General features: G+C 69.4%; 98 protein-coding genes and 1 tRNA gene (2 of these 99 only partly in view). 49 read left to right on the forward strand and 50 right to left on the reverse strand.

Annotated elements, in window-relative coordinates:
• The 6 genes from JCR33_RS14340 to JCR33_RS14365 all read left to right on the forward strand — a co-directional run.
• A protein-coding gene (locus JCR33_RS14340) for an FAD-binding oxidoreductase (protein ID WP_198882779.1) crosses the window boundary here: on the forward strand, window positions 1-300 show its final stretch. It extends 1089 nt beyond the left edge of the window; the window shows 300 of its 1389 coding nt (coding positions 1090-1389); the start codon falls outside the window, past its left edge; it ends in the stop codon at window positions 298-300.
• A 31-nt stretch (window positions 301-331) separates the two neighbouring features.
• Window positions 332-1879, forward strand: a complete 1548-nt coding sequence (locus JCR33_RS14345) for an ABC transporter substrate-binding protein (RefSeq protein WP_198882780.1) — start codon at window positions 332-334, stop codon at window positions 1877-1879.
• 22 nt (window positions 1880-1901) lie between these two features.
• A complete protein-coding gene (locus JCR33_RS14350) occupies window positions 1902-2921 on the forward strand; it encodes an ABC transporter permease (protein WP_198882781.1) in 1020 nt (339 codons plus the stop codon).
• Window positions 2918-3769: an ABC transporter permease gene (locus JCR33_RS14355; RefSeq protein WP_198882782.1), complete on the forward strand. Its 852-nt coding sequence runs from the start codon at window positions 2918-2920 to the stop codon at window positions 3767-3769. The genes JCR33_RS14350 and JCR33_RS14355 overlap by 4 nt, the downstream gene beginning before the upstream one ends.
• Window positions 3766-5649 carry a dipeptide ABC transporter ATP-binding protein gene (locus JCR33_RS14360; protein ID WP_198882783.1) on the forward strand — a complete coding sequence of 628 codons (1884 nt, stop codon included), beginning with the start codon at window positions 3766-3768 and terminating at the stop codon, window positions 5647-5649. Before JCR33_RS14355 ends, JCR33_RS14360 begins: the two co-directional genes overlap by 4 nt.
• A 109-nt stretch (window positions 5650-5758) precedes the next feature.
• Window positions 5759-8110 (forward strand): xanthine dehydrogenase family protein molybdopterin-binding subunit, encoded by a 2352-nt coding sequence (locus JCR33_RS14365; protein ID WP_198882784.1) that lies wholly within the window; start codon window positions 5759-5761, stop codon window positions 8108-8110.
• A 30-nt stretch (window positions 8111-8140) separates the two neighbouring features.
• Here the strand turns inward: JCR33_RS14365 and JCR33_RS14370 are convergent, their stop codons facing one another.
• Window positions 8141-10600 carry a plasma-membrane proton-efflux P-type ATPase gene (locus tag JCR33_RS14370; RefSeq protein WP_198882785.1) on the reverse strand — a complete coding sequence of 820 codons (2460 nt, stop codon included), beginning with the start codon at window positions 10598-10600 and terminating at the stop codon, window positions 8141-8143.
• Entirely contained in the window at window positions 10591-11682 is a 1092-nt protein-coding gene (locus JCR33_RS14375; protein ID WP_232372575.1) for an alpha/beta fold hydrolase, read from the reverse strand. Before JCR33_RS14375 ends, JCR33_RS14370 begins: the two co-directional genes overlap by 10 nt.
• A 563-nt stretch (window positions 11683-12245) precedes the next feature.
• On the opposite strand from JCR33_RS14375, the gene JCR33_RS14380 reads away from it, so the two are divergent.
• Window positions 12246-12602, forward strand: a complete 357-nt coding sequence (locus JCR33_RS14380; protein ID WP_198882787.1) for a response regulator — start codon at window positions 12246-12248, stop codon at window positions 12600-12602.
• 24 nt (window positions 12603-12626) lie between these two features.
• Here JCR33_RS14380 and JCR33_RS14385 read toward each other — a convergent pair whose 3' ends face one another.
• The 3 genes from JCR33_RS14385 to cpdR all read right to left on the reverse strand — a co-directional run bounded on the left by JCR33_RS14385 (window position 12627) and on the right by cpdR (window position 14932).
• A complete protein-coding gene (locus JCR33_RS14385) occupies window positions 12627-14330 on the reverse strand; it encodes a dihydroxy-acid dehydratase (protein WP_198882788.1) in 1704 nt (567 codons plus the stop codon).
• Between the two features lie 111 nt (window positions 14331-14441).
• Window positions 14442-14516: transfer RNA gene (locus tag JCR33_RS14390), tRNA-Val, on the reverse strand.
• A gap of 56 nt (window positions 14517-14572) precedes the next feature.
• The gene (gene cpdR / locus JCR33_RS14395) at window positions 14573-14932 is read right to left on the reverse strand and encodes a cell cycle two-component system response regulator CpdR (RefSeq protein ID WP_332461195.1); all 360 of its coding nucleotides are present in this window, start codon (window positions 14930-14932) and stop codon (window positions 14573-14575) included.
• A gap of 204 nt (window positions 14933-15136) precedes the next feature.
• On the opposite strand from cpdR, the gene JCR33_RS14400 reads away from it, so the two are divergent.
• Window positions 15137-16039 (forward strand): N-formylglutamate amidohydrolase, encoded by a 903-nt coding sequence (locus JCR33_RS14400; RefSeq protein WP_198882789.1) that lies wholly within the window; start codon window positions 15137-15139, stop codon window positions 16037-16039.
• 293 nt (window positions 16040-16332) lie between these two features.
• Window positions 16333-17136 carry an inositol monophosphatase family protein gene (locus JCR33_RS14405; RefSeq protein WP_211110310.1) on the forward strand — a complete coding sequence of 268 codons (804 nt, stop codon included), beginning with the start codon at window positions 16333-16335 and terminating at the stop codon, window positions 17134-17136.
• A 40-nt stretch (window positions 17137-17176) separates the two neighbouring features.
• On the opposite strand, the gene JCR33_RS14410 is transcribed toward JCR33_RS14405, so the two are convergent.
• Complete coding sequence (locus tag JCR33_RS14410) at window positions 17177-18082, reverse strand: LysR family transcriptional regulator (protein ID WP_198882790.1); 906 nt, start codon at window positions 18080-18082, stop codon at window positions 17177-17179.
• Between the two features lie 272 nt (window positions 18083-18354).
• Here JCR33_RS14410 and JCR33_RS14415 point away from each other — a divergent pair, with 272 nt between their 5' ends.
• The 3 genes from JCR33_RS14415 (at window position 18355) to JCR33_RS14425 (ending at window position 21593) form a co-directional block, all read left to right on the forward strand.
• Window positions 18355-19746 (forward strand): NAD-dependent succinate-semialdehyde dehydrogenase, encoded by a 1392-nt coding sequence (locus tag JCR33_RS14415; protein ID WP_198882791.1) that lies wholly within the window; start codon window positions 18355-18357, stop codon window positions 19744-19746.
• A gap of 62 nt (window positions 19747-19808) precedes the next feature.
• Window positions 19809-20588 (forward strand): acetoin reductase, encoded by a 780-nt coding sequence (locus JCR33_RS14420; RefSeq protein WP_198882792.1) that lies wholly within the window; start codon window positions 19809-19811, stop codon window positions 20586-20588.
• 21 nt (window positions 20589-20609) lie between these two features.
• The gene (locus JCR33_RS14425; protein WP_198882793.1) at window positions 20610-21593 is read left to right on the forward strand and encodes a zinc-dependent alcohol dehydrogenase family protein; all 984 of its coding nucleotides are present in this window, start codon (window positions 20610-20612) and stop codon (window positions 21591-21593) included.
• A gap of 28 nt (window positions 21594-21621) precedes the next feature.
• Here JCR33_RS14425 and JCR33_RS14430 read toward each other — a convergent pair whose 3' ends face one another.
• Genes JCR33_RS14430 through JCR33_RS14440 form a run of 3 tightly spaced genes read right to left on the reverse strand, consistent with a single transcriptional unit; the run spans window position 21622 to window position 23857 of the window.
• The gene (locus JCR33_RS14430; RefSeq protein WP_198882794.1) at window positions 21622-22575 is read right to left on the reverse strand and encodes an aldo/keto reductase; all 954 of its coding nucleotides are present in this window, start codon (window positions 22573-22575) and stop codon (window positions 21622-21624) included.
• Between the two features lie 18 nt (window positions 22576-22593).
• A complete protein-coding gene (locus tag JCR33_RS14435; RefSeq protein WP_198882795.1) occupies window positions 22594-23304 on the reverse strand; it encodes an SDR family oxidoreductase in 711 nt (236 codons plus the stop codon).
• A gap of 1 nt (window position 23305) precedes the next feature.
• The gene (locus JCR33_RS14440; protein ID WP_198882796.1) at window positions 23306-23857 is read right to left on the reverse strand and encodes a VOC family protein; all 552 of its coding nucleotides are present in this window, start codon (window positions 23855-23857) and stop codon (window positions 23306-23308) included.
• Between the two features lie 144 nt (window positions 23858-24001).
• On the opposite strand from JCR33_RS14440, the gene JCR33_RS14445 reads away from it, so the two are divergent.
• Window positions 24002-24889 carry a LysR family transcriptional regulator gene (locus JCR33_RS14445; RefSeq protein WP_198882797.1) on the forward strand — a complete coding sequence of 296 codons (888 nt, stop codon included), beginning with the start codon at window positions 24002-24004 and terminating at the stop codon, window positions 24887-24889.
• Between the two features lie 51 nt (window positions 24890-24940).
• Here JCR33_RS14445 and JCR33_RS14450 read toward each other — a convergent pair whose 3' ends face one another.
• The 7 genes from JCR33_RS14450 to JCR33_RS14480 form a co-directional block, all read right to left on the reverse strand.
• On the reverse strand, window positions 24941-26371 hold the full coding sequence (locus tag JCR33_RS14450; protein ID WP_198882798.1) for an FAD-binding oxidoreductase: 1431 nt from the start codon (window positions 26369-26371) through the stop codon (window positions 24941-24943).
• On the reverse strand, window positions 26368-26985 hold the full coding sequence (locus JCR33_RS14455) for a flavin reductase family protein (protein WP_198882799.1): 618 nt from the start codon (window positions 26983-26985) through the stop codon (window positions 26368-26370). The genes JCR33_RS14450 and JCR33_RS14455 overlap by 4 nt, the downstream gene beginning before the upstream one ends.
• Window positions 26986-27008: 23 nt before the next feature.
• On the reverse strand, window positions 27009-28292 hold the full coding sequence (locus JCR33_RS14460) for a TRAP transporter large permease (protein ID WP_198882800.1): 1284 nt from the start codon (window positions 28290-28292) through the stop codon (window positions 27009-27011).
• 16 nt (window positions 28293-28308) lie between these two features.
• Window positions 28309-28830 carry a TRAP transporter small permease gene (locus JCR33_RS14465; protein ID WP_198882801.1) on the reverse strand — a complete coding sequence of 174 codons (522 nt, stop codon included), beginning with the start codon at window positions 28828-28830 and terminating at the stop codon, window positions 28309-28311.
• Window positions 28827-29855 (reverse strand): TRAP transporter substrate-binding protein, encoded by a 1029-nt coding sequence (locus JCR33_RS14470; protein ID WP_211110311.1) that lies wholly within the window; start codon window positions 29853-29855, stop codon window positions 28827-28829. The genes JCR33_RS14465 and JCR33_RS14470 overlap by 4 nt, the downstream gene beginning before the upstream one ends.
• Window positions 29856-29900: 45 nt before the next feature.
• Window positions 29901-30494 carry a glutathione S-transferase family protein gene (locus tag JCR33_RS14475; RefSeq protein ID WP_198882802.1) on the reverse strand — a complete coding sequence of 198 codons (594 nt, stop codon included), beginning with the start codon at window positions 30492-30494 and terminating at the stop codon, window positions 29901-29903.
• 98 nt (window positions 30495-30592) lie between these two features.
• On the reverse strand, window positions 30593-31516 hold the full coding sequence (locus tag JCR33_RS14480; RefSeq protein ID WP_198882803.1) for a LysR family transcriptional regulator: 924 nt from the start codon (window positions 31514-31516) through the stop codon (window positions 30593-30595).
• Between the two features lie 218 nt (window positions 31517-31734).
• Between JCR33_RS14480 and JCR33_RS14485 the strand changes: the two genes are divergently transcribed.
• The 3 genes from JCR33_RS14485 to JCR33_RS14495 all read left to right on the forward strand — a co-directional run bounded on the left by JCR33_RS14485 (window position 31735) and on the right by JCR33_RS14495 (window position 35243).
• Window positions 31735-33030, forward strand: coding sequence for an alpha-hydroxy acid oxidase (locus JCR33_RS14485; protein ID WP_198882804.1), 1296 nt, complete (start codon window positions 31735-31737; stop codon window positions 33028-33030).
• Window positions 33027-34238: a homocitrate synthase/isopropylmalate synthase family protein gene (locus JCR33_RS14490; RefSeq protein ID WP_198882805.1), complete on the forward strand. Its 1212-nt coding sequence runs from the start codon at window positions 33027-33029 to the stop codon at window positions 34236-34238. The genes JCR33_RS14485 and JCR33_RS14490 overlap by 4 nt, the downstream gene beginning before the upstream one ends.
• 117 nt (window positions 34239-34355) lie before the next feature.
• Window positions 34356-35243 (forward strand): TauD/TfdA dioxygenase family protein, encoded by an 888-nt coding sequence (locus JCR33_RS14495; RefSeq protein WP_198882806.1) that lies wholly within the window; start codon window positions 34356-34358, stop codon window positions 35241-35243.
• 3 nt (window positions 35244-35246) lie between these two features.
• Here the strand turns inward: JCR33_RS14495 and JCR33_RS14500 are convergent, their stop codons facing one another.
• The 7 genes from JCR33_RS14500 to JCR33_RS14530 form a co-directional block, all read right to left on the reverse strand.
• A complete protein-coding gene (locus JCR33_RS14500) occupies window positions 35247-36155 on the reverse strand; it encodes a LysR family transcriptional regulator (RefSeq protein ID WP_198882807.1) in 909 nt (302 codons plus the stop codon).
• Window positions 36156-36381: 226 nt separating this feature from the next.
• Window positions 36382-37344, reverse strand: coding sequence for an ABC transporter substrate-binding protein (locus JCR33_RS14505; RefSeq protein ID WP_211110312.1), 963 nt, complete (start codon window positions 37342-37344; stop codon window positions 36382-36384).
• 69 nt (window positions 37345-37413) lie between these two features.
• A complete protein-coding gene (locus JCR33_RS14510) occupies window positions 37414-38187 on the reverse strand; it encodes an ABC transporter ATP-binding protein (RefSeq protein WP_198882809.1) in 774 nt (257 codons plus the stop codon).
• 3 nt (window positions 38188-38190) lie between these two features.
• Window positions 38191-38973, reverse strand: a complete 783-nt coding sequence (locus JCR33_RS14515) for an ABC transporter permease (protein WP_198882810.1) — start codon at window positions 38971-38973, stop codon at window positions 38191-38193.
• 134 nt (window positions 38974-39107) lie between these two features.
• Window positions 39108-40232 (reverse strand): aminotransferase class V-fold PLP-dependent enzyme, encoded by a 1125-nt coding sequence (locus JCR33_RS14520; RefSeq protein ID WP_198882811.1) that lies wholly within the window; start codon window positions 40230-40232, stop codon window positions 39108-39110.
• Window positions 40229-41878 carry a hydantoinase B/oxoprolinase family protein gene (locus tag JCR33_RS14525; RefSeq protein ID WP_198882896.1) on the reverse strand — a complete coding sequence of 550 codons (1650 nt, stop codon included), beginning with the start codon at window positions 41876-41878 and terminating at the stop codon, window positions 40229-40231. The genes JCR33_RS14520 and JCR33_RS14525 overlap by 4 nt, the downstream gene beginning before the upstream one ends.
• A 64-nt stretch (window positions 41879-41942) precedes the next feature.
• Window positions 41943-44039 carry a hydantoinase/oxoprolinase family protein gene (locus JCR33_RS14530; protein ID WP_198882812.1) on the reverse strand — a complete coding sequence of 699 codons (2097 nt, stop codon included), beginning with the start codon at window positions 44037-44039 and terminating at the stop codon, window positions 41943-41945.
• Between the two features lie 187 nt (window positions 44040-44226).
• On the opposite strand from JCR33_RS14530, the gene JCR33_RS14535 reads away from it, so the two are divergent.
• Window positions 44227-44892: a GntR family transcriptional regulator gene (locus JCR33_RS14535; protein ID WP_198882813.1), complete on the forward strand. Its 666-nt coding sequence runs from the start codon at window positions 44227-44229 to the stop codon at window positions 44890-44892.
• Between the two features lie 27 nt (window positions 44893-44919).
• Here the strand turns inward: JCR33_RS14535 and JCR33_RS14540 are convergent, their stop codons facing one another.
• Window positions 44920-45957 carry a hypothetical protein gene (locus JCR33_RS14540; RefSeq protein WP_198882814.1) on the reverse strand — a complete coding sequence of 346 codons (1038 nt, stop codon included), beginning with the start codon at window positions 45955-45957 and terminating at the stop codon, window positions 44920-44922.
• Window positions 45958-46254: 297 nt separating this feature from the next.
• On the opposite strand from JCR33_RS14540, the gene tolQ reads away from it, so the two are divergent.
• The 14 genes from tolQ to serA all read left to right on the forward strand — a co-directional run bounded on the left by tolQ (window position 46255) and on the right by serA (window position 60884).
• Window positions 46255-46965 carry a protein TolQ gene (gene tolQ, locus JCR33_RS14545; protein WP_198882815.1) on the forward strand — a complete coding sequence of 237 codons (711 nt, stop codon included), beginning with the start codon at window positions 46255-46257 and terminating at the stop codon, window positions 46963-46965.
• Complete coding sequence (tolR, locus tag JCR33_RS14550; RefSeq protein WP_198882816.1) at window positions 46965-47414, forward strand: protein TolR; 450 nt, start codon at window positions 46965-46967, stop codon at window positions 47412-47414. The genes tolQ and tolR overlap by 1 nt, the downstream gene beginning before the upstream one ends.
• A 3-nt stretch (window positions 47415-47417) precedes the next feature.
• Window positions 47418-48371 (forward strand): cell envelope integrity protein TolA, encoded by a 954-nt coding sequence (locus JCR33_RS14555; RefSeq protein ID WP_198882817.1) that lies wholly within the window; start codon window positions 47418-47420, stop codon window positions 48369-48371.
• A 194-nt stretch (window positions 48372-48565) separates the two neighbouring features.
• Window positions 48566-49882 carry a Tol-Pal system beta propeller repeat protein TolB gene (gene tolB, locus JCR33_RS14560; protein WP_198882818.1) on the forward strand — a complete coding sequence of 439 codons (1317 nt, stop codon included), beginning with the start codon at window positions 48566-48568 and terminating at the stop codon, window positions 49880-49882.
• A gap of 129 nt (window positions 49883-50011) precedes the next feature.
• On the forward strand, window positions 50012-50443 hold the full coding sequence (gene pal, locus JCR33_RS14565) for a peptidoglycan-associated lipoprotein Pal (protein WP_408628768.1): 432 nt from the start codon (window positions 50012-50014) through the stop codon (window positions 50441-50443).
• A gap of 122 nt (window positions 50444-50565) precedes the next feature.
• Window positions 50566-51432 carry a tetratricopeptide repeat protein gene (locus JCR33_RS14570; protein ID WP_198882820.1) on the forward strand — a complete coding sequence of 289 codons (867 nt, stop codon included), beginning with the start codon at window positions 50566-50568 and terminating at the stop codon, window positions 51430-51432.
• Window positions 51432-52673, forward strand: a complete 1242-nt coding sequence (gene tilS / locus JCR33_RS14575; RefSeq protein ID WP_198882821.1) for a tRNA lysidine(34) synthetase TilS — start codon at window positions 51432-51434, stop codon at window positions 52671-52673. The genes JCR33_RS14570 and tilS overlap by 1 nt, the downstream gene beginning before the upstream one ends.
• A 126-nt stretch (window positions 52674-52799) precedes the next feature.
• A complete protein-coding gene (gene ftsH, locus JCR33_RS14580; RefSeq protein WP_198882822.1) occupies window positions 52800-54722 on the forward strand; it encodes an ATP-dependent zinc metalloprotease FtsH in 1923 nt (640 codons plus the stop codon).
• Window positions 54723-54939: 217 nt separating this feature from the next.
• The gene (locus JCR33_RS14585) at window positions 54940-55506 is read left to right on the forward strand and encodes a mismatch-specific DNA-glycosylase (protein WP_198882823.1); all 567 of its coding nucleotides are present in this window, start codon (window positions 54940-54942) and stop codon (window positions 55504-55506) included.
• Window positions 55507-55609: 103 nt separating this feature from the next.
• The gene (gene glmM, locus JCR33_RS14590; protein WP_198882824.1) at window positions 55610-56956 is read left to right on the forward strand and encodes a phosphoglucosamine mutase; all 1347 of its coding nucleotides are present in this window, start codon (window positions 55610-55612) and stop codon (window positions 56954-56956) included.
• A 3-nt stretch (window positions 56957-56959) separates the two neighbouring features.
• Window positions 56960-57529 (forward strand): GNAT family N-acetyltransferase, encoded by a 570-nt coding sequence (locus JCR33_RS14595; RefSeq protein ID WP_198882825.1) that lies wholly within the window; start codon window positions 56960-56962, stop codon window positions 57527-57529.
• A gap of 100 nt (window positions 57530-57629) precedes the next feature.
• A complete protein-coding gene (locus JCR33_RS14600) occupies window positions 57630-57974 on the forward strand; it encodes a hypothetical protein (protein WP_198882826.1) in 345 nt (114 codons plus the stop codon).
• Window positions 57975-58059: 85 nt separating this feature from the next.
• Window positions 58060-59226, forward strand: coding sequence for a phosphoserine transaminase (locus JCR33_RS14605; RefSeq protein ID WP_198882827.1), 1167 nt, complete (start codon window positions 58060-58062; stop codon window positions 59224-59226).
• Between the two features lie 71 nt (window positions 59227-59297).
• Window positions 59298-60884, forward strand: coding sequence for a phosphoglycerate dehydrogenase (gene serA / locus JCR33_RS14610; RefSeq protein ID WP_198882828.1), 1587 nt, complete (start codon window positions 59298-59300; stop codon window positions 60882-60884).
• Window positions 60885-60970: 86 nt separating this feature from the next.
• Here serA and JCR33_RS14615 read toward each other — a convergent pair whose 3' ends face one another.
• The 6 genes from JCR33_RS14615 to JCR33_RS14640 form a co-directional block, all read right to left on the reverse strand.
• On the reverse strand, window positions 60971-62962 hold the full coding sequence (locus tag JCR33_RS14615) for a hypothetical protein (protein ID WP_198882829.1): 1992 nt from the start codon (window positions 62960-62962) through the stop codon (window positions 60971-60973).
• A 169-nt stretch (window positions 62963-63131) separates the two neighbouring features.
• Window positions 63132-65990: an excinuclease ABC subunit UvrB gene (gene uvrB, locus JCR33_RS14620; RefSeq protein ID WP_198882830.1), complete on the reverse strand. Its 2859-nt coding sequence runs from the start codon at window positions 65988-65990 to the stop codon at window positions 63132-63134.
• 48 nt (window positions 65991-66038) lie between these two features.
• Window positions 66039-66869 carry a heparan-alpha-glucosaminide N-acetyltransferase gene (locus tag JCR33_RS14625; protein ID WP_332461199.1) on the reverse strand — a complete coding sequence of 277 codons (831 nt, stop codon included), beginning with the start codon at window positions 66867-66869 and terminating at the stop codon, window positions 66039-66041.
• The gene (locus JCR33_RS14630; RefSeq protein WP_198882831.1) at window positions 66764-67654 is read right to left on the reverse strand and encodes a LysR family transcriptional regulator; all 891 of its coding nucleotides are present in this window, start codon (window positions 67652-67654) and stop codon (window positions 66764-66766) included. Before JCR33_RS14630 ends, JCR33_RS14625 begins: the two co-directional genes overlap by 106 nt.
• Before the next feature lie 47 nt (window positions 67655-67701).
• A complete protein-coding gene (gene trxB / locus JCR33_RS14635) occupies window positions 67702-68673 on the reverse strand; it encodes a thioredoxin-disulfide reductase (protein ID WP_198882832.1) in 972 nt (323 codons plus the stop codon).
• A 66-nt stretch (window positions 68674-68739) separates the two neighbouring features.
• On the reverse strand, window positions 68740-69729 hold the full coding sequence (locus JCR33_RS14640; protein WP_198882833.1) for a mitochondrial fission ELM1 family protein: 990 nt from the start codon (window positions 69727-69729) through the stop codon (window positions 68740-68742).
• Window positions 69730-69792: 63 nt separating this feature from the next.
• Here JCR33_RS14640 and JCR33_RS14645 point away from each other — a divergent pair, with 63 nt between their 5' ends.
• Complete coding sequence (locus JCR33_RS14645; protein WP_198882834.1) at window positions 69793-70302, forward strand: Lrp/AsnC family transcriptional regulator; 510 nt, start codon at window positions 69793-69795, stop codon at window positions 70300-70302.
• A 3-nt stretch (window positions 70303-70305) separates the two neighbouring features.
• Here JCR33_RS14645 and JCR33_RS14650 read toward each other — a convergent pair whose 3' ends face one another.
• Window positions 70306-71223 carry a DMT family transporter gene (locus JCR33_RS14650; protein ID WP_198882835.1) on the reverse strand — a complete coding sequence of 306 codons (918 nt, stop codon included), beginning with the start codon at window positions 71221-71223 and terminating at the stop codon, window positions 70306-70308.
• An 8-nt stretch (window positions 71224-71231) separates the two neighbouring features.
• On the opposite strand from JCR33_RS14650, the gene JCR33_RS14655 reads away from it, so the two are divergent.
• Entirely contained in the window at window positions 71232-72266 is a 1035-nt protein-coding gene (locus JCR33_RS14655; RefSeq protein ID WP_198882836.1) for a C-terminal binding protein, read from the forward strand.
• A 261-nt stretch (window positions 72267-72527) separates the two neighbouring features.
• Here JCR33_RS14655 and JCR33_RS14660 read toward each other — a convergent pair whose 3' ends face one another.
• The 5 genes from JCR33_RS14660 to JCR33_RS14680 form a co-directional block, all read right to left on the reverse strand.
• On the reverse strand, window positions 72528-73271 hold the full coding sequence (locus tag JCR33_RS14660) for a HesA/MoeB/ThiF family protein (protein WP_198882837.1): 744 nt from the start codon (window positions 73269-73271) through the stop codon (window positions 72528-72530).
• Window positions 73268-73711 (reverse strand): dUTP diphosphatase, encoded by a 444-nt coding sequence (gene dut, locus JCR33_RS14665; protein ID WP_198882838.1) that lies wholly within the window; start codon window positions 73709-73711, stop codon window positions 73268-73270. The genes JCR33_RS14660 and dut overlap by 4 nt, the downstream gene beginning before the upstream one ends.
• A 52-nt stretch (window positions 73712-73763) precedes the next feature.
• Window positions 73764-74591 (reverse strand): sugar phosphate isomerase/epimerase family protein, encoded by an 828-nt coding sequence (locus JCR33_RS14670; protein WP_198882839.1) that lies wholly within the window; start codon window positions 74589-74591, stop codon window positions 73764-73766.
• Between the two features lie 75 nt (window positions 74592-74666).
• Window positions 74667-75845 (reverse strand): dihydrodipicolinate synthase family protein, encoded by a 1179-nt coding sequence (locus tag JCR33_RS14675; RefSeq protein ID WP_198882840.1) that lies wholly within the window; start codon window positions 75843-75845, stop codon window positions 74667-74669.
• The gene (locus JCR33_RS14680) at window positions 75845-77038 is read right to left on the reverse strand and encodes a Gfo/Idh/MocA family protein (protein ID WP_198882841.1); all 1194 of its coding nucleotides are present in this window, start codon (window positions 77036-77038) and stop codon (window positions 75845-75847) included. Before JCR33_RS14680 ends, JCR33_RS14675 begins: the two co-directional genes overlap by 1 nt.
• A 207-nt stretch (window positions 77039-77245) precedes the next feature.
• Between JCR33_RS14680 and JCR33_RS14685 the strand changes: the two genes are divergently transcribed.
• On the forward strand, window positions 77246-78370 hold the full coding sequence (locus JCR33_RS14685) for an AI-2E family transporter (RefSeq protein ID WP_198882842.1): 1125 nt from the start codon (window positions 77246-77248) through the stop codon (window positions 78368-78370).
• Here the strand turns inward: JCR33_RS14685 and JCR33_RS14690 are convergent.
• Complete coding sequence (locus tag JCR33_RS14690) at window positions 78348-79025, reverse strand: TetR/AcrR family transcriptional regulator (protein ID WP_211110314.1); 678 nt, start codon at window positions 79023-79025, stop codon at window positions 78348-78350. The two genes, JCR33_RS14685 and JCR33_RS14690, sit on opposite strands and share 23 nt — an antisense overlap.
• Window positions 79026-79168: 143 nt before the next feature.
• On the opposite strand from JCR33_RS14690, the gene JCR33_RS14695 reads away from it, so the two are divergent.
• Together JCR33_RS14695 and JCR33_RS14700 are read left to right on the forward strand one after the other, a co-directional pair.
• Entirely contained in the window at window positions 79169-80200 is a 1032-nt protein-coding gene (locus JCR33_RS14695; protein WP_198882844.1) for a Glu/Leu/Phe/Val dehydrogenase, read from the forward strand.
• Window positions 80201-80252: 52 nt separating this feature from the next.
• Window positions 80253-81323, forward strand: coding sequence for a hypothetical protein (locus JCR33_RS14700; RefSeq protein ID WP_198882845.1), 1071 nt, complete (start codon window positions 80253-80255; stop codon window positions 81321-81323).
• 769 nt (window positions 81324-82092) lie between these two features.
• Here the strand turns inward: JCR33_RS14700 and JCR33_RS14705 are convergent.
• The 4 genes from JCR33_RS14705 to JCR33_RS14720 form a co-directional block, all read right to left on the reverse strand.
• Window positions 82093-82512 (reverse strand): GNAT family acetyltransferase, encoded by a 420-nt coding sequence (locus JCR33_RS14705; protein WP_198882846.1) that lies wholly within the window; start codon window positions 82510-82512, stop codon window positions 82093-82095.
• On the reverse strand, window positions 82512-83837 hold the full coding sequence (gene hisD / locus JCR33_RS14710) for a histidinol dehydrogenase (RefSeq protein WP_198882847.1): 1326 nt from the start codon (window positions 83835-83837) through the stop codon (window positions 82512-82514). The genes JCR33_RS14705 and hisD overlap by 1 nt, the downstream gene beginning before the upstream one ends.
• A gap of 68 nt (window positions 83838-83905) precedes the next feature.
• Window positions 83906-84670 carry an SDR family NAD(P)-dependent oxidoreductase gene (locus JCR33_RS14715; protein WP_198882848.1) on the reverse strand — a complete coding sequence of 255 codons (765 nt, stop codon included), beginning with the start codon at window positions 84668-84670 and terminating at the stop codon, window positions 83906-83908.
• Window positions 84667-87030, reverse strand: a complete 2364-nt coding sequence (locus JCR33_RS14720; RefSeq protein ID WP_332461197.1) for a transglycosylase domain-containing protein — start codon at window positions 87028-87030, stop codon at window positions 84667-84669. The genes JCR33_RS14715 and JCR33_RS14720 overlap by 4 nt, the downstream gene beginning before the upstream one ends.
• Before the next feature lie 682 nt (window positions 87031-87712).
• Between JCR33_RS14720 and polA the strand changes: the two genes are divergently transcribed.
• Together polA and JCR33_RS14730 are read left to right on the forward strand one after the other, a co-directional pair.
• Window positions 87713-90649: a DNA polymerase I gene (polA, locus tag JCR33_RS14725; protein WP_198882849.1), complete on the forward strand. Its 2937-nt coding sequence runs from the start codon at window positions 87713-87715 to the stop codon at window positions 90647-90649.
• Window positions 90650-90732: 83 nt separating this feature from the next.
• A complete protein-coding gene (locus tag JCR33_RS14730) occupies window positions 90733-91848 on the forward strand; it encodes a sulfotransferase family protein (protein WP_198882850.1) in 1116 nt (371 codons plus the stop codon).
• A gap of 271 nt (window positions 91849-92119) precedes the next feature.
• On the opposite strand, the gene JCR33_RS14735 is transcribed toward JCR33_RS14730, so the two are convergent.
• The 3 genes from JCR33_RS14735 to JCR33_RS14745 all read right to left on the reverse strand — a co-directional run bounded on the left by JCR33_RS14735 (window position 92120) and on the right by JCR33_RS14745 (window position 97537).
• Window positions 92120-93865, reverse strand: coding sequence for an OFA family MFS transporter (locus tag JCR33_RS14735; protein ID WP_198882851.1), 1746 nt, complete (start codon window positions 93863-93865; stop codon window positions 92120-92122).
• Between the two features lie 293 nt (window positions 93866-94158).
• The gene (locus JCR33_RS14740) at window positions 94159-96180 is read right to left on the reverse strand and encodes a sensor histidine kinase (protein WP_198882852.1); all 2022 of its coding nucleotides are present in this window, start codon (window positions 96178-96180) and stop codon (window positions 94159-94161) included.
• A complete protein-coding gene (locus JCR33_RS14745) occupies window positions 96173-97537 on the reverse strand; it encodes a sigma-54-dependent transcriptional regulator (RefSeq protein ID WP_198882853.1) in 1365 nt (454 codons plus the stop codon). The genes JCR33_RS14740 and JCR33_RS14745 overlap by 8 nt, the downstream gene beginning before the upstream one ends.
• A 232-nt stretch (window positions 97538-97769) precedes the next feature.
• Here JCR33_RS14745 and JCR33_RS14750 point away from each other — a divergent pair, with 232 nt between their 5' ends.
• The 7 genes from JCR33_RS14750 to JCR33_RS14780 all read left to right on the forward strand — a co-directional run bounded on the left by JCR33_RS14750 (window position 97770) and on the right by JCR33_RS14780 (window position 105309).
• On the forward strand, window positions 97770-98660 hold the full coding sequence (locus tag JCR33_RS14750) for a LysR family transcriptional regulator (RefSeq protein WP_198882854.1): 891 nt from the start codon (window positions 97770-97772) through the stop codon (window positions 98658-98660).
• Window positions 98661-98747: 87 nt separating this feature from the next.
• A complete protein-coding gene (locus JCR33_RS14755; protein ID WP_198882855.1) occupies window positions 98748-99242 on the forward strand; it encodes a formate dehydrogenase subunit gamma in 495 nt (164 codons plus the stop codon).
• Window positions 99239-100756, forward strand: coding sequence for a formate dehydrogenase beta subunit (locus JCR33_RS14760; protein ID WP_198882856.1), 1518 nt, complete (start codon window positions 99239-99241; stop codon window positions 100754-100756). The genes JCR33_RS14755 and JCR33_RS14760 overlap by 4 nt, the downstream gene beginning before the upstream one ends.
• An 11-nt stretch (window positions 100757-100767) precedes the next feature.
• On the forward strand, window positions 100768-103677 hold the full coding sequence (fdhF, locus tag JCR33_RS14765) for a formate dehydrogenase subunit alpha (protein WP_232372593.1): 2910 nt from the start codon (window positions 100768-100770) through the stop codon (window positions 103675-103677).
• 138 nt (window positions 103678-103815) lie between these two features.
• Window positions 103816-104019 carry a formate dehydrogenase subunit delta gene (locus JCR33_RS14770; protein WP_198882858.1) on the forward strand — a complete coding sequence of 68 codons (204 nt, stop codon included), beginning with the start codon at window positions 103816-103818 and terminating at the stop codon, window positions 104017-104019.
• Window positions 104020-104270: 251 nt separating this feature from the next.
• Window positions 104271-104612 (forward strand): HdeA/HdeB family chaperone, encoded by a 342-nt coding sequence (locus JCR33_RS14775; protein WP_198882859.1) that lies wholly within the window; start codon window positions 104271-104273, stop codon window positions 104610-104612.
• A gap of 472 nt (window positions 104613-105084) precedes the next feature.
• Complete coding sequence (locus JCR33_RS14780) at window positions 105085-105309, forward strand: hypothetical protein (RefSeq protein WP_198882860.1); 225 nt, start codon at window positions 105085-105087, stop codon at window positions 105307-105309.
• Between the two features lie 86 nt (window positions 105310-105395).
• Here the strand turns inward: JCR33_RS14780 and JCR33_RS14785 are convergent, their stop codons facing one another.
• Together JCR33_RS14785 and JCR33_RS14790 are read right to left on the reverse strand one after the other, a co-directional pair.
• Window positions 105396-106247, reverse strand: coding sequence for a universal stress protein (locus JCR33_RS14785; RefSeq protein WP_198882861.1), 852 nt, complete (start codon window positions 106245-106247; stop codon window positions 105396-105398).
• Between the two features lie 10 nt (window positions 106248-106257).
• On the reverse strand, window positions 106258-107730 hold the full coding sequence (locus JCR33_RS14790; protein ID WP_198882899.1) for a SulP family inorganic anion transporter: 1473 nt from the start codon (window positions 107728-107730) through the stop codon (window positions 106258-106260).
• Between the two features lie 405 nt (window positions 107731-108135).
• Between JCR33_RS14790 and JCR33_RS14795 the strand changes: the two genes are divergently transcribed.
• Entirely contained in the window at window positions 108136-108960 is an 825-nt protein-coding gene (locus JCR33_RS14795) for an ABC transporter ATP-binding protein (RefSeq protein WP_198882862.1), read from the forward strand.
• Window positions 108957-109796, forward strand: a complete 840-nt coding sequence (locus JCR33_RS14800; protein WP_232372577.1) for an ABC transporter permease — start codon at window positions 108957-108959, stop codon at window positions 109794-109796. Before JCR33_RS14795 ends, JCR33_RS14800 begins: the two co-directional genes overlap by 4 nt.
• Window positions 109797-109852: 56 nt before the next feature.
• On the opposite strand, the gene JCR33_RS14805 is transcribed toward JCR33_RS14800, so the two are convergent.
• Entirely contained in the window at window positions 109853-110905 is a 1053-nt protein-coding gene (locus JCR33_RS14805; RefSeq protein ID WP_198882863.1) for an ABC transporter substrate-binding protein, read from the reverse strand.
• A gap of 252 nt (window positions 110906-111157) precedes the next feature.
• On the opposite strand from JCR33_RS14805, the gene JCR33_RS14810 reads away from it, so the two are divergent.
• On the forward strand, window positions 111158-112120 hold the full coding sequence (locus JCR33_RS14810; protein ID WP_198882864.1) for a D-2-hydroxyacid dehydrogenase: 963 nt from the start codon (window positions 111158-111160) through the stop codon (window positions 112118-112120).
• Between the two features lie 27 nt (window positions 112121-112147).
• Here the strand turns inward: JCR33_RS14810 and JCR33_RS14815 are convergent, their stop codons facing one another.
• Complete coding sequence (locus tag JCR33_RS14815) at window positions 112148-112882, reverse strand: DUF4396 domain-containing protein (protein ID WP_198882865.1); 735 nt, start codon at window positions 112880-112882, stop codon at window positions 112148-112150.
• A gap of 369 nt (window positions 112883-113251) precedes the next feature.
• On the opposite strand from JCR33_RS14815, the gene JCR33_RS14820 reads away from it, so the two are divergent.
• Complete coding sequence (locus tag JCR33_RS14820; RefSeq protein WP_198882866.1) at window positions 113252-114073, forward strand: sulfite exporter TauE/SafE family protein; 822 nt, start codon at window positions 113252-113254, stop codon at window positions 114071-114073.
• An 84-nt stretch (window positions 114074-114157) separates the two neighbouring features.
• Here the strand turns inward: JCR33_RS14820 and JCR33_RS14825 are convergent, their stop codons facing one another.
• Together JCR33_RS14825 and JCR33_RS14830 are read right to left on the reverse strand one after the other, a co-directional pair.
• Window positions 114158-114385 (reverse strand): hypothetical protein, encoded by a 228-nt coding sequence (locus JCR33_RS14825; RefSeq protein ID WP_198882867.1) that lies wholly within the window; start codon window positions 114383-114385, stop codon window positions 114158-114160.
• A 147-nt stretch (window positions 114386-114532) separates the two neighbouring features.
• Window positions 114533-115343, reverse strand: the 3' portion of a protein-coding gene (locus JCR33_RS14830; protein WP_198882868.1) for a shikimate dehydrogenase. It continues 107 nt past the right edge of the window; only the last 811 of its 918 coding nucleotides appear in the window; its start codon lies beyond the right edge, outside the window; the stop codon is at window positions 114533-114535.

Consider the following 115343-nt stretch of genomic DNA (forward strand, 5'->3'; position numbering starts at 1 on the left):
CGGTGGCCGAGCGCGATGCAGGTGGTGTTCGGCCACATCGCCGACTCCAACATCCACATCGTCATCGGCCCCACCGTGCCGGGCGTGCCGACGAGCCCCGACGAGAAGCGGGCCACCGAGGCGGCGGTCTACGACGTCGTCGCCCACCACGCCGGCTCGGTCTCGGCCGAGCACGGCATCGGGCGCAACAAGCGCCCCTATCTCGCCCATAGCCGCACCCCGGCCGAACTCGCCCTCATGCGCACTCTGAAGACCGCCCTCGACCCCAAAGGCATCCTCAACCCCGGCCGTGTCCTGTGAAGGCCGCCACGCGAAGCGGAGAGAGCTGACCATGCCACATTCACGCAGGCGCTTCCTGAAGATGACCGGCGGCACCGCCGCGCTCGCCGCCCTCGGCCTGCCCGGCAGCGTGCTCGCGCAGGGCGCCGAGGCGGGCCAGCTCATCCTCGCCTACCCCACCGACGTGCCGACCTGGGACCCCAACGCCCGCTCCCTCGCCCCGGTCCAGTCGCTCTACAAGTGCGTCTTCGATCAGCCGCTGACGCAGGCGCCCGACCTCGCCGTCGAGCCCGCCCTGGTGACCGAATACAGCTTCTCCGACGACGGCCTGTCGCTCGACCTCACCTTCCGCGACGACGTGCTGTTCCACGACGGCTCCAAGATGACGGCGGAGGATTTCCGCTACACCTTCTACGAGCGGCCGCAGCAGCCGGTGCCCGAGGGCGGCCGGCGCCTCGACACGGCCTTCCTGTGGCGCAAGGTGACCGACATCGCGGTGACGAGCCCCACCACCTGCACCATGACCTTCTCCGAACCGATGCCCTCGGCCGTCACCTGGCTCTACTTCCTCTGCTCCTACGTCGTGCCGAAGGCCTATCTGGAGAAGGTGGGGCTCGAGGAGTTCCAGCGCGCGCCCGTCGGCACCGGCCCCTACAAGGTGGTGGAGTACCAGCAGGGCAGCCGCATCGAGCTCGAGGCGTTCGCCGACTACTGGAACGGCAAGCCGGCCATCGACCGGGTGACCATCGAGATCGTGCGCGACCCGACCGCGCGCGTCGCCGCGATCGAGTCGCGCCGGGCGGGCGCCGCCATCGACGTCCCGGTGCGCGAGGCCGACCGGCTCGGCCAGATGCCCGGCCTCGTCTCCACCATCGACCCGATCGCCGACATCGTGCTCCTGCAGATCACCAAGAACGGCGGCTTCAAGGACGATGCGGTGCGCCTCGCCGCGCACTACGCCATCAACAAGGAGGCGATCAACCGCGCCTTCTTCCTCGGCAACGCGACGCCGATCGACGCCCCCGCCGCCCGCGGCACGCCGGGCTATCCCGAGGACTTCGAGCTCGGCTACTCGGAGGAGAAGGCCATCGACCTCCTCGCCTCGGTGGGCTACGGGCCGGCGAACCCGGTGGAGATCACCTTCTTCACCACCAACGGCGTGTTCCCCAACGACTACGACATGGCCCGCGCCATCGCCGCCATGTGGCAGAAGGTGGGCATCAACGCCAAGGTGGAGGCCGTCGAGGCGTCGACCTACCAGGAGCGGCTGCGCGCCGGCACGCTGCCGGAGGCGACGATGTACCAGTGGGGCAACGCCACCGGCGACCCGGTGATGTACGCCGGCTACCTGCTCGACCCCAACTCCATCTTCGCCGCGATGAAGTCGGAGGATCTCGGCGAGATGATCCACCCACTGCTCGTCGAGATGGACGCCGACAAGCGGCACGCCGGCTACCGCGCGGTGAACAAGTTCGCGGTGGAGCACGGTTACACGATCGGCATCGTGCAGGCGGTGAAGACCATCGTGCACGAGGAGCGCGTCCACGTGACGAAGTACGACAACGGCTGGATCCTGCCCGCCACCTGGTCCATCGGCTGACGGCCGGCGCGACCGGACCGCGATGCTCCTCGTCGCGCTCAGGATCCTGTTCTTCCGCCTCCTCGTTGCGGTGCCGACGCTCATCGCGGTGTCGGCGCTGGTGTTCGTGATCCTGCGCCTCCTGCCGGCCGATCCGGCGGCGATGTCGCTGCCGCCGGGCGCCACGGCCGAGGACCTCGCCCGGCTGCGCGCCGCTCTCGGCCTCGACCGCTCGATCCCCGAGCAATATCTCATCTGGCTCGGCGACCTCCTGTCGGGCGACTTCGGCATCTCGATCTACTTCCGCCGCCCGGTGGCCGACCTCGTGTCGACGGCGCTGCCAAACACGCTGGAGCTCGTCCTGTCGGGTCTCCTCCTCGGCGTGATCGTCGGCGTCGCCGGCGGCCTCCTGATGTTCCGCGCCCGCGGCGGGCGGGGCGAGGAGGCGCTCGACGTCGTCTCCTCGGCGATGATGTCGATCCCGGAATTCCTCTGGGCTCTGCTCCTCATCCTCGCCTTCGGCGTGGCGGTGCCGCTCTTACCCTTCATCGGCCGCATGGCACCGGGCATGATGACGCCGCCCGGCGTCACCGGCTTCCTGCTCCTCGACAGCCTCATCGCCGGCCGGCTCGACGTCTTCTTCAGCCTTCTCCTCCACCTCGTCCTGCCGGCGGTGGCGCTCGCCATCGCCCTCGCGCCGCTCATCATGCGGGTGCTGCGCGCCTCGCTGGTGGAGGTGGCGGGCGACGACTTCGTGACCCAGGCGCGGCTGCGCGGCCTCTCCGAGCAGCGCATCCTCTTCGCCCACACCCTGCCCAACGCGGCGCTCCCCACCATCTCGCTGATCGGCGTGCAGGCGGGCTTCATGTTCGGCGGCACGGTGCTCGTGGAGGTGATCTTCGGCTATCCGGGGCTCGGCAACCTCATCGTCGACGCGGTGCGCAACCACGACCTGCCCGTCATCCAGCTCGTGGCGCTCGTCTATTGCGTGCTCGTCCTCGCCATCAATGCGGCGGTGGAGGTGATCTATCTCCTCGTCAACCCGCGGCTGAGGACCCATTGAGCGCCGCCCGCTTCCTGACGCCGCGCATCGTCGTCGGCGGCGCGCTGATCGCGGCGCTGGTGCTGGTGGCGATCTTCGCGCCACTGATCGCCCCCAACGACCCGGAGGCGCAGGAGCTCCTCTACGTGCTCCTGCCGCCCGCCTGGGCGCCGGGTGGCGACGCGGCGTTCCCGCTCGGCACCGACAGCCTCGGCCGCTGCATCGCCTCGCGCCTCGTCTTCGGCACCCGCGTCGCGCTCACCGTGGCGCTGACGGCGGCGACGGGGGCGATGGTCCTCGGCACCCTTCTCGCCCTCCTCGCCGGCTATTTCGGTGGCCGCATCGACTGGCTCGTCTCCCGCGCCGTCGACACCTGGATGTCGTTCCCGCCGGTGATCCTGGCGCTGATCCTCCTCGTCGGCCTCGGCGCGGGGGTCGACAAGGTGATCCTCGCCATCATCATCGTGGACTGGACGCGCTTTGCCCGCGTCATCCGCTCCGAGGTGCTGGTGGTGCGGCGGCGCGACTATATCGCCGCCGCGCGCCTCGCCGGCTTCAGCCACCTCGCGGTGCTGGCGCGCGAGGTGCTGCCGGCGGTGGCGCCGCTCGTGATCACCCTCCTCAGCCTCGAGATGGGCATCGCCGTCATCGTCGAGGCGACCATGAGCTTCGTCGGCCTCTCGGTGGAATCCGACGTCGCCGCCTGGGGCGTGATGATCGCCGACGCCCGCCGCTCGATGTACCAGGCGCCCTGGGGCGTCGTCCTGCCCACGGCGGCGATCTTCCTCACCGTGCTCGGCTTCAACCTCCTCGGCGACGGGCTGCGGCCCGCGCTCGACCCGTCGCTGCGCACGCGGGGCGCCCGATGAGCGTGCTCGCGGTCGAGGGGCTCACCGTCTCGGCCAAGCAGGCGGCGGTGCTGCGCGACCTCTCCTTCGAGGTGGCGCCGGGCAAGGTGGTGGGGCTCGTCGGCGAATCGGGGGCGGGCAAGTCGATGATCGGCCGCGTCCTCGCCGGAACGCTGCCGCCGGGCTTTGCCGTCACCGCCGGCTCGGTGCGCTTTCAGGGGGCCGATCTCGTCGCCGCCGATCCGCGCGCCCGCCGCCGCGCGCTCGGCGACCGCCTGACCTTCATTCCACAGGAGCCGCTGACGGCCCTCGACCCGCTGATGACGGTCGCGGCCCAGTTCGGCGAGCACCTGCAGCGCCTCGGCATGCCACGGAGCGGGCGGCGCGGGGCGATGCGCGCCGCCCTCGCCGCAGTGGAGCTCGACCCCGCCCGCGTCCTCGAGCGCTACCCGTTCCAGCTCTCCGGCGGCATGTGCCAGCGGGTGCTGATCGCGATGGCCTTCGTCTCCAACCCCGCCCTGGTGGTGGCGGACGAGCCGACCACCGCCCTCGACGTCTCGACTCAGATGCGGATCATCGCCCTCATCCGCACACTTCAGCGGGACCATGCGACGGGCCTCCTCTTCATCACCCACGATCTGCGGCTCGCGGCGCACGTGTGCGACGAGATCATCGTCCTCTATGCCGGCGAGGCGGTGGAGCACGGCCCCGCCGCCGCGGTGATGGGCGAGCCGCGCCACCCCTATGCGGCGAGCCTCAAGGCCTCGATCCCGCCTGTCGACGGGCCGCTGCACCGCCTGGTGCCGCTCGCCGACACGATGCCGGGCATCGCCCGTTTCGCCAGTCTGCCGGGCTGCCGCTTCGCCCCGCGCTGCCCGGTGCGCGACGCGACCTGCGCCGCCGCTCCGCCGCCGGCGATCGCCATCGCCCCCCGTCACACGGTGCGGGCCGCCGGCGCCTGCCTCAGCGCGAGCGGCGCGGCGGCGGCGATCCCGATGCCGCCCGCCCCGCCGCCCGGCGCCGGCCCGCCGGTCTTGGAACTGCGGGACGCGGCCAAGCACTACCCCGCCCGGCGCAACCTCATCGGCCTGCGCCACGGCCCCGGCACCACCGCCGTCGCCGGCGCCAGCCTCACGGTGCGCCCTGGCGAGTTCGTGGGGATCGTCGGCGAGAGCGGATCGGGCAAGTCCACCCTCGCGCGCCTGGTGATGGGGCTCGAGGCGCCCACCGCCGGCCGCATCCTCGTCGACGGTGCCGACGTGACGGTGGGCGACGCCGCAGCCCGCAGCGTCCGCCTCGGTGCGCTGCAAATGGTGTTTCAGGACCCCCAGTCGGCGCTCAACCCGCGCCGCTCGGTGTGGCGTCTGGTGACGCAGGCGATGGAGGCGGCCCGCGCCCGCCTCGGCACCGGCACACGCGCCGGACCGGCCCGCCCGAGCAGGGCCGGTCGGCGCGAGCGGGCCGCCACCCTCCTCGCCGAGACCGGCCTCCCCGCCGACCTCCTCGACCGCTTCCCGGCCGAGCTCTCCGGCGGCCAGAAGCAGCGCGTCAACATCGCCCGCGCCCTCTGCCTCGCCCCGCGCCTCCTCGTCGCCGACGAGATCGTCTCGGGCCTCGACGTGTCGGTGCAGGCGCAAATCCTCAACCTCCTGCACACGCTGCGCGACGAGCTCGGCATCGGCCTCCTGCTCATCTCCCACGACCTCGGCGTGGTGCGCTACGTGTGCAGCCGCGTGGTGGTGATGCGGCACGGCGAGATCGTCGAGGAAGGCCCCGTCGAGGCGGTCTTCCGCGATCCGCAGCATCCCTACACGCGGATGCTGCTGGCGAGCATTCCGCCCGACGACGCCACGCTGCCCTGGCCGCGCGAGAGCGATGTCGCGAGCGCCGCCGCCGCTTGACGGCGGGCCCGGCACGCCGCTTGCGCCGATCGGTCACAACCCCGACTCCCCACCCCCTGGCATGCGCCATGCACTGATTAGGGTCCTATCCATCGGAGCCCTCGACCAAATGAACGACTTCGGCGCGCTGAAATTCGGCATCGGTGCACGCGCGACCCGCCTCGAAGACCAGCGCTTCGTCACCGGCGCCGGCCGCTATGGCGACGACATTCGCCTTCCCGGCGAGACCTTTGCCGAGTTCGTGATGTCGCCGGCGCCGGCCGGGCGGATCCGCGCCATCGACACCGAGGCGGCGAAGGCGATGCCGGGCGTTCTCGGCGTCTTCACCATGGCCGACCTCGATACCGACGGCGTCGGCGACATCCCGGCGCTGACGATGGGCGTCGCCCCGCTCTTCCGCCCCGACGGCACCCGCGCCACGACGCCGCCCCGCCCGCCTCTGGCGCGCGAGGAGGTCCGCTTCGTCGGCGACACGGTGGCGATGGTGGTCGCCGAGAGCCGCGCCGCCGCGCGCGACGCCGTCGAGGCGGTGACGGTGGAGATCGACGAGGCACCCTTCGTGCTCGACCTGATGGAGGCCGAAGGCGGACCCGCGGTGTGGCCGCACCTTCCCGACAACCTCGCTTATTTGTGGCGCGAGGGGGATGCGGCCGCCGTCGACGCCGCCATCGAGGCGGCGGACCACGTCGCCACCGTCACGGTGCCCTTCGCCCGTCTCGCCATGGTGCCGATGGAGCCCCGCTCCGCCGTCGCCGTCTACGAGGACGAGCGCTATGTGCTCCACTGCGGCACGCAGAACCCGCACATCGTGCGCCAGATGCTGGCGGAGAACGTCTTCAAGGTCCCGCTCGAGGCGGTGCGGGTGACGACGCCCGACATGGGCGGCGGCTTCGGCATGCGCTCCACGGTGTTTCCGGAGATGGTCGCCGTCACCTGGGCGGCGAAGCGTCTCGGCCGCCCGGTGAAGTGGACCGGCCGCCGCTCCGACGCCTTCCTCGCCGACGACATGGGCCGCGACGTGACGATGACCGCCGAGCTGGCGCTCGCCGCCGACGGCACCTTCCAGGCGCTGAGGGTGAAGTCGGTGGCGACGCTCGGCGCCTACGTGTCGATGTTCGGCCCCGTGCCGACCTTCGCCAACCTCGGCGGGCTCGCGAGCGTCTACCGCACGCCGGCGATCTCGGCGGAGGTGCGCACCGTCTACACCCACACCACCCCGATCGCCCCCTATCGTGGCGCCGGCCGGCCCGAGGCGATCGCGGTGATGGAGCTCGCCATCGACGGCGCCGCCCGCGAGTTCGGCTTCGACCGGATGGCGCTGCGCCGCAAGAACATGATCCGCCCGGACGAGATGCCGTTCCAGACGGGCCTCTCCTACAACTACGATTCGGGCGACTTCCCCGCCGTGATGGCCCGCGCCGAGGCGCTCGCCGACGTCGCCGGCTTCCCTGCCCGCAAGGCCGCGGCCGCCGCCGAGGGGCGCCTTCTGGGGCTCGGCGTGGTGATGGCCATCGAAGCCTCCGCCGGCCTGCTCGACGAGGAGGTCGAGGTCGCGATCGACGCCGACGGGCATGCGACCATCCGGGCCGGCTCGATCAATCACGGCCAGGGCCACGAGACGACGCTGCGCCAGATCGTCGCCGACCGTCTGCCGATCGCCGCCGACGCCATGACCTTCTCCCAGGGCGACACCAACGTCATCCCCTACGGCAACGGCACCTTCGGCTCGCGCACCGCGGTGCTCGCCGGCTCGGCGACGCTCGGCGCCGTCGACGGCGTCGTCGCCCGGGCCAAGGAGATCGCCGCCCACCTGATGAGCGCCGAGGCCGACGCGGTGGATTTCGACGGCGAGCGCTTCACCCTGCGCGAGTCCAACCAGATCCGCACCTTCGCCGAGGTCGCCGCCGCCGCCCACGACCCGGCGCAGCTCCCCCCGGGCGCGGCGCCGGGCCTCGCCGCCACCGTGCGCTTCGGCTCGCCCGACGGCCCCACCTTCCCCAACGGCTGCCACGTCTGCGAGATCAGCATCGACACCGGCACGGCGATGCTGACGGTGGAGCGCTACGTCGCGGTGTGCGACATCGGCACCGTGATCAACCCGACCATCGTCGAGGGCCAGATCCACGGTGGCGTGGTGCAGGGCCTCGGCGAGGTCATCGGCGAGGTGATGATCTACGACGACGCGACGGGCGGCCCCGTCACCGGCTCGTTCATGGACTACGCCATGCCGCGCGCCGAGGACGTGCCCGAGATCGTCGTGGAGCTCGCCCCTTCGCCGACGCCGAAGAACCCCTTGGGCGCCAAGGGCTGCGGCGAGGCGGGCACGGTGGGTGGCCTCACCGCCGGGCTCGCCGCGGTCGCCGACGCGCTCGCCGATCTCGGCATCACGGCGATCACCATGCCGGCGACCCCCGGCACGCTGTGGCGGATCCTCGACGAGGCGAAGGCCGCCTGCCCCTGATCGCGGGGCGAGAGCGCCGCCCCGACCCGCCTAGACCTTCGCCCTCCGGTTCAGGAGGTTGAAGAAGCGGTGGTGGCGCTCCGTCTTGTGGTCGATCGTGCGATAGACCATGACCTTCACCGTATCCGTCACGAAGGCGAAGCCGATCGAATAGGCCCAGACGATCGCGACGTCGAACCAGCCGATCGGGGTCATGAGGCCCATCGGGTAGACGACGAGCAGCGTCGCCAGCACCTTGGTGACGATCGCCGACCACAATAGCGCCGACGACGGCCACGGGCGCTGCACGAACCATCCCCGCGCACGCGACACGAACAGCGCCATATGGCCGGCGACGGCAAGCTTCAGGAACACGTAGGTCTGGATCTGCGGCACCGTGAGGTGGAGGATGTCGCGGGCGAGATAGAGCATGCCGAAGCTGCCGAGGGTGCCCACCGCCCCCATCGCGCTCGACACCACCAGCACCCGATGCATGTCCCACCGCACCGGCTTCTGCGACACGCGGGTGTTGTCATAGGCGATCGCCATGATCGGCACGTCGTTGAAGAAGGCGAGCAGGATGATCATGATCGCCGTGATCGGGTAGAAGCCGAACGCGACCATCGCCAGCACGACGAAGACCATCGTTCGGATGGTCTCGTTGATGCGGTAGATGGCGTAGGAGTTCATGCGCTCGAAGATGCGCCGCGCCTCCTCGATGGCGTTGATGATGGTGGACAGGCCCGGCTTCGTCAGCACGAGATCGGCGGCGGCGCGGGCGGCGTCGGTCGCCCCGCTCACCGCGATGCCGACGTCGGCCTGCTTGATCGCCGGCGCGTCGTTCACTCCGTCGCCGGTCATGCCGACGATGTGACCCTTCGCCTGCAGCGCCCGCACGATCTCGTACTTGTGCTCGGGGAAGACGCGGGCGAAGCCGTCGGCCTTCTCCACCTCCATGGCGACGGCCGGGAAGACTTCGCCATCCCCCTTGCCGAAGAGCGCCGTCGCCGGCCGGATGTTGCGGCCGAGCCCCAACTTCTCGGAGATCTCGCGGGCGATGGCGACGTCGTCGCCGGTGACCATCTTCACGTCCACGCCGCGGCGGGCGGCCTCGCGGATCGTCTGCGCCGAGTCCTCGCGCGGCGGGTCGAACAGGGGCAACAGGCCGAGGAAGACCCAGCTCTTGCCGTCGTCGTCCGACCGGGCGACGCCCAGCGTGCGGTAGCCCTTGGCCGCCTGGGCGTCGACGGTCGCCTGGGCCCGCTCCAGCGCGTCGCCCTCGACCTTGGCGAGGTCGAGCACCACCTGGGGTGCGCCCTTGGTCACGCGCAGCGTGGTCCCGTCGGCCCGCGTCAGCGTCGCCTCGGTCCGCTTGCTGACCGGATCGAACGGCACGAAGGCGGTCTGCGTATAGGTGGTGAGCACCGCCGGATCGGTGAGCCCGGCGATCACCGCGAGGTCGATGGCGTCGCCGTCCTCCGCCTTGGAGGCGAGGGCGCCGGCGAGGATGATCTCGGCATCGTCCTTGGCGTCGAACAGCGCTGGCTCGCCCAGCGTCAGGCGGTTCTGGGTGAGCGTGCCGGTCTTGTCGGAGCACAGGATGTCGATGCCGGCCATCTCCTCGATGGACTGGAGGCGCGACACGATGGCCCGCTCGCGCGCGAGCGCCATCGCGCCGACCGCCATCGTCATCGACAGCACCGCCGGCATCGCCACGGGAATCGCGGCCACGGTGAGGATGAGGGCGAACTGGACGAGCTCCAGCGCCGGCGCGCCGCGGAAGAGCTGGACGAGCACCAGCACCGCCGCGAGGGCGACGCTGAGGAAGATCAGATAGTCGCCGATGGTGATGACGGCCTTCTGGAAGTGCGACGGTGTGTTCGCCCCGGCGACGAGGGCCGCCGTCTTGCCGAAGAAGGTATTTGTGCCCGTCGCCGTCACCACGGCGACCATCTCGCCCTGCCGCGCCACCGAACCCGAGTAGGCGGTGTCGCCGACCGTGCGCGAGACCGGCAGCGACTCGCCCGTCAGCGCCGACTGGTCGACGGAGAGATAATCCCCTTCGGCGAGCTCCACGTCGGCGGGCACGATGTCGCCGAGGCGGATGCGGATCACGTCGCCCGGGACGAGGGTCGGTGCGTCGATCTCCTTCCAGCGGCCGTCGCGCAGCACGCGGGCGCGCAGGGCGAGGCTCTTCTTGAGCGCGTCGAGCGCGTTGGACGCCTTGAACTCCTGCCAGAAGCCGACGCCGGCGTTGAAGAGGAGAAGCGCCAGGATGATGACGAAGTCGGCCCAATGCTGCACCACGGCCGACAGGATCGCCGCCACCTCGATCATCCAGGGGATCGGCCCCCAGAAGTAGCCGAGGAACTTGCGCAGCGCGCTGACGTGCTTCTCCTCGATGGCATTGCGCCCGAAGCGGGCGAGGCGCGCCTCGGCCTCCGCCTCGCTCAGCCCGGACTTGAGACCGCCCGGCGGCAGGTCGGACGCCACGTTGTCGCTCACCGGCATGAACCGTTCTCCGCAATCCAGGCCCCGATTTCGGGCCACACGTCCGCCAGCGTCCGCGACCCCATGAAGAGGCCGATATGGCCGCCCGGAACCATCTTCCTCACGATCCGCTCGGCGGGAGTCGAGACGAGCCCCTCGGCGGCGAACACCTGCTCGTGGGTGGTGATGTCGTCGCGCTCGCCGGCGAGCAGATAGAGCGGACAGCGCACCGTCTTCAGCGACAACGTCTCGCCGAGCCCGACGAACTCGCCCTTGGCGAAGAGGTTGCGCTTGAACAGGAGATCGATCGCCTGAATGTAGAAGCGCCCGGGCAGGTCGATCGGGTTCTCGTACCAGCTCTCGAAGGCCTCCGTGCGCTTCAGATAGGCCGGGTCCTCGACGTGGGCGTAGAGGTCGAGGAACTTGCCGAGATATTGCTCGCCCGGGTGCATGTTCTTCCAGCCGGCCAGCATGAACTGGCCGCGCATCAGGCCGCCGCCCGCCTCCACCAGCTCCTCGTAGAAGCTGAGCGGCAGGGTGTGGGCCATGCGCTTGATGGGGCCGTCGCCGGCGTCGGTGTCGATGGGCGAGCCGGCGAGCACCAGCGAGGCGACCTTCTGCGGGAAGCGGGCGGCATACATCGCCGACATCCAGCCCCCCTGGCAGAGGCCGACGAGATTGACCCGCCCGCCGAGGTCGTCGACCACCACGTTGATCTCGGCGAGATAGCGGTCGATGTCGAAATAGCGCATCTCCGGCGTGGCGGTCTTCCAGTCCATCGCCAGCACGCGGGAGAGGTTTGCGCCGAGGAGCGTTTCGACGAGGCTCTGGCCGGGCTGATAGTCGGCGATGGTGGAGGCGTGCCCGGCGTAGGGCGGATCGACGAGCACGGGCACCGTGCCCGCGTCGGCCGAGGGCGAGGGCGAGGGGGCGGGCGAGAAGTCGCGCAGCCGCATCGTCGGCAGATCGCGGACGATCGTGTTGGCCGTCGCCCACTTCGCCGCCGGCGGCGCTTCGATGTCGGCGACCGCCGCGGTGACGGCGTCGACATTGCGCCGGAACATCTCGGCGCCGGCTTCCTCCATCTCGATGGCTGCCGCCATCGGCCAGAACCAGGGGACGCTATGATCGTATTGGGGGATTTTGGCTTCGCTCGTCGTGCCCATAAGGCTGCTCCAGCTTCATTCGAATGCCGGTGCTCTCACGTCCGCTCGCCGCACGCGGCGAAAGGAGACCGTGCGACCATCGTGTCCTGCATAAGCCATTGTAGCGCTTTGGCGAATGCCTGAGCCGCGCAGCAGCTGCCCGCCGGTGTCGGATCACCGCATGGACGCGGGCGCGGCATCGTTTCCACCTGTCCGACATCGAAGACGGCTTGCCGTCCCCCGGCTCGCGCCGATGCCGCCCGACGTCGGAACCACGGCGATAGACATCCGTGGCGTTTGCCGATGTTTTCGCTTGGTTCATCGGGTGACGTCGACGCATGACGACAAGTTCATGCCACAATGACGACACCGTTCCGCCAGATATTCTGTTTCCTGCGCGTCATTTAGCTCATGTTCAAGATGAGCATCGTCTTATTATCTACGAGGCAATTGCCTGCGCGCCCGCATCCTCTGGTGCGGCGAAAGACCCGGGCGGACCGCCGGGGCGAAAGGATGAGGCTATGGACCATGGTCACGGGATACTCGTCGTCGAAGACGAGGCGCTGATCGGCTTCGACCTCGCAGATCTCCTCGCCGACGCCGGTTACACGGTCTGCGGTCCGTTCGCCAAAGTGTGTGACGCTATGGAGGCCGTGCGGGTCTCACCCATCGCCCTCGCCATCCTCGACGTGCATCTCGGCGAGGGGGAGACCAGCGGCAGCATCGCCGAGGCGCTCAGCCGCGACGGCACGCCGTTCATGTTCGTCTCCGGCTACAGCGAGGCGGGCAGCGAGGTGCTGCGTCAGTTCCCCGACGCGCGCCGCGTGTCGAAGCCCTGGGATCCCGACGAGCTGCTCGCCCTCGTCGCCCAATATTGAGCCCGTCCGGGCGCCGGGCCGACGTCAGAGGTCGGACGCCCCTTCCATGGTGAGGAAGTCGAAGTCGCAGCCCTCGGGCGCCTGGGAGACCCGCGCGGCGTAGAGGGCGCGGTAGCCCCGCTTGGGCGCCTCCGGCGACCGGTGGGTGACGAGCCGCGCCGCGATCTCCGCCTCGGGCACCAGGAGGTCGATGGACTTCTCGCGCACCGACAGGCGGATGCGGTCGCCCGTGCGCACGGCCGCGAGCGGCCCGCCCACCGCAGCTTCCGGCGCGATGTGGAGCACGATCGTGCCGAACGCGGTGCCCGACATGCGCGCGTCGGAGATGCGCACGATGTCCTTCACCCCCTGCCGGGCGAGCCGCTTGGGGATCGGCAGATAGCCCGCTTCCGGCATTCCCGCCGCGATCGGGCCCGCATTCTGCAGCACCATGATGTCGTCGGCCTCGATGTCGAGGTCCGGGTCGTCGATGCGCTTGGCGAGGTCCTCGAGGCTCTCGAACACCACCGCGCGCCCCTCGGTCTCGAAGAGCGCCGGCGTCGCGGCGGCGCGCTTGAAGATCGCGCCGGACGGGGCGAGGTTGCCGCCGAGGGCGATGAGCCCACCCTCGGCCGACACCGGGTCGGCGAACGGCCGGATCACCGCGCGGTCGACGAAATCGAACGGCTCGTCCAGCCGCTCGGCGAGGGTGCGGCCGGTAACGTCGATGGTGTCGAGGTGGAGGAGCGGCCGCAGCTCGCGCAGCACCGCGCCGACGCCGCCGGCGGCGTAGAAGTCCTCCATGTAACCCGCTCCGACGGGCTTGAGGTCGACGAGGACGGGCGTTTCGTCGGAGATGGCGTTGAGCCGCTCGGCATCGATGCGGATGCCGCGCCGGCCGGCGACGGCCGCGAGATGCACCACCGCGTTGGTGGAGCCCGACACCGCCATCAGCACCCTGAGCGCGTTCTCCACCGCGTGCGGAGTGATGATCTCGGACGGGCGGATCGGCGCCTCGACGAAACCGGCGGCCACCGTCCCCGCCGTCTCGGCGGCAACGAGGCGATCGGCGTGCACGGCCGGAATGGCGGCGGTGCCGGGCAGCGACATGCCGAGCACCTCGGCGATGATCGCCATGGTGCTCGCCGTGCCCATGACGGCGCAGCTGCCGGCGGTGGTGGCAAGGCGCGATTCCACCGTGGCGATCTCCTCGTCGTCCACCTCGCCGGCGCGATATTTCGCCCAGAAGCGGCGACAGTCGGTGCACGCGCCGAGACGCTCGCCGCGGTGGCGCCCGGTCATCATCGGCCCGGTGACGAGCTGCACGGCGGGAATATCGGCGGAGGCGGCGCCCATCAGCTGCGCCGGCACGGTCTTGTCGCAGCCCCCGATGAGCACGACGGCGTCCATCGGCTGGGCGCGAACCATCTCCTCCGTGTCCATCGCCATCAGGTTGCGATAGACCATGCTCGTCGGATTGAGGAACACCTCGCCGAGCGAGGTGGTGGGAAAGGCGCGCGGCAGCGCCCCCGCGGCGAGCACCCCGCGCGACACCGCCTCGACGAGCTCGTCCATCGTCCGATGGCAGTTGTTGAAGTCCGACGGCGTCATGGCGATGCCGACGATCGGCTTGTCCAGCATCTGCCGCGACAGGCCCATGGAGCGGGCGAAGGAGCGGCGGAGATAGAGCGCGAAGTCGCGGTCTCCGTAGTTCGTCAGCCCGCGAGCGATACCCTTGTCCGCGCCCATCTCAGTGTCCCCTTCCGACTATCCGGCAGCCACGATCTCGGATCGCGTGCTCGTCCCCTCGCACAGCGCGGTGCGATGGAAAAGAGGGGCCAGCGCTAAGCTTTTGAAAGATGGTGGGCGGTACTGGGATTGAACCAGTGACCTCTGCCGTGTCAAGGCAGCGCTCTCCCGCTGAGCTAACCGCCCGGGTTCGTCGTCAGCGAGCGCCCCCTATAGCGGGGGAAATCGTGCTCGGCAAGCGCTCACGCATATTCGAGCATGCGACCCACTTCGCGCACCAGCTCGCGCAGATGGAACGGCTTCGACAACACCTTCGAGCCGCGCGGCGCGCCGTGCTCGCCGTCGAGCGCCACGGCCGCGAAACCGGTGATGAACATCACCCGCAGGTCCGGGTCGAGCCGGGCCGCCTTGCGGGCGAGCTCGATGCCGTTCATCTCCGGCATCACGATGTCGGTGAGGAGCAGCGAGAACGGCTCCTCGCGCAGCCGCTCGTAGGCCGCCTGCCCGTCGTTGACGGCGGTCACCTCGTATCCCGCCCGCTCCAGCGCGCGGGTCAGGAAGCGCTTCATGTCGTCATCGTCTTCGGCGAGCAGAATCCGCACGGCAGTCTCGCGAAAGGCCTCGCCCCTCGCGCCTCTTCCACTGAACAACGCCCCATCGTGCCCGCACTCATGTAAAGTCGCGGTCAAGCGTCTCGCTTTCGGGAGGCTTACCAGATCGTGCAAAATCGATGGGATCGGATTATTCCTGCCCTAAATTGGCAAGATCAGACTACGTGAGGGCGATATGGGGGCCGCGCAATCGATATGAGAATCGTTGACGACTTCTCCGAAGGGCCGGCCTTCGAGATCCTCGAACCGACCGCACCGGCCGTCCCCTTCGTCTTCAACGCTCCTCATAGCGGCACCACCTACCCGCGCGATTTGCTGCAACGCACAAAATTAGACCGCCTCACGCTGCGTCGATCGGAGGACACGTTCGTCGACGAATTGTTCGACGGCGTGGTGAGGAAGGGCGCGCCGCTGATGCGGGCCCACTTCCCCCGCGTCTATCTCGACCTCAACCGCGAGGACAACGAGCTCGATCCGGCGATGTTCAGCGGCCCTCTCAAGGCGCCCGTCAACGCCGATTCGGCACGGGTTGCCGGGGGTTTGGGGGTAATCGCCCGGATCGTCGGCGAGCGCCAGGACATCTATGCGAGCCTGTTGCCGCCCGCCGAGGCGGAGCGCCGCCTCGACACCTACTACCGCCCCTACCACCGCGCCCTGGCAAGCCGGATCGACGCGACGGTGAACGCGTTCGGCACCTGCGTCCTCGTCGACTGCCACTCGATGCCCTCCGGCGCCGTCAAGTTCCTCGACGAGAAGGCCACCGCCCGGCCCGACATCATCCTCGGCGACCGTTTCGGCACCAGCTGCTCGCCGCTTCTCACCGACGAACTCTCCCGCCTGCTGCGCCGTCGCGGCTTCGTGGTCGGCCGCAACCGGCCCTACGCGGGCGGCTTCATCACCGAGAAATACGGCACCCCGCCGCGCGTTCACGCCATCCAGATGGAGATCAACCGCGCGCTCTACATGAACGAAGCGACCTTTGCGCGGTCCGACGGCTTCATCGATCTCCAGGAGGCGCTCGACGAGGTGTGCGCCGAACTCATCCAGTGGTTCGCTGCCGTCCACCTCGACACCGGCTGGTCCATGGCGGCCGAATAAAAAAAAGGCCGCTCCGAAGAGCGGCCTGAAGTCTAGGGAGGAAACGCCCAAGGAGGGCAGCGGGACGACCAACGTCGTCCTGCGCTGCAACAAATGAGGCCGCGGCGCACAATCGTCAAGATGCCTGTTTCGCAATCAGCCGAAAAAATTGCCCACTCAGTCGGCATCTCCCGTTCAATGAACTCACGGGTTATTTAAGGTCGCCGAATAGGGCAATAAATTCAGTCCCCTAAAAAACTCCCTTGAGAATGGCCCCGCCCAATGATTGACGTATCCCGATCCGCATGCCTCCCATGCGTATGATCAAAGACGACTTTTCGCTGCTCGACCGGCTCGCGGAGGCCTCCGCGGAAGCCATTTTGCCGCACTTCCGACGCCTCTCCGGCGTCGAGAACAAGGCTGACGACGGCTTCGATCCGGTCACCCAGGCCGACAAGGCGGCCGAGGCGGCGCTCCGCGCGATCCTCGCCAGCGAGCGGCCCGACGACGGCATCCTCGGCGAGGAATTCCAGAACCACGCCGGCAGCAGCGGCCGTACCTGGATCATCGATCCCATCGACGGCACCCGCGGGTTCATGATCGGCTTGCCGGTGTGGGGCGTCCTCGTCGCCCTCGCGGACGCATCGGGCCCCGTCCTCGGCATGATGAGCCAGCCCTATGTGGGCGAGCGCTTCCTCGCCTCCCCCGACGGCGCCTTCCACGTCGATCGCGCGGGCCGTCGGACGCCGCTCGCGACACGCCCGTGCGCGAGCCTCGACGCGGCAATCCTCACCACCACGAGCCCGGACGGCTTCACCCCCGAGGTGATCCCCCGCTTCGCCGCCCTCGCCCGCCGCTGCCGCATGGTGCGCTACGGCACCGACTGCTACGCCTATGCGCTGCTTGCCGCAGGCCACGTGGACGTGGTGGTCGAGATGGGGCTGAAGCCGTTCGATATCGCCCCCTTCGTGCCCATCGTGGAGGCGGCCGGCGGGGCGATCACCGATTTCGCGGGCGAGCGCATCGGCCCGACGCTGCCCCATACCTTCAACGGCGAGGCGGTGGCGGTGGGCGACGCCTCCCTGCTTCCGGCCGTGCTCGAGGTGCTGAACGGCTGAGCCCCGGCGGTGTCGCGCCGATGGGGACCGCCGGCGCCCCTCAGTCGCGACCGGGCTTGTCGATCGCGGACTGGTGCACCTCCCGCACCAGCTCGAGCCAGGCCTTCGCCGCGTCGGACAGATATCCGCTGCGGCGCCAGGCCACGCACATGACCCAGGCCATGTTCGGCTCGCCGAGCAGCACCTCGCGCACCGCGGGGTGCGGGCTCTGGGCGGCGAGCATGCGCGGCAGGAACGTCACCCCCATCCCGGCGCCGACGAGCTCGACCATGAAGTCCGTCTGGCTGCTCTCGGCGGCGATCGTCGGCTCGAAGCCCGCCTTGCGGCTCCGCTCCAGCACCAGACGGTGGAGGGCGAAGCCACCGTCGAACAGGATGAACGGCAGGTCCTTGAGATCGGCCAGCGAGAGCGAGGAGCGCTCGCCGAGCGGATGGTCCGCCGGCAGCAGCACCACCAGCGGCTCGCGCCGCACCGGCTGCCAGTCGAACTCCTGCGACGTCGGCGCCAGCATCCCGGCGACGTCGATGTCCCCCGCCCGCAGGATCTCTTCGAGCTCGGTGCTGCCGTGCTCCACGAGGCGGATCTCGATGCCCGGATGGCGCTGCCGGTAGATCGCCAACAGCGGCGCGAACAAGGTGGAGCTGCCGACCGACGGAAGGCCGAGCCGCAGGACGCCCCGATTGAGACCGCGGATCTCGTCGAGCTCGGCGAGCAGGTCGTCGCGGTCGGCGAGCAGCTTGATGCCGCGCTGATAGACGATCTCGCCCGCCGCCGTCATGACGCTGCGGTGGCCGATGCGATCGAACAGCGGCAGCCCGATCTCGTCCTCGAGCTGCTTGACCGCCTTGCTGACGGTCGACTGGGTGGTGAACACCGCTTTGGCCGCCTGCGAGAAGCCACCCTGACGGACGACTTCGACGAAGGCCCGGAGCGTTCGAAATTCCATCAGCATTCCATAGGGGAATAGCGAGAAGTCGCCCAATTCATTTTCGCCATGCGGCAACAGGACATAGCTGTAGCGTATGGACCCACGCGCTCTCCCGATCCGTCCCCAAACGCCCGTTGTCGAGGCACGGCCGACGCCCGCCGCCGCGACGCGCCGGATGCGCCGCCGCTCGGCACTCCCTCGGGGCACTCGCTGGACAATCGACGCGCCGAGGGATGGCACCGCCCGGGCCCTTCATGTCGGCCGGACGGAAGGTGCGAAAGGACACTGACATGGCCTATGCAACGATCAATCCCTACACGGGCGAAACCGTCGCGACGTTCCCCGACGCCACGGACGGCGAGGTGCGCGCGGCGCTCGACAAGGCCGATGCGGCCTTCCGCCGCTGGAAGGAGACGTCCTTCGCCGAGCGGGGCCGGGTGCTCCAGAAGGCCGCCGATCTCCTGCGCCGCGACAGCGACGCCTACGCCAAGCTCCTGACGCTCGAGATGGGCAAGCTCGTCGCGGAGGCGAAGGCCGAAGTCGAGCTGTCGGCGAAGATCTTCGAATACTACGTTCGCCACGCCGAGCGACTGCTTGCGCCGCAGGACCTGCCGGTGCTCGATCCGGCCGAGGGCAAGGCGACCCTGGTGCACGAACCGCTCGGCATCCTGTTGGCGATCGAGCCCTGGAACTTTCCCTACTACCAGATCGCCCGGATCCTCGCGCCGCAGCTCGCCGCCGGCAACACGCTGCTGCTGAAGCACGCCTCCAACGTGCCCCAGAGCGCCGCCGCCTTCGACAAGCTGATGCGGGAGGCCGGCCTCGTCGAGGGGGCGTTCGCCAACCTCTACGCCACGCGCTCGCAGCTCGAGATGATCATCAACGACCCGCGCGTGCACGGCGTCGCGCTGACGGGCTCGGAGGCGGCCGGCGCCGTCGTCGCCGCCCAGGCCGGCAAGGCGCTCAAGAAGTCCACCATGGAGCTCGGCGGCGCCGACGCGTTCGTGGTCCTCGCCGACGCCGACCTTCAGAAGACCGTCGACTGGGCGGTGTTCGGGCGCCACTGGAACGGCGGCCAGGTCTGCGTCTCCTCCAAGCGCATGATCATCGCCGATCCGGTCTACGACGCGTTCCTGGAGCGCTACCGCAAGGGCGTGGCGGCGCTGGTGCCGGGCGATCCCTTCGACGAGAAGACCACGCTGGCGCCGCTCTCCTCGCAGAAGGCGGCCGACGACGTGAAGGATCAGATCCGCGCCGCGGTGGAGCACGGCGCCAAGGCCGAAGAGGTCGGGCCGCCGGTCCCCAACCAGGGCGCCTTCGTGCAGCCGACCATCCTCACCGAGGTCGGCGAGGACAACCCTGCCCGCTATTGGGAATTCTTCGGCCCGGTCTCGATGCTGTTCCGGGCGAAGGACGAGGACGACGCGGTGCGCATCGCGAACGACTCCCCCTTCGGTCTCGGCGGGTCCGTGTTCACCGCGAACGCCGCGCACGGCGAGGCGGTGGCGAAGAAGATCTCCACCGGCATGGTCTTCGTGAACCATCCGACCAAGGTCGAAGCCGACCTGCCCTTCGGCGGCGTCCGGCGGTCGGGCTACGGCCGCGAGCTCCTCGGCCTCGGCATCAAGGAGTTCGTCAATCACAAGCTCATCGGTGTCGTCGACATCGACGCGCACTTCTGAGCATCGGCACCTAGATCGGGGCGTCCGCCCGGCGGACGCCCCGACGGGACAGGAGGAGTTTCATGGCTCTCAACGGAAAGACCGCGCTGGTGACGGGGGCGAGCCAGGGCATCGGCCGCGGCATCGCCCTGCGCCTCGCCAAGGACGGCGCCAACGTCGCGCTGGTGGACATCAAGGCCGACAAGCTCGAGACGGTGCGCGGCGAGGCCGAGGCGCTCGGCGTCAAGGCCACCACCTTCGTCGCCGACGTCAGCAAGCGCGACGAGGTCCACGCCGCGGTCGACCATGCGGAGACCGCGCTCGGCGGCTTCGACGTGATGGTCAACAACGCCGGCATCGCCCAGGTGAAGCCCCTCGCCGACGTGACCCCCGAGGACACCGACCGCATCTACAACATCAACATCAACGGCGTCCTGTGGGGCATCCAGGCCGCGGCCCAGAAGTTCATCGACCGCGGCCACAAGGGCAAGATCATCAACGCCTCCTCGATCGCCGGCCACGACGGCTTCGCCATGCTCGGCGTCTATTCGGCGACCAAGTTCGCCGTGCGCGCGCTGACCCAGGCGGCCGCCAAGGAGTATGCGAGCCGCGGCATCACGGTGAACGCCTACTGCCCCGGCATCGTCGGCACCGACATGTGGGTGGAGATCGACGAGCGCTTCGCCGAGATCACCGGCGCGGCGAAGGGCGAGACCTACAAGAAATATGTCGAGGGCATCGCGCTCGGCCGCGCCGAGACGCCGGACGACGTCGCCGCTCTCGTCGCCTTCCTCGCCGGCGACGATTCCGACTACATTACCGGTCAGGCCATCCTCACCGATGGTGGTATGGTCTACCGCTGACAGGAAGGCACGGAGAGTCCGATGCACGCCATGGTGCTGAACGCCGTCGGTGCGCCCCTCGTCTGGACCGAGCTTCCCGATCGACAGCCCGGTCCCGGCGAGATCCGCGTGGCGGTGTCGGCCTGCGGCGTCTGCCGCACCGACCTTCACGTCGTCGATGGCGAACTCCCGGACCCGCACGTGCCGATCATCCCCGGCCACGAGATCGTCGGGCGCATCGACGCGCTCGGCGAGGGGGTGGAGGGGCTGCGGATCGGCGAGCGTGTCGGCGTGCCGTGGCTCGGCCACACCTGCGGGGTCTGCCCCTACTGCCGGAGCGAGCGGGAGAATCTGTGCGACACGCCGGAGTTCACCGGCTACACGCGGGACGGCGGCTACGCGACGGCGGTGGTGGCCGACGCCCGCTTCGCCTTCCCGCTCGGCGAGGAGGGCGAGGACACCGCCCTCGCTCCCCTCCTGTGCGCCGGCCTCATCGGGTGGCGCTCGCTGTCGATCGCCGGCGAGGCGGAGCGGCTCGGCCTCTATGGCTTCGGCGCCTCCGCGCACATCATCGCCCAGGTGGCGCGCTGGCAGGGGCGGTCCGTCTACGCCTTCACCCGCCCCGGCGATACGGCGACGCAGGAGTTCGCCCGCGGTCTCGGCGCGGTGTGGGCCGGCAGCTCGGACGAGGCGCCGCCCGATGAGCTCGACGCCGCGATCATCTTCGCCCCGGTGGGCAGCCTCGTTCCCGCGGCACTAAAGGCCGTCCGCAAGGGGGGGCGCGTGGTCTGCGCCGGCATCCACATGAGCGACATTCCGCGCTTTCCCTATGCCCTCCTCTGGGAAGAGCGGCAGGTGGTGTCGGTCGCCAATCTCACGCGGCAGGACGGGATCGACTTCCTCGGCCTGGCGCCCAAGGTGGGCATCGTCACCCAGACGACGCCCTACCCGCTGCGCGAGGCGAACCAGGCGCTCGACGACCTGCGCGCCGGCCGTTTCGAGGGCGCGGCAGTGCTCGTTCCCTGACGCGGGAGAACGACCCGCCCTCCGGGCGCTACCGGCCCGCCGCCGTCAGCCTTTCGAGGTCCTCGCCGGAGAGCGTCAGAGAGGCCGCCTTGGCGAAGCTCTCCACCTGCGAGACGCTGGTGGCGCTCGCGATCGGCGCCGTCACTCCCTCCTGGGCGATCAGCCAGGCGAGGGCGACCTCGGCCGGCTTGGCACCGTGGGCCGACGCCACGTCCTCGAGCACGTCGAGCAGGCGCATGCCGCGCTCGGTCAGATATTTCTCGACCATCCTGGCGCGCTGACGGCCCTTGAGGTCGGCTTCGCTGCGATACTTGCCGCTCAGGAAGCCCGAGGCGAGGCTGAAGTAGGTCACCACGCCGATATTCTTCTCGATGCAGAGCTGGCGCAGCGGCCCCTCGAAAGTCGCGCGGTCGTAGAGATTATACTCGGGCTGGACCACCTGGTAGGCGGGCAGGCCCTCGGCCTCGGCGGTGGCGAGGGCCGCGGCGAGGAGATCGGCGTCGTAGTTCGAGGCCCCGATGGCGCGGATCTTACCCGCCTTCAGGAGCTTGTCGTAGGCGCCGAGCGTTTCGGCATGGCTCGTGTCGGGGTCCGGCCAGTGCGAGAAATAGAGGTCGATGAACTCCACCTTGAGGCGCGCCAGCGAGTTGTCGACCGCCTTGAGGATCCAGCCTTCCGACAGGCCCTTCTCGCCCGGGCCGCCCATGTCGGAGCCGACCTTGGTGAAGAGCTTCACCCTGTCGCGCATGCCGGGGCGCGCGGCGAACCACTTGCCCAGCACCGTCTCGGACTCGCCGCCCTTGTGGCCCTCGGCCCAGGCCGAATAGACGTCGGCCGTGTCGATGGCGTTGAAGCCGTGATCGACGAAGGCGTCGAGCACGCGGAAGCTCTCCGCCTCGTCGGCCGTCCAGCCGAGGACGTTGCCGCCGAAGACGATGGGCGCGATGGCGAAGCCGGTCGTCCCGAGTGTTCTCGTTTCCATCTCGAATCTCCTGATGGCTCAGATCAGCGCCCCGCCGCCGTCGACGAAGACGGTGGCGCCGGTCATGTAGGAATTGGTCATGAAGGCGAGCGCCTGAATGGCGATGTGCTCCGGCGCTCCCACCAGGCCGACGGGCAGGCGTTGCGCTGCGCCGTCGAACATCGCCTTGCGCCCGTCGCCCGCGAGCCCGTCGTACATCTCGGTCATGACGAGGCCGGGCGAGACGCAGTTGACGCGGACGGGGGCGAATTCGAGGGCGAGGCCGCGCGTCAACCCTTCGAGCCCGGCGTTGATGGCGCCCTGGATGGCGGCCCCCGCCTTCGGCCGGATCGACAGGAAGCCCGAGGTGAAGGTGAGCGATCCACCCTCCCGGATCCGCGCCGCGCGGGCGAGGCGGTAGGCGCCCCAGAACTTGGAATCGAACGAGGCGTAGGCGTCTTCGAGCGGCAGCTCGCGCACGGCCGCGACCTTGGTCTTGGCGGCCGAGCAGAACACGTGGTCGAACGCCGGGCGCGCGGCGAAGAAGCGCTCGAGCGCCGCCGCGTCGCCGGTGTCGAGCGACACGCCCTCCGTCGCCCCGCCGAGGCGGCCGAGGGCGCGCTCGACCTTCTCCGGCGAGCGCGAGGCGATGGTGACCGTCGCGCCGGCCGCGAGCGCCGCCTCGGCGACGCCGAAGCCGATGCCGGACGAGCCGCCGAGAACCAGGATCGTCGCGTTGGTGAGCGTCATCTCACGTCTCCTCTTGGTCATTGGCCGCGGCCGGCAGCCAGCGCGTCGCGGTGACGCCGGGGTCATACGCCATCGGCGCCGGCAGCGCCTCGAATTCGATCAGCAAGCCCCAGGGGGTGAGGCCGAAGCGGCCGCGGTTGCCGGCACCCTCCTCCTGTCCGCTCAGCCGATAGGGTCCCTCGAGGAGGCTCCCGCCGGCCGCGGCGAAGCGCTCGGCGGCGGCGTCGATGTCGTCCACCGTCACGCTGAAATGGCTGATGCCGATGTCGGAAATGCTCGCCGCGCGGTGGCCGCGCGGACGATCGATCTCGAAGATCTCGATGTTGGGTCCGTTGCCGAGCCGCAGCATCGACACGGCGACGATCGCCGTGTCCCGCAGCAGCCCGTTCTTGGCGCCGATGTCCTCGCCCCGAAGCGGTGCGCGGCGTTTGTCGGTGAGGGAGAAGAGCGGCTCCGCGCCGAACGCCTCCTCGAAGAAGCGGACGGCCTCGGCGTGGTCGGGCACCGTGATCCCGACGTGCTCCAGGCCGCGGAAACTGGCTTTGTCGCTCACGGGTCCTTCCTTTCGCGCGACGCGTCGGCGGGCGGCCGTCGGTCCGGCCGCCGGCTTGACCGCGCCTCTCCTCCCATCAGATGGCGTTCTGTCGTAAGAAAAAATTCGCGCGGCGCCGCAAACTGAGTTCGACTGAGCCGAAGAATGGACGACACGAGACTGATGCGCCTCTTCATGGCCATCGTGGATCATGGGACGTTGTCGGCCGTGGCGCGCGCCTGGGGCGTCGCCCCGTCGACGGTGACGCACGGGCTGAAGCAGCTTGAGGACCGCCTCGGGGCGCAGCTCGTCCTACGCACCACGCGACAGCTGTCGCTGACGGCGGAGGGCGACCGATTTCTCGGCCACTGCCGCCGCATCCTCGCCGATCTCGACGAGGTGATGACCGACTTCTCCGAGCGTGGCGCACTCACCGGCAGTCTCGGCGTGACGGCGACCAACGACCTCGGGCGTCAGCGCATCGCCCCGCTGATCGACGAGTTCATGCGGATCCATCCCGACCTGCGCATCCAGCTCTTCCTGAGCGACACAGTGGTGGATCTCGTCGACGCCGGCTTCGACGTCGGCATCCGCACCGGCCCCTTGCGGGACTCCGACCTCAAGGCGCGTCTCCTCCTGCGCGGACGCAAGCTCGTCTGCGCCTCGCCCGACTACTGGCGACGGCACGGCAAGCCGGCGCACCCCCGCGAGCTCGCCGATCACAATTGCCTCGTCCTCGGATCGCGGGAGGAGACGCAGGCCTACTGGTCCTTCCGCGAAGGGGCCGACCGCTTCCGGGTGCGCATCACCGGCGACCGCACCGTGAACGACGGGCAGGCGTTGAAGGACTGGGCCGTCGCCGGCGCGGGCGTCGTCATGAAGTCGGTGTTCGACGTCGCCGACGACCTCGCCGCGGCGCGCCTCGAGACGGCGCTCGACGCCTTCACCGGCGAGGCGACCAACCTTTACGCCGTGTTTCCCCCGCGCGGCCACGACTCCCGCCGGGTCCGCGTGTTCCTCGACCATCTGGCGGAGGGCCTCGCCCGCACCTGAGAGGCCCGGCCGCGGCGCCTCCCGCGAGGCGACGCGCCGCGACCGTCGCCGCTACAGCACCTTGCCGGGATTGAGGATGCCGTTCGGGTCGAGCGCCGACTTCATCGAGCGGAAGAGGTCGAGCTCGACGGGGGATTTGTAGCGCCGCAGCGAGGCGCGGTAGCGCTGGCCGACGCCGTGCTCGGCGCCGAAGGTGCCGCCGAGGCTCATCGCGATGTCGTGCACCATGCCCGTCACGCGCGCCCCGAGCGCGGCCGGCTCGGCGGTGTCGTGCGCGAAGGTGACCGTATAGTGCACGTTGCCGTCGCCCATGTGGCTGACGCAGAACACCTCGGCCTGCGCGAAGGCCTCCGCCACGGCCGCATCCGCCCGGTGCAGGAATTCGGGGATCTGCGCGATCGGCACCCCCACGTCGTGGGTGAAGTTCAGACCGTGCCGGCGGTTCGATTCCGACACGCTGTGGCGCAGCCGCCAGATGTCCTCGATCTGGGCGCCGGACTGGGCGACGACCGCGTCGGCGACGATGCCGTCCTCCAGCGCGCCGGCGATCGCCGCCTCGAGGCGCGCCGTGAGATCCTGCGACCGCTCGGCGCTCTGGAGGTCGACGAGGACGTACCACGGGTGGCCCGGCAGCGGATTGCGGTTGCCGGGAACATGCCGGCAGACGATGTCGAGCTGCGAGGCGGAGAGAAGCTCGAAGGCGTCGAGCGAGGAGCCGAGCTCGCCGTGGCAGTGCCGCAAGAGGGCGGCGGCATCGTCGGCGCTCGCGACGGCGACGAGAGCGGTCGCCTGCAGCGTCGGCAGCGGGAAGAGCTTCAGCGCGACGCGCGTCACGATGCCGAGCGTGCCCTCCGAGCCGACGAACAGCGCCTTCATGTCGTAGCCGGTGTTATCCTTGCGCAGGGTGCGCAGCCCGTCCCAGATGCGGCCATCGGCGAGCACGACCTCGAGGCCGAGCACGAGGTCGCGCATCGTGCCGTAGCGCAGCACCGCGGTGCCCCCGGCGTTGGTGGAGACGTTGCCGCCGATTTGGCAGCTTCCCTCCGACGAGAGGGTCAGCGGGAAGAGCCGCCCCTCCGCGGCGGCCGCCGCCTTGAGGTCGGCGAGCACGCAGCCGGCGCCGGCGATGATCGCGTTGTTCTGCGGGTCGACGCGCTCGACTCGGTTGAGGCGGCGCACGCTGAGGAGCACGCCGCCGCTCGCCGGCAGCGGCACCGAGCCGCCGCACGAGCTGGTGTTGCCGGCCTGCGGAAACACCGGCAGCCCGCGCGCCGCGCAGAAGGCGACCACCGCGGCCACCTCGGCGGTGTCGGCCGGCTGGCAGACGCACAGCGCGTCGCCCTTGGTGCGGTGGAGCCAATCTTCATAGAAGGGTTCGGTATCGTTCGGGTCGGAGAGGACGTGGCGGGCGCCGACGATGTCGGCGAGCCCTTCGAGCACGTTCTCCCGGCTCGCGGTCGGAACCGCGGCGGGGTGGTTCATGAGTCGGCCTTGGCAAGCTCTTCGGGACGCAGCAACTCCCACGCTTCGGTGACGGTGGAGTAGTCGCGGTAGCCCATCCGGGCGATCGGGCGGGCGGCGGCGGTGTCGAAGCGGCCGTCGCGAACATATTCGTCGCGGATGTGGGTCTGAACCACCTGGCCGATCACGTAGTAGCGGTCGACCGGGTTGCCGTCGCGATCGTGGATCTGCGTCGCCTCGACGGTGACGCACTCCAGCGCCGCCGGGCTTTCGGCGACGAAGGGGGTGGCGATCTCGACCGACTGGCCGAGCGTCAGCCCCGCCAGCTCGAACTCGTTCGCCCCGTCCGCGACGGCCGCGGAGGAGACGTTCATCGCCTCCGTCAGCGCCTCCGTCGCGAGCGAGAAGGTGAATTCCCCCCGCTCCTTCGCGTTGACGTAGGAGTGCTTCAGCCCCTCGCTGCTGAACAGGATCATGTGCGGGTGCGAGCCGAGCGCGGCGAAGAAGGAGTAGGGCCCGAGATTGGGCACCCCGTCCGCGTTCAGCGTGCCGATCCAGCCGATCGGACGCGGAGCGATGATCGCCTTGAACGGATCATATTTCAGGACCGAGGGCCGGGTTGCGCCATAGTGCATGACTTCATCCTTTGTGCGCCGCGTCAGCCGACGAGGTAGAGCGAGATCTGGGGGAAGAGCACGAGGAGGGCGAGCAGCACGATCTCCATCGCCACGAACGGCGCGACGCCGCGGAAGCCGACCTTGGTCGGCGTGCCCGTCGCCGCGGAGGCGATGAAGACGTTGAGCCCGACCGGCGGCGTCACCAGCCCGATCTCCGCCGTCTTGGTGATCAGGACACCGAACCAGATCGGATCGAAGCCGAGCCCGGTGATGATCGTGTAGGAGATCGGCACCGTGAGCACGAGGATCGCGAACTGGTCCATCAGCATCCCGAGGACGAGATAGACGAGCAGGATGCAGACGAGGACGACGTGCGGCCCCACCTCCGACGTGGAGATGAGCTGGAGCAGCGTGTTCGTGACCTGCGTGTAGGTCATGAAGTAGCCGAACATCAGCGCGCCGAAGATGATGGTGACGATCATCACCGTGGTGCGCAGCGTGTTACCGATCGCCTGGACGAAACCGCGCCAGGTGAGACGCCGCAGGATCACGGAGAGGACGAACGCGCCGACGGCGCCCAGCGCCCCGACCTCGGTCGGCGTCGCAAGCCCCGAATAGAGCGCCCCGAGCACGATGGCGACGAGCACGCCGACGGGCCAGACGCGGCCCTTCTGCTTCAGCTCGCTCCCTTCCGCGTTGACGAGGGCGTCCTCCATCCGCGGCGCGTATTGCGGCCGGCGCCACAGGACGAGCGCGATGGTGAGGCCGTAGCCGAGCGCGGTCAGGATGCCGGGGCCGATGCCGGCGATGAAGAGGTCGCCGATGCTCTCCTCGGTGAGGATGCCGTAGACGACGAGCGCGATCGACGGCGGGATCATGATCGCGAGCGTGCCGGAAATCGCGATGGTGCCGACCGACAGCCCCGGCTCGTAGCCGAGCCGCTTCATGGTCGGATAGGCGGCGCGGGCGATGGTCGCGACCGAGGCGGTCGAGGAACCGGACGTCGCCGCGAGCACCGCGCCGGCGAGCACGCACGCCATTGCGAGGCCGCCGCGCAGCCGCCGCATCAGGCGATTGCAGGCGATCATCATGTCGTCGGCGATGCCGCCGGCGGAAAGGAATTCGGACATCATCACGAACGAGGGGATCGTGAGGATCACGTAGTTCGACACCGTGTCGTGCACGATCTTCGACATCAGGCCGAGGATCAGCTGGGGGGTGCCGATGAAGATGAGCGAGACCGAGCCAGCGACACCGAGCGCGAAGGCGACCGGAATGCCGATGACGAGGAGCCCGATGAGGAGGAGGATTCCGATGAGAATCATGTGGCTTTCTGCGCCGTCAGTGTTCGGAGAGGTCGGCGGCGACGACAGGCCGTAAGGTGTCGACGAAGACTCGCAGGGTGAGGACGGCAAGGCCGATCGGGACCCAGATCCACGACCACCCGACGGGCCAGTCGATGATGCCCATCGTGTATTCCTGGTTGGCGAAGGCGGTGTAGGTCTTTTCCGCCGACAGCCAGCACAGCACCGCGAGATAAGGCAGGGCGATGATGTTGCCGATGCGGAACAGGAGGTGCTGGACCTGCGGCGGCAAGGTGGCGAGGAGGAGCGCGATGCGGATGCGCCCGCCCGCGCGGTAGCCCCACGGCAGCGCCAGAGCGATGCCGGCGACCATCAGATAGCTCTCCGTCAGCGTGAACTGGAAGGTCAGCGGCGCGGAGAAGAGATGACGCGACACCGCATCGGTGGTGACGAGCACCATCGTACCCGCGAGAACGGCTCCCGCGATGACGGCGAGGAGGTTCTCGACGGCGCGCAAGGCGCCGTCGACCGGGGCAATGAAGCCGGTGGTTTCGCTCATGCGCCGAGAGCCGCCGTGTACGTCTCGAGCGCCTTGTCGCCGGGCAGTCCGCGTTCGGTCAGGCGATCCGCCCACTCCTGCTGCACCGACTTCATCTTCTCGTTGATCAGCGCCAGCTGATCGTCAGGGAAGTTGTATACGTTCATGCCGATGTCCATGAACTTCTTGGCGAGCGTCTCCTCGGAGGTCTTCATCACGTCGGTGATGTTGCCCTCCGTCCAGACGCCGGCCTCGAGCATCGCATCCTGGATGTCCTTGGGCAGCGAATCCCACTTGGACTGGTTGATGCACATGACGTTGGAGAAGTTGCCGAACGAGCCGTTGCGGCTCGCCGCCTTGCACAGCTCCGCGATGCCGTAGCCCTCGATGGTGAGGTAGGACGAGATCGTCGCGTTGACGGTGCCGCGCTGCATGGCGACGTAGATGTCGCCGGCGGCGACGTCGACCGGCGAGCCGCCGAGCGCCTGGATCGCGAGGTTCGTCGAGCCGCCCGCGGTGCGGATCACCTTGCCCTTGAAGCCGTCGAGCGTCGTCACCGCCTCGTCGGTCGCCACGTACTGGTAGGGCGGGAAGGCGAGGCTCCAGATCGGGACGAGGTTGTTCTTCTTGTACTCCTGGGCGAACATTTCGTCCTTGATCACCGCACCATAGGCGCTGATCACCTCGCCGGCGGAGCTGCCGAGGCCGGGGAGCATGGTCACGCCGTTGAGCGGCATCTGGTCGGAGGCGTAGCCGACGGGAATCGGCGCGGCGTCGGCGAGACCGCCGGAGATCGCGTCGAGCAGCCCCCTCAGCGGCGCGAGCTGGCCGGCCGGGAAGTACTTGTAGCTGACGGCGCCGTCGGTGAGCTCGGTGAGCTTCTTCATCCACGGCTCGACGCCGGCTGCGGAGATGACGTGCTTCTGCGGGCTGCCGCTGATGACGGTGAGCTGCACCGCGGAGGCGCCGCGCACGATGGCCGGCATCGCGAGTAGAGCGGTGCCCGCCATCGTGGATTTGAGGAGCGTGCGTCGTGTCGGATTCATGGGTTTCATCCTCCCTGATTTTCGGTTTTCGAGCGGACTGGTGGGTCAGCCGATGGGGCGGGTTGCCGCGAACGATGGCCGCGCGCGCATGCGCTCCGAATGGGCGGCGAGCGCCGGCCGGCCGTCGTGCGGATCGATCTCGCCGTGGCGCAGCGCGATCCACTCGGACGCGACCGCGATGGCGACATCAGCGTAGTCGAAGGCGGCCGTGTCGCTGAGCCGCTCTTCGACAGCGTCGAAGGCCCGGACGACAGCGGCGAGGTTCATGTCGATGACGCGCGCGCCCTCCTCGCTCGGCGTGCGCATCGTCTTCTCGACCCGGGCCGCCAGGCCGCGGTCGAGGATGCCGACGGCGAGGCCGACGAGTGCCAGTCGCGCAGGGTCGGCATAGGCGGGCGCCACCAGACGTGATCCGCCGATACGGTCGAGAAAAACCGCGATCAGATCGGATTCGGTAAGCACAACCTCGCCAGTGTCGAGTGCTGGGACGCGACCGACCGGGTTCGTTTCCCAATAGCCGGAGGACCCGTCTCGCGGATTGACGATGGTCTCTTCCACCTCATCCGAGAGTTCGAGTTCGCGAACGAGGATTCTCACCTTCCGTGCGTACGGAGAGTTCCCCGTTACGTAAAGTTTCATCAACCGCCTCCCACCGGCATTTTTTGGAAACGCTATGCGCTGCCTCAGCGTTTAGGCAAATGGAAAGATCGCAACTATGATTCGAAAAAATTGAATTGTCAGATGTGCAGCTGAAAGTGTTCCCGATAGCGGGCGGCGGTCTCCTGAAGCGTCTTGACGAACAGCGCCGACACGGGTGACAGCGCCTCTCCGCGGCGTGCGATGACGCCGATCTTGCGCGACACCCGACGGGCGCGGAAGGGCACCGCGACGAGCCGCGACGCGGCGAGGAAGTTGGGGTCGACGACCGGCATCACCGTCGCGCCGAGGCCGCCCGCGACGAGCGCATAGAGCGTCGGATATTGCAGCGTCTCGTAGCGGGGGACCACCTGAATGCCGGCCTCGCGGGCGAGCTCTTCGAGCACCGTGCGGGCCGTCGAGCCGGGGACGGGGCATAAGAGATCGAGATCGCGCAAGTCGCACGCGACCGCGTAGCCCCGCCGCACGATGGGGTGTTTTTCGGGCAGGATCAGGTGGAAGAGCTGCTCGAACATGCGCTCGAAGGTCAGCGTCGGCGGCACGTCGGTGTAGGGGCCGATGCCGAAGTCGACCGCCCCCCGCTCGACCGAGTTGACGACGTCGTCGCGCAACCCCTCGAACAGCGAGATCTTGACCTCGGGATGCTCTATGCCGAGCGCCTCCACGACCTTCGGCACCAGGCTGACGGCGATGGTCGGCGACACCGACAGCTCGACCTTGCCGGAGAAGGTGTCGCCCTGGCCGCGGAAGTCGCGGATCAGGCGCTCGGTCTCGTTGAGGATGCGGCGCGAGCGGGCGAGGAACTCCTCCCCCGCACCCGACAGGTGGACGTGGCGGGTGGTGCGCACGATGAGCCGCACGCCGAGGATCGCTTCGAGCTGGTTGATCTGGGTCGTGATGGTCGAGGGCGAGCGGCCGACGGTCTCGGCGGCACGCTTGAAACTGCCGAGCTCGGCGACGGCGACAAACGTCGCGATCAGTCCCATGATCCGCTGGTCTTGCATCCCGTTCGCCTCGATCCCTCCCACCGACGTCAGAGACCGAAACGATCGTGGACGCAACGAAAAGCGCGACGAGTTCGATTTCGGAAACACGGTGTTTCTCGTTTTTCTACATCCAAGGTGATCAACGCGCCGATCATTGCGGTTATGTTTCGCGAAACATGTGCGAGCCGACGCGGCCTGGCGCCGCGAGTCCGACCGCGCTCGCCGAAGGGAGAGGAATGACGCCACCCGACGCGCCGCGCGCCTCGCGCCGCAGGCGGAAGATCGTCGCCCGTTGCCGCTCGATCGCCGATCTCAGGGCGGCGGCGCGTCGGCGGCTGCCCCGCTCCGTGTTCGACTTCGTCGACGGCGGAGCGGAGGACGAGCGCACGCTCACCGACAATGCCGCCGCCTTCAAGCTGCTGCGCTTCCAGCCGAAGATGCTCGTCGACGTCACCACCGTCGACATGCGGACGACGCTGCTCGACGGCCCGTCGGCGCTGCCCGTCATCGTCGCTCCCTACGGCGCGTGCGGCTTCTCCTGGCCGCGCGGCGATCACGCCGGCGCCGAGGTGGCGGAAGCTGCCGGCATTGCCTACGCGATGTCGTCCACGGCGAGCGTCGCGCTGGAGGACATCGCCGCGCGCCATCAGGGCAGACGCTGGTTCCAGTGCTACATCTTCCGCCGGCGCGAGATCACCGCCGAGCTCATCGCCCGCGCCGAAAAGGCCGGCTTCGAGACGCTCGTCATCACCGTGGATCTGCCCGTGGGCGGCAACCGCGAGCGGGACTATCGCAACGACTTCTCCGTGCCGTTCCGCTACACGCCGCGCAACGTGACCGACTTCGCGCTTCATCCCGAATGGTCGATCACCACGCTGCGCAACGGTATGCCGACGCTTGCGAACCTTGCCGCCTTCGGCAACGTCAACGACGTGAACGCCACCGCCTCTTCCGTCGGCCGCAACTACGATCCGTCGTTCAACTGGGACGACCTCGCCGCCATCCGCGACCGCTGGCGCGGCAAGCTCGTGGTGAAGGGCATCGCCCGCGGCGAGGACGCGCGCCGGCTCGTGGCGCTCGGGGCCGACGCCATCGCCGTGTCCAACCACGGCGGCCGCCAGCTCGACGGGGCGCTGCCCACGCTGTTCTGCCTGCCCGAGATCCGCGACGCCGTCGGCCGTGCCGCCGAGGTCTATCTCGACGGCGGCATCCGCCGCGGCACCGACATCGTGAAGGCGCTCGCCCTCGGCGCCGACGCCGTCATGCTCGGCCGCTCCCTCCTCTACGGCATCGCCGCCGGCGGCGCCGTCGGCGCGCGCCGGGCGCTCGACATCCTCACCCAGGAGCTCGGCCGCACGATGCAGCTCCTCGGCGCGCCGCGGCTCGCCGACATCGGCCCCCACCTCATCGCGAGGAGCGACCTCCTCGCCCACCTCGACCCCTCCATCGCTCGCACGCTCTTGCCCGAGGCCGACGCCTCGCCGGCCGTCGCGCGCCCCGAGCACCATTACGAGAAGGACCCCGTGTCATGATCCAGCCCCCCGCGAACGGCATGTGGCCGAGCCCCTTCAACCCGGCCTCCGACACCTGGGGCGCCTCCGAGCGCACCATCCGCATCGCCGACTGCACCCTGCGCGACGGCGAGCAGCAGGCCGGTGTGGTGATGGACCGCGATGCCAAGCTCGAGATCGCCGGCATGCTCGACGAGCTCGGCGTCTACGACATCGAAGCCGGCACCGTGGCGAGCAGCGAGGAGGACCGCGCGGCGATCTCCGCCATCGTCAACGCCGGCTTCAAGGCGAAGACCAGCGTGCTCTGCCGCGGCCTCACCAAGGACATCGACCTCGCCCACGAACTCGGGGCCTGGGGCGTGCGCCTCTCCTTCCCGATCAGCGAGGTGGAGCGGACCTACAAGCTGAAGGGCATCTCCAACGCCGACTATCTCGAAAAGGCGCTCGGCCTCACCCGCTACGCCAAGGACAAGGGCCTCGCCGTCATCTTCAGCCCGTACGACACGACGCGCGCCGACCCGGCCTTCCTGGAGGAGCTCGTCGGCGCCCTGTCCGAGAGCGGCACCGTCGACCGGCTGCGCATCGTCGACACCACGGGCTGCGCGCTGCCGGAGGCGATCACCGACATCGTCACCCGCATCCGCAAGGCGGGCCCCGACCTGCCGCTCGAAATCCATTGCCACAACGATTTCGGCCTCGCCTGCGCCAACACCCTCGCCGGGGTGCGCGCCGGCGCCGACTACGTGTCGAGCACCATCAACGGCCTCGGCGAACGCTGCGGCAACGCCGCCACCGAGGACGTCGTGATGGCGCTGGAGGTATTGGAGGGCTACCGCACCGGGCTGAAGCTCGACATGCTGCGGGCGATCTCGCGCCGTGTGTCGGAGCTCTCCGGCATCCCGGTGCCGGTGAACAAGGCCGTGGTGGGTGACAACGCCTTCCGCCACGAGGCGGGCATGGTGGTCGCCGGCGTCCTCAAGGAGCCGTTCACGGCCGAGGCCTACAAGCCGGAGATCGTCGGCCAGACGCGCGAGATACTGCTCGGCAAGAAGAGCGGCCTCGTCTCCGTCGCCCACAAGCTGGAAGTGCTCGGCATGCAGCTTCCCGAGGACAAGCACCAGGCCCTCCTCGACGAGGTGAAGGTGATCGCCACGCAGAAGCACCGCGCCGTCACCAACAACGAGCTCAAGGACCTGCTCGCCCAGTTCGGCGCCGTCGCCGCGGAGTGAGTTGGTTCGAAAATTGAAACAATGGTGTTCGAATTTTTGCCCTGTTCGGGCACCATCACGCGGAATAGGTGAGACGAAGACCGGCGCCACAAGACGCCTTCGCCCTTAGGAGGAGACATGATGAAGATCACCCCGTCCGGAGAATCCCTCGGCGCGCGCATCGAGGGGATCGACCTCTCGCAGCCGCTGTCGGATGAGGATCAAGAGGCCATCAAGCAGGCTCTCGGCCGCTACGGCGTCGTGAGCTTCCCGAACCAGAATCTCGAGGCCGAAGACCTCAAGACGTTCTCGAGCCGCTTCGGGACGCTCGAGATCAACGTCGCCAACGCCTACCAGGAGCCCGGCCATCCCGAGGTGATGATCCTGTCGAACATCGTCGTCGACGGGAAGCCGCTCGGCCTCGCCGACGCCGGCCAGGACTGGCACACCGACATGTCCTATTCCAAGGAGATGGCGTTCGCGAACGTGCTCTACGGGATCGAGATTCCCCGGCGCAACGGCGAGCCGCTCGGCTGCACCGAGTTCTGCAACATGCGTCAGGCCTATCTCGACCTGCCGGAGGAGCTCAAGACCAAGCTCGAGGGCCGTACCGCGACCCACGACTTCAACAAGTTCTGGGAGGCGATGCGCCGCGAGCGGGGCTCCAAGCGTCCGCCGCTCACGCCCGAGCAGCGCGCCAAGAAGCCGCCGGTGTCGCATCCGATCTTCATGAACCACCCGATCACCGGCGAGAAGGTGCTCTACTGCAACCCGGGCTACGCCGAGCAGATCGACGGCATGGACAAGGCGGAAAGCGACGAGATCCTCGCCTTCCTGTTCAAGCACCAGCTGCAGGACAAGTACCGCTACCGCCACCGGTGGACCGAGCACGACGTCCTCATGTGGGACAATTTCGGCACCATCCACAACGCGGTCGCCGACTACACGCCGGAAGAGCACCGGCTGATCAAGCGCTGCCAGGTGATGGCCGACCAGGTGATGGCCGAAGCCGCCGCCGCGGCGTGAGGCTCAGCGCGCGGCCGGGAGGAACCAGTCCGACTGGCCGTGCAGCCACGTCCTGAGGAAGTCGAGAAGCGCCAGCACGCGGCGTGGCCGGAAGCGCCGCTCCGCGTACACGGCGTAGATCGACATCGCCTCGGGGCTGTGGTCCGGGAGCACGCGCACCAGCGCCCCGCTCTCCAGCTCGTGGCTCACCATGTAGGTGGGATGGATCGAGATCCCCTCCCCAGCGAGCGCCGAGGCCCGCAGCATCTCGCCGAGATTGGAGCTGATCGTGCCCTCCACGCGCACCTTGTGCCCGTCTTCGAAGGTCCACAGCCGGTCCGGCGACTTGATCGTGTGGACGAGGCAGTTGTGCCGGGCGAGATCGTCGGGCGTCGCCGGCATCCCGCGTGCCTCGAGGTAGGCGGGTGAGGCAACCATCACCTGCGGCACCTTGAGGAGCAGGCGGGCGAGCAGCGCCGTGTCGAGCAGGATCGGCGCGATGCGGATCGAGAAGTCGAGCCCCTCGCGGGCAAGGTCGGCGGAGCCGTCGTCGAGCGCGATCTCGAAGCTCACGTGGGGATGCTCGCCGCGAAACTCCCGCAGCGCCCGCAACAGGTGGGCCGAGGCGAAGGACGGCGGCGCGCCGAGGCGGATCACCCCGGCGATCTCGGACTGCTCCTCGCCGATCTTCTGATTGAGCCGCTCGACCTGCGACAGGATCGACCGCGCCTCGTCGGCGAAGATGTGCCCCGCGGTGGTCGGCGACACGTGGTGCGTCGAGCGGATGAGAAGGCGCACGCCGAGCCGCGCTTCGAGCCCGGCGACGATCTTGGTGACGGTCGAGCGGGAGACCCCGAGCCGCCGGGCCGCACGGGTGAAGCTGCGGCTCTCCTCCACCGACAGGAACGTCTCCATCTCGCGCAACCGGTCCAACAGGCTCCTCCCGTTTCCGCCCTCGTCGCTCGCATCGGCCGGACGGGCGGGCGGCTTCGACGGCCGCGTCGTCCTACCGGAGCGAGCTCACTAAGAGCCTAGAAGGGCGCCCGCCCGCAACCGCGGCAGGCCGTCGTCAACCGCGAAACGGGAGCCGGGGAGAACGGCGCAGGCGCGGCGGGGTCGAGCGGGCGCCGGCGACGAGCGCGGCGCCCGCTCTCGGGCGTCAGTCCGGCACGAACTCGTTGGTGTAGAGAACGGAGAGGTCGTCGAACTTCGTCTTCAGGCCGCCATATTCCAGCATCAGGGCCTCGGCGTCGGCGAGCTTCGCCTCGTCGAGCCAGCCGATGCCGTGCTCTTCGGTCGCCGGACCCGTCATCAGCGCGGCCGTCGCCTTCAGCTTCTCGACCTCGACCGCCTTGTCGATCTTCGGGGAGTACTGGGCGAGGACGTCGATCGACTCTTCCGGATGCTCGAGCGCATAGGCGTAGGAGCGCAGCGTCGCCTTGACGAAGCCCCGGACGAGCTCCGGATCGCTCTCCAGCGTCTCGTTGTTGACGGCGATCCCCTCGCCCATCGTGTCGATGCCGAAGTCGGCATAGAGGAAGTCGGACGTCTTCCCGTCGGTCAGCGCCTGCAGGCCGATGACGGAGTCGTTCGCGAACGCGGTCACCGCCTCGGTGCGCTTCGACAGGAAGTTCTGAATGCGCGTGCCGCCGTCCGACGCCACCACCTTCACGGCGTTGCGGTCGATGCCGTTCTTGTTCAGCATCGCATAGAACATCGTGGTGGACGCATCGCCCTGGATCACCGCGACGGTCTTGCCGACGAGCCCCTCGGGGCCGCTGATGTCGAGGTCGGTCCAGGTGACGATCGCGGTCGGGTTGGTCTGGTAGAGCTGCACCACCTGCGTCAGCGGCATGCCCTTCTCGACCGCGAGCATCAGCGCCGGCGGCTCGGCCACGGCGAAAGTGTCCTGCCCGGCGGCGAGCAGCTGCATCGACGTCGACACGCCCTTGCCTTCAAGGACGGTGAGATCGATCCCCTCCTCGGCATAGAAGCCCTTCTCCACGCCGAGGAGATAGGGGGAGCGATGCCCGTTGTAGGTATAGGGCAGGCGCAGCGTGGCTTCCTTCAGGTCCTGCGCCGCGGCGGGGAGGCTGCCGGACAGCGCGAGGGCCGTCACCATGCACACGCCGAAAGCTCTGCGGTTTAGCATCGTCGTCTATCTCCAATGTCGTTGGGAGTTGGGCTGGGGTTAGATCGTCTTCAGGATCCCGGTTTCTTCGAAGATCGTGCGGATACGCCCCACGGCGGCTCCGAACTCGGGGATTTGCTTGATGCGCATGTCGCGCGCCTCGGGAAGGTTGGGGGTGATGATCTCGGCGATCCGACCCGGGCGGGGCGTCATCACCACCACGCGGTCGGCGAGAAACACCGCCTCCTCGATGTCGTGGGTGATGAACAGGATGCTCTTGCGCGTCGCGAGCCACAGGCGGTGCAGCTCGAGCACCATCATCTCGCGCGTCAGCGCATCGAGCGCGCCGAACGGCTCGTCCATGAGGAGCAGCGACGGGTCGTGCACCAGCGCACGGCAGATGGAGGCGCGCTGTCGCATGCCGCCCGAGAGCTCGTGCGGATACTTGCCGCCGAACCCGTCGAGCCCCGTGGTGCGCAGGAGCTCTTCGGCCCGCGCCCGATAGGTGGCGCGGTCGAGCTTGCGCATCTCGGCCTGGATCATGACGTTCGACAGGACCGTGCGCCATTCGAGCAGAACGTCCGTCTGGAACACGATGCCGACGTCGGTGATCGGCGCCCTGATCGGCACGCCGTCGAGCGAGACCTCGCCGCTCGTCGGAAATTCCAGCCCCGACACCAGGCTCATGAGGGTGCTCTTGCCGCAGCCGGACGGACCCACGACGGAGACGAACTCGCCCTCGCCGATGGTCAACGAGATGCGGTCGAGGGCATGGATGCGGTCACGCCGGGTCTTGTAGACCTTGCTGAGGTTGTCGATGACGACGCGGGTCATGGCTCAGCGCCCCCCTGCGGCGAGGTCGTTGTGGCGCTGCGAGACGTGCCACGGTAGGGCGAGCCGCTCGCACACGTCGACGACCGCGAAGACGAGGATGCCGAGAACGCTCAGCACCACGAGGATCGCGATCGACAACTCGACGTCGAGCAGTCCGTTCGCCACGATCAGCTGGTAGCCGAGGCCGCTGTCGGCGGCGACGAACTCGCCCACCACGGCGCCCACCACCGCCAGCGTGCTCGCCACTTTGATCCCGGCGAAGATGTTGGGCAGCGCCGCCGGCACCTGGAACTGGGTGAACATGTGCCACCGGCTCACCCCCATCGACTTGGCGAGCCAGCGCACCTCCTTGGAAAGCGAGCGGAAGCCCACCAGCGTGTCGACGACGATCGGGAAGAAGCAGATCAGGAAGGTGATCAGGATCTTCGGCGTCAGCCCGAAGCCGAACCAGACCACCATCAGCGGCGCCAGCGCGACCTTGGGGATGGTCTGCGAGGCGACGAGCAGCGGATAGACCGTGTGCTCGATCCACGCGTACTGGGCGAGCACGGCGGCGAGCGGAATGCTGACGACGATCGACAGCGCGAAGCCGGCGGTGACGGCGATCATCGTGACACCGGCGTTGTAGAGAATGAAGTCGCGGTCGGAGAAGATCCGCAGGAACACCGTCGAGGGCGGCGGCAGCAGGTAGGCCGGCACGTTGCCGACCCGCACGACGAGCTCCCAGATCACGAAGAGCAGCGCCAGGGCGATCAGCGATCCGGCGCTGCGGGGAAGGCGTGGCATCGTCCGTGCCGGTTCCGCCGGCGCGGGTTCGCCCGACGGCTCGGCGACAGGCGGTTGTTTGGGGGCGTCGACCATGGCGCTCTCCGGCTCGTGCCTGTGGGGGTCTGGCGGCGACGTCGCCGCCATGGCGCCGCTCATGCGAGCGCCGCCATGGCGCGCAGGGCCCGGGCCACGTCGCCGGCGTGGTTGTAGCCGTGGAAGCTGAAGCGCACCCGGCCGTGGCCGCCCCAGGCGAGCACCCCGTCCTGCGCGAGCCGCGCGACCACCGCCGGCGGATCGGGGTGGCGGATGCAGACACTCGCGCCGTGGCACTCCCGCTCGGCCGGCGTCGTCACCGCGAGCCCCATCTCGCCGAGCCCGAGGATCAGCGACGTGGTGAGATCCTGGACGTGGGCAGCGAGCGCCAGGGCGTCGAATCGGCCCAGAAAGTCGAGCGCGTTCTCGAGGATCATCAGGGCGAGGTGCGCCGGGTTGCCGCGGGTGAAGACGCCGGCATCGTCGCGGGCGCGCAGGGCCGCGTCGTCGAGCTTGAAGGGCGCGTTGTGCACGAGGCCGCCCCAGCCGGACGCGCGCGGGCGCCAGTCGGGCCGGCGCGTCCTGTTCCAGTAGCAGACCGCGGCGCTCGTCGTGCCGAGCAGCCACTTGTAGCAGGAGGAGAAGGCGAAGTCGGTGATCGCGAGGTCGACCGGCAGCACGCCGGAGCACTGGGTGAAGTCCACCCACAGCGCCGCGCCGAGCGCGTCGGCGAGCCTGCGGAACGCCGCGAGGTCGACGCGCCGGCCATCGACATAGGAGACGTAGGAGACGGCGATCACGCGCACCGGACCGCCAGGGGTCGCTTCGATCGCCTCGGTGAAGGCGGCGCAGTCGGGGTTCCGCGCCTCGACGAGCGCGACGTCCGAGCGCATCGCGAGCGGCACGGCGACGGAGGGAAATTCGTGCCGCGCCACGACCACCCGGTCGCCGGCCTCGAACCCGGCATTGGCCGCGGCGATGGCGACGCCGTCGGCGACCGATCCGGCGAAGCCGATCTCGCACGGGTCGGCGCCGAGATAGTCGGCCGCCCGCGCCCGCACCCGCTCGGCCATCGCGTTCAGCCGCTCGCGGCCGGCGAGGCCGCGACTCTTGTCGTCGGCATAGCGGGCGAAGATCGCGTCGTGGGAGTGGAGGAAGGGCGTCTCCCCGCCCGCCGCGAGGTGCGCGGTGCCCGGCGGAATGCGGAAGGCGGCCGGGTCGAAGAGGGCGGTCTCGGTCGTCACGCCTTGCGCCCTTCCCGTTCGAGCCGGGCGAGTGCCTCGGGATAGTCGCGCTCGGCCGCCTCCCGGCTCACGCGCCCCTCGGCGAGGTCCTCGGCGAGTGCCGCGGGATCGCGATCGGCCGGTGCGCCGAAGCCGCCTCCGCCCGGCAGCTCCATCACCAGGACGTCGCTGCCCTCGATGCCTTGGAGCCCCTTGCCGCGCAGGCGCCGTCCCTCGCTCGTGCGCAGCGCGCCGGGCGCCCCGTCACCACCGCCCTCGCGGCCGAGCGCGGGATGGGCGATCCGGTCGAACATCGCCTGGATCTCGAACGGGTCGCCCGTCGCGCTCTCGATCTCGATCACCTGGCCGAGGCCACCGCGATACCGGCCGGCGCCGCCGGAGTCCGGGCGGAACTCCTTCCTCCGATAGCGGATCGGCGCCACCGTCTCCGCGACCTCGATCGGCACCACCTTCACGCCGCCGGGGAACACCGTGGCCGACAGGCCGTCGGCGCCCGGCGTGCCGCCCATGCCGCCTGAGTGGAAGCTGTAATACTCCCAGGGCAGGGCGCGGCCATCGACGTGGCGCAGCCCGCGCAGCATCGGGTTCCACATCATCGAGCTTTCGGCAGGCATCCCTTCCGCCACCACCTGGTGCAGGCAGCCGAACAGCGCGTCGGGCACCATGTGGCCGATGACGTGGCGGGCGGCGACGGGCGACGGCTTCTGCGCGTTGAGGATCGAGCCCTCGGGCGCCACGGTCCGGATCGGCAGCATCGAGCCGTAATTGTTCGGCAGGTCGGGGGCGACGGCGCACTTGATCGCGAACGTCACGTACGCCGCCGTGTAGTTGTAGACGACGTTGATGCCGAACTTGCTCGCGCCGCTGGTGCCGGCGAAGTCGGCGGTGATGCCGTCCTCGCCCACGTCGAGCGTCGCGGCGATCGTCACCGGCGCGTCGTAGCCGTCGCCGGTGACCTCGTGGCGATAGCGACCGCGCTTCATCGAGGCGATCTGCGCCGCCATGGCGCTCCGGGAGCTGTCGATGATGTGGCTCGCCAGCCCAGCGATGGAGGTGATGGCGAACTCCTCCATCATCGCCACCAGGCGACGGGCACCCTCCTCGCCCGCCGCGCAGGCGGAGAACACGTCCCCCTCGACCTGCGCCGGCTCGCGGGTGTTCGCCCGCAGGAGGCGCAGCAGGTCGTCGTTCATCTCGCCGCCGCGGGCGAGATACATCACCGGGATGTAGAAGCCTTCCTCGTAGACCTGGGCGCCGTCGGGCCCCATCCCCCGCCCGCCGATGTCGACGACGTGGATCGTGGAGGCGAGAAAGGCCACCGGCCGATCGCCGAGGAACGCCGGCGTGACGACGGTGATGTCGTGGAGGTGGCCGGAGACGAGCCACGGATCGTTGGTGATGTAGGCGTCGCCCGGGCGCATCGTCTCGAGCGGAAATTCCGCGAGAAACGGCGCGATGGCGACGGCCATGGAGTTCACGTGGCCGGGCGTTCCGGTCACCGCCTGCGCCAGCATGCGCCCCTCGAGGTCGAAGACGCCGGCCGACAGGTCCCCGGCCTCGCGCACCGTCGGACTGAACGAGGTGCGGATCAGCGTCTGCGCCTGCTCCTCCACGACCGAGATCAGACGGTCCCACATGACCTGCATGCGGATCTTCGTCAGCTGATCGCCGACGGCGACGCCGCGCTCGATGTCGTCTACGCCGGGCACCTCAGCTCCTCACGCTCTTGCGGACACAATCGATGACGAGATCGGCGCCGATCCGGGCGACGAAGGCGGCGGGCACCAGCGTCGTCGTCTCCATCTCGCTGATGATCGCCGGCCCCTCGACCACGGCGCCCGGCGGCAGGCCCGCCCGCTCGTAGACGGGAACCTCGACGGAGGCGCCGCGCGCCTCGTCGAACATCGGGCGCCGACCGACGGGGCGGGCCGCGCTCGGCTCGGCCTGCGCCGCGGACGCCGCCGCCGGGGGGGCCGCTGGCGTCGCGACCTTCACCACCCACGTCAGCACCTCGATGTCGACGTCGGGCACGCTGCGGCTATAGAGGCGCGCATATTCGGCCTCGAAGCTCGCCCGCAGGAGGGGGACGGTGCCTGCCACGATCGGCCCGTCCGGCAGGGTGACGGCGATCTGGTGGCCCTGGCCGAGATAGCGCATGTGGATGATGCGCTGCGTCGTGAGCGCGGCGTCGTCGAGCCCGCCGCCGGCGCTCCGCACCACGGCCCGCGCCTCAGCCTCCATCTGGCCGAGCGTCGCGCCGACGAGATCGAAGTCCATCCGGTCGAGGCGCTGGTGGAGGCTGCGCACGATCTCGTAGCCGAGCGGGGCGAGGAGGAAGCCCACCGCCGAGCCCACGCCGGCCCTGACCGGCACGATGAAGCGGTCGAGCTTCAGCTTCTCGGCGATGCGCCCGGCGTGGAGCGGCGCGGCGCCGCCGAACGCGATCATCGTGCGCGCCGACGCGTCCATGCCGCACTCGATGGCGTGGACGCGGGCCGCCGCCGTCATGTTCTCGTCGACGATCTCGCGGATGCCGTAGGCCGCCATCGGAATGTCGAGGCCGAGGCGGCTGCCGATATTGTCGGCGACGGCCGCCTCGCACGCGGCGCGATCGACGGGGATGGTGCCCGCCGCGAAGCCTTCCGGCGCGATGGCGCCGAGGACGACGTCGGCGTCGGTCACCGTCGCATCCGTTCCGCCCCGGCCGTAGCAGGCCGGGCCGGGCTCGGAGCCGGCGCTGTCGGGGCCGACGGTGATGCGCCCCATCGCGTCCACGCGGGCGATCGAGCCGCCGCCGGCGCCGATCTCGACGAGCTCGATCACCGGAATGCGCAGCGGCAGCCCGCTGCCCTTCTTGAAGCGGTAGATGCGGGCGACCTCGAAGCTGTGCGCGGTCTGCGGCTCGCCGTTCTCGATCATGCAGATCTTCGCGGTGGTGCCGCCCATGTCGAAGGAGAGCACCTTGGCAAGGCCCGCCCGCTCCGCGACGCTGCGGGCGAAGAGGGCACCGCCGGCCGGGCCGGATTCGACGAGCCGCACCGGGAAGCGGGCGCTCATGTCCACCGTGGTGAGGCCGCCGCTCGAGAGCATCATGAGCAGCTGGCAGTCGTAGGAGGCGGCGGCGAGCCCTTCTTGAAGGCGGCCGAGATAGCCCATCATCAGCGGCTGCACGTAGGCGTTGGCGCAGGTCGTGGAGAAGCGCTCATATTCGCGCATCTCCGGCGACACCTCGCTCGAGAGCGACACGGGAACGCCGGGCAGCCGCCGGTCGAGCACCTCGCGCACCAGCTGCTCGTGCGCGTCGTTGCGATAGCTGTGGAGAAAGCCCACGGCCACGGCCTCGACGCCGTCGTCGACGAGCCGCGGAACCAGCGCCTCGACGGCATCCCGGTCGAGCGGACGCAGCACCTCGCCCGCGGCCGAGACGCGCTCCACCAGTACGTGCCGCCGCGAGCGCGGCACCAGCGGCTCCGGCAGCCGCAGACCGATCGCGTGGTGGTCGTAGCGATCCTCGCCTCGGATCTCGAGGATGTCGCGAAATCCCTCGGTGGTGATCAGCGCCGTGCGCGCACCCTTGCGCTCGATGAGGGCGTTGGTGGCGAGCGTGGTGCCGTGGACGATGAGCCCGATGTCCGACGGCGCGAGTCCCGCCTCTTCGACCAGCCGGTCGATCGCCTCGCGCAGCCCGCGCTCGGGCGCGTCGTGGGTCGTCAGCACCTTCAGCGAGATCTGCCGACCGTCCAGCTCGAGCACGCCGTCGGTGAAGGTCCCGCCGATGTCCACCCCGATGCGCGCCTTCGTCGTCATTTGGTCCCCGTATCGCCCGGCGTGCCCGGCGTTTCCACTTTAGTATTCCTTATCGCATACGAAATGGTATATCAAGAACGCAGCGAATTGACATTTGAGTCCGAATGATGCGGTTGCGGGGGATCGAGCCTGCGCCGCGCGCTGCCGGATCGGCCTCTTTGTTCCAAGACGCGACGGGAGAATCGCCTTGCCATCGAGCCTCGCCCCTGCAGCCACCGAGACGAAGACGGGCATCGCACTGAGCGAGTTCGTCTACGCCCAGCTGCGACGCGAGATCCTGAGCGGCGTGTTGCGGCCGAACCAGGCGCTGGTGGAGGCCGACCTTGCCGAGCGCCTGATGGTGTCGCGCATGCCGGTGCGCGAGGGCCTGCTGCGGCTCGCCAACGACGGCCTCGTGGAATCAAAGCGGCGCCGCTGGACGGTGCACGAGCATACGCAGGACGAGGTGCGCTGGATCTACGAGGTGCGCGCCGCGCTGGAGGCGGAAGCGGCCTCGCTCGCGGCGCTGCGCGCGAGCGAGGAGCAGCGGGCGGTGATCCTCGAGACGGGGCAGCCCCATCTCTTCGCCAAGGCGCCGACGCGCGACATCCGCTTCGACGCGAACGAGACGTTTCACGGCCACATCATCGCCGCCGCCGCCAATCCGCGCATCGCCGACACGCTGGCGCGCAACGTCACCTACTTCAACTTCCGCTTCGCCCTGTTCTCGTCGCAGGTCGAGCTCGACGAGTCCGGCGAGCAGCACCTCGAGATCGCCCAGGCGATCGCGGCGGCGAACGTGGAGCGGGCGCGCCAGGTGGCGCACGATCACGTCATGCACGCCCTACGGATCATCGAGCGCGCCGTCGAATAGCGCCCGCCCGGCCGCGGCGGCCTGCCGTCACAAGGCGGTGTCGAGACCGTTGCCGCAGAGCACCGAAGCGGCGGGCGTATCGCCCAGGTCCGCCGTGGCCGCGAGGATACGGGCGAAGGCGATGAAGCCCGCGCGCTCGTCGCCGAGCTTCGCCCACACGCTGTCGGCGCCGGCGCCGGCGCCGAGCGGCTTGCGCAGCGGCGCATAGCCCTCTTCGGCGACCGACCACAGCGCCTCGTCGCTCACCTCGGGGTCGGCCGCGGCCGCCTCCGTCATCAGGCGCAACAGGCGGTCGTAGGCGAACTGGGTGTAGCGCAGCGGCCGCTCGGCGGACGAACCGTCGGGCAGCATGGCGACCCGGCGGTCGAGCGCGGCGATGCTACCGGCGAGGTGGGCGGCGGCGGCGATGCCGCGGTCGGCCGGCGTCGGATCCGGCGCGACCTCGGCGAGGATCGCGCGGCGCATCACGCAGCGGTCGAGCGCGTGGTGGCCCACATTGAAGCGGCTCTCGAACGCGATGGCCGCCTTGGCGGCTTGAAGGTCGCCGCGCAGGAAGCGGGCGCGGCCGGCGATCCGGTCCGTCGGCGTGCCGATGAAGGCGACGCCCAGCGGCCCCCATTCGGCCCGTGCGCTCTCCATGAAGCCGATCACCGGATCGATGATGAAGGGGCGGTCGACGCGCGGATCGTCGATCATCTCCTGCGGCGCTTCCGTCACCTCGACGTCCGACACCGTCAGCGTGCCGTCGGCCGCGGTCGAGGCGGTCAGCGACAGCGCGTTGACCGCCTGGGCGCACTGCCCGTCGGTGTAGCAGCGGTTGGCGTTACCCGCGTCCTCGGTGAGGAAGGTGAAGTCCATCCGCTCGCCGTCCACCCGAAGCACGACGAAGATCGGCGAGATGATGCCGGAATCCTCCCCCGTCAGCCACTCGTCGACGAGGACGTAGGAGCCGTCGTGCGTCGCGTCCTCCCCGCTCGTGGCGGCTGCGGGTGCGGCGGCCACCGGCGCAGAGGACGGGCCGGCGAGGCTCGCCAGCACGATGAGGAAGGCGATGAGAACGCGCATGGGGCAGGGCCTCGGGGAAAGACGGCGAACGGATCGAGGTGGGGCGGATGACGCTCCGCTCGCTCTGTGATGGTATCGGAAGGCGGCTAAAAAAAGGGGTCGCGCGCATCCGTGATCATCGCGTCGGTGCGAGACGTTCCGTCGCAGACGCGGGGTGGAGCGTCTAGCCAGCGCTCGGCCGACGCGTTAGAGGGGGCCAAACCCTCCTGTGTCCGAGCGGCAACTGCCAAGGGTCTGTGTTGGAGTGTCTAGTGTTCACGAACCCCTCCCAGTCACGTTTTAAAGGAAGTGTCGCCCATGGGTGACGCCGTCACGACGGGCGCCGCGCTGGCGAGCCCGGCCAACTTCTCGCTCCTGGCGTTGTTCCTGCAGGCGCACATCGTCGTGAAGTGCGTGATGGTGGGGCTGTTCCTGGCCTCGCTGTGGTGCTGGGCGATCATCTTCTACAAGACCGTGGCGCTGCGCCGCATGCGCCGCCGCATGTCCAACTTCGAGGAAGATTTCTGGTCCGGCCAGTCGCTGGAGGCGCTCTACAAGGAGCGCTCCGAGGAGGATACCGACGGTCTCGCCGCCGTGTTCGTGGCAGCCATGCGCGAGTGGAAGCGCAGCCACGAGGGCGCCAAGCCGGCGCTCGCCTCGCTCGCCCAGCGCATCGACCGCGTGATGACGATGACGCTGTCGCGCGAGGGCGAGGAGCTGGAGCGCGGCCTGATGGTGCTCGCCTCCACCGGCTCGGCGGCCCCCTTCATCGGCCTGTTCGGCACGGTCTGGGGCATCATGAGCTCGTTCCAGGCGATCGCCGGATCGGGCACCACCAACCTCGCCGTGGTGGCGCCCGGCATCGCCGAAGCGCTGCTTGCGACCGCGCTGGGTCTTCTCGCGGCGATCCCGGCCACCATTTTCTACAACAAGCTCGCGACCGACATCGCGCGGATCACGCACGAGATGGAGGGGTTCGCCGACGAATTCCTCGCCATCCTGTCCCGGGAAATCGATGAGAGACTCTGATGGGTATGTCATCGCCGAACATGGGGGGAGGAGCCGGCCGCGGCCGCCGTCGCGGGCGGCGCTTCCAGCCGGTTGCCGAGATCAACGTCACGCCCTTCGTGGACGTGATGCTGGTGCTCCTCATCATCTTCATGGTGTCCGCGCCGCTGCTCACGGTGGGCGTGCCCATCGACCTGCCGCAGTCGACGGCCAAGCCCCTCGAGGGTGACGTCGACCCGCTGACCATCTCGATCCAGGCCGACGGCAAGATTTTTCTGCAGGAGGAGGAGATCGACATCGACACCCTCATCACCCGCCTGCAGGCGATCGCCGGGGCGGGATATGAGGAGCGCATCCTCGTCCGCGGCGACGCCTCGTCGGACTATGGGGCGATCATGCGCGTCATGGGCCGCCTCAACCGGGCGGGTTTCAATCGTATCGGCCTCGTGACCACCGAGGAGCCGTCATAGGGCATGCGTAACGCCCTCATCGTCTCCGCGATCCTGCACTTCTCGTTGCTCGCGGCGGCGATCATCAGCCTGCCCACCTCGCATTTCGAGACGCCGACGGTGAACGCGCTGCCGGTGGAGCTCGTCACGATCGCCGACGAGACCGACCTCACCGAGGGTCGGCCGGAGGAGACGGAGGTGGTGGAGGAGGCCGCGACGGAGACGGTCGAGGCGGAGACCCCGCCGGAGCCGGAGGCCCAGCCCGGCGCCACCGACACGCCGGCCGACGAGGTGGCGACCGACGCCGACGCGATCGCGACGGCCGCCGAATCGTCCGCGCCCGAGCCCGCCGGCGAGCCGGAGCCGGTGGAGGCGACCGAGCCGGAGCCCGAGCCCGACCCGACGCCGCAGACCGAGGTGGCGGCCGTGGAGCGGCAGCCGGTGGAGCCCGAGCCGCAGCCCTCCGAGACGCCCGCTCCGGTGCCGGAGACGGTGGTGCCGACGCGCAAGCCGCCGCCCCCGCCGCGCCGCACCCAGACGGCACGGTTGGAGCAGCAGAGCTCGGAGTCGTTCGACGCTGACCGATTGTCGCAGCTGATCAACCGGACGGCCCCCTCGGGCGGCGGCTCGGGCTCGGCACAGGCCTCACTCGGATCGGAATCGGGCCGCGCGCAGGCCTCCCTCACCCTGTCGGAGATGGATGCGCTCCGCGCCCAGATGCAGCGCTGCTGGAACCCGCCGATCGGCATCGAAGGTGGCCAGGACCTGGTGGTGACCGTCCAGATCCGCCTCGCGCCCGACGGCTCCGTGGTGGAGATCAAGCAGATCGGGGCGCAGGGCCTCGGCGCACTCTACGACGTCGCCGCCGACGCCGCCCGCCGCGCCGTGGTCCAGTGCCAGCCCTACCGCCTGCCACCGGCCAAGTACGAAGTGTGGAAGGACGTCCAGGTCAACTTCGACCCGCGCGATCTGTTCTGAGCGCCGACGCGGCGCGCCATTTGACGAAACGGTTCCGTTGCGGCTTTCTCCCGCACCGGTGCCCTCTAGATGAGTGCGGTATCGCCGTTCGACCCCGCGTCGCAGGCCACCGCACCGCGACTTGACCCGATTGCCCGCAGGCCACCCCGGCCGCGGACCGAGAGACGACCGACCTGACCGTGAGGCCGAGACAGATGCTCACCCGCTCCATGCTTCTTGCGACCCTGTGCGCGCTCGTGGCGTTGGTCACCACCGCGCCGGCGGCACGCGCGCTGGTGTCGATCGACGTGACCCAGGGCGAGGTGCGGCCGCTGCCGATCGCCATTCCCTACTTCTCCGGCCAGGTGCGCGACGACCAGCTCGGCGCCCAGATCGCCGAGGTGGTGCTGGCCGACCTGACGGGCTCCGGCCTCTTCGCCGGGGTGGACCGCAACGCCTACATCGAGCAGACGCTCGGCGTATCGACCATGCCCCGCTTCGGCGACTGGCGGGCGATCGGGGCGGAGGCGCTGGTGACCGGCTCCGTCGTGCGCGAGAACGGCGACCGGCTGCGGGTGGAGTTCCGCCTCTGGGATCCGCTGCAGGAGCAGCAGATCCTCGGCCAGCAATTCTTCACCACCCCCGAGAACTGGCGCCGCGTCGCCCACATCGTGGCCGACGCCATCTACGAGCGGCTGACCGGCGAGAAGGGCTATTTCGACACCCGCATCGTGTTCGTCGCCGAGAGCGGCCCGAAGAATGCGCGGGTCAAGCGGCTCGCCATCATGGACCAGGACGGGGCGAACGTGAGCTATCTCACCGACGGCTCCAACCTCGTCCTCACGCCCCGCTTCAGCCCGGCCGGCCAGTACGTGACCTACATGAGCTACGAGGGCGCCCAGCCGCACGTCTATCTACTCGACATCGAGACCGGCAAACGTCAGCTCCTGGGCGACTTCTCCAACATGAGCTTCGCCCCCCGCTTCTCTCCCGACGGCAACCGCGTGGTGATGAGCCTGCAGGAGGGCGGCAACGCCAACATCTTCGTGATGGATCTGCGCTCGCGCAAGCTGAGCCGCCTCACCAACACGCCGGCGATCGACACCGCACCGTCCTACTCGCCGGACGGCTCGCGCATCGTGTTCGAGAGCGATCGCGGCGGCACCCAGCAGCTCTATGTGATGGGCGCCGACGGCTCCAACCCGCAGCGCATCTCGTTCGGCGACGGCCGCTACTCGACGCCGGTCTGGTCGCCCCGCGGCGATCTCATCGCCTTCACCAAGCAGGGGCAGGGCCGCTTCTCGATCGGGGTGATGCGGCCCGACGGCACCGGCGAGCGCATTCTCACGACCGGATTCCACAACGAGGGGCCGACCTGGGCGCCAAACGGTCGCGTTCTCGCATTTTTCCGCGAGTCGGGTGGTGCGCAGGGCGGCGCAAGCATCTATACCGTCGACATTACCGGTCGGAACGAGCGGCGAGTCGACGTGGCGACCATTGCTTCGGATCCCGCATGGTCGCCGCGCCGCTGATCCGGCCGGTTAAGGACAATTGCCAAGACCGCATTAACTGTCCCTCCCGTACCTCAACCTCTTCCCGTTCTTCGGAGTCACATGATGACTGAGTTCCGAGCGAAGCGCTGGCTGATGACGCTGGCTGTCATGTCGATGCTGGTGGTCGTCGCGGCCTGCGCGCAGAAGCCCACCAATACGGCCGGTGGCGCGGCGACGCCGGGCTCCCCGCAAGACTTCTCCCAGAATGTGGGCGACCGCGTCTATTTCACCGTCGACTCCTCGTCCCTCGACGCGACGGCCACGGCCACCCTCACCCGGCAGGCCCAGTGGCTGAACCAGTATCCGCGCTACCAGATCACCGTCGAGGGTCACGCCGACGAGCGCGGCACGCGCGAATACAACATCGCCCTGTCGGCACGACGCGCCGAGGCGGTGCGCGCCTATCTCGCGAGTCGCGGCGTCTCGGCCGGCCGCATCAACACGATCGGATTTGGCAAGGAACGACCCGTCGCCGTGTGCGATGCCGAATCGTGCTGGTCGCAGAACCGCCGCGCGGTCACGGTGCTGCGCGGGTCCTGACCCCGCGCTCACGTAGCCGCCGGCGGCCTTCGGCGTTCAACTGATGGGCCGGCCGCGCTATATGGCGGCTACGGCCCATCGATTGCCGCAGGAGATTGCCGATGCGCCCCAGAACTTCCGTGATGCTTCGTTCCGCGGCGATGGCGCTGATCCTCGCCGCGTCGTCCGCGAGCGCCGCCGTGGCGCTGCCGCGGCTCGCCGCGCCGGCCGACCGCCACGCGGCGGTGGTGGAGGTGCAGCAGCGCTTCCTGCCGCGTCTCTTCGGCGGCGACGATCAGCGACAGAGCAACGAAGCCGACCTCGCACTGCGCGTGCAGCAGCTCGAGGAGCAGGTGCGCATGCTCACCGGCCAGGTGGAGGAGCTGACCTTCACCCTGCGCCGGATGGAGCGGGAGCGCCCGCAGGCCCCCGACCAGCATAGCGACGCGGGTCGCCCCGGCCCCGGCGCGCCGCCGCGCTCGCTCGGCTCGCTGCCGGCGAGTGGCGCCACGGCGCCACGCCCCGGAACCGGCGGCCCGGTGGACCTTTCGGCGCTCAACCGCAACCTCGACGCCGCGGCCCGGGCGGTGGACGAGCCGGTACCCGCCGCGACCACCGCGACGCCCGCGGGCAACCCCGCCTTGCAGGAGGTCCGCTCGCTGCAGGGGTCCGGCCGCTACGCCATGGCCGCGCAGCAGGCGCGCGAGGTGCTCGCCGACAATCCGACCGGCCCCGTCGCCGGCGAGGCGCGCTTCCTGCTCGGCGAGGCGATGCTGGCGCAGGGCGACTACCGCAACGCCGCCAGCGTGTTCCTCGAGAACTACACGACCGACCCGAACGGGGCCCACGCCCCGGCGAGCCTGTTGCGCCTCGGCAGCGCCCTCAACGGGCTCGGCGAGCGGGAGGCGGCGTGCTCCTCGCTCGCCGAGTTCTTCGGCGCCTATCCCAACGCCGCCGAGGATCTCAAGGCCGCCGCCCGGCGCGAGCAGCAGGCGGCGCACTGCGTCTGATGCAGACGGCGCCCGGGCGGCTCGACGAGGACGTCGCCGACCCCGCCGCGATGCTCGACATCGACCTCTTTCCGGCGGCGGGGCGGATCGGTCTCGCCGTCTCCGGCGGCGGCGACAGCACCGCGATGGCCGTGCTCGCCGCCGAGGCGCTGCCGACGGAGCGGCTCGCGATCCTCACCGTCGATCACGGACTGCGGCCGGACGCCGCCGCCGACGTCACCTTCGTGGAGCGCCTCGGCGCCCGCCTCGGCGTGCCGGTGGCGGCGCTGAAGGTCGACGGTCCGCCGAGCGGGTCGGTGCAGGCCTGGGCGCGGGCCGAGCGCTATCGCCTCTTCGGCGAGGCGGCGGGCCGGCTGGACCTCGCCGCGATCGCCACCGCCCACACGCTGGAGGATCAGGCGGAGACGCTGCTCCTGCGCCTCGCGCGCGGCAGCGGGCTCAAGGGGCTCGGCGCGATCCGCCCGGTCGCGCGCCGCGACGGGCTCACCATCGTGCGCCCGCTGCTCGGCGTCCGGCGCGAGGCGCTGCGGGCGGCCCTCGTCGCGCGCGGCATCGGCTGGCGGGAGGACCCCTCCAACACCGACCCCCGCTTCGACCGGGTGGCGATGCGCCGGCTCGCGCCCCGCCTCGCCGCCGTGGGGCTGACCGCGGAGCGCCTCGCCGCCACCGCCGCCCACCTTGCCCGCGCCGGCGAGGTGATCGAGGCCGACGTCGCCGCCCTCGCGGCGCGGCTGCGGACCGACCGGGCGGGCGCCGTGCGCCTCCCCCTCCCGCTCTGGCGGGCGGCGCCGGAGGAGGTGCGGTTGCGCGTCCTCGCCGACATGGTGTGCCGGGCGGGCGGACTGCCACAGACGCCGCGTTTCGCCCCGCTCCGCGCCGCCGCCGACGCGGTGAGCCGCGGCGTCGGCGCGAGCCTCGGCCGGGCCGCGCTCGCCGTCGCGGCGGACGACATCGTTGCCTGGCGGGAGCCCCGCGCGATCGCGCCGATCACCCTCGCAGGCGGCGAGCGCGGGGTGTTCGACGGCCGCTTCAGCGTGGAGCTTGCCCGAGGCTTCCCGCGTGTGAGCATTGCTGCTATCGGGGAAAGCGTTGCGAAAGCTTGCCCAGCGATCGCGCACCGCCCGGCCATCGCCACGGCACCCGGCATTTTCCTCAACGATCGTCTGGTGCTGGCGCCGACCCTCGGGGTACGCCGCCGAGATTTCCCGGCCGATGGGGCGATCGTGCGGCCCATGCGCTGATTCGTCCGATCATGCTGTGGGTCCCACGGTAGTTGGCAGGCGGGACGCTTCTTCCTATGTTGATGGAACATCGGCGGCGCGTATTCCGCCTCCCGCGCCTCACAAGGGTGCAACGCAAGGTCCGCTATGAACAATCATTTCCGCAATTTCGCGCTGTGGGTGGTGATCGCTCTGCTGCTGATCGCCCTCTTCCAGCTGTTCCAGAATCCGGGGCAGCGGGCGAATCCCTCGGAGATCCCCTATTCGCAGTTCATCTCCGAGGTGAACAACGGCAACGTTCGCGCCGTAACGATCCAGCAGCGCGAGATTACGGGTCAGTACAATTCCGGTGCCCGCTTCCAGTCCTACGCGCCGGAAAACGCGAACTACATCGATACGCTCGAGAAGCAGAACGTGCTGATCCGCGCCGAGCCGCCGAACGACGGCATCTCGCTGTGGGGCATCCTCGCCACCTGGTTCCCGATGCTCCTGATCCTCGGCATCTGGCTCTTCCTCATGCGTCAGATGCAGGGCGGCGGCGCCGGCAAGGCCATGGGTTTCGGCAAGTCCAAGGCCAAGATGCTGACCGAGGCGCACGGCCGGGTGATGTTCGAGGACGTCGCCGGCGTCGACGAGGCCAAGGAAGATCTTCAGGAAATCGTCGACTTCCTGAAGGACCCCTCGCGCTTCCAGAAGCTCGGCGGCAAGATCCCGCGCGGCGTGCTCCTCGTCGGCCCTCCGGGCACCGGCAAGACGCTGCTCGCCCGCGCCATCGCCGGCGAAGCCAACGTGCCGTTCTTCTCGATCTCGGGTTCGGACTTCGTGGAGATGTTCGTGGGTGTCGGCGCGTCCCGCGTGCGTGACATGTTCGAGCAGGCCAAGAAGAACGCCCCCTGCATCATCTTCATCGACGAAATCGATGCGGTGGGCCGTCACCGCGGCGCCGGTCTCGGCGGCGGCAACGACGAGCGCGAGCAGACGCTGAACCAGCTGCTGGTCGAGATGGACGGGTTCGAGGCGAACGAGGGCATCATCCTCATCGCCGCGACCAACCGTCCGGACGTGCTCGACCCGGCGCTCCTGCGTCCCGGCCGCTTCGACCGTCAGATCGTGGTGCCGAACCCCGACCTCGTCGGCCGCGAGAAGATCCTCAAGGTCCACGTGCGAAAAGTGCCGCTGGCGCCGGACGTGAACCTCAAGGTGCTCGCGCGCGGCACGCCGGGCTTTGCGGGCGCGGACCTTGCCAACCTCGTGAACGAGGCGGCGCTGCTCGCCGCGCGTCGCAACAAGCGGCTCGTGACGCACCAGGAGTTCGAGGACGCCAAGGACAAGGTGATGATGGGTGCCGAGCGGCGCACCCTCGTCATGACCGAGGACGAGAAGAAGCTGACCGCCTATCACGAGGCCGGCCACGCGCTGGTGGCGCTGCACATGCCCGCCTCTGACCCGATCCACAAGGCGACCATCATCCCCCGCGGCCGCGCGCTCGGCATGGTGATGCGCCTGCCGGAGCGGGATCAGATCTCGCTCACCCGCGCCAAGTGCAAGGCGGACCTCGCGGTCGCCATGGGCGGGCGCGTCGCCGAAGAGCTGATCTTCGGCCACGAGAAGGTCACCTCGGGCGCCTCGGCCGACATCAAGATGGCGACTAAGCTGTCGCGCGCCATGGCGACCCAGTTCGGCATGTCGGACGAGCTCGGCCCGCTCCTCTATGGAGAGAACGAGGAGGAGGTGTTCCTCGGCCATTCCGTGGCGCGCAACCAGCACGTCTCGGAGAAGACGCAGGAGCTCGTCGACCGCGAGGTGAAGCGCTTCGTGAACGACGGCTACGAGACGGCGATGGCGGTCATCAAGACCAACCTCGACGACCTGCACACCATCGCCAAGGGCCTCCTCGAATACGAGACGCTGACGGGCGACGAGATCCGCAACCTTCTGAAGGGCAAGCCGCCGACGCGGGAGAGCACGGACGACGAGCCGCCGGCGCGCGCCTCCACCGTGCCGCCGACCGGCGCCTCGCGGCCCCGCCCGCCCGCCGGCGAAGGCGGCTTCGAGCCTCAGCCCTCCTGAGCCGAGCCGCCCCGACCGACCCCTTTCGCGGCCGCCACGCCCACAGCGTGGCGGCCGCTTCGGTTTGCAGAGCCCGCCATCGGTGTCGGGCCTCGCACCAACTGTCCCGCACGGCGGCTTCGGCCGGCGGCTTCGGCACTGGGGTCCCGCCCACCCCGACGGGGGACGGGCGGCGCTGGACGCTCGCCCCGCGGTGCCGAGCATGTATTCTGGAGCGATGAGCGATATCGAGGGCATGAAGTTCGGCGCGCTCCCACCCGGGCACGTTCCGGACCTTCTGGCGCCGGGGCTACGGCTCGTCTTCTGCGGCACGGCGCTCGGGCGCGTCTCGGCGAAACGCCGCGCCTACTACGCCCACCCCGGCAACCTCTTCTGGCGCGCCCTCCACGACACCGGGCTGACCCCCACCCGCTTCCGCCCGGAGGACTGGCCCCACCTCGTCGAGCACGGCATCGGGCTGACCGATGTGGTGAAGTCCCACTTCGGCAACGATGCCGAGCTCCCCGTCGAGGCCTTCGACGGAGAGGCCTTGCGCGCCAAGATCCTGCGTTATCGCCCGCACGTCGTCGCCTTCACCTCCAAGAAGGCGGCCTCGGCCGTGCTGGAGCGCCCGACGGGGCGCATCCCGCTCGGCTTTCAGGCCGAGATAATCGGCGACACGCGCCTCTACGTGCTCACCTCCCCCTCCGGCCAGGCGCGCGGCTACTGGGACCTCGCCGTGTGGCAGCGCCTCGCCGACGCGGTGTCGCCCGCGGCGGGCGTCCTGCCGGGGCCGGCCGGCTGAGAAACGGGGTCGCGCCCGACCATTCGAGGCATCGCGCCGGTGAGGCGCTGTTGACTCAACCCATGCAGGATCGCTTAGTCCCAATGTGGGTGAGGGTGGAACGATGGCGCGCAACTATTTCGGCACCGACGGCATCCGCGGCCGTGCCAATGACGGCGTGATGACGCCGGAGATCGCGATGCGCGTGGGGATGGCCACCGGCCTCGCCCTCGCCAAGGCGGACAGCCGCCAGCGGATCGTCATCGGCAAGGATACGCGTCTGTCGGGCTATATGCTGGAGACCGCGCTGGTGGCGGGCTTCACCGCCGTCGGATCCGACGTCTTCCTGCTCGGCCCGATGCCCACCCCCGCGGTGGCAATGCTCACCCGCTCGCTCCGCGCCGACGTGGGGGTGATGATCTCGGCCTCCCACAACGCCTTCTACGACAACGGCATCAAGATCTTCGGGGCGGACGGCTACAAGCTCTCCGACGCGATGGAGCTGCGCATCGAGGAGCTGATCGACAGCGACCTCACGAGCCGCCTCGCGACCGACTCCCGCATCGGCCGCGCCACCCGCCTCGATGGCGTGCGCGACCGCTACGTGGAGTTCGCCAAGCGCACCTTCCCCCGCCAGCTCTCGCTGGACGGGCTGCGCGTGGTGGTGGACTGCGCCAACGGCGCCGCCTATCGCGTCGCGCCGGACGCGCTCTGGGAGCTCGGCGCCGAGGTGGTGACGATGGGCGTCAAGCCCGACGGCACCAACATCAACCGAGACTGCGGCTCCACCTCGCTCGACACCATCCGCGCCAAGGTGCTCGAGGTGCGCGCCGACATCGGCATCGCCCTCGACGGCGACGCCGACCGCGTCATCATCATCGACGAGAAGGGCAAGGTCGTCGACGGCGACCAGCTCCTCGCCGTGATCGCCGCCTCCTGGCTGCGCTCGGAGAGACTGAAGCAATCCACCGTCGTCGCCACCGTCATGTCCAATCTGGGGCTCGAGCGCTATCTGGAATCGATCGGCGTGGAGCTGCTGCGCACGCCGGTGGGCGATCGCCACGTCTCCGAGCGCATGCGTAAGGGCGGCTACAATATCGGCGGCGAGCAGTCCGGCCACATCATCCTGACCGACTACACGACCACGGGCGACGGCCTCCTGGCGGCGCTGGAGCTTCTGTCGGTGGTCGCCGAGTCGGGCAAGCGCGTGTCCGAGATCTGCCACCGTTTCGAGCCGGTGCCGCAGATCCTCAAGAATGTTCGCGTCAACGGTGGGGCGCCACTCGAGAGCGACAAGGTGGCGAGCGCCATCGACGCGGCCAAGGAGCGCCTCGGCGACGCGGGCCGCCTGCTCATCCGTCCCTCCGGCACCGAGCCCCTCATCCGCATCATGGCGGAGGGCGACGACGCGGGGCTGATCAACGCGCTGGTGGACGAGCTCGCGTCCGTCGTGGTCAGCGCGCACGACTGAGCGATGGACTCCGCAAGCCTCACCTTCGCGCCCGTCGACGCCGCCCGCTTCGCCGACATCGAGCGCCTCTTCGGCCCCAAGGGCGCCTCCGACGGCTGCTGGTGCCGCTACTGGAGCGATCCCGCCCGCGTCTGGCGGGAGGGGACGGCCGGCGAGCGGCACGACGCCTTCGCCGCCGAAGTCGCGAGCGAGGCCCCGGTGGGCCTCATCGCCTATGACGGAGAGACGCCCGTCGGCTGGTGCCGCATCACCCCGCGCGCCGCCGTGCCGCGCTTCAACACCACGCGTACCGGCCGCCCCGATGGCGACATCGACGACGTGTGGGCCCTTACCTGCTTCTACATCGCCCGGACCTGGCGCGGACAGGGATTGATGCGCCGCCTCGCCGAAGAGGCCGTCGCCTACGCCGCCGCGCACGGGGCGCGGGCGGTGGAGGCCGCGCCGATCGAACCCAAGCGGCCGTTGATGTGGGGCGAAGGCTATGTCGGCATCGCCTCCAGTCTCGCCGCGGCGGGATTCGAGGAGGTGGAGCGGCGCACGCCGATCCGCCCGTTCATGCGCTACCGGGTGTAGCCCGTCCGTCCACAGGGCGAACTTATGGTTAATGATCGCTTAACCGTTGCGGCGCACCTTCTGGGAAGCGGCCACCGGCCGGACCCACAGGAGGGTACCCATGGCGACGACGTTCATGGCGAAGAGGTGGGCGATCGTGTTGTCGGCGCTCGCCATCGGGGCGGGGGCCGCGGCGATCACGCTGCCGACCTCGGGCGCCACCCGCCCCGTGCCGAGCGCGGTCGCGGCGTGGAAGAATAATCGGCTCGTCGAGATCGCTTTCCGCGAGGTTGTTTCCGCGCCGACCCCGGGTATCGCAATCGCTCCGGAGGCGCCGCGGGAGCTTGCCGGAACCGCCGGCCAGACGGAGGCGGCGAGCGTCGCCGCGTGGGCCGACGCGTTCCGCCTGACGTCGGCCGCCGTCCCCATGCCGCCGCAAGCCGCGCGCGACCTCGCCGAACAATAGGCTTGCCATCCACCGCCGACAGGCGTAGTGCCGGCGGTGGGACACCCCTCCCCAACGAGGGGCGCCTATCTGAGAGGATAGTTACATGACGACTGTTGCGATGCCTGGCCGTCGGCCGGGCAATCCCTGTTTTTCGTCCGGACCGTGCGCCAAGCGCCCCGGGTGGACCCCCGAAGCGCTGGCGGACGCCGCGCTCGGCCGCTCCCACCGCTCCAAGATCGGCAAAGCCAAGCTGAAGGTCGTGATCGACAGCACGCGCGCGCTGCTCGGCGTGCCGTCCGACTATCGCATCGGCATCGTGCCGGCGTCGGACACCGGCGCCGTCGAGATGGCGCTGTGGTCGATGCTGGGCGCCCGCCCGACGACACTGCTCGCCTGGGAATCCTTCGGCGAGGGCTGGGTCACCGATGTGGTGAAGCAGCTGAAGCTCGACGCCACCGTGCTCAAGGCGGACTACGGCCGGCTTCCCGACCTCACCAAGATCGACTTCACCAACGACGTCGTCTTCACCTGGAACGGCACCACCTCCGGCGTGCGCGTGCCGAACGGCGACTTCATCCCCGCCGACCGCGAGGGGCTGACCATCTGCGACGCCACCTCCGCCGCCTTCGCCCAGAAGCTGCCCTTCGACAAGCTCGACGTGGTGACCTTCTCCTGGCAGAAGGCGCTCGGCGGCGAGGCGGCGCACGGCATCCTCATCCTGTCGCCACGCGCCGTGGAGCGGCTCGAGACCTACACCCCGGCCTGGCCGCTACCGAAGATCTTCCGCATGACGAAGGGCGGCAAGCTCAACGAGGGCATCTTCAAGGGCGAGACGATCAACACCCCCTCGATGCTCGCCGTCGAGGACTGCCTCGATGCGCTCGCCTGGGCGGAAAGCCTGCCGGAGACGCTCGCCGAGCGGTCCGACCGCAACCTCGCCGTCCTCGCCGACTGGGTGGCGAAGACGCCGTGGGTCGACTTCCTCGCCGAGGATCCGGCGACGCGCTCCAACACCTCGGTGTGTCTCAAGGTGGTGGACCCGCGCGTGACGGGGGCCTCGAAGGACGAGCAGGCCGCCTTCTCCAAGGCGCTCGCCACGCGCCTCGAGGCGGAGGACGCGGCCTACGACATCGCGGCCTATCGCGATGCCCCTCCGGGCTTGCGGATCTGGGCCGGCGGCACGGTGGAGTCCGCCGATCTCGCCGTGCTGACCGAATGGCTCGACTGGGCCTTCGCCGTCACGCCGAAGCCGCAAGCCGCCGCGGCCTAACCCGCCCGACGACAATCGACATTCCTCAAAGGCGCGCGGCCCTCGGCCGCGGCGCCGGAAGAAGCACGCACATGCCCACCGTTCTCATTTCCGACAAGCTCTCCCCGACCGCCGTCGACATCTTCAAGGAGCGCGGCGTCGACGTCATCTACGAGCCCGATCTCGGCAAGGACAAGGACGCCCTCCTGAAGGCCGTCGCCGAGGTGGACGGGCTCGCGATCCGCTCCGCCACCAAGGTGACGGAAAAGGTCCTCGAGGCCGCCAAGAACCTGAAAGTCATCGGCCGCGCCGGCATCGGCGTCGACAATGTCGACGTGCCCGCCGCCTCCCGCGCCGGCGTGATCGTGATGAACACGCCCTTCGGCAACTCCATCACCACCGCCGAGCACGCCATCGCGATGATGTTCGCGGTGTCGCGCCAAATCGCCGCCGCCGACGCCTCCACCCAGGCCGGCAAGTGGGAAAAGAACCGCTTCATGGGCCGTGAGCTGACGGGCAAGACCCTCGGCATCATCGGCTGCGGCAACATCGGCTCCATCGTCGCCTCGCGGGGCATCGGGCTGCGCATGCGCGTCATCGCCTTCGACCCGTTCCTCACCGCCGAGCGAGCCACCGAAATCGGCGTCGAGAAGGTGGAGCTCGACGCCCTCTTCCGCCGTGCCGACGTCATCACGCTGCACACCCCCCTCACCGAGCGCACCAGGAACATCGTGTCGGAAGACGCGATCGATACGATGAAGGACGGGGCGATCCTCATCAACTGCGCCCGCGGCGGGCTGGTCGACGAGGCGGCGCTGCGGGCCGCGCTCGACTCCGGCAAGCTCGGCGGTGCGGGCGTCGACGTGTTCTCCGAGGAGCCGGCCAAGGACAACGTGCTGTTCGGCGCGCCCAACCTCGTCTGCACCCCGCATCTCGGGGCGGCGACCACCGAGGCGCAGGAGAACGTCGCCCTGCAGGTCGCCGAGCAGATGTCGGACTATCTGATGCGCGGCGCCGTCTCCAACGCGCTCAACATGCCCTCGATCACCGCCGAGGAAGCGCCGATCCTCACTCCCTTCGTGACGCTCGCCGAGCGGCTCGGCTCGTTCGCGGGCCAGCTCACCGAGACCGGCATCAAGGGCGTGCGCATCGAGTACGAGGGCGACGTCGCCGAGCTGAACCTCAAGGCGTTGACCGCGGCGGCCGTCACCGGGCTGATGCGCCCGCTGCTGCAGGACGTCAACATGGTGTCGGCGCCGACCATCGCGCGCGACCGCGGCATCCACGTGGAGGAGGTGCGGCGCGAGCAGCAGGGCGCCTACGAGAACTATATCCGCCTCACGGTGAAGACCGAGCGGCAGGAGCGCTCCGTCGCCGGCACCGTGTTCTCCGACGGCAAGCCGCGGATCATCCAGGTGAAGGGCATCAACCTCGACGCCGACTTCGCCCCGAACATGATCTACGTGACGAACCAGGACAAGCCGGGCTTCATCGGCAATATCGGCACGGCGCTGGGCGAGGCGGGGGTGAACATTGCCAACTTCACCCTCGGCCGCGCCGAGCGCGGGGGCGAGGCGATCTGCCTGATCGAGGTCGACGGCCTGCCCGACCCGAGCGTGCTCGCCAAGGTCGAGGCGCTTCCCCTCGTCAACCAGGCGAAGGCGCTGAGCTTCGGCTGAGCCGCACAGCCCGCCGGTCCCGCTTCGGGCCACGCTGCAGACGCCGAGGGCGCCGGACCATGGTCCGGCGCCCTTCTTCGTTCGTCTCAGAGATCGGCGAGCTTGTCCGCCTCCATGCGCCGCTCCTCGCGCAAGGTGCGCAGCTCGGCAAGGCCCTTGTTGATCTCCTCGGTGCGATCGAGAATGCGGCGGCGCACCTCCCGGCCTTCCGAGGTGCCGGCGTCGATCGCTTCGAGGTTCTTGCGGTCGAAGTCGACGGCGTTGCGCATCTCGGTCTGATCGGTCTCGATGGTCTTGATCCGGCGATCGATCTCGTCGATGCGATGGCGAATCTCGACGAGGCGACCGAGGACGTCGCGGGTCTCCTGGTCGACGGCGCCGCCGACGGACAGCACCTCCTCGATGAGCTCGTCGCTCACGCCCAGAAGCCGGTAGCCGTCGGCCAAGACGTCGTTGAGCGTCACGTTGAGTGTGATCGTGCCTGCGGGAAGATCGGCGCGCAGGCGCGCACGGCCGGTATCGACCCGCTCCACGCGGACCGTGACCCCCTCCGCCTCGGCGGTGACGGTGCGGTTCGCCGGGGCCGGGATGTCGGCGACGAGGGTCAGCGGCTCGCGCACTTCGAGGCGCACAGTGCGTTGCGTCACCACCTCGCGCGAGACGTGGAGCAACCCGTTGGCGCGGTGCGCGCGCGAGATGCGGCGGGTGGTGTCGTTCGTGATGGTGCCGTCGAGATCGGCGTTGTGGGCGAAGGGCAGGATGGTGATCTTGCCCCCGTCGGCGCCGGCGAAGCGGGCGTCGCCCACGAAGTTCGCGCCGTCGTACACCGCGACGAGGCCGCCGGGGACGGTCGCCTCGGCATCGAAGGCGATCTCCAGCGCATCCATCGGCGCGAGCGTGCTAATGAGGCTCGGCACGTAGGCGATGCGGCCCGCCTCCGCCGCCTCGCCGAGGAAGGGGACGTTGAGGGTGCGCCCCGCGGCGAGGTCGATGTGGCCGGCGACCGGGAAGAGGGTGACGGCCGACGTCGCCTCGGCCTCGTCGCCGGTGACGAGACGGGCGATCTCCGGGGACGGCGCGGACACGCTCTCGCGCTGGTCGTTCGACAGAAGCGCCGCCACGCTGCGACCCCGGATCTTACCCAGAGCGACGCGCCGCTGCGGCGCCATGGCCCCCGGCGAAGGGGCGACGATCTCCGCCTCCGCCGTCCGCCCCACCTCGAAGGGCGCGGTCGGCCGCTCGGTTCGGAGGGGGCTGTAGACGTCCTGGAAATAGGCGACCGGGGTGCCGACGGCGAGGTTCAGCTCGATATTCTCCCAGTCGAGGCCGGTGGTGTTCTCGAGCGTCGCCCAGCCTTGGAGCGTCACGCCGTCGTCGCCGATCACGGCGCGGTAGGACGGCCGCCAGACCGTCGTCGGCACCACGAAAGAGAAGCCCGCGACGGTCTCGCCTTCGAGCCGAATGGTGAGGTCGCGCCGGCCGTCGTCAACGGTCTCGCCGAGCGCCGGCACCACGCCCGCCATCCGCTCCTCCACCGCGGTACCCTCGATCGACAGGGTGTCGAGCGAGGCGAAGGTGGCGAAGGCGACGCGCCCGTCGGCGGTGGCGAGGGCGACGCGCACGCCGGGCTTCTCCGGCGTGTTGTCGGCACCGGGGATCGTCACCGGATTGAACGCGAGGAGGCGACCCGACACCGTGGTGATACCGCCGGAGAGCTGCACGGTCTCGCCGATGAGCGAGGTGAGGAGGGTCGCGGGATCGGCGAGGTCGCCGGCGAGGAGGCGGCCGGTCACGGAGCGCTCGCCGACGGGCTCGGCCGCTTCGAGGTCCACCGACACCACCGCCGCGTTGCCGCTGACGAGGAGGGTTCGCAGGACGTCGGCGATCTGCGGCCGCTCGATGGCGAGGCGCATCTCGTCGCCCGCGCCGCGCATCCGCCCTTCCACCTGGGCGAGCCCTCCGGTGGCGAGCGTCACGCGGGTGACGGCGATGTTGCCCCGGTCCGGCGTCGGCTGGGCGAGCGCCGTGGTCGACAAGAGGGCGGCGAGGAGAACGCCGGAAGCGGTGGGAACGCGCATTGTCTCTGTTGCTCCGATCACGGGCGGCTCTGTCGACCGCTCTTGCGTCAGGCACGCAGGGATCGGCGTGCCGCTCGGCTCGGACTATGGAGCGGTGAGACCAACTTGCGATGAACGATCGCACGAGAGGCCGCGACACCCGCGCGCACGCGGGCCGGCCCCGCCGGGGTCAGCTCCCCGGCCGCCCCGTCTTGCGCTTGCGGCGACCGCGGCGCTTCTGGTCGGCCGGGTCTTCGTGGCTACCGATGCCGACGCGGTGGCGCACGATGAGCTCGTCGGCGTCTTCCTTGCGGCGGGGCTTCTCGGTGCGTCTCACCGTCATCTCGTCGAGGGTGTTCTTGCGGGCGCGGGTGGGCGGCAGCTCGCCGTCGTCGCGGCGGACCTTGCCGCGGTCGGTGCCGGGGCCCATGTCGTCGAGCGACGGCTTCTTGGCGCGCGTCTTGAGGTTGGCTGACGGGCCGTAGGCGCGCTCGCCCGCGTAGCGCCCGGCGCTCGCCTCCACGTCGCGCTGGCGGCCCATCGGGTCGTCCGAAATCGCGAGCTCGGTCCGCTGCAGGCGCTGGATCTCGTCGCGCAGCCGGGCGGCCTCCTCGAACTCGAGGTTGGCGGCGGCGTCGCGCATCCGCTTTTCGAGGTCCTCGAGGGTCACCTTCATGTTGTGACCGAAGACCGCCGCCTCTTCCTCGGCGTAGCCCTTGTCGACGCGCACGTGGTCGCGCTCGTACATCGATTCCAGGATGTCGCCGATGGAGCGCTTCACCGATTCCGGCGTGATGCCGTGCTCCTCGTTGAAGGCGAGCTGCTTCTCGCGCCGCCGGTTGGTCTCCTTGATGGCGCGGTCCATCGAGCCCGTCACCGTGTCGGCATAGAGGATCACGCGGCCGTCGACGTTGCGGGCGGCGCGGCCGATCGTCTGCACCAGCGAGGTCTCGGAGCGCAGGAAGCCTTCCTTGTCGGCGTCGAGGATCGCGACGAGGCCGCACTCGGGAATGTCGAGCCCCTCGCGCAGGAGGTTGATGCCGACGAGCACGTCGAACGCGCCGAGGCGGAGGTCGCGGATGATCTCGATGCGCTCGATGGTGTCGATGTCGGAGTGCATGTAGCGCACGCGCACGCCGTTGTCGTGGAGGTACTCGGTGAGGTCCTCCGCCATCCGCTTGGTCAGCACGGTGACGAGGGTGCGGTAGCCCTGGTCGGCAACGGTGCGGATCTCGCCGAGCACGTCGTCGACCTGGTGCTTGGCGGGGCGGATGTCGACCGGCGGGTCGATCAGCCCGGTCGGGCGGATCACCTGCTCGACGAAGACGCCGCCGGACTCCTCCATCTCCCAGTTGCCGGGCGTCGCGGAGACGCAGATCGTCTGCGGGCGCATGATGTCCCACTCCTCGAAACGGAGCGGGCGGTTGTCCATGCACGAGGGCAGGCGGAAGCCATACTCGGCGAGGGTCGCCTTGCGGCGGAAGTCGCCGCGGTACATCGCCCCCACCTGCGGCGCCGTCACGTGGCTCTCGTCGAGGAAGACGAGGGCGTTGTCGGGCAGATATTCGAACAGCGTCGGCGGCGGCTCGCCCGGCTTGCGGCCCGTCAGATAGCGCGAATAGTTCTCGATGCCGGCGCAGGAGCCCGTCGCCTCCAGCATTTCGAGGTCGAAGCGGGTGCGCTGCTCGAGCCGCTGCGCCTCCAGCAGACGACCGGCATTGTTCAGCTCCGTCAGGCGGTGCCGCAGCTCCTCCTTGATGGACTTCATCGCCTGCTGCAGCGTCGGCCGCGGCGTCACGTAGTGCGAGTTGGCGTAGACCTTCACGAGCTCCATCTCCTCCGACTTCTTGCCGGTCAGGGGATCGAACTCGGTGATCGTCTCCACCTCGTCGCCGAACAGCGAGACGCGCCAAGCGCGGTCCTCGTAGTGGGCGGGGAAGATCTCGATGGTGTCGCCGCGCACGCGGAAGGTGCCGCGCACGAAGTTGGCCTCGGCGCGCTTGTACTGCAGCGCGACGAGGTCGGCGAGGAGCTGGCGCTGGTCGAGCCGCTCGCCCACCTGGATGGAAAAGGTCATCGCCGTGTAGGTCTCGACCGAGCCGATACCGTAGATGCACGAGACGGAGGCGACGATGATCACGTCGTCCCGCTCCAGCAGCGCGCGGGTGGCCGAGTGGCGCATCCGGTCGATCTGCTCGTTGATCGACGATTCCTTCTCGATATAGGTGTCCGTCCGCGGTACGTAGGCCTCAGGCTGGTAGTAATCGTAGTAGGACACGAAATATTCGACGGCGTTACTCGGAAAAAACGACTTGAACTCGCCGTAGAGCTGCGCCGCCAGCGTCTTGTTGGGGGCGAGGATGAGCGCCGGGCGCTGCATCGTCTCGATGACCTTGGCCATCGTGTAGGTCTTGCCCGAGCCGGTGACGCCGAGGAGCACCTGGGTGCGGTCGCCGCCGGTAAGGCCGTCCACCAGCTCGGCGATCGCCTGAGGCTGATCGCCGCGCGGCTCGTAGCTCGACACGATCTCAAGCGGCACGCCGCCTTCCGACTTCTCCGGGCGCGGCGGGCGGTGGGGCTGCCACTCGCCGGCGCGAAACTCCGGACGGCCGTCCTGGATCAGCCGCTCGAGCGCCGACACGGTGGCGGTGACGCCCGACTCGGGCAGCTTCTCCGCCTCCTCCAGCGCGATGTCGAGGCCGGGGATGGGGTTGAGGCCGGAGGCCGCACGCTCGCGGGCGCTCGCCTTGCCGCCCATCGAGGTGCCGCGCGCGGTGCGGCCGGACGCGGTGCCGCCCTTGGCGCGCGTCTTCGGCTCCTTCGCCGACGCCTCCTTCTTGGCGGCTGCGTCCTTCTTGCTGACGGCGTCCTTCTTGGCGCGCGGCTTCGCGGCGCCCTTCGCCTTCGTGGCGACGGGCTTCGGCGCGCCGGCCTCAGCTCCCTCGGCCTCCCCCGCCTCGACCTCGGCCGCCCAGCGCGCGATGGAGCCGTCCTTGAAGGGCGCCTCGCCTGCCTCGCCGAGCCCGTCCGGATCGTCGTCGTGTGCCATACCCCGAATATGGCGCACGGCAATGGCGATTGAAAGGCGAGGTCCTGCCTAGAATTGCTGCGCCGCGAACATCACCAGCGTGAACAGGATCGGCTGGTGGACGAGGTAGATCAGCAGGCTGTTGCGCCCCATCAGGGCGAGCCATCCGGTGCCCGCCGGCGCCGGGCCTCCGGCGAGGTCCATGGTGCGCGCCGTCGCGATGCCGGCGAGGGTGAGCGCGAACCAGGGGAAGATCGGCTCGTAGTCGAAGGTGATGGGGGCCACCGGAGCGAGGCCGAAGGGCACCAGCCAGGCCGCCTCGAAGATCGCCGAGCGGAACACGAAGGGCAGCACGAACACCACGACCGCGGCGAGGCCGGTGAGCCAGGCGGGGGCGAAGAGAAAGGGCAGCGCCAACACGCTGAAGGTGGCGATGGCGTGGAGGATGCCGAAGGTGATCGGCACCGGCATCGCGAAATAGGTGCCGACGGTGACGACCGCCGCCGCCGCGACGATGATCGCGAAGCGCCGCCAGAACGACCCCCAGCGGATGCGGGCCGGGTGGGCCGCCACGAGGCTGACGCCGACGAGGAACAGGAAGGTGCCCGCGATCGCGGCGGCGAAGCCGCGCCAGGCCGGCGCCGACGTGACCGGCCAGTCGACGATGCCGAAGAACATCAGGTCGAACGAGCCGTGGTAGACGATCATCGCGACGAGTGCGACGCCGCGGGCGACGTCGAGCCAGCCGAGACGCTGGCGGCGGGCCGCGTTCCGGCGGGAGGCGGGGGGCGGGCTCAGAAGCGCCAGGCCTCCGCCTTCGCCAGGATGAAGTCGCGGAAGGCCTGCACGCGGGCGGAGTTCCGCAGCTCCTCGGCATAGACGAAGTAGAGTTCGTAGGATGGGGCTTCCGCGCCGAGATCGAGGCGCACCAGCGTCTCGTCGTCCTCGACCACGAAGTCGGGCAGGACGCCGATGCCGCAGCCGGTGGCGACGGCGTAGCGCAACGCGATGATGTTGGAGATCCGCGCCGCCGCGTGACGCGGATCGTCGGGCGCGCGGCCCGCCGTCTCCAGCCAGTTGAGGTCGCGCAAATAGGCCGGCGGGTTGGGGCCGAACGCCACGATGCGGTGCTGCGACAGGTCCTCCAGCGACTTCGGCGCACCGTATTTGTCCACGTAGCTGCGCGCGGCATAGACGTGGAAGTGGACCGTGAACAGGCGGCGCTGCACGAGGTCGGGCTGGACCGGCTGGCGCCAGCGGATCGCGATGTCGGCCTCGCGCATGCCGATGTCGAGCTCGTGATCGTCGAAGATCAGCGAGAGCTGGACGTCGGGATAGAGCTCCACGAAGTCGGAAATGCGCGAGCAGAGCCAGGACGAGCCGAGGCCGATGGTGGTGGTGACCCGCAGGATGCCGCGCGGACGGTCGCGCGAGTCGAGGAGAGCCCCCTCGACCGTCTGCAACTCGCGCGCGATCTGGCTGGTGGTGCGGAACAGGCGCTCGCCCTGCTCGGTGAGCAGCAAGCCCCGGGCGTGGCGGTGGAAGAGGGCCACGCCGATCTGCATCTCCAGCGCATGAACCTGACGGCTCACCGCCGATTGGCTGATGCCGAGGTCTTCGCCGGCGTGAGTGAAGCTGCCCTTCTGCGCGGCGGCGTGAAAGACCCTCAGCTTGTCCCAGTCCATGGATGGCCTCCGTCAGTCCGCGGATGGGAGAATGTGAGCGCGAGACGTCATGCGGCGACCTTTTCCTTCGAGGGTACAGGATTCGCGGCGAGGAATCGCTCCACCTCGAGCGCGGCCATGCAGCCCATGCCGGCGGCGGTGACGGCCTGGCGGAACGTCTCGTCGGCCACGTCGCCGGCGGCGTACACGCCGGGAATGTTGGTGGCGGTGGAGTCGGGCTCCGTCCACACATAGCCCGAGGGGCGCAGCTTGAGCTGGTCCTTGACGAGCTCGGTCGCCGGCGCGTGACCGATGGCGATGAAGACCCCGTCGACCTTCACCCGGCGTTCCTCGCCCGTCACCGTGTCGCGCAGGACGGCGCCGGTGACGCCGGCCGGCGTGCCCTCGCCTTCGACCTCGGCGAGCTCGGCGTTCCAGATCACCTCCACCTTGTCGTGGGCGAACAGGCGGTCCTGCAGGATCTTCTCGGCACGCAACGAGTCGCGGCGGTGAACGAGGGTGACCTTGGAGGCATGGTTCGTCAGGTAGAGGGCCTCTTCCACGGCGGTGTTGCCGCCGCCGATCACGAGCACCTCCTTGCCGCGATAGAAGAAGCCGTCGCAGGTGGCGCAGGCCGACACGCCGAAGCCCTTATATTGCTCCTCCGAGGGCAGCCCGAGCCACTTCGCCTGGGCGCCGGTCGCGAGGATCACGGCATCGGCGACGTAGGTCGTGCCGCCATCGCCCTCGAGGCGGAAGGGGCGCGCGGAAAGATCGGCGCTCGTCAGGTGGTCGTAGACGATCTTGGTGCCGACGTGCTCGGCCTGGGCGCGCATCTGCTCCATCAGCCAGGGGCCCTGCACCACGTCGGCGAAGCCCGGGTAGTTCTCCACGTCCGTGGTGATCGTCATCTGGCCGCCCGGCTGGATGCCGGCGACGAGCACGGGCTCCAGCATCGCCCGCGCGGCGTAGATGCCGGCGGTGTATCCGGCCGGGCCGGAACCAATGATGAGGAGCTTCGTTCTGACGGTATCGCCCATAGTCGTGATCCTTCTCCTCTGGAACTGTCGCAGGGCTCTCTCACCCCACAGATGCGCTGCAGCGCATCATCGGACAAGACCCATGCGTTTTTGAAGGGCCTCGGCGATCACTTGTGCCGCGTCGAGCGGTGGATAAGTCCAGTGGGAGAGACCGCCGTCGAACCAGCGCATGGTGCCGTGGGCGAGGAGACTGCCATAGAAGCGCTCGAACTTGGCCTTGCCACCGGGAAGGCGCCAGCCGTAGAGCGGCACGCCGGCGGCGGCCACGTCCGACATCATGGCCACCGAGTCGGCGGTCGCGACGATCGCGTCCGAGCGCGCCAGGATGCCGGCGTAGAGGGTGGAGGCGTCGGCGTCGGGCGTGGCTCCGTCGACGAAGAGGTCCGCCGCGTCACCGAGCCGCGCGGCAAGGAGCGCGGTCAAATCGGCTCCGGTGCGGCGGCTGGTCGTGATAAGCAGGCTCGCGTCGTGCGCCTTGGCGAAGCCGGCGAGGCGGGCCGCCAGCTCGACGGCCTCCGTCGGGCCGAACCGATGGGCCTGGTTGGCGCCGCCGATCAGCACCCCGACCACCGGCTTGGCGAGGCCGGGCAGGCGCCGGTTGATCTCGGCGAGGCCGGCGGCGCGCTCCTCGGCGGTGACCGCGGACGGAGCGGTGGCGGTCTCGAGCCGGCCGCGGCGGGCGAACGGCGCTGCATATCGGTCATGCGCCGGCGCCCAGACGAGATCGAAGCAGCTGGCGCGCCACGCAACCGGTTGAAGCAAAGCAACGAATGGGCGAGGTTTCCTACCACGTGCAATAGTTCTTGCCGGCGCGATGCTCTGGCGACCGGCGCCGATCACCAACGCAATGTCTTCGTCGATGGCCGGAACAGTGGACTGCGGGCCGACTTCCATGACATCGATGGTAAAGGGCAAACGGCGGGCGACGGCGAGGGCCTGTCGGAGATGCCCTTTCTTACCGTGCGACGCAAGAATCAAACACCGCTTCATGAATTCTGTTCGCACTTCGGCCTCGGATCCAAGCATGGAATGCTTGACCTCGTCGCGAAAGGACACAAATCGTCTGAAGCGGTCAGCGACAAAGATAGCTGCCTATTATGAAAGTGTACGTACCGCGCCATGAAAGTTCGTCTGGATTCTGTGGACTGGAAGATCCTCGCCGCATTGCAGGCCAATGGGCGGATCACCAATGTGGAGTTGGCGCGGCGCGCAGGCATCTCGGCCCCGCCGTGTCTGAGGCGCGTGCGCGCGTTGGAACAGGGCGGCATCATCAAAGGATACCGCACGCTCATCGATGAGAAAGAGCTCGGATACGACCTGACTGCCTTCGCCTTCGTGGGGCTGAAGAACCAGACGGAGGCCGAACTCGTCCGCTTCGAAGAACAGCTGCGCACGTGGTCCATCGTCCGCGAGGCGTGGATGGTCTCGGGCGAGGTGGATTTTATTCTCTTCTGCATCACCGACACGCTGCGCTCGTTTCAGAACTTTATCATCGAGACGCTGACGGCGACCGAGAATGTGGAGAGCGTGCGGACGTCGCTGACGATCCGCCAGTCCAAGGCGGAACCGCGCATCCCGATGGACCTGCCGGAGGCGGCAGGCGACGCACCGAGCTTCGTGCCGGCCTGAGCCTCAGCGCCCGCGGGCGAGGCGGCTGATCCGGCCCACGAGATCGAAGCCCGGCAGGATCATCAGCATCGCGAGCGCCACGAGCACCAGCGCCGTCACCTCGGTCAGGCCGACCGGCTCGCCGAGCATCAGCGCCGAGAAGAACACGCCGAGCGGCGGCACCATCAGCGTGCCCATCGAGGCGATCGACGGCGGCAGCAGGCGCACCATCGCGAAATAGACCGCCTGGCAGAAGATCATCGGGATGAGCGCCGCGAAGGCGAGGCAGAGAAGACTGACCGCGCTCGCGCTCAGCAGCGTCTCCGGCCGCCCCGCGAGGGTGGCGGTGAGGATGATCCCCGGCGCCCCGATGCACAGGAGCCAGCCGTTGATGACGAGCGGCGTCACCGACCAGCTCGAGCCCTTGGCGACGATGGTCGCCGTCGCCCAGCTCATCGCGGCACAGATCATCAGGAAGGCACCGAAGCTCTGCGTCGCCACCGCGTCGATCGAAGGAAGCACGAGGAGCGCCATCGCCAGCATGCCGAGGACGAGCCCGAGGATGCGCCGCGGCGTGACCCTTTCGCCGAGGAAGATCACCGAGCCGAGCGTCGCCCACACCGGCATGCTGAAGGCGAGCACGGTGGCCCGGCCCGCCTCGATCTCCGACAGGCCGAGGATCGAGCAGGCGTTCCACAGATAGCCCTGGAACAGGCCGAGCCACAGGAGCGGGATCCACTCGCCGCGGGGCACCCTGATGCGGTGACCGAGAAGGTAGGCGACGAGCAGCGAGCCGACGCCGCCGCCCAAGGCCGTGCCGCTGCGGAAGGCCCAGGGCTCGATGGTGGTCAGCCCGATCTTCATGATCGGCCAATTCACGGCCCAGAAAATCGACAAGAGGGCGACGGCCGTCACTTGCGCGGCCCGATTGTGCTGGATCATATCGACCGATGCGTATCCTGATCGTCGAGCCCCAGTTCGCGGACCCTGACATGGAGCGGGCCATTCTAGGCCCCGAGGCGGAGATCGTGCTCTATAGCGCGATCCGGGACGGGCCCGTGCCGCGCGCCGAGCTGGCGGCATGCGACGGGCTCATTCACTACCGAAGCCGGAACGCGATCACGCGCGCCGACGTCGAGGCGATGGAGCGGTGCCGGATCGTCGCGCAGGCGGGCGTGGGCTTCAACCACATCGACCTCGTCGCCTGCGCCGAGCGCGGCATTCCCGTGTGCAACACCCCCGACTACGGCACCACGGAGGTCGCCGACCACACCGTGGCGCTGGCGCTTTCGCTGGTGCGCGGGGTCGCCGCCTACAACGATCGGCTGCGTCGCCGGGCGATCGGCTGGGACGCGATGGCCGTGCCCAACATCCGCCGCCTGCGCGGAGCGACCTTCGGGGTGGTGGGGCTCGGCCGCATCGGCCTCGCGGCCGCGCTGCGGATGAAGGGCTTCGAGTGCGAGATCGCCTTTCACGACCCCTATCTCGCCCCCGGCGCGGAGCGTGCCTTGGGCTTCCGGCGGACCGAGACGCTCGCCGAGCTGATGGCGACGAGCGACATCCTCAGCGTCAACACCCCACTCAACGCCGAGACGGCGGGACTGATCGGCCCGGCGAGCCTCGCGGCGGCAAAGCCCGGGCTGATCCTCGTCAACACCGCCCGCGGCGGCACGATCGACCTCGACGCGCTCGAGGCGGCGCTGCGGTCGGGCCAAGTCGCGGCGGCGGGGCTCGACGTGCTGCCGCGCGAGCCGCTCGACTACGCCCACCCCCTCCTCGCCGCCTGGGAGCGCGGCGAGACGTGGCTCGACGGCCGCCTGATCGTGACGCCCCATGCGGCCTTCTACAGCCCCGATTCCATCACCGACATGCGCCGCATCGTGACCGAGACGGCGGCCAACTATCTGACGCGCGGCGTGTTGCGCGCCTGCGTGAACGCGGCACTCCTCGCCGAGCCGCGCCCGGCGTCGCTGAGCGCGGCCTAGGCCGTCCCGCGTCCCATCGACCGCCGGCTGCGCCATCTCGCCGGCGGCGTGCGTGCGTTTCCCGCTCGCGCGCTGCCGTGTGAGCGGGACGTGCTTCAGCGGCGAGGCTCCCCGCCCCCGCGATGCCTCGCGTCGGCCGGCGCACACGGCATCGTCGACATGATGGGGCAAGAACGGGCTCCGGGAGGCGGAAGAGCGGCAGGGCACCCTTTGTGAACCTCTCCGCCGCGGATGGAAAGTCTTCTTCGCCATACGAGCGGCTCAGCCGGGCCGGGCGTAGCGGATCGTTTCGAAGCGGCTGTCGCGGGCGTCGAACATCAGCAAGGTGCCCCGCAGCGGCGTGCCGAGGCCGAGGATGAGCTTCAGCACCTCGTTCGCCTGCAGCGTGCCGATGATCCCCGTCACCACGCCGAGGATGCCGGTGCGGGCGCACTCGTCGACCAGTGCGTCCGGCGGCGGGTCGGGGAACAGCGAGCGGTAGGAGGGCCACAGCGTGCCGTCGGGCCGCCTCTCGTAGGGGGTCAGCGTGGTGACGTGCCCATCGAAGCCGTTGACCGCGGCGCTGACGAGGGGGATGCCGGCGCGCTCGCAGGCGTCGGCGACGGCATAGCGCGTGGCGGGATTGTCGGAGCCGTCCGCGACCACGTCGCAGCCGTCGAGGAGCGCTTCGGCCGTCGCCTCGGTAAAGCGCATGTCGCGCGGTTCCAGCCGCACGTGCGGATTGAGGCGGGCGACGGCGTCGGCGGCGCTCGCCACCTTCTTGCGGCCGACGTCGGCGGTGGCGTGGAGCACCTGGCGCTGCAGGTTCGAGAGGGCGACGATGTCGTCGTCCACGACGCGGAGCGTGCCCACCCCGGCGGCGGCGAGATATTGGATCACCGGCGAACCGAGCCCGCCCGCCCCCACCACCAGCACGCGGGCGGCGCCGAGCTTGCCCTGACCCGGCCCCCCCACCTCGGCGAGGACGATGTGGCGAGCGTAGCGCTCGAGCTCCTCGCGGTTCATCGGCCGGTGGAGCCGAAGCCACCTGCGCCGCGGGTGGTCTCGTCCAGCGACGCCACGGCGACGGGCGCGACGCGCGTCACCGGCGCCACCACCATCTGCGCGATGCGCTCGCCGCGGGCGACGGTGAACGGGATGTCGGACAGGTTGACGAGGACGACCTTCACCTCGCCCCGATAGTCGCAGTCGATGGTGCCGGGGGCGTTGAGCACCGTCACCCCGTGCTTGGCGGCGAGGCCGGAGCGCGGGCGCACCTGCGCCTCGTAGCCCGCCGGCAGCGCCATCGTGAGGCCGGTCGGAATCATCGCCCGGCCGAGCGGCGGGATGGTGACCGGCGCGTCGTCGGGCAGCGCCGCGGCAAGGTCGAGCCCGGCGGCGCCGTCGCTGGCGTAGCGGGGCAGGCCGTCGGCGTGCGGCAGGAGCGTGAAGGGAACCTCGATCATGGCCGTGGTGTAGCACGGGCCTTAGGCTTTGCCACGCCGCGGCGCGCGCCGGTCACACCGGCACGGCGTTGATCGTGGCGTAGCGCTCCACGCAGGTGGCGAGCACCTCGTCGGCCGGCTTCAGCCACCAGTTCTCGGCCGAGAAGATCTCCACCTCCTGGTGGCCGGTGAAGCCCGCCGCCTCCACCATGGCGCGGATGCCGGCGAGGTCGATCACGCCGTCGCCCATCATGCCGCGGTCGAGCAGGAGGTCGGTGGTGGGCACGAGCCAATCGCAGATGTGGTGGGCGAGGATGCGCTCGCCGGCCCGGGCGATCTGCCGGGCGAGATCGGGATCCCACCACACGTGATAGACATCGACCGCGACGCCGACGCCCTCGCCCACCGCGTCGCAGATGTCGAGGGCATGGGCGAGGGTGTTCACGCAGGCGCGGTCGGCGGCGTACATCGGGTGCAGCGGCTCGATGGCGAGCGGCATCCGCGCCGCGCGGGCGTGCTCGGCGAGGGCGGCGATGCCCTCCTCCACCATCGCTCGCGCGCCGGCGATGTCCTTGGAGCCCGCCGGCAGCCCGCCCACCACCAGAACGAGACAGTCGGCGCCGAGGGCGGCGGCCTCGTCGACGGCGCGGCGGTTGTCGTCGAGCGCGGCGGCGCGGCCGGCGGCGTCGGCGGCCGGGAACATGCCGCCGCGGCAGAGGCCCGTCACCGTGAGGGCGTTGTCCTTCACGAGGCGCACGGCCTCCGGGAGACCGATCGCCGCCACCTGATCGCGCCACGGGGCGATGGCGGTGATGCCGTGCCTCAAGCACGCGTCGACCGCCTGACGCATGTCGCACTGCTTGCGGATGGTGGCGAGGTTGATCGACAGACCGTCGGCCATCGCGCGGCTCCTTGTGATCGGCGTCGTTGTCGACGTCGGGGTTGTCAGCGTCGGTCGGAGGCGGACCGGCCGGGCTCAGGCGAGCCCGCGCACCGCGAGCACCGCCGCCATGCGGTGGGCCGCCTCCTCCGGGTCGCGCAGCACGCGCGCCTTGTCGGCGAGGCGGAAGAGCTCGGCGAGGTGCAGCGTGGAGCGCGCGCTTTCCTGCCCGCCGACCATCGTGAAGTGGTCCTGCAGCCCGTTGAGGTAGGCGAGGAACACGACCCCGGTCTTATAGAAGCGCGTCGGCGCCGCGAAGATGTGGCGCGACAGCGGCACGGTGGGGGCGAGGATGTCGAAGAAGCGGTTGTCCGACCCTTCGGCGAGCGCCGCGAGCCCCGCCGAGGCGGCCGGCGCGATGGCGTCGAAAATGCCGAGGAGAGCGTCCGAGTAGCCTTCCTCGTCGCCGGCGATCAGCTCGGCGTAGTTGAAGTCGTCGCCGGTATACATGCGCACGTTGGCCGGAAGCCGGCGGCGCATCGCCACCTCCTTCTCCTTGGAGAGCAGCGAGACCTTGATGCCGTCGATCTTGTCGGCATGGGCGGACAGGACGTCGAGGCACGTCTCCATCGCCAGCGTGTGGTCGTCGGAGCCCCAATAGCCGGCGAGCGCCGGGTCGAACATCTCGCCGAGCCAGTGGATGATCACCGGCGCCTTCACCTGGGACAGGATGCGCTCGTAGACGGTGACGTAGTCGCCGGGCCCGCGGGCGGCCTTGGCGAGCGCGCGGCTCGCCATCAGGATGATCTCGCCACCCTCCCCTTCCACGAAGGCGACCTGCTCCTCGTAGGCGCGGATCACGTCGTCGATGGTGACGTCGGGTCCGGGCTCCAGATGATCGGTGCCCGCCCCGCAGGCGATGCGCGGGTGATGCGGCGCGCGCGCCCGCGCCGCCGCCAGCGAGCGGCGGATCAGCTCCTGCGCCTCGGGCCAGGCGAGGCCCATGCCGCGCTGCGCCGTGTCCATCGCCTCGGCGACGCCGAGCCCGAGGTCCCACAGATATTCGCGAAAAGCGATGGTCCGCTCCCAGTCGATCGCCGGGGTGAGCCACGGGTCGTTGTCGGCGAGCGGATCGGCGACGACGTGCGCCGCCGCGAAGGCGACGCGGTTGAAATGGTGGTGGCCGCCGTTCATCAGCGCGGCGAAGTCGAGCGGCGCGCCCGTGGTGTAGGGCTCGAGCCGCCGGTCGACGGTGGGCAGCGCGATCGTCGCCATCAGCCTTCGAGCTCCGGCACGTCGAGCCAGCGGCGCTCCTTCCAGCTCTGCAGTCCGAGCTTGGCGAGCTGCACGCCCTTCACCCCCTCCATCAGGTCGTACTTCCAGGGCGCATCCTCCACGACGTGGCGGATGAACTCCTCCCACTGCACGCGGAAGCCGTTGGGATAGGGCTCGTTGTCGGGCACCTCGGCCCAGGTGTCGAAGAAGTCGATGGTCTGCGGAATGTCGGGGTTCCACACCGGCTTCGGCGTATTGACCCGCGCCTGGCTCCAGCACTTGGTGAGGCCGGCGACCGCCGAGCCGTGCGTGCCGTCCACCTGGAAGGTCACGAGATCGTCGCGCCGCACGCGCACCGCCCAGGACGAGTTGATGTGGGCGATCACCCCGCCCGCGAGCTCGAAGGTCGCGTAGGCGGCGTCGTCGGCGTCGGCCTCGTAGGGCTCGCCGTTCTCGTCCCAGCGGGTCGGGATGTGGGTGGCGCCGAGGCAGGAGACCGCCTTCACCTCGCCGAACAGGTTGTCGAGCACGTAGCGCCAGTGGCACAGCATATCGAGGATGATGCCGCCGCCGTCCTTCTCCCGATAGTTCCAGGAGGGGCGCTGGGCGGGCATCCAGTCGCCCTCGAACACCCAGTAGCCGAACTCGCCCCGCACCGAGAGGATGCGGCCGAAGAAGCCCGCATCGATGAGCCGGCGCAGCTTCCTGAGGCCCGGCAGGAACAACTTGTCCTGCACCACGCCGTTCTTGACGCCCTTCTCGCGGGCGAGGCGGGCGACCGACAGCGCGTCGTCGATGTCGTCGGCGATGGGCTTCTCGCAATAGACGTGCTTGCCGGCCTCGATGGCTTTGCGCAGGAGGTCGCAGCGCATCAGCGTGGTGCCGGCGTCGAAGAAGACGGTGTCGTCGGCGTTGGCGAGGGCGCCGTCGAGATCCGACGTCCAGCGCTCGATGCCGTGCTCGGCGGCGAGGCGGGCGACCTTTTCCGCATTGCGGCCGACGAGGATCGGGTCCGGCATCACGCGGGTGCCGTCGGACAGGGGCACGCCGCCCTCGGCGCGAATCGCCGCGATGGAGCGGATGAGATGCTGGTTCATGCCCATGCGCCCGGTGACGCCGTGCATGATTATGCCGAGTCGCTTGGGCTGAAGCGCACCCTCGGTAGCGCCCGCAACGCGTGTCTGCTCGGTCATCGGCCCCATCCTTCCCTGCGACCGGCCGCTTGTCTTCGCGACCTATAAGTAACCAATTGGTTACGACTACAGCCGCAAGCCGGGTGGTGTCAAGCGGGAAAGCCGTTCGGTGCTGGCGCGCCTCGTCCGCCCCCGATAGGATCGGACGTCGTCCGGGCGGCCTCCTCCCGCGCCGTGCGGCCGGGCGGACAGGCAAAGCGGGCGGCGATGGATCACGACATTTCGGAAGCTTCCAGCGGGCGCACCGTCGAGCAGCGGGCGGTCGACGTCGTCATCCGGCTCGGCGTGCTGGCGGTGCTGATCTACCTCGCGGTGTCGCTGATCCACCCGTTCCTCAGCATCCTCGTCTGGTCGGCGATCCTCACCGTCACCCTCTATCCGATCTATCGCTGGGGGAAGCGGATGCTGTTCGGCAGCGGAGCGCTGTCCGCCCTGGTCGTGACGCTCGTGAGCCTCGCTCTGGTGTTCGGGCCTCTCGCCATGCTGTGCGCGAGCTTCGTCCAGTCGCTCGAGGCGCTGGCGGCGGCGATCCACGGCAACACCCTCACGCTGCCGAAGCTGCCCGCCGGCATCGCCGGCATCCCCGTCATCGGCGACGACATCGTCCACTTCTGGGACCTCGCCTCGTCCGATCTCAGCGGGTTCATGCGCGAATATGGCCAGATGCTGGTGGTGCCCGGCGAGTGGATGCTCGGTATCATCGCCTCGCTCGCGGGGGTGATCGCCGTCGTCGCCCTCGCGGTGGTGATCTCCGCCTTCCTCTACGCCCCCGGACCGCGCCTCGTGGAGGGAACGCGCTCGCTCATCCTGCCCGTCGCCGGGTCGAACGGGATCCATTTTCTCGACCTCGCGGGTGCCACCATCCGCAACGTGGCGCGCGGCGTGGTGGGCGTGTCCGTGCTCGAGGCGCTGGTGATCGGGGTCGTCTTCCTCGCCGCCGAGGTGCCGCATGTCGGCATCCTCACCCTCGCGGCGCTGGTGGTCTCGGTGGCGCAGATCGGCAGCGGCGTCGTCGTCGTGCCGGTGGCGATCTGGGCGTGGTTCGCGCTCGACCCGCTGACCGCCGCCTTCCTCTCGGTGGCCGCCCTGCCGATCTTCATGATCCAGCCGGTGCTGCGGCCGATCATCATGGGGCAGCGCTCCGAAACCCCGGTGCTCGTGATCTTCCTCGGCCTGTTCGGCGGCGTGATCGCCTACGGCCTGCCCGGGCTCTTCATCGGCCCGGTGGTGCTCGCCGTGCTGTTCGACCTCGTCCACGAGTGGATCCGCGCACGCAGCGCGGCCGACGCGGAGGCGCCGCCCGTCCCGGTCAGGGCCGCAGATAGCCCATGATCACGTCGGCGGAGTGCTCGCGCCGCGCCGCGAGGGCGGCGCTGTCGCCGAGGTCGCGGCCGAAGATCGTCGACAGCGTGTGCTGGTTGGACAGGTAGAAGAAACCGAGTGCGGCGATAGAAATGTAGAGCTGCACCGCGTCGACGTCGCGGCGGAAGGTGCCGGCCTCGGCGCCGCGCGCCAACAGGGCGGCGAGCGTGTCGATCAGCGGCGAGTGCATCTCGCGGATCTTGTCGGAGGTCTTGAGATGGACCGCCTTGTGCATGTTCTCGTTGTTGAGAAGGCTCAGGAACTCGGGGTTCTCGACGTAGTAGTCCCAGGTGAAGAGCACCAGCCGGCGCACCCCCTCGGACGGGTCGAGATGGTCGAGCTCCAGTTCCCGTTCGGCGGAGCGGATGCGGGCATAGGCGTTCTCGAGGACGGCGAGGAAGAGCCCCTCCTTGTTGCCGTAGTAGTGATAGAGCATCCGCTTGTTGATGCCGGCGCGGGCGGCCACCTCGTTGACGCTCGCCCCGCCGAAGCCGTGCGCGGTGAACTCGACCGTCGCGGCGTCGAGAATCGCGGCGCGGCTCCTCCCGGCATCGCGCGTCGCGGGGCGGGCCTTGGGTCGCCCCGCCGGCTTTGCGGCCTGTGCGTCCACGTCGCGTCCTTCCATCGTGCCGATACGCAGCGCCCCGCTGTCGGCGCCCGGTGGGGGCCGGCACTGGCGTCCCACCGCGTGCAGCGTAAAGTCATGCAGGGGCGGTGACAATTCGGGGCGCGAGCCTCCTCCCCACCCCGAGAGATCCGAGGACGCCGATGTTCGACCATCCTTCCTTCGACAACCACGAGCGCGTGGTGTTCGCGACCCATCCAGCGAGCGGGCTCAACGCCATCGTCGCCATCCACGACACCACGCGCGGTCCCGCCCTCGGCGGCTGCCGCGTCTGGCCCTACGAGAGCGACGCCGCCGCCGTCACCGACGCGCTGCGCCTGTCGCGGGGGATGACCTACAAGTCCGCGATGGCGGAGCTGCCGCTCGGCGGCGGCAAGACCGTCGTCGTGGTGCCGCGCCGGGGCGCCGCCTCGCGCGAGCTCTTCCGCGCCCTGGGCCGCGTGGTCGAGGAGCTGTCGGGCACCTACGTGGTCGCCGAGGACGTCGGCTCCTCGCCGGCCGACATGAGCGAGGTGCGGATCGAGACGCGGCACGTCACCGGGCTCGACACCGCCGCCGGCGGCACCGGCGACCCCTCCCCCAACACCGCCTACGGCGTGTTCATGGGGGTGAGGGCGACGGCGAAGACCGCCTTCGGCAGCGACCTCTCCGGCGTGCACGTCGCCGTTCAGGGCCTCGGCAATGTCGGCTTCAACCTTGCCCGCCACCTCCACGCTGCGGGCGCGCGGCTGACCGTCGCCGACATCTCCGAGGAGCGGGTCGCCGCCGCCTGCGAGGCGTTCGAAGCGCGCGCCGTGGCGCCGGACGAGATCGCCGGCCTGTCGGCCGACATCTTCTCGCCCAACGCGCTGGGAGCCGGGCTCAACGCCGACACGATCCCGCGCCTCAAGGTGGCGGCGGTCGCCGGCGGCGCCAACAATCAGCTCGCCACCACCGAGGACGGCCTCGCCCTTCACCGCCGTGGCATCCTCTATGCACCCGACTACGTCATCAACGCGGGTGGTGTCATCCAGATGTGCGGCGAGTATTACGGGTGGATCGTCGACGAGGTGGAGCAGCGCGTGGAGGCGATCGGGCCGCGGCTCGAAACCGTCTTCGCGGAGGCGATGGGAAGCGATACGCCTCCGGGCGTGATCGCCGATCGCATGGCGGAGGCCCGCTTCCGCCACGACTGACAGGCGGCGCAACGATGGCCCCGGCGCGGACCGGACGACAAAGAGGCGAGGCTTGAGCGTAGTGGACGAGGGCACCCTCCCGGCGGACGGGGTGAGGATCGCGGACGACATCACCCCCACGCCCGACGACGACGGACCGGACGCGTCGACGCGCCGTCCGCGCGAGACCCCTTTCCACATCACCCGCAACGTGCCCGAGGGCGCGCCCGGGGTGATGGCGGGCGACCGGCCGCTCACCCTCGTCGTCCTCGGCAACGCCCGCGGCGGCACCACCATGACGGCGGGCGTCGCCCAGTTCTTCGGCGTCGAGTTCGGCAACCGCGTCGACGATCGGGCGGAGGACGTCGAGATCAACGCCGTGGTCCACGGCATGCGGCGCGGGCTCGCGGTGTGGCGCCTGCCGGCGGCGCGACGCGCGTTCTCCCGCATCCTCGCCGAGCGGCGGGCGCGGTGGCGCCAGTTCGGCTTCAAGTGCCCGAGCATCGCCCCGGTCCTCGGCACCCTCGCCCCCCGCATCCCGGACGCGGCCTACGTGCTCGTGATCCGCAACCCGCTCACCACCGCCTTCAGCGCCGAGCGCTATCGCGGCACGGGTTGGCTGCGGTCCTTCTTCTTCGCCTCGGCGGTGCAGGCCCTCTACATGCGCTTCGTGGCGCGGACCGATCGGCCGGTGTTCGTCTTCTCCTACGAAGGCGCGCTCCAGAAGCCCGAGGCGTTCATCGACGCCTTCGAGGCCTTCCTCGGAGTGGAGACGCCGCGCGACATCCGCCGCCAGATCTTCGCCTACGTGGATCCCGCCGCCGGTTACCGCGCGACCCGCCGCTATCGCGGCTCGATCGACAAGATCACCAGTCGGCGCATGCACGGCTGGGCGGCCGACCTCGTCGAACCCCAGCGGCCGCTCACCATCGAGATCCGCATCGGCGACATCGTGCTCGCGACGGTGAAGGCGGACGACGAGCGGCCTGACGTCGCCGCCGCCGGCCACCACCCCACCGGCGCCTGCGGCTTCAACGTGACGTTCGAGTGGGAACTCTCCGAGCGGGACATGGCGGCGGTGCGCCTCCACGTCCCCGAAGCCAAGCGCGACGTCGCCCTATGGTCGGAAGAGGGCGTCGGGTAGCCGCGCGTCCGGATGACTTGGGCGTTCGTTCGGGCACCCCCAGTGCCGTCTCGGCCGGCGTATTGACGGACGAGGAAGGCGCCGCGACGGTCCGCCCCAGCGATCGGCACCTCGACACCTCCCGTCGATAGCGCCCGACCGACCCTCACCCGATGGATCGCTTCGTTCGACAGCCCGAAGTGGAAGTGGCTCGGTCTGTCCGCCCGTCGGCGCCGCTCGCCGCGAGGCCCTCATTCAGGACGTCGACGCTGGTGGCTGGTCAGGCTCTTGAGGCCGTAGGCCGCGCCCCGATTCCCGCGGAGTCACGGGCGGTGAAGCGATTGACATCGAACAAGGTCTCGAGCGCGTCGCGACTGTCGATCAGCCTATAGTCGAGGTCGGCGACTTCGGTGAGATTCGAGGGGGTCCGATCGACCGACACGATCCGGCCGCGCCGCCGGGAGACGCGGGCCGCGGTCGGGACGCGCCGGCAGGGAGCGCGATAAGGCCCGTTCTCTCCGCGATGTCGCTGGATTCCGCCAACGTCATCCGGACACCAGGCGGAAGAGAGCGACGTCGTTCGCCTCGGCGTCGAATTTCGGCAGAACACCTGCGCCCGCAGGCCTTGCAAGAGCGGCTCGCGCACCGCGGATGGGGTTGGGCGCCCATCGTCCTGCGCTCGCGCGTGACGTTGCCGCCAAAGCCCGCCGCCACGCATTGGCCGGACCCCGGGTCGCAGTGCGCACCAGGGGTCCCCTCGAAGAGCAGGCCTTTGAGCTGCGACCCCGGCTCAGAGGCGGCGGGCGAGCACCAGGCGCTCCTCGGTCTCGTAGCCGAGGGCGCGGTAGAAGGCGGCGACGGCGGCGTTCTCGGGCCGCACCATCAGGTTGAGCTTCGGCACGCCGCGGGCCGCGAGCCAGCTCTCGGCCGCCGCCATGATGGCGCGGCCGTGCCCCTTGCGGCCGTGCGCGGGATCGACGGCGACGTAGTAGACGGCGCCACGGTGGCCGTCGTGCCCCACCATCACCGAGGCGGCGACGGTCCCCGCGACGCGGCCGATCAGCACCGTGGAGGCGGGTCCCGCCGCGGCGAAGCGAATGTCGGCGGTCGGATCGTTCCAGGGGCGGGTGAGGCCGCACCTCTCCCAAAGGGCGGCGAGCGCCGCGACGGTGGCCTCGTCCGGCACCGCGGCGATCTCGGCGATCTCCATCAGTCCTGCCCGAAGGCGGCGGTGCGCAGCTCCGACACGGCGTTGGCGTGGGCGTCGAAGCCCTCGTACTCGGCGAAGGTGCGGGCGAGCGGAGCGAGGCGGTCGTAGCCCGTCTTCGTGACATAGCCGATCGAGGTGAATTTCAGGAAATCGTGCACCCCGAGCGGCGAGCGGGTGAGCGCCGCCTGGTTGGTCGGCAGCACCGCGTTGGGGCCGAGGGCGAAGTTGCCGATCACCACCGGGGTGTGGGCGCCGAGCAGGATCTCGCCGGCGTTCACCAGGCGGCCGAGATAGTCGTGCGGGCTCGCGGCGTGCACCTGCAGATGCTCGGGCGCATAGTCGTTGGTGAAGGCGATGGCGTCCTCGATCGTCTCGGCGACGATGATGCCGCCGCGCGGCCCGCACAGCACGCTCTCGGAGAAGGCGACGCGCTCGGCACCCATCCGCGCCCAATAATGCGGCAGGGCGGCGACCGCCTCCTCGGCCACGCGCGGCGAGTTGGTGACGAGGAAGGCCGCCGAGTCCGGCCCGTGCTCGGCCTCGATGAGGAGGTCGAGCGCGGCGACGCGGCCGTTCGCCGTCTCGTCGGCGAAGATGATCGCCTCGGACGGGCCGGCGGGCAGGCCCGGGTCGATGCGGTCGGCGAGGAGGCGCTTCGCCGCCGCCACGAAGGGGCTGCCCGGTCCGACCACCTTGACGCAGCGCGGCACCGTTTCCGTGCCGTAGGCGACGGCGGCGATCGCCTGCGCCCCACCGGCCTTGTAGACCTCTTCGACGCCGGCGAGGCGGGCGGCGACGAGCGTCGCCGCATCCACCTTCCCGTCCGGCCCCGGCGGGGTCACGATCACCGGCTGCGGCACCCCGGCGACCACGGCCGGCACCGTCGTCATCATCACCACCGACGGGAACGACCCCTTGCCGCGCGGCACGTAGCAGGCGACGGACGGGATCGGGGTGACGCGCTCGCCGGCGAACACGCCGGGGCTCATCTCCTTCATCCACATCTCTTGCGGCATCTGCGCCTCGTGGAAGCGACGCACGTTGTCGATGCAGGTCTCGAGCGTCGCGATCATCTCCGGCGCCAGCTCGGCGAAGGCGGCGTCGAAGTCGGCCGGGGTGGCGGCGATGGCGTCGGCGGTGACGGGGGAGCGGTCGAGCTCGCGGGCGAAGCGGGCGAGCGCGGCGTCCCCCTCCTCGGCGACGGCGGCGATGATCGGCCGCACCGTCTCCATGATCGGGCCGAGATCGCTTTCGGCGCGCCGCAGGAGGCCGGCGCGCGCCTCGGCGGAGAGGTCGGCGAGGGTGTGGACGCTGACGGTCGGCATGGGCTCACTTCGTCGGTGGGAGGGATCGGGCGATCATGCCCGAGAACGGCGCCGCGGCAACAGCGGCCTCAGAGCGTGGCGAGGGTGCCGCCGTCCACGTAGACGATCTGGCCGGTGAGGTAGGCGGCGGCGTCGCTCGCCAGGAACACCGTCACCCCCACGAGATCGTCGAGCCGGCCGAAGCGGCCCATCGGGATCTTGGCGAGCATGGCCGACTGCCACGCCTCGCTCCGGTAGAAGCCCTCGGTGAGGGCGGTGCGGAAATAGCCGGGCCCGATGGCGTTGACGCGGATCCGCGGCGCCCACTCGGCCGCGAGCCCCCGCGTGATGCCGAGGATGCCCGTCTTCGACGCCGTGTAGGGCACGGCGGTGGGGACGCCGACGGCGGAGGTGAGGGAGCCGAGATTGACGATCGCCCCCGTCCGCGCTTCCGGCAGCGCCGCGGCGAAGCCCTGGGCCACGAAGAAGGCGCCCTTGAGGTTGGTGTCGACGATCTTGTCCCACGTCGCCTCGGAGAGCTGCAGCGACGGGGCCACCTCCTCGGTGCCGGCGTTGTTGACGAGGATGTCGGCCCGGAGCCCCGCCTCGGCGAGGCCGACGAAGAGAGCGTCGATGGAGCGCGTGTCGGCGACGTCGGCGGCGAAGGGGTAGCAGGACCGGCCCATGCGGCCGACCGCGTCGCCGACGGCGCCGAGGCTGTCGAGGTGGCGCGCGACGGCGACGATGTCGGCGCCGGCCTCGGCAAGGCCGACGGCGAGCGCTTCGCCGATCCCCCGGCTCGCCCCGGTGACGAGGGCGGTGCGGCCGGTGAGATCGAAGCGACCGCCGCTCATCCGCCGAAGAGGCGTCGCAGGAAGCCGCCCACGCGATCGTTGTCGTTCTGGGCGGGACGCACCCAGTCGCGCCCGTCGCGGGCGGCGGCGACCGGCGCGTTGCCGTAGCTCCGGCCGTCGGCCGGGGCGTTCCACGGGTCGTCCACCGGCGCATCCTCCACGGCGACGGGCTCGGGCATCACGTCGAGACCCGGAAGGTCCGCCGGCACCATGCCTTCGAGCACCTTGGTCATCAGCGTCTTCCAGAGCTCGGCCGGCAGCGAGCCGCCGGTGGCCTTCTTGGTCGGCGAGTTGTCGTCGTTGCCGAGCCAGACGCCGGCCGTGAAATAGGCCGTGTAGCCGACGAACCAGGCGTCCCGCCAATTCTGGCTGGTGCCGGTCTTGCCGGCGGCGGGCCAACCGTCGAGCTGGGCCCGCCGGCCGGTGCCGGAGGCGACCACCGCCGACATCATCCGGTTCATGGCGCCGACGTCCTTGAGGCTCACCACCTCGCCGAGACCGCCGCCGCGCTTTTCGTAGAGGAGCTGACCGTCGGCGGTCTTGATGCGCCGCACGACGTGGGGAACCACCCCGATGCCGCCGTTGGAGAAGGGCACGTAGGCGGTGGTGAGCTCCAGGAGCGACACTTCCGAGGTGCCGAGGGCGATCGAGGCGTTCGCGTCCATCGGCGAGCGAATGCCGAGGCGTCGGGCGACGTTCGCCACCGTCTTCGGCCCCACCTCGGCGGTGAGCTGCGCCGCGATGGTGTTGAGCGAATGGGACAGCGCATGCTTCAGCGTGACCGGCCCCTGATACTTCTTGCTGTAGTTCTCCGGCGTCCAGTTGCCGATGCGGGTGGGCTGATCGATGCGCATCGTCTCCGGCGTCAACCCGTGCTCCAGCGCGGCGAGATAGACGAAGGGCTTGAACGCCGAGCCCGGCTGGCGCAGCGCCGAAACCGCCCGGTTGTACTGGCTGTCGCCGTAGTTCTTGCCGCCGACGAGCGCCTTCACCGCGCCGGCGCCGTCGAGCACCACGACCGCCCCCTGCTCCACCCCCTTCGCCGAGCCTTCCTTGGCGAGCATGTCCTGAAGGGCGCTCTGGGCGAGGTCCTGAAGCTCCAGGTTGATGGTGGTCTCCACCACGATGTCCTGCGTCACGTCGCCGACGAAGCCGGGCAGCACCTCGTTGACCCAGTCGGCGACGTAGCCGCCGGAGGTGGCGACCTTGGGCTTGGCGAGCTTGGCCGGATGGGCGCGCGCGTATTCCTCCTCCTCGGCGGTGATGAAGCCCGCGTCGTGCATCGCCGCCAGCACCGTGGCGGCGCGCGCGTTGGAGCGCTCCAGATTGTTCGTCGGAGCGTAGTAGGAGGGCGCCTTGAGGAGGCCGGCGATGAGCGCCGCTTCCGACAGGGTCAGCTCTTCCGCGGGCTTGTCGAAATAGCGCTGGGCCGCGCCGTCGATGCCGGTGGCGCCGGCCCCGAGATAGACGCGGTTGAGATACATCTGAAGGATCTCGTCCTTCGAGTATTTCATCTCGAGCCACACGGCGAAGACCATTTCCTGGATCTTGCGTTCCAGGGTGCGCGAGGGATCGAGGAAGAGGTTCTTGGCGAGCTGCTGGGTGAGGGTGGAGCCGCCCTGCGATAGCCGGCCGGAGGTGAGGTTGGTCACGAGCGCGCGGGCGAGGCCGATCGGGTCGACGCCCGGGTGGCTGTAGAAGCGGCGGTCCTCGATCGCCATCACCGCCTGGGGCACGTAGGCGGGCAGCTCGTCGAGGGTGACGGCGCGTCCGCCGGTGTCGCCGCGATTGGCGATCAGCTCGCCGGACTCCGAAAGGATCGCCACGTTGGGCGGCCGCTTCGGCACCGCCCACTCGGCGCGCGGCGGCAGCGTGGCGGCGAAATAGGCGATGATCGCGCCCACCGCCACGATGCCGAGAAGGGTGAGCGTCACCCCCATGCGCAAGGCGAAGCGCCACAGGCTGAAGCGGCGGCGCGGCCGCCGGCCACCACCGCCGCCGCCCTTGCGGGTGTCGCCGCGACTGCGACGCTCGCTCGTGCGCGGCGGCGCCTTCTTCGGGCTCGCGCTCGCCTTGGCGGTGGATGTCTTGGTGGCGGGCTTCTTGGTGGCGGGTTTCTGGGTAGCGGGCTTCGGCGTGCCGCTGCGCTGGCGGGCGGTCGGCTCGTCCGCCGCCTCGCGGGGGCGGCGCGCCCGGGGCGCCTCGGCGGACGTGACGCTCTCGCGCGCCCGGCGCGGGGCCTCGCCCTCGCGCGGCGAGCGCGACGGGGCCGCCTCCGCGACACGGGGCTTCGCCTCGCGCGGCCGCTCGGCCGGCGCCCGCTGCCGCGTCGCCCGCGCTTCGCCGGACGACGACTTCACCTGCGGCGACGATGCGGCCGCCGGCTTGGCACGCCGGGCCTCGCCGCCGCGTCCATCCTCGCGGGGTTTGCGTTTGCCGGGCTCACCGCCGGGGCGCTCCCGTGCGCCACGCGGAAAGAGGTCGCGCGGTCCACCGCCATCGCTCACGTTGCACCAGCCCCACGTTTGAACTCGAACACCAGTCGGACCGGATGACCGGGCGCGGACGCGTCGGGGTCTCCGGAGCGTCCGCTCCACGCCGGTCGCATCGGCGGAGAGGACGTCGCTTCGGCGGCCCTTCTAGCGCTCCACCCCCAAAAAGGTAAAGCGTCCGTTGCCGAGGGAGGGGTCATGCCCGCCGTCCCGGCGACCGCCCGCTCGCCGGACGACACCGCAAGACGGTCACCGCGTCCGCGCCGTCCCGCGTGCGAAGAGCGATAGTCGAGACCGGCCGCCATGCGATCATCTCCCCCACCCGGGCGAAGTTAAGCCGCACCCAAAAACGCTCCATTGGCATCGATCAGCGGCCGCTCTACCCTTAGGCCATAGAGATGACCGGTTCGTTGCCGGTCGCCGCACGATCGGCGAAGGCGTTCATCTCACCCATCCACGACGTTGCTGGGGGCGACACGGCAGACCTTGATCGCCGCGGGCGGTGTCGCCATGGTCGGCCCCTCATGCTGCCGATCGAGACAGGATCCTCATGACCGATCAACGCGCCCCCGGCGCCGGCGACACCGTTTTCCTGGTCGACGGCTCTTCGTTCGTGTTCCGCGCCTACTTCCAGTCGATGAACCAGGACCGGAAGTACAACTACCGCGCCGACGGCCTGCCGACGGGGGCGGTGCGCCTTTTCTGCAACAAGATCTACCAGTTCATCCGCGACGGGGCGGCGGACGTGACCCCGACCCATCTCGCCATCATCTTCGACAAGTCGGAGGAGTCGTTCCGCAAGGAGCTCTATGCCGACTACAAGGCGAACCGCTCCGCCCCGCCCGACGATCTCGTCCCCCAGTTTCCGCTGATGCGCGCGGCGGTGGAGGCGTTCGGCCTCACCCCCATCGAGAAGGCGGGTTACGAGGCCGACGACATCATCGCCACCTATGCGCGCGAGGCGGCGGACGCGGGGGCCGACGTCGTCATCGTGTCGGCGGACAAGGACCTGATGCAGCTCATCAACGAGCGCGTGTCGATGTACGACCCCGCCTCCGGCGAAGGCCGCCGGGCCGGATCCGGGCGCATGGGGGTGCGGCCGGAACGGCGCATCGGCGTCGACGAGGTGGTGGAGTATTTCGGCGTCACCCCCGACAAAGTGGTCGACGTACAGGCCCTCATCGGCGACGCCACCGACAACGTGCCGGGCGTCCCCGGCATCGGCAAGAAGACGGCGGCCCAGCTCATCGGCGAGTTCGGCGATCTCGATACGCTGCTCGCCAAGGCCGACACCATCAAGCAGCAGAAGCGGCGGGAGAACCTCATCGAATTCGCCGACCAGGCGCGCCTCTCGCGCACCCTCGTCCGACTTGACGATCACGTGGACCTCGAATGGCCGCTCGCCTCCCTGACGATGTGCCCGCTCGAGCCGGCCCCCGCCATCGCCTTCTTCAAGGCGCTGGACTTCGGCACCCTCACCCGCCGCGTGGCCGACGATTTCGGCGTCGATCACGGCAAGATCGAGGCCGACCCCCGCTATCTGCGGATGGGCGATGCCGCCCCCGCCGCGCGCGACGAGCCGGAGCTCGCCGCCGGCCCCGCCACCCCCGAGACGCTCGCCGCCACCATGGAGGCCGAGCTCAAGGGCGGCCCGTTCGACCTTGCCGCCTACGAGACCATCACCGACGGCGAGCGCCTAGCCGCCTTCCTCGCCGATGCGGCGGAGACGGGCATCCTGGCGCTCGCGACCCGGCTCGCGGACGGGACGGTGATGCGCTCCGAACTCGCCGGCCTCGGCCTCGCGACGGCCGAGGGGCGCGCCGCCTACGTGCCGTTCCGCCACGACGGCGGCGACCTCATCAGCGACGTCACGGTGCTTCCCTTGGAGGAGGCCGCGCCGATCCTCGCCCCGGTGCTGACCGATCGCGGCGTCGCCAAGGTGTCGGCGGCGATGAAGCGCGACTATCTGGCGCTGCGCCTCGCCGGCCTCGAGGTGACGCCGCTCGACGACATCGGGCTGATGTCCTACGCCGCCGACGCTGGCGCCGGCCTCCACGACATGTCCGGCCTCGCCAAGCGCTTCCTCGACCACATTCCGCTCGACGATCGCGACGTGATGGGGACCGGCAAGTCGCGCATCCCGTTCGCCGCCGTGCCGCTGGCCGACGCGACGCGCCACGGCGCGGAGGAGGCGGACGTCGCCGTGCGGCTCGCGCCGCTGCTGCGCCAGCGCCTCGTGGCGAAGAAGGTCGTTACCGTTTACGAGACGCTCGAGCGGCCGCTCCTGCCGGTGCTCGCACGGATGGAAGAAGCCGGCGTCCTCGTCGACCGGGACGTCCTGTCGCGCATGTCGGCGGACTTCTCGCAGACCCTCGCCCGCATCGAGGCGGAGATCTACGAGCTCGCCGGCGAGGAGTTCAACATCGGTTCCACCAAGCAGCTGTCGGAGATCCTGTTCGAGAAGCTGGGACTGCCGGGCGGCAAGAAGACCAAGACCGGCGCCTGGTCCACCGGCGCGCAGGTTCTGGAGGAGCTCGCCGCGGCGGGCCACCCGCTGCCGGTGAAGCTCCTGGAGTGGCGGCAGATCTCCAAGCTGAAGTCGACCTACACCGACGCCCTCCAGGAGGACATCAACCCCGGAACGGGGCGGGTGCACACCACCTTCGCGATGGCCTCCACCACCACCGGGCGGCTCTCCTCCACCGATCCGAACCTGCAGAACATCCCGATCCGCACCGAGGAGGGGCGCAAGATCCGCCTCGCCTTCGTGGCGCCGGAGGGGCGGCGGCTGATCTCGGCCGACTACGGGCAGATCGAGCTGCGCGTCCTCGCCCACATCGCCGACATCCCGCAGCTCACCAAGGCGTTCGCCGACGGGCTCGACATTCACGCCCTCACGGCGTCGGAGATGTTCGGCATTCCGGTCGAGGGCATGGACCCGATGGTACGCCGCCGTGCCAAGGCGATCAATTTCGGCATCATCTACGGGATATCCGCCTTCGGCCTCGCCGCCCAGCTCGGCATCCCCAACGCCGAGGCGAGCGCCTACATCAAGCGCTATTTCGAGCGCTTCCCCGGCATCCGGGACTATATGGACGCGACCAAGAAGTACGTGCGCGAGCACGGCTACGTGACGACCCTCTTCGGCCGCCGCGCCCACTATCCGGAGATCGACACCAAAAACCCCTCGCTGCGCGCCTTCTACGAGCGGGCGGCGATCAACGCGCCGATCCAGGGGTCGGCGGCGGACATCATCCGGCGGGCGATGGTGCGCATCGAGCCGGCGCTGTCGGCGGCGGGCCTGTCGACCCGAATGCTGCTGCAGGTGCACGACGAGCTGGTGTTCGAGGCGCCGCAGGACGAGGCGGACGCCGCCATCGACGTGATCCGCAAGGTGATGGTGAGCGCGGCCGAGCCGGCGGTGAAGCTGAAGGTGCCGCTCGACGTCGACGCCCGCGCCGGGGCGAGCTGGGCCGAGGCTCATTAAGCTAACGGCCCATAATCACACACCGTTATGGTGGATCGTGCTAATGGACCCCAAGCCTCAATTCCCGACAGACGCGCCCGACAATGAGACGTTACCCTGGAGTATTCTTCGTCAGTACAGGACGAAGCGGATCCACTCTTGTATCGAATATACTCCGAGATCACCCAGATATCCTCAGCATCTCCGAACTCCTCTCAACAGCCGGGCCGCACGCCTTCTACCCACCTCGCGTCAGAGGAACCGAGTTCTGGAGAAACTTAACTGAACCGCGCCGCATCGTGTATTTTTCGGTACCACCGGCAAGTCAAGAATTCCTATATAACCTAAATGAAACCTCGCGCTATACACGCGAGACACTACCGCCTATCAGCACCATCACCCTACCCCATCTCACGGACAAACCCGACACGCTTCTAGACGAGCTTTCCCAAGAAATCCGGACATCTAATAAGCGTCCAATCAATGAACAATACCAAATATTATTTAATTTTCTCTGTCAAAAATATAATAGACCCCTTTGGATAGAGCGATCTGCGATGTCGATATTGATGGTTAAGTCAATATACAGATTATTTCCTGACGCAAAGATTGTACATATCATCCGAGATGGCCGTGATGTCGCACTGTCTATGTCGGAGCATCCCGCGTTTCGGATCTTAACTAGACTCAACGAGCGCCTCAGTAAGTTCGGGCTTCATCTCCTTGCGCCAAAGGGTGGGTATGGGGCGAGTCGTTTTTATTCGCTCGGCGACAGACTATTGGAGAGCCTCTTTCCCTACGACATCTACGCCTCCAAAAATCTCCGCCCCCAGAAAACAGCCAGTCTTTGGAACCAAATGGTGGCAATCGGTGAAGCTCAGTTGTCCAAAATCAACCCAGGACAGAAATTCACACTGCGATACGAAGACGTCACATCAGACCCATACAATACCATAAAAGGCCTGGTAGATTTCATGGGATTGCGTGCTCCTTCCGACTGGCTGAGGTCCGCCATTCAACGGCCAAAACCACGAGCGTCGCGTTTTGCGATCCTGCCGGACTGGAAGAGGGAAGCCATACAATCCGCTTGCGCGCCATCCCTTCAGAGGCTCGGCTATCCGCTGGAAACGTTCAGATACGCCCCCCAGCGTGGTGCTCAGGCCATCGTCGCACCACCCAAGGTGGCCAATGTCGCGTCGCCGACTCAAGAGCACCATTGACCGGCTCATCCCCGGTCGACCGCGCGGCGAGTGTGAAACCAAGATCCATGCACTGACTGATGGCCTCGGCCGGCGGATCGTTTTCCTCCCGACCGGCAGACAAGCTGCTGAGCCTCGATCGTGTCCCGCTCAGCGAGATGAAGCGCCCTGCCCGCGATGGAGCGGGGAACGCTCGGCTCGAAACGAGGATGCCGGAGGAGAGGATGCCCCCTCCTCCGGCGGGCAGTCCCGCCACGGCCTCCCCGCTAGGCCGCGCCGGGTGCTCGATCGATCACTCGGCCGCGGAGAGCGACTTGTGGGTGTTCTCCACGTAGTGATGCTCGCTCACCGGACGGACCATCAGGTTGGCGAAGAAGGCGATCACCAGCAGCGCGGCCATCGCGAACATCGTGGTGTTGTAGAGGCTCGAGGTCGGATCGACGGTGCCGGCCGGGGCGATCTCCATCAGCCGTGAGATGGTGACCGTGTTGGCCGAGACGAGCTGATCGAGCTGCGACAGGGGGGCGCCGAACCGCTCCTGGAAGGCGGACGGATCGACCTTCGACGCGAGGTCCGAGATGGCGCTGTCACGCGACATGTTGCGCAGATAGGTGATCGCGAACGGGCCGAGGACGCCGGCTGTCGACCACGCCGTCAGGAGCCGCCCGTGGATGCCGCCGACGTGCAGCGTGCCGAACACGTCCGCGAGGTAGGCCGGGATGGTCGCGAAACCGCCGCCATACATCGTGAAGATGATCATCGTCGCGATGTAGAAGAGAATGAGCCACATCACCGACGGATCGGTCGCCACCGCCGAGGCGAGCACCGGGATCGACAGATAGAGCAGCGTCCCGAGCACGAAGAAGCAGTGGTACGTGTTCTTGCGGCCGATGTAGTCGGAGGTGGACGCCCAGAAGAAGCGGCCGACCATGTTGAAGAACGAGATCATCAACACGAACGTGGAGGCGAACGCCGCGGTCACGATGAGCGGCAAGGCGGAGCCGAAGATGTCCGTCATCATCGTCTTGGCGACGCCGATCACGCCGATGCCCGCCGTCACGTTGAAGCAGAGCACCACCCAGAGCAGCCAGAATTGCGGCGTCTTCAGCGCCTGATCGATGTGGACGTGCCGCTTGGTGATCATCTGACGGCGTGAGGCTTCTTCCGTTGGTGGTGTCCAGCCCGCTGGTTTCCAGCCTTCTCGCGGCACCCTGTAGGAGAAGGCGGCGATCATCATGACCACGAAGTAGATGATGCCGAAGGTGACGAAGGTCTGCGCCGCGCCGGTGGAGCCGGTGCCGACGACGTAGACGCCGGGATCGGCGGCGATGTCGAGCTTGGCGACGTCCGCGGCGCTCGCCACGACGACCTCGACGTTGCCGGTCGGCGTTTCGGCGTAGCGGATGCCGTTCTCGGTGACGAGCTGCACGCTGTCGACCGGGCCGAGATAGGTCGGCGGAACGCTGTAGAGGCTGAGGAAGAAGCTGATCAGCGGCGCACCGATCATCGCGCCGCCGCCGAAGCCCATGATCGCCATGCCGGTGGCCATACCGCGCCGGTCCGGGAACCAGCGGATGAGGGTCGACACCGGCGAGACGTAGCCGAGACCGAGGCCCGCGCCGCCGATCACGCCGTAGCCGAGATAGATCAGCCAGAGCTGATGGGTGACGATGCCGATCGAGCCGACGAGAAAGCCGCCGCCCCAGCAGAAGGCGGCGACGACGCCGACGCAGCGCGGGCCGACGTCCTCGAGCCACTTGCCGGCGAACGCGGCGGTGAGGCCGAGAAACACGATGGCGACCGAGAAGATCCAGACGACGCTGCCGAGCGACCAGTCGCCCGCCGCGCTCGCCACCACGCCGAGCTCCTTGGTCAGCGCCGGATTGAACACCGACCAGGCGTAGACCGAGCCGATGCAAAGATGAATCGCGATCGATGCCGGCGGCACCAGCCAGCGGTTGAAGCCCTCTCGGGCGACGATGTTGTCCTTCATCAAGAAAGCGAAGGGCCCGCCTTTGGGCCGGGATGATGTGGCCATCTTCGTTCGATCCTCCCTGGATCTCGCGGTTGTTCAACGCTTGCGTGGCTTCAACAGTGCAGCGTCATTCTTGATTCGATGAGAAGTGCACTAACACCCCATCCAGCCAGCTGTTTTCCTGGCGAATCGGGGTAACGTCACGGTGACTTCCGCACTATATTGTGTCATTACCTGGAAAAATTCGCAACACCTGCGATCGATACAGGAAATGCTTCAGAGCGGATGGGTAATTCTGTCCCACCGCCGACGATGATGCTCGACATTTTGTCCAGAAAATGCGGCCGCGCCCGGGATCAGGCGGGTCGTTTTGTCCCTGGAAGCCATACAATGAAGCGGCTGCCGACCCCCGGGGCGCTCTCGGCGGCAACGTCGCCGCCGCGACGCGACACCAGCATGTGGCTGATCGACAGGCCGAGCCCCGTCCCGTCCTTCGCCTTGGTGGTGAAGAAGGGATCGAAGATCCGCGCCAACACCTCGGGCTTCATGCCGACCCCGGTATCGGCCACGCTCAGCGCCACGCCGGGGCGGCCGTCCTTGTCGAGATCGGCGCTCGTCAGCGTCAGCGTCCCGCCGCTCGGCATCGCATGGATGGCGTTGACGATGAGGTTGACGAGCACCTGCTGCAGCTCGGTGCGGGGCATCTGCACCTCGCGGGTCGAGCGGTCACAGCGCACCACCTCGATCTTCGACCGGTTCATCAGGTGCCGCACCAGGGGCAGGCACCCGTCGACGATCTGTTCCGGCAGGCTCGAGGAGGTGTCGGTGCCGTATTCGTCCGGCCGGGCGAACTGGAGCAGGCGGAAGATGATCTCGCTGATCCGCTCGGTCTGCTCGTCGATCAGCGCGAACTCTCGGCGCGCCGGCGCCGCAGCGTCGCCGAGGAGCGCTCGCGCGACCTCCAGATTGCCCTGGATGACGGCGACCGGATTGTTGATCTCGTGCGCCACCCCGGCGGCGATCTCGCCGATCGAGGCGAGCTTCTCGCGCATCACGAGCTGACGCGTGGTGATCTCGAGCTGCCGGTTGGACTCCATCAGCTCGTGGGTGCGCTCCTCGACGCGCGAGTTCAGCGTCTCGTTCCAGCTGCGCAGCTCACGGTCGCGCGCCTCGAGCTGATCGAGGAGGTGGTCGAGGAGACGCGCCGCCTGGCCGATCTCGTCGCGGGCGCGGGTCGGGCCCGTCCGCGCCCCGAGATCGCCGCTCTCCACGCGGCGGATGGTGGCGCTCATCCGCTCCAGCGGCTCGAAGATCGCGCGCGCCCAGTGCAGGAAGAGCGGGACGGTCAGCACCGTGGCGAGCAGGAAGGCGACGGCGATCGTCGTCAGCGTCTCGAGCCGCGCGGCCCGGAAGGGCGCCTCGAGGAAGCCGACATAGAGCATGCCGACCCGCTCGCCGAAGCTGTCGACGATCGGCTCGTAGCCGGAAATGTACCAGTCGTTCACCACGAACGCCGAATCGAGCCAGGTGCGCCCCTCGCCCAGAACGCTCTGCCGCACGGCCGCGGACACGCGCGTCCCGAGCGCCCGCTCACCCTCGAAGAGGCGCACGTTGGTGCTGACGCGCACGTCGTCGAGAAACAGCGTCGCCGTGCCGTGGCTGCCCTCCGGCAGGCTCGCCGAGCGGTAGACGAGATCGTTTATCGTATCGATGAAGGCGAGGTTGCGGTTGAGCAGCATGCCGCCCACGAGCAGCGCCTCGTCGTGCTCGACGGCGACGGGGCTCGCCGAGTGGATCACCATGCCGCGCGTCTCCGCGCTCCGGTCGGTCGGCGCGGCGTTCTCCGTCTCGATCAGCGGCAGGTTGGCGCGCTCGGCAAGGTCCGGCGAGATTGCGTTGAGCGTCTCCGCGGTGAAGCAGTCGATGGCGCTCGCCGGGCGCCCCGCGCGCGCCGCGGCGATCACCGGCCAGTCGGGACCGGGCAGGCTCGCCCCGAGGGGCGAGGCCGCCATCACCTCCCCGTCGAGGCGCATATAGGCCAGATAGTCCAGACCGCGCTCGCGGCGAGCGCTGTCGAGAAGGACCATCAGGCGTTCGCGGTTGCCGCTCTCGAGCACGTCCTTCAGGTTCGCCGAGGCGCCGAGGGCGCGCAGGCTCTCGGCCGTCTCGTCGAGGATCGTCGACAGATATTGCTGGGCGATCGTGAGGTCGCTGTTGACCTTGGTGCGCAGGAGCCCCTCGAACTTGGCGTTCCAGCGCAGGATCGCGAGCCCCAGCATGAGCGGCAAGAGCACCAGCATCGGCACGAGGGCGATGGCGAGGATGCGATAGCGGACCGAGCGTGGCGGCCGCGTCTCCGGTCCGGGCGGTTCAGCCATTCCAGCCGGCGACCTTGCGGTCGATGGTCTTGCGCGAGATGCCGAGGCGCCGCGCCGCCTCGGCGCGATTGCCGCCGGTCTCGTCCAGCGCGGCGAGGATGTGGCGCCGCTCCATCTCGGCGAGCGGCAGCAGCGGCGTGTCCCCTCTGCGCCGGTCGCGCGTCAGCTCGGCCGGCAGATGACCGAGGATCAGCGCCCGCTCGATGAGATTGCGCAGCTCGCGCACGTTGCCCTTCCAGTCGTAGCGGGCCAGCGCCGCACGGTCGGCATCCGACAGGCGCACCGGCGGCACGCCGAGCTGGCGCGACAGCGTCTCCATGAAGAAGTTGGCGAGGTCCTGCACATCGTCGCCGCGCTCCTCGAGGAGCGGCATCGCGATGCGCATCACGTTGATCCGATAGTAGAGATCGGCGCGGAAGCGGCCCGCTTCGACCTCCTCTTCGAGCGCCGCGTTGGTGGCGAACACGAAGCGCACGTCCACCTGCCGCTCGCGCTCCGAGCCGAGCGGGCGCACCCGGCGATCCTCGATCACGCGCAGGAGCTTGCTTTGCAGCGCCGGGGCGAGCTCGGTGATGTCGTCGAGAAAGAGCGTGCCGCCGTGGGCGTGCAGGATCAGCCCGTCCCGCGCGCTGTCGGAATGGGGCAAGGCGCCCTTCAGGTGGCCGAAGAGCTCCTGCTCCATGGTGTCGGCCGGGATGGCGGCGCAGTTCACCGCGACGAACGGCTTGTCCGCCCGGTCGGAGAGGGCGTGGAGCAGGCGGGCGGCGACCTCCTTGCCGGTCCCCGAGCCGCCGGTGAAGAGAACCGACGTCGGCAGGCCCGCGACACGGGCGATGTCCTCACGCACCTGCTGGATCGCGGGAGAGCTCCCGATCAGCGTCTGGCGCGAGAGCGTCGGGTTGGAGCCGCGCAGCTCGCGCCGCAGCATGGTGTTCTCGCGCTGCAGCCGCACCCGGTCGAGCGAGCGCGCGAGAGCGTTGAGGATCTGGTTGGAGCGGAACGGCTTCAGCACCAGGTCGACCGCCCCCGCCCGCAGCGCCTGGATCGCCGTATCGAGATCGGCGTAGGCGGTGATGAGGATGGCGCTCGAGAAGAAGCCGATCTCACGCTGCTCGCTGAGCCAGTCGACGCCGCGCACGCCGGGCATGATGTTGTCGAGGATCAGCACGTCGTAGTGCTCGCCGTCGAGCATGCGCGAGGCCTCGGCCGCATTCTGCGCCTCGGCGACGGCCTTGCAGCGCGGCTCCAACGTGCGCACGAGGAAGTTGCGCATGCCCGGCTCGTCGTCGACGACGAGGATCGAGGCCTCGGCGAGGAGCGGGCCGAACTCGCCGGTCGCATCGGTGCGCCCGGTCATGGCGCGCCGATCGCGCGGCGACGGCACGGCGCCCCGCGCGGCCTCAGCGATGACCAAGAAATCACGAACACGAGAGGTTGGTCCTTCGGCGGTCGAGGGGAACGCGTCGTCTTATCTAATCGAGCGCGCAGGAACAGGGGAGCCCCCTCTAGAGACAGATTCGTGAGTGTTGAAGACGACAGCAATCGAACATTACGATCGCGCATGTAGAGATCATTCGGAACTCTCGATCATGCTCGATCGGCTCGAAATGTTCATTGCGGTCGCGAACGAGCGGCATTTCGGCCGGGCGGCGGAGTCCCTCGGCATCACCCAGCCGACGCTGTCGCACGGGATCAAGCAGCTCGAGGAGCAGCTCGGCGTCCAGCTGGTGTTTCGGGCGTCCCGCTTCGGCAGCCTGACGCCGGAGGGCCAGAGCGCGCTCGTCTGGGCGCGGCGCATCGTCGGCGACGTGCGCCAGCTCAAGGAGGAGATGCGCACTGCCCGTCACGGCCTCGCCGGCCGCGTCCGCATCGCCGTGGTGCCGACCGCCCTCACCTGGGCCTCCAAGCTCGCCACCGCGTTCAGCGCCGCCCATCCGAAGGTCGAGTTCACCATCTTGTCGCGCAACTCCTCCGACATCCTGTCGATGCTCGAGAATCTCGAGATCGACGCCGGCATCTCGTACATCGACAACGAACCCCTCGGCCGCGTCACCACCGAACCGCTCTACGAGGAGGCGTACATGCTGGTGTGCGCCGAGGGCTCGCCCTTCGCCGATCGCAAGACGGTGCGGTGGGAGGAGCTCGACGGCACGCGCCTCTGCCTGCTCACCCCCGACATGCAGAACCGGCGGATCATCAACGAGAACTTCGCCGCCCGGAAGAGCACGCCGGTGGCGGCGATCGAATCCAACTCCACCGTCGTCCTCACGGCGAGCGTCATGACGGGAGCCTGGATGACCGTGCTGCCGCGGGATCTCGCGAACTTTCTGGCGGTCGGCAAGCCGCTGCGGACCATTCCACTCGACGGACAAGTGAAACGGCACCGCGTGGGGCTCATCGCCCCCTATCGCGAGCCGCACACGCCGGTTCTGCATGCGCTGTTCGACGAGGCGCGGCGCGTTGCCATCGTCGAACGATAGAACTTCTCAATCAGCCAACGAGAAAACGATATTGATTTAGACTTATTCAAGACCGAGGGTCGGCCCAATCTGGAGCGAATACCAGCCATGCATAACGCTGCCCTCGACCCCTACGCCAAGCCAGCCCCGACGGTGGAGACGATCGAGTCCATCGTGGGTGAGTACCTTCATCTCGAAGGCCCTCTGCTGCCGATCCTGCACGCCCTGCAGGAGAGCTTCGGCCACATTCCCGAGGCGGCGATCCCGGTGATCGCGCAGATGCTGAACATCGGACGGACGGAAGTGCATGGCGTCGTGACCTTCTATCACGACTTCCGCGAGGCTCCGGCCGGGCGCCACGTGATCAAGCTTTGCCAGGCGGAAGCCTGCCAGGCCGTCGGCGCGGAGGCGATCGGCGCGCGCGCCCTCGCCAAGCTCGGCGTCGACTGGCACGGCACCACGCCCGACGGGGCGGTGACGGTGGAGCCGGTCTACTGCCTCGGCCTGTGCGCCTGCGGCCCGGCGGCCCTGGTGGACGGCAAGGTCGTCGGCCGGGTCGACGCCACGAAGATCGACGCCATCCTCACGGAGGCGAATGCGTGAAGATATATGTTCCCCTCGACAGCGCCGCCAAAGCACTCGGCGCGGACGAGGTCGCCGAAGCAATCCGCGCCGAAGCCGGGCGCCGGGGCCTCGCCGTCGACATCGTGCGCAACGGCTCGCGCGGCATGGTGTGGCTCGAGCCGCTCGTCGAAGTCGACCGTGGATCGGGCCGCGAGGCCTACGGACCGGTGAGCGTCGCGGACGTCGGCGCGCTCCTCGACGGCACGCTCCCGAGCCACGGCACGGTCGAGGACATCCCCTTCTTCGCCCGCCAGACGCGGCTCACCTTCCAGCGCTGCGGCCTCGTCGATCCGCTCGACCTCGACGACTATCGGGCGCACGGCGGGCTCGCGGGCCTCTACCGCGCCGCCGCGATGACCGGCGCCGCGATCGTCGAGGAGGTCACCGCCTCCGGGCTGCGCGGTCGCGGTGGGGCGGGCTTTCCCACCGGCATCAAGTGGAAGACGGTGCTCGATGCCAAGGCCGAGCAGAAATACATCGTCTGCAACGCCGACGAGGGCGACAGCGGCACCTTCGCCGACCGGATGATCATGGAGGGCGATCCCTTCAGCCTGATCGAGGGGATGGCGATCGCCGGGCTCGGCGTCGGCGCGACCAAGGGCTACGTCTACCTGCGCTCCGAATATCCCGATGCGATCGACGTGATGCGCGCCGCCGTGCGGATCGCGCGGCGCGAGGGCGTGCTCGGGCCCAACGTGGCCGGGTCCGGCCGCGCCTTCGACATGGAGATCCGCGTCGGCGCCGGGGCTTATGTCTGCGGCGAGGAGACCTCGCTCCTCAACTCGCTCGAAGGCAAGCGCGGCACGGTGCGGGCGAAGCCGCCGCTGCCGGCGCTCGAAGGCTTCCTCGGCCGGCCCACCGTCGTCAACAACGTCATCTCGCTCGCGACCGTCCCGGTGATCTTCGAGAAGGGCGCCCAGGCCTACGCCGACTTCGGCCTCGGCCGCTCGCGCGGCACGGTCACGCTGCAGATCGCCGGCAACGTCAAGCGCGGCGGCCTGTTCGAGACCGCGTTCGGCATGTCGCTCGGCGAGGCGGTGGAGGAGATCGCCGGCGGCACGGCGAGCGGGCGGCCGGTGAAGGCGGTGCAGGTGGGCGGCCCGCTCGGCGCCTACATGCCGCGCGAGGCGTTCGACACGCCGCTGAGCTACGAGGATTTCGACGCCAAGGGCGGCCTCATCGGCCACGCCGGGCTCGTCGTGTTCGACGACACGACGGACATGCTCAAGATGGCCCGCTTCGCCATGGAATTCTGCGCGATCGAGAGCTGCGGCAAGTGCACTCCGTGCCGCATCGGCGCGGTGCGCGGCGTCGAGACCATCGACCGCATCGCCCGGGGCGACGGCGCCGCGGCCGCACTGCTCACCGACCTTTGCGAAACGATGAGGGACGGCTCGCTCTGCGCCCTCGGCGGCTTCACGCCCTTCCCCGTGATGTCCGCTCTCACCCATTTCCCAGAAGATTTCACGACCGTGAAGGAGGCCGCAGAATGACGTCTTCCACGATGGTCCTCGATGACCGCGACATGGGCACGCCGGCGCGCGAGGGCGCTCCCGTCACCCTGACGATCGATGGTTTCGAGGTTGTCGTCCCGGCCGGCACGTCGGTCATGCGGGCGGCGGCGGAGGCGGGTCTCTCCGTCCCCAAGCTGTGCGCGACCGACAGCGTCGCGGCGTTCGGATCGTGCCGCCTCTGCGTGGTGGAGATCGAAGGACGGCGCGGCACGCCGGCCTCGTGCACCACCCCCGTCGCCGAGGGCATGGTCGTCCGCACCCAGTCGGACAAGGTGCGCCGGATCCGCAAGGGGGTGATGGAGCTCTACATCTCCGACCACCCGCTCGACTGCCTGACCTGCTCGGCCAACGGCGACTGCGAGCTGCAGGACATGGCCGGCGCCGTGGGCCTGCGCGACGTGCGCTACAAACCGGGCGAGAACCACTACGACCCGTCCGCCACCGGCGCCCGCTCCCAGGCCGAGGCGCGGCTGCGCATGCCGGAGGGCGAGGCGAACCCCCGCTACATCCGGAAGGACGAGTCGAACCCCTACTTCACTTACGACCCCTCCAAGTGCATCGTCTGCAGCCGCTGCGTGCGGGCGTGCGAGGAGGTGCAGGGCACCTTCGCGCTGACGATCGAGGGGCGCGGCTTCGACAGCCGCGTGAAGGCGGGCGCCGGCGCCGACGACTTCTTCGCCTCCGACTGCGTGAGCTGCGGCGCCTGCGTGCAGGCCTGCCCGACGGCGACGCTGAAGGAGAAGTCCGTCGTCGAGTTCGGCACGCCGACCCGCTCCGTCGTCACCACCTGCGCCTATTGCGGCGTCGGCTGCTCGTTCAAGGCCGAGCTCAACGGCGACCAGCTCGTGCGCATGGTGCCCTACAAGAACGGCAAGGCGAACCGGGGCCACTCGTGCGTCAAGGGCCGCTTCGCCTACGGCTACGCCAACCACAAGGACCGCATCCTCAACCCGATGATCCGCGACCGGGTCGACGAGCCCTGGCGCGAGGTATCGTGGGAGGAGGCGATCACCTTCGCCGCCGACCGCATGCGCGGCCTGCAGGAGAAGTACGGCCAGAAGAGCATCGGCGTCATCACCTCGAGCCGCTGCACCAACGAGGAGACCTTCCTCGTGCAGAAGCTCGCCCGCGCCGTCTTCGGCAACAACAACACCGACACCTGCGCCAGGGTGTGCCACTCGCCCACCGGCTACGGCCTCGGCCAGACCTTCGGCACCTCCGCCGGCACGCAGGACTTCGATTCGGTCGAGCACACCGACGTCGTCATCGTGATCGGCGCGAACCCCACCGACGGCCACCCCGTCTTCGCCTCGCGGCTGAAGAAGCGGCTGCGTGCCGGGGCGAAGCTGATCGTGATCGACCCGCGCCGCATCGACCTGGTGCGCTCGCCCCACATCAAGGCGGCGCATCACCTGGCGCTGCGCCCGGGCACCAACGTCGCCGTCGTCACCGCGATGGCGCACGTCATCGTGACCGAGGGGCTGTTCGACGAGGCCTTCATCCGCGAGCGCTGCGACTGGGACGAGTTCCAGCACTACGCCGAGTTCGCGGCTGACCCGCAGCACAGCCCGGAAGCGACCGAGCTCCTCACCGGCGTGCCGGCCGCCGAGCTCCGCGCCGCCGCCCGGCTGTTCGCCACCGGCGGCAACGGCGCGATCTACTACGGCCTCGGCGTCACCGAGCACAGCCAGGGCTCGACCACGGTCATGGGCATCGCGAACCTTGCGATGCTGACCGGCAATATCGGCCGCAAGGGCGTCGGCGTGAACCCGCTGCGCGGCCAGAACAACGTGCAGGGCTCGTGCGACATGGGCTCGTTCCCGCACGAGCTGCCGGGCTACCGCCACGTCAAGCTGCCGGAGGTACGCGCCATCTTCGAGAAGGCGTGGGGCGTGCCGATCGACCCGGAGCCGGGCCTTCGCATTCCGAACATGCTCGACGCGGCGGTCGACGGCACCTTCAAGGGCCTCTACTGCCAGGGCGAGGACATCCTGCAGTCCGACCCCGACACCAAGCACGTCGCCGCGGGGCTCGCCGCGATGGAGTGCGTCATCGTGCACGACCTCTTCCTCAACGAGACCGCCAACTACGCCCACGTCTTCCTGCCGGGCTCGACCTTCCTGGAAAAGGACGGCACGTTCACCAACGCCGAGCGCCGCATCAACCGCGTGCGCGAGGTGATGGCGCCGCGCACCGGCTACGCCGACTGGGAGGTGACCCAGCTCCTCGCCAACGCGATGGGCGCGGGCTGGACCTACACCCACCCCTCCCAGGTGATGGCGGAGATCGCGGCGACCACCCCCTCCTTCGCCGGCGTCACCTACGAGCTGCTCGACGAGAAGGGCTCGGTGCAGTGGCCCTGCAACGAGAAGGCGCCCGAGGGCACGCCGCTGATGCACATCGACGGCTTCGTGCGCGGCAAGGGGCGGTTCATCGTGACCGACTACGTGGCGACGGACGAGCGGACCGGGGCGCGTTTCCCGCTACTCCTCACGACCGGCCGCATCCTGTCGCAGTACAATGTCGGCGCGCAGACGCGGCGGACCCAGAACGTGCTCTGGCACGAGGAGGACCGGCTCGAGATCCACCCGCACGACGCGGAGGTGCGCGGGATCAAGGAGGGCGACTGGGTCAAGCTCGCCTCCCGGTCCGGCGAGACGACCCTCAGGGCGAAGCTGACCGACCGGGTGAGCCCGGGCGTCGTCTACACCACCTTCCACCACCCGGACACCCAGGCCAACGTCATCACCACGGACTACTCGGACTGGGCGACCAACTGCCCCGAGTACAAGGTGACGGCGGTTCAGGTCGGCCTGTCGAACGGGCCCTCCGAGTGGCAGGAGAGCTACGCCGCGCAGGCCGAGCGCGCACGCCGCATCCTGCCGCCGGCGGCGGAGTAGGTCCGGTGACCCGCCTCACCGCTGCTCCGCGCGTGCCGCAGCGGGAGGCTCGGCCTCGCGCCACGGCCTTCCGTCCGGCATGCGCCGGGCGGATCGACGTCCACCGCCATCCCGAACGCAGCCGCCTGCCGATGTCCGATGTCGCCTGAAAAGATGGTCCACATGGCGAACCAGATCGCCACCTTCTTCCGCACCCAGCCCGGCGACGATCAGGCCGATCGCATCGCCTCGCACTTCAAGGACTTCTGGGAGCCGCGAATGCGCGAGCAGCTCCTCGACTACGTGGCGCACGGCGGAGCGGGCCTCGACGAGCTCGTCCTCAAGGCGACGAAGCGCCTCTAGAGCGCCGCGTCGAAGACACTTCCCAACACAGTCAAAGACTTGACGGAGGCCGCGGCGGCCGCCATGGCGCGCGCGCCATCGCCGGCGGCACCGCTCCGTGCGCGCCGGCGAGCGATGGCCGGCGGACAGCGGCGACGATCCCCGCTACACTCGGTTGAGGCGAACCTTCGGGAGGAGCTCCATCGGGGGACGCCTGCTCGTCGTTCACGGCGCGTCCGCTGAGGAATCGCGCCACGCTTGGAGACGCACCAATGGGACTTCGTCACTCAGCTTACTGCACCCTCCTCGCCGCGCTCGGCGTGGTGGCCGTCGCGGCAACGCCTGCCCTCGCGCAAGGCGAGGCGGAGGACGACGCCGAAGCCGTCGAGACCACCGTCGATCTGTCGGCCCTCACCTGCAAGGATCTGATGGGACAGGACGGCGAGATGCGCCCGCGCACCATCTCCTTCCTGCACGGCTACGTCGCGGGGGCGGACGGTGTCACCGAAGTCGACGTCGAGGCGCTCGTCGACGCGACCGCCCTGTTCATCGATCAGTGCCTCGACAACCCGACGGCGAACGCCCTCGAAACGTTGAAATCGATCGTCCAGTAGCCATCGAAGAAGGAGAACAAGCATGGCATTCTGGCGTCTCCTCACGATCGCTGCGGCAGCCGCGATCCTGGGGACCTTCCTCGCCGGCCCCCGTCCGGTGGACGCCGCTCCCCTCACGACGCCGCTGACGTCGGTGGACAGTGGCGGCCGATCGCTCCTCATCGAGGTGCGTCGCGGCGGGGGCGGTGGCCGGCCGCATGGCGGGAGAGGCCCCGGCGGCCGCCCCCATGGCGGCCATCGCCCGCCCGTCGCCCATCATCCCGGGCGGCCGCGGCCGCCCGTCGCCCATCACCCGGGCCGTCCGAGACCACCTGTCGGGGGTCGCCCGCCGGGCGCCCGCCCACCCGGGGGTCGTCCGCCTGTCGCCCGTCCTCCCGGCGCCCGCCCGCCTGGTGGTCGTCCACCGGTGGCTCGTCCGCCGGGCGCCCGTCCGCCGTTCCGTCCGGCGCGGCCTTGGCCGGGCGGCTGGGGCATGCGGCCGGGACGGGGCTGGGACTACTGGTATCGGCCCAATGTCGGCTGGGTGATCGCCGGAGTGGGTGCGGCCTCGCTCGCCGCCCTCACCGCCTCCGCCTACTACAGCAACAGCTGCAACCCGGTGGAGGTGCAGTCCTGCCAGACGTGCTGGCCCAACAACAGCGGCGAGCTCGTCTGCGGATCGCAGCAGACCTGCCGCATGGTCTGGGTCTGCCAGTAGCGACGTCACATCGGTCCCCCGGCGCCCGCGCCGGGGGAGTCCTCGCCGGCTGATCGGCCCTCGAATGCGGCCGCTCGGCGCCGCGCTCAGCGGAACATCAGCACCGGCACCTTGCAGGAGCGCACCATCTCGCTGGTGGTCGAGCCGATGATCAGCGAGCGGATTCGGCTGTGGCCGTAGGCGCCCATCACCAACAGATCGATGCCTTCGCGCTCCACGTAGGCCGAGATGCGCTCCTCCGGCTGGCCGGCCTCGATGCCGGAGATCACCGGCGCGCCGCTCGCCGACAGCATCGCCACGGCCCCCTCGATGTTGCGCCGGTTCTCCACCGTGTCGGGTCCCACGGTGAGGATGTGGGCTTCGAGGCCGGTGAAGAACGGGCTGCGCGAGGCCATGTCGACCGCCCGCATCGAGGAGTTGCCGCCGTCGAAGGCGATCAGATATTTGCGCGGCTCGCGGAACGCCCGGTTGGCGACGAGCACGGGCTTCTTGCACACGCGCACCACGCGCTCGAGGTTCGAGCCGAGGTGGAGCTTGGCAAAGTCCGCCGCCTCGCCGCGCTTGCCGATGATGACGAGCCGCGCGTCCGGTTCGAGCTCCTGCACCGTCTCCACGAGGTCGCCGTTCCTGAGGCGCTCCGTCACGGTGACGCCCGTCGCCGCCAGCCGCTCGTGCGCGGCGTCGAGGATCGCCCGGCCGCGCTTCTGGGCGAGCTTGGCGCGCTGGCCGTCGAGCTCGGCGAGCTCTTCCAGGAGCTGGGTGCGCGCGCCGAGGCCGATGGAGCCGGACAGGTCGGCCGACACCACTCCCACCTCGCGACGACCGAGGACGTGGACGAGCTCCACGGCCACCCCGACCCGTTGTGCGGCCCAGGCGGCATGGTCGCACACGCTTTCCGAATAAACCGACCCGTCGATCAGCGCGATGATGCGACTCATACTGCTCTCCTCAGTGGCCTGCCGTCAGCTGGTCCATCGCGCCCGGCTTGTCGTGAATTGCCAATTTGTCGACGATGGTCTCGCTCGCTTCGTTCATGCCGATCACCCTCACTTCGGCGCCTTCGCGCCGGAACTTCAGCACGACGGCGTCGAGCGCACCGACGCTCGATATATCCCAGATGTGCGCCTTGCTGACATCAATGTCGACATGTTCCAGCGCTTCCTTGAAGTCGAAGGCGCTGGTGAAGGCGTCGGCGCTCGCGAAGAAGAGCTGGCCCTCGACATGGTAGGTGCGACGCCGACCGTCGTCCGACAGCTCGGAGCGCACGCTGAAGATCTGGGCGATCTTGCCGGCGAAGAAAATGCCGGAAAGCAGCACCCCAACGAGCACGCCGATGGCGAGATTGTGGGTCGCCACCACGACGATCACCGTGGTGACCATCACCACCGAGGACGAGCGCGGGTGGTGCCGGAGCGCCTTGATCGACGACCAGGAGAAGGTGCCGACCGAGACCATGATCATGATCGCCACCAGCGCCGCCATCGGAATGCGACCGACGATGTCGCCGAGGAGCACCACCAGGATGAGGAGGAAGATGCCCGCGGCGAAGCAGGAGAGGCGCCCCCGCCCACCCGACTTCACGTTGATCATCGACTGGCCGATCATCGCGCAGCCGGCCATGCCGCCGATGAAGCCGGTGCCGATGTTGGCGAGCCCCTGGCCGATGCACTCGCGGTTCTTGTTCGACGGCGTGTCGGTGAGATCGTCGACCAGCTGCGCCGTCATCAGCGACTCCAGAAGCCCGACGACGGCGATCGCCGCCGCATAGGGCAGGATGATCTGCAAAGTCTCGAGGGTCAGCGGGATGTCGGGGAGCATGAAGGCGGGGAACGCGTCGGGAAGCTCGCCCATGTCGGCGACGGTGCGCAGGTCTAGCCCGAGCCCCATGGTGATCGCACTCAGGACCACGATGCAGACGAGCGGCGACGGGATCACCTTGGTGAGGCGCGGGAAGAGGTAGATGATCGCGAGCCCCAAGGCGACCATCGGGTAGGTGAGCCAGGGCACTCCCGTCAGCTCCGGCAGCTGCGCTAGGAAGATGAGGATCGCGAGGGCGTTGACGAAGCCCGTCATCACCGAGCGCGAGACGAAGCGCATCAGCCGGCCGAGCCGCAGCACGCCGGCGCCGATCTGGAAGACGCCGGCGAGCACGGTGGTGGCGAGGAGATATTGCAGCCCGTGGTCGCGCACGAGCGTGACCATCAGCACGGCGGTCGCCGCGGTGGCGGCCGAGATCATGCCCGGCCGTCCGCCCACGATGGCGGTGATGACGGCGATCGAAAAGGACGCGTAGAGGCCGACCTTGGGGTCGACGCCGGCGATGATCGAGAAGGCGATGGCCTCGGGGATCAGCGCCAGCGCGACGACGAGGCCGGACAGCAAGTCGGCACGGACGTTGCCGATCCATCGCTCTTTCAGAATGCGAAGGTCGAGGGTCAAGCGAAACTCCGGTGGGCGGCGGCCCCCTCACACGGCGGGGGGGCGGGATGAACGGCAGGACCGCCCGGCGTGCGGCAGGAGCGACCCGGAGGGCCGGTCCACGCGACGCGCGCGGGCGCGGGCGACGTCTTGAGTGGTGCAAACGCCGTTCCGCTTAACAGATCCTCGCCCGGCTCGCCGCCCCCGCGCCTGCATCGGAGCGTTGCCGCGACGCGAGCCGAAGAGGGTGTCGTCCAAATGCCGCGCCTTTCGATGCCGCGACCGGCGGTCCCGGGCCGCGACACGCACAGGTTTACCGGAGCGCCAGGGTTGGGGCAGTCTCGCGCGGGCCGGCCAGTTGGCGCGGCGATTGCGTTCTGCGACAGGCAACTCACGGAAAGAGACGGAATGGATCCCGCGCCGACCGCCGACCCCGCCCCGCCCGACGCCTTCGTCGACATCGACGACGTCTCGCTGGTCTACGGCCGCGGCACCTCACGCACCGTCGCCCTGCACCACGCCTCGATCGCCGTGCCGCGTGGCGGCTTCGCCGCCGTGGTCGGCCCGTCGGGCTGCGGCAAGTCCTCGCTGATGAAGCTCGTCACCGGGCTGATGCCGCCCACCCGCGGCACCATCCGGGTGGACGGGGCGACGGTAACCGGACCGCTCAAGATCGCCGGGATGGCCTTCCAGAACCCGACCCTCCTGCCCTGGCGCTCCACCCTCGACAACATCATGCTGCCGCTCGAGATCGTCGAGCCGCACGCCAGCCGCCTGCGCCGCAACCGGGCCGAGTACGTGGGGCGCGCCGAGGCGCTGCTCGCCTCCGTCGGCCTCGACGGCTTCGGCAACCGCAACCCCTGGCAGCTCTCCGGCGGCATGCAGCAGCGCGCCTCCCTCTGCCGCTCGCTGATCCACGAGCCCGACCTCCTGATGCTCGACGAGCCGTTCGCCGCGCTCGACGCCTTCACCCGCGAGGAGCTGTGGGGCGTCCTGCAGAAGGTGTGGATGGAGCGGCGCTTCACGGTGGTCCTCGTGACCCACGATCTGCGCGAGGCGGTCTATCTCGCCGACCGCATCTACGTGATGAGCGCCCGGCCCGGCCGCATCGTCGCCGCCCGCGACGTACCCTTCGCGCGCCCGCGCAGCCTGGAGGACACCTTCGCGCCCGAGTTCGTGGACATCGTGCACGAGCTCCGCGACCACATCAGCCGGGAGCGCGCCGCCGCATGAGCGACATGATCGACGACCTGCCGACCGAGGAGGAGACCCGCTCCCGCTTCGGCCGCGCCGCGCTCGAAAACGCCTCCCCGGTGATCATCGCCATCGTCACGCTGATCGTCTGGGAGATCGCCTGCCGCGTCTTCGACGTGCCCCGCTTCGTGCTGCCGACGCCGTCGATGATCTTCGCGAGCCTCGTGAAGTGGCACGCCGTCATCGCGACCCATGCGGCGCAGACCCTCTACACCACCCTCATCGGCTTCGCCTTCGCCGTGGTGGCGGGGCTCGTCATCGGCATCGCGGTGGGAACGTCGCGCCTCCTCTACAAGGCGCTCTATCCGATCCTCATCGCCTTCAACTCGGTGCCCAAGGTGGCGATCGTCCCGGTGCTCGTGATCTGGTTCGGCATCGGCACCATTCCGGCGGCGATCACCGCCTTCCTGCTCGCCTTCTTCCCGATCGTCGTAAACGTCGCGGCGGGTCTCGCCACCGTCGAGCCGGAGCTCGAAGACGTGCTGCGCTCGCTCGGCGCCTCCAAGCGCAAGATCCTGATGAAGGTGGGGCTGCCGCGCTCGATGCCCTATTTCTTCGCCTCGCTGAAGGTGGCGATCACCCTCGCCCTCGTCGGCTCCGTGATCTCGGAAACCATCGCCTCCAACGCCGGCATCGGCTACCTGATGCTCAACGCGAGCTCCCGCTTCGACGTGCCTTTGGTGTTCGCCGGCCTGTTCGTGGTGGCCGCACTCGGGGTCGCGATCTACGCGCTCTTCGCCACCGTCGAGACGCGTTTCACGGGCTGGGCGACGCGGGCGCAGACCGCCCGCCTCGAAGGCACCGGCGGGGGCTGACCCCCCCGCCGGCGTCCGACGCGCCTCACTTCGACGCGCCTCATGTCGGAAGCGCCTTATTTGGCGGCGGCGCGCTCCTTGGCGGCCTCGGGCACCTGCCGGTCCTGCCGCGACGGCAGGAAGCTCGGGTCATAGTAGTTTTCCATCTTCGGCTGCACATCGATGCCGAACGACTCGGCCACCTGCATCGCGGCCTCCTCGTAGCGCACCTTCTGCACCTCCGAGATGCCGAGATCGATCACGCTCGGCGTCAGGATCGAGAGTTCCTCGGCGAGCTCCCAGCGGGCCGCCTCCACCTTCTCGTCGATCAGCGGCTCACGCTCCTTGAGGAGCTTCAGGCCCTCTTCCGGGTCGGCCAGCATGTCGACGAGGCCCTTCACCGTGGCGGCGACGAAACCCTTCACCACCTCCGGGTTCTCCTTGGCGTAGTCGGCGCGCACGATGATGCCCGACGAATAGGGCTTCAGCCCGTACTGGGCGAGGGTGAAGTAGGTGATGTCGTCGCGGTCGACGCCCGCCTGCACCATGTTGAGCACGGTGGTGGTGGCGAAGCCGAAGGTGGCGTCGGCCTGGCCCTGCAGCACCATCGCGTCCCGCAGGCTCGGTTCCACGAAGAGATATTCGATCCCCTCCGGGTCGAGGCCGTTGAGCTGGGCGAACACCGGCCAGACGAGCACGGTCGCGGCGTTCTGCGTCGCCGAGATCTTCTTGCCCATGAGGTCTTGCGGGGTGGTGACGCCGTTCTTCTGGACGGAGATCACGCCGGTGGGCGACTCGTCGTTGATGATCAGCACCGAGATCACCTGATCGTCCGGGTTCTCGGTGTTGAACTTCAGCAGGCTGGTGCCTTCGGCGAAGCCGAAGTCGTAGGCCTTGGCGGCGACCTTGGCGATCGTGTCGCCCGAGCCGAAGCCTCGGTCGATGGTGACGTCGAGACCCTCGTCGGCGTAGTAGCCCTTGTCGAGAGCGATCAGAAACGGCCCGTGCATGGCCTGCCAGGCCCAGTCGAGCACGAAGTTCACCTTGGTCTTGTCCTGTGCCTGGGCGCCCATCGCCGAGGCGAGGACCAGGGCGGCGGTGAGCCCCGCGCGGAAGATGCGTGTGGTCACGAGGGTGTCTCCTTGGTATCGGGTCGCCGAACACGATGCCGGGCGACGGTCGCACGACGATGCAAAAAGGGGACCAGCGGCCCCCTTGCCGATATGCTGCCACAGCCTCCACGCTATGCAAGCCTTCTCATTGAGCCCGCCGGGGCTCCGTGGGGGGCGATCTTTCCGCCGCCGCAGGGCACGGCTGATCTTGACGGGATCGGCGGCAAGGTGGGAGCACCTGCCGTCGCACGGCTTCTGGAGACGCACCGCATGAGCAACTTGTCGATCGTCGTCCTCGACGGGGGCACGCTGTCGGACGAGATCGAGTTTCGACCGCCCGACGTTCCCCACACCATGACGGTCTACGAGCGCACCGCCCCGGAGGAGGTGGCCGCGCGCATTCAGGACGCCGACATCGTCGTCCTGAACAAGGTCGCGATGGGACCGGACGAGATCGCCGCCGCCCCCAAGCTCAAGCTGATCGCCATCGCCGCCACCGGCCACGACAAGATCGACCAGGCCGCCTGCCGCGCCCATGGCGTGACCGTGTCGAACGTGCGCGAATATGCGGTCAACACGGTGCCCGAGCACACCTTCGCCCTGCTTCTCGCCCTGCGCCGCTCGATCGTGCCCTACCGCGCGTCGGTGATCGCCGGACGCTGGGAGGAGGCCGGCCAGTTCTGCTACTTTGACTACCCCATCGCCGACCTCTCCGGCGCGACGCTCGGAGTGATCGGCGACGGCTCGCTCGGCAAGCGCGTCGCCAAGCTCGGCGAGGCGTTCGGCATGCGCGTGCTGTTCAGCGCCTACAAGGGGGTCGACGGCATGGGGCCGCTCTACACCCCGTTCGACGAGGTGATGCGGGTCGCCGACGTCATCACCCTCCACTGCCCGCTGATGCCGGCGACCCGCAACCTGATCTCCGACCGCGAGTTCGCGCTGATGGAGCGGAAGCCGCTCATCATCAACACCGCCCGCGGCGGGCTCGTTGACGAGGAGGCGCTGGAGCGGGCGCTCGAAGCGGGCGCCATCGCCGGTGCCGGCTTCGACGTCGTCACCACCGAGCCGCCGGGCGAGAACCACGTGATGCGCCGCATCGCCGCCCGGGACGACGTGATCATCACCCCGCACGTCGCCTGGGCGAGCCGGGAAGCGGTGCAGGCCGTCGCCGACCAGGTGACCGACATGATCGAGAGCTACGTCCGCGGAACGCCGATCAACGTCGTGTGCTAGTGCCAGGCCGAGCGTCCGGGCGGCGCCTCACATCGCTTCCTTGATGCCGCGGCGGATGAGCCACCAGTTCACCGGATAGGCGGTGACAAAGCCGCAGAGCATGGCGATCTGCATCATGAACCAGAACTCCGGCGTCGGCACCGCGAGCTCGGCGCCGAGGAGACGCCCGAAGATCCAGAAATGGGCGATGGCCATGAAGCCGTACATGCCGATCTGCCATGCGGTGAGCGACAGCGCGTCGGCCTTCACCGCCGCGACGATGCCGTCCTTCACCAACAGGCCGCGCATCGGCGCGATGGTGAAATATTGGAAGGCGATGCCGATGAGGAAGGCGACGACGTAGTCGAGCACCCATACGGCGAACATCTTGTCGGCGAAGATCGTGTGCCAGCCGAAGGCGACCGCGACGCCCGGGACGAGGAAGGCGAGCCACTCGGCGAAGATGTCGCCGAGCGTGCAGCCGCTGCCGCAATGGGTGACGCCCTTGCCGACCTTGACCGCGAACGGCGTCTCGGAAGCCTCGGAAGGCGCGCCGTGCCCCGCCGGCTCAGGCGTCGTGGCGCCCTTCGCGGCGCCCCGGCCGTAGGCGAGGTAGCCCGCGAGCGCGAGCACGCCGCCGAAGAGAGCGGTCGCCGGCCAGACGACGTTCATGATCCACATGTGCTGCGGTCGGCCGGTTTCGTCGACCGCGATCCACACCGCGCAGCCGACGCTCACGGCGAGCGAGAGGATCGCGAGGACGTGCAGCCAGGAAGGTATCATTGTCGATGGATCACCGTCGTCGGAAGTGTCGATCATGCCGGGGCGCAACGGCGCGCCGGAGGGCCGACGCGCGCCGTCGCCCTATCTGGCCAACGCTATGAAGCGGCGGGTGTTCCGCCGATCGCCGGCCCGTGCCGCCGCTGAAGACCGCCGGCACGGGTAGCACGCAAGAGCGGCAGCGGGAGTGAGACGCGGCAGGCGGCCGAGCAAATTGGCGAGGGGTCATGCCTTGCCTCGAAGGGCTGTGTGGGGGAAGAAGGTTGCCCATCGAGCTGATCATCATGCACCTCATCCCCCTCAAGGCCTCGGCAGATCCGTGCCGTGGTCGCCCCGTCCTCGCCCCGGCCGGCTCCAGTACGGAGCGGGCCGATGGATAATATGACCCAGATCCTGGAGCTCGCCGTGGCGCTGCTCCTCGCCGGCGCCGTCACCGGCATCCTCGCCGGCGTCTTCGGCGTGGGTGGCGGTGCGATCACCGTGCCGGTGCTGTTCGAGGCGTTCACCTTCACCGGCGTCGCCGACGAGGTGCGCATGCCGCTCGCCGTCGGCACCTCGCTCGCCGTCATCATCCCCACCTCGATCCGCTCGGCGCGGGCGCACGCCCGGCGCGGCGCGGTCGATCGCGACGTTTTGAAGATCTGGGCGGTGCCGTTGATGGCGGGCGTCATCATCGGCGCGGGGGTGGCGCGCTACGCTCCGCCGCTGGTGTTCCAGATCGCCTTCATCATCGTCGCCGTGATCGTGTCGGTGAAGCTTCTCTTCGGCCGCCAGTCGTGGAAGATCTCCGACACCATGCCGGCCCGCCCCTTCGTGGCGGCCATGGGCAGCGTGGTCGGCCTCCTCTCGGCGCTGATGGGCGTCGGCGGCGGCTCGCTCTCCACCCTCATCCTCACCCTCTACGGGCGACCGATCCACACCGCCGTCGCCACCTCGGCGGGGGTGGGGGTGATCATCTCGATCCCCGGCGCCATCGGCTACGTCCTCGCCGGATGGGGGCAGCCGAACCTGCCGCCCGACGCGATCGGCTACGTGTCCCTCATCGGCTTCGCGCTGGTCGTGCCGGCGACGCTGATCACCGCCCCGATCGGCGCCGCGCTCGCCCACCAGCTGCCGCGGCGGGCGCTGGAGATCAGCTTCGGCCTGTTTCTGACGCTGGTGTCGATCCGCTTCATCGTGGCGGCTTTCTCCTGAGCGCCACGCCGCCGTCCCACCGCCGAAACGACGGAAGGCGCGAGCCCGGCCCGCGCCTTCTTCATGTCGCCGCCGTGGTAGCGCTCAGCTCGGCTTGCGGAACACGTGGATCGCGAAGGCGAGGTTGCCGGCGTCCGCCGCCTTCACCCAGTGGCGGAGGCCGGTGCTCATGGAGTCGATGTACTCGGCCGTGACGCCCTGGTTGCGCAGCTCGTCGGCACGCGCGGTCAGCTCCTCGAGCACCCGGGCGTAGTGGGTGCGCAGGTGGTGGGTCAGCACCTCCTGCTCCACCACGTCGAAGCCCGCGGCCATCGCCGCCTCGCGATAGAAGCGATGCGAGCGCGCTAAATGTCGGTGCGTCGCGACGGAGGGCGGCTCGCCCGACGGGGCGCGAGTACGCGCCGACGGGTCGGTATCCGAGGACCCTCGCAAGCGAAGCCTGTCGCACGCGCCGGAGCCTCACGCCCCGTCGTTCAGTGCGTCGAAGTCGCGGCCCATCGCGTCGATGTCGGCCACGATCCCGGTGAACAGCTCGAAGGCGAACGCCGCCTGGTGGATCGCCATGCCGCGCCCCGCGAGAGTGAGGCACCCCTTCGCCCGGGCGCAGCGCAGAAGCTCCGTCTCGAGCGGCAGATAGACGATGTCGGCGACCCACATGTCGGCGCGGATCAGCTCCGGCGCGATGGCGATGCCCGGCGACGCGGCCATCCCGACCGGGGTGGCGTTGACGAGCCCGTCGGCCTCCGCCGCCGCCGCGGCGACACTCTCGGCGACCGATACGCGCCCCGCCCCCGACGTTGCCGCCAGGCGGCCGGCGAGGTCGATCGCGCGGCCCGCGTCGACATCGTGAAGGCGCAGCGTCTCGACGCCGCTTCCAAGGAGCGCCGAGGCGACGGCCGCCCCCGCCCCTCCGGCGCCGAGCTGCAGCACGTTGCGGTGCGGTCGGCCGGCGATGTCGCGACGGAAGCTCGCCGCGAAGCCCGATCGATCGGTGTTGTGGCCGATCGCCCGCCCGTCCGCGAAGACGACGGTGTTGACCGCCCCGACCGCCTGCGCGTCGGCCGACAGCCGATCGAGGTGGGCCATGATCGCCTGCTTGAAGGGGTAGGTGACGTTGAGGCCCTGGAAGCCGAAGTGGCGGGCGAAGGCGACGAGGCTGCCGATGTCGGGCGGCGTCTCGCCCATCCGGTCGGTGTCGAGGAGCTTGTAGACGTAGGCGAGGCCGTGGCGCCGGCCTTCGGCCTCGTGCATGTGCGGCGTGCGCGAGCGC

Origin of the sequence: Acuticoccus mangrovi (assembly GCF_016411865.1) — a bacterium.
Classification (GTDB): Bacteria; Pseudomonadota; Alphaproteobacteria; order Rhizobiales; family Amorphaceae; genus Acuticoccus; species Acuticoccus mangrovi.

Coding starts and splice junctions, on each gene's coding strand:
- JCR33_RS14505 (WP_211110312.1), bottom strand. CDS start 37,344: ATGGTGACGGCCCTCGCGCTGTCCGGCAGCCTCCCCGCCGCGGCGCAG.
- JCR33_RS14750 (WP_198882854.1), top strand. CDS start 97,770: ATGCTCGATCGGCTCGAAATGTTCATTGCGGTCGCGAACGAGCGGCAT.
- pal (WP_408628768.1), top strand. CDS start 50,012: ATGTCGATGCTGGTGGTCGTCGCGGCCTGCGCGCAGAAGCCCACCAAT.
- ftsH (WP_198882822.1), top strand. CDS start 52,800: ATGAACAATCATTTCCGCAATTTCGCGCTGTGGGTGGTGATCGCTCTG.
- JCR33_RS14400 (WP_198882789.1), top strand. CDS start 15,137: ATGAGAATCGTTGACGACTTCTCCGAAGGGCCGGCCTTCGAGATCCTC.
- JCR33_RS14820 (WP_198882866.1), top strand. CDS start 113,252: ATGGATAATATGACCCAGATCCTGGAGCTCGCCGTGGCGCTGCTCCTC.
- JCR33_RS14570 (WP_198882820.1), top strand. CDS start 50,566: ATGCTTCGTTCCGCGGCGATGGCGCTGATCCTCGCCGCGTCGTCCGCG.
- dut (WP_198882838.1), bottom strand. CDS start 73,711: ATGATCGAGGTTCCCTTCACGCTCCTGCCGCACGCCGACGGCCTGCCC.
- JCR33_RS14420 (WP_198882792.1), top strand. CDS start 19,809: ATGGCTCTCAACGGAAAGACCGCGCTGGTGACGGGGGCGAGCCAGGGC.
- JCR33_RS14455 (WP_198882799.1), bottom strand. CDS start 26,985: ATGCACTATGGCGCAACCCGGCCCTCGGTCCTGAAATATGATCCGTTC.
- hisD (WP_198882847.1), bottom strand. CDS start 83,837: ATGCCGACCGTCAGCGTCCACACCCTCGCCGACCTCTCCGCCGAGGCG.
- JCR33_RS14780 (WP_198882860.1), top strand. CDS start 105,085: ATGCGGCCGGGACGGGGCTGGGACTACTGGTATCGGCCCAATGTCGGC.
- JCR33_RS14595 (WP_198882825.1), top strand. CDS start 56,960: ATGGACTCCGCAAGCCTCACCTTCGCGCCCGTCGACGCCGCCCGCTTC.
- JCR33_RS14735 (WP_198882851.1), bottom strand. CDS start 93,865: ATGGCCACATCATCCCGGCCCAAAGGCGGGCCCTTCGCTTTCTTGATG.
- JCR33_RS14810 (WP_198882864.1), top strand. CDS start 111,158: ATGAGCAACTTGTCGATCGTCGTCCTCGACGGGGGCACGCTGTCGGAC.
- JCR33_RS14695 (WP_198882844.1), top strand. CDS start 79,169: ATGTTCGACCATCCTTCCTTCGACAACCACGAGCGCGTGGTGTTCGCG.
- JCR33_RS14730 (WP_198882850.1), top strand. CDS start 90,733: ATGAGACGTTACCCTGGAGTATTCTTCGTCAGTACAGGACGAAGCGGA.
- tilS (WP_198882821.1), top strand. CDS start 51,432: ATGCAGACGGCGCCCGGGCGGCTCGACGAGGACGTCGCCGACCCCGCC.
- JCR33_RS14485 (WP_198882804.1), top strand. CDS start 31,735: ATGACGCCACCCGACGCGCCGCGCGCCTCGCGCCGCAGGCGGAAGATC.
- JCR33_RS14470 (WP_211110311.1), bottom strand. CDS start 29,855: ATGAATCCGACACGACGCACGCTCCTCAAATCCACGATGGCGGGCACC.
- JCR33_RS14510 (WP_198882809.1), bottom strand. CDS start 38,187: ATGACCCGCGTCGTCATCGACAACCTCAGCAAGGTCTACAAGACCCGG.
- JCR33_RS14430 (WP_198882794.1), bottom strand. CDS start 22,575: ATGGAAACGAGAACACTCGGGACGACCGGCTTCGCCATCGCGCCCATC.
- tolR (WP_198882816.1), top strand. CDS start 46,965: ATGGGTATGTCATCGCCGAACATGGGGGGAGGAGCCGGCCGCGGCCGC.
- JCR33_RS14615 (WP_198882829.1), bottom strand. CDS start 62,962: ATGCGCGTTCCCACCGCTTCCGGCGTTCTCCTCGCCGCCCTCTTGTCG.
- JCR33_RS14405 (WP_211110310.1), top strand. CDS start 16,333: ATGCGTATGATCAAAGACGACTTTTCGCTGCTCGACCGGCTCGCGGAG.
- JCR33_RS14800 (WP_232372577.1), top strand. CDS start 108,957: ATGAGCGACATGATCGACGACCTGCCGACCGAGGAGGAGACCCGCTCC.
- JCR33_RS14815 (WP_198882865.1), bottom strand. CDS start 112,882: ATGATACCTTCCTGGCTGCACGTCCTCGCGATCCTCTCGCTCGCCGTG.
- JCR33_RS14555 (WP_198882817.1), top strand. CDS start 47,418: ATGCGTAACGCCCTCATCGTCTCCGCGATCCTGCACTTCTCGTTGCTC.
- JCR33_RS14715 (WP_198882848.1), bottom strand. CDS start 84,670: ATGAGCGGCGGTCGCTTCGATCTCACCGGCCGCACCGCCCTCGTCACC.
- JCR33_RS14540 (WP_198882814.1), bottom strand. CDS start 45,957: ATGCGCGTTCTCATCGCCTTCCTCATCGTGCTGGCGAGCCTCGCCGGC.
- JCR33_RS14825 (WP_198882867.1), bottom strand. CDS start 114,385: ATGGCCGCGGGCTTCGACGTGGTGGAGCAGGAGGTGCTGACCCACCAC.
- JCR33_RS14385 (WP_198882788.1), bottom strand. CDS start 14,330: ATGGGCGCGGACAAGGGTATCGCTCGCGGGCTGACGAACTACGGAGAC.
- JCR33_RS14360 (WP_198882783.1), top strand. CDS start 3,766: ATGAGCGTGCTCGCGGTCGAGGGGCTCACCGTCTCGGCCAAGCAGGCG.
- JCR33_RS14740 (WP_198882852.1), bottom strand. CDS start 96,180: ATGGCTGAACCGCCCGGACCGGAGACGCGGCCGCCACGCTCGGTCCGC.
- JCR33_RS14480 (WP_198882803.1), bottom strand. CDS start 31,516: ATGCAAGACCAGCGGATCATGGGACTGATCGCGACGTTTGTCGCCGTC.
- polA (WP_198882849.1), top strand. CDS start 87,713: ATGACCGATCAACGCGCCCCCGGCGCCGGCGACACCGTTTTCCTGGTC.
- glmM (WP_198882824.1), top strand. CDS start 55,610: ATGGCGCGCAACTATTTCGGCACCGACGGCATCCGCGGCCGTGCCAAT.
- JCR33_RS14515 (WP_198882810.1), bottom strand. CDS start 38,973: ATGCCACGCCTTCCCCGCAGCGCCGGATCGCTGATCGCCCTGGCGCTG.
- JCR33_RS14380 (WP_198882787.1), top strand. CDS start 12,246: ATGGACCATGGTCACGGGATACTCGTCGTCGAAGACGAGGCGCTGATC.
- tolQ (WP_198882815.1), top strand. CDS start 46,255: ATGGGTGACGCCGTCACGACGGGCGCCGCGCTGGCGAGCCCGGCCAAC.
- JCR33_RS14495 (WP_198882806.1), top strand. CDS start 34,356: ATGATGAAGATCACCCCGTCCGGAGAATCCCTCGGCGCGCGCATCGAG.
- JCR33_RS14490 (WP_198882805.1), top strand. CDS start 33,027: ATGATCCAGCCCCCCGCGAACGGCATGTGGCCGAGCCCCTTCAACCCG.
- tolB (WP_198882818.1), top strand. CDS start 48,566: ATGCTCACCCGCTCCATGCTTCTTGCGACCCTGTGCGCGCTCGTGGCG.
- JCR33_RS14770 (WP_198882858.1), top strand. CDS start 103,816: ATGTCGCCTGAAAAGATGGTCCACATGGCGAACCAGATCGCCACCTTC.
- JCR33_RS14350 (WP_198882781.1), top strand. CDS start 1,902: ATGCTCCTCGTCGCGCTCAGGATCCTGTTCTTCCGCCTCCTCGTTGCG.
- JCR33_RS14660 (WP_198882837.1), bottom strand. CDS start 73,271: ATGAACCGCGAGGAGCTCGAGCGCTACGCTCGCCACATCGTCCTCGCC.
- JCR33_RS14795 (WP_198882862.1), top strand. CDS start 108,136: ATGGATCCCGCGCCGACCGCCGACCCCGCCCCGCCCGACGCCTTCGTC.
- JCR33_RS14425 (WP_198882793.1), top strand. CDS start 20,610: ATGCACGCCATGGTGCTGAACGCCGTCGGTGCGCCCCTCGTCTGGACC.
- JCR33_RS14785 (WP_198882861.1), bottom strand. CDS start 106,247: ATGAGTCGCATCATCGCGCTGATCGACGGGTCGGTTTATTCGGAAAGC.
- JCR33_RS14685 (WP_198882842.1), top strand. CDS start 77,246: ATGGATCACGACATTTCGGAAGCTTCCAGCGGGCGCACCGTCGAGCAG.
- JCR33_RS14630 (WP_198882831.1), bottom strand. CDS start 67,654: ATGGACTGGGACAAGCTGAGGGTCTTTCACGCCGCCGCGCAGAAGGGC.
- JCR33_RS14445 (WP_198882797.1), top strand. CDS start 24,002: ATGGACGACACGAGACTGATGCGCCTCTTCATGGCCATCGTGGATCAT.
- JCR33_RS14370 (WP_198882785.1), bottom strand. CDS start 10,600: ATGCCGGTGAGCGACAACGTGGCGTCCGACCTGCCGCCGGGCGGTCTC.
- JCR33_RS14600 (WP_198882826.1), top strand. CDS start 57,630: ATGGCGACGACGTTCATGGCGAAGAGGTGGGCGATCGTGTTGTCGGCG.
- JCR33_RS14675 (WP_198882840.1), bottom strand. CDS start 75,845: ATGGCGACGATCGCGCTGCCCACCGTCGACCGGCGGCTCGAGCCCTAC.
- JCR33_RS14670 (WP_198882839.1), bottom strand. CDS start 74,591: ATGGCCGACGGTCTGTCGATCAACCTCGCCACCATCCGCAAGCAGTGC.
- serA (WP_198882828.1), top strand. CDS start 59,298: ATGCCCACCGTTCTCATTTCCGACAAGCTCTCCCCGACCGCCGTCGAC.
- JCR33_RS14410 (WP_198882790.1), bottom strand. CDS start 18,082: ATGGAATTTCGAACGCTCCGGGCCTTCGTCGAAGTCGTCCGTCAGGGT.
- JCR33_RS14465 (WP_198882801.1), bottom strand. CDS start 28,830: ATGAGCGAAACCACCGGCTTCATTGCCCCGGTCGACGGCGCCTTGCGC.
- JCR33_RS14680 (WP_198882841.1), bottom strand. CDS start 77,038: ATGACCGAGCAGACACGCGTTGCGGGCGCTACCGAGGGTGCGCTTCAG.
- JCR33_RS14365 (WP_198882784.1), top strand. CDS start 5,759: ATGAACGACTTCGGCGCGCTGAAATTCGGCATCGGTGCACGCGCGACC.
- JCR33_RS14345 (WP_198882780.1), top strand. CDS start 332: ATGCCACATTCACGCAGGCGCTTCCTGAAGATGACCGGCGGCACCGCC.
- JCR33_RS14655 (WP_198882836.1), top strand. CDS start 71,232: ATGCGTATCCTGATCGTCGAGCCCCAGTTCGCGGACCCTGACATGGAG.
- JCR33_RS14435 (WP_198882795.1), bottom strand. CDS start 23,304: ATGACGCTCACCAACGCGACGATCCTGGTTCTCGGCGGCTCGTCCGGC.
- JCR33_RS14645 (WP_198882834.1), top strand. CDS start 69,793: ATGAAAGTTCGTCTGGATTCTGTGGACTGGAAGATCCTCGCCGCATTG.
- JCR33_RS14745 (WP_198882853.1), bottom strand. CDS start 97,537: ATGACCGGGCGCACCGATGCGACCGGCGAGTTCGGCCCGCTCCTCGCC.
- JCR33_RS14705 (WP_198882846.1), bottom strand. CDS start 82,512: ATGGAGATCGCCGAGATCGCCGCGGTGCCGGACGAGGCCACCGTCGCG.
- JCR33_RS14650 (WP_198882835.1), bottom strand. CDS start 71,223: ATGATCCAGCACAATCGGGCCGCGCAAGTGACGGCCGTCGCCCTCTTG.
- uvrB (WP_198882830.1), bottom strand. CDS start 65,990: ATGGCACACGACGACGATCCGGACGGGCTCGGCGAGGCAGGCGAGGCG.
- JCR33_RS14375 (WP_232372575.1), bottom strand. CDS start 11,682: ATGGCGGCAGCCATCGAGATGGAGGAAGCCGGCGCCGAGATGTTCCGG.
- JCR33_RS14755 (WP_198882855.1), top strand. CDS start 98,748: ATGCATAACGCTGCCCTCGACCCCTACGCCAAGCCAGCCCCGACGGTG.
- trxB (WP_198882832.1), bottom strand. CDS start 68,673: ATGGGCGATACCGTCAGAACGAAGCTCCTCATCATTGGTTCCGGCCCG.
- JCR33_RS14585 (WP_198882823.1), top strand. CDS start 54,940: ATGAGCGATATCGAGGGCATGAAGTTCGGCGCGCTCCCACCCGGGCAC.
- JCR33_RS14605 (WP_198882827.1), top strand. CDS start 58,060: ATGACGACTGTTGCGATGCCTGGCCGTCGGCCGGGCAATCCCTGTTTT.
- JCR33_RS14460 (WP_198882800.1), bottom strand. CDS start 28,292: ATGATTCTCATCGGAATCCTCCTCCTCATCGGGCTCCTCGTCATCGGC.
- JCR33_RS14530 (WP_198882812.1), bottom strand. CDS start 44,039: ATGACGACGAAGGCGCGCATCGGGGTGGACATCGGCGGGACCTTCACC.
- JCR33_RS14415 (WP_198882791.1), top strand. CDS start 18,355: ATGGCCTATGCAACGATCAATCCCTACACGGGCGAAACCGTCGCGACG.
- JCR33_RS14475 (WP_198882802.1), bottom strand. CDS start 30,494: ATGAAACTTTACGTAACGGGGAACTCTCCGTACGCACGGAAGGTGAGA.
- JCR33_RS14690 (WP_211110314.1), bottom strand. CDS start 79,025: ATGGAAGGACGCGACGTGGACGCACAGGCCGCAAAGCCGGCGGGGCGA.
- JCR33_RS14525 (WP_198882896.1), bottom strand. CDS start 41,878: ATGCAGGTCATGTGGGACCGTCTGATCTCGGTCGTGGAGGAGCAGGCG.
- JCR33_RS14775 (WP_198882859.1), top strand. CDS start 104,271: ATGGGACTTCGTCACTCAGCTTACTGCACCCTCCTCGCCGCGCTCGGC.
- fdhF (WP_232372593.1), top strand. CDS start 100,768: ATGGTCCTCGATGACCGCGACATGGGCACGCCGGCGCGCGAGGGCGCT.
- JCR33_RS14450 (WP_198882798.1), bottom strand. CDS start 26,371: ATGAACCACCCCGCCGCGGTTCCGACCGCGAGCCGGGAGAACGTGCTC.